We start from the raw sequence: 115,343 nt of genomic DNA, 5'->3' as shown, positions 1-115,343 counted from the left end.
CGCCTTTATTTAGGGGAACAATATGATCCTTTGTCCAGACATACTTGTATCTCTTGTCAGCTCGCGGCTCAATTAACGACCATTTCCTGTTACAACCTGGACAGGATTCAAATTTATCCAATTTATTAAGCCACTGTTTGTTAGAATGCTTCCCTAACGCCTCAATTTTTCTTTGGTTGTACGTGGCAGCCCTTTCTTGCCGACAACTCTTGCAATATTTATAGACTTTAAATGAAGATGAAGACCTCCAAGTACTCCAATTATCGTTACCACATTTGTTACAAATCATCAGCACATCTACTGTATTAACCCCTCAAACTTTTCCCAGAAACCATCTTTTGGTAATGGCGCTACAATTAATATAGGTTCATTTTTTACGGGGTGGATAAATTGCAGGCGGCGGGCATGCAAGCATATGCTTTTGCGCAGGCTGCCGCGGGGGTAACCATATTTATTGTCGCCAACTATGGGGCAGCCCAGGGTAGATAGCTGCACGCGGATCTGATGCGGGCGGCCGGTTATCGGGTCTACCTCTATCACATAGTAGCCATCCCGTTCGCCAACCAATTTATAATTCAGTTCGCTGCGCTGGCTGCCGGTAACTTCTTTGTCGTGAGCTTTGGTAACGTTCTTTTGCGGGTTTTTGATAAGGTAATGTACCAAGTTACCGGCTTCGGGCTGCGGGCGCTTTCGTACAATGGCATAATAGGTTTTATGCATTTCGCGCGCCTTAAACATTTTGTTGATGCGCTCTAATGCCTTGCTTGTTTTGGCAAAAAGGATAACCCCGCTCACCGGCCGGTCCAGCCGGTGTACCACGCCCAAAAAAGCGCCGTTTGGCTTGTTATATTTTTGGGCGATGTAGCGCTTCACCTTATCATCCAGCGACTCGTCGCCGGTATCATCCACCTGCACAATATCGCCCGCGCGCTTGTTTACCGCTATCAGGTGGTTATCCTCATACAGTATATCAGCATCGGTAATATCTTTACTTATATAATTAAATTCCGGTCGCGCCACGTTTTGATATTAGATTTACGATTTTAGATTTACGATTGCCAATCAAAGCCCCCTCTCCTTTGGAGAGGGCTGGGGAGAGGCTTCTAATACTCCTCCTTCTCGTTCGGGAAGCTTTTTGATTTTACATCGTCAACATAATTGGTGATGGCATCGTTCATTACATCAAACAGGTTGGCGTACTGGCGTAAAAAACGGGGCTTAAACCCTTTGTTAATACCCAGCATATCATGGATTACCAAAACCTGCCCGTCGCAGTGCTGGCCTGCGCCAATACCAATGGTTGGGATGCTGATGGATTTACTTACTTCTGTTGCCAGTTTGGCCGGGATCTTTTCTAATACAATAGCAAAGCAACCCAGTTCCTGAAGTTTCAAAGCATCTTCTTTTAGTTTGGCTGCTTCGGCCTCTTCCTTGGCGCGTACGGTATAGGTACCAAATTTATAGATGGATTGCGGGGTTAAGCCCAGGTGACCCATTACAGGGATACCTGCCGCCAGTATCCTGGTTACCGATTCTGCGATCTCTACACCACCTTCCAGCTTAACGCCATGCGCGCCCGCTTCCTTCATTATGCGGATGGCCGAGGCCAAAGCTTCTTTAGAATTACCCTGATACGACCCAAATGGCAGGTCGACAATTACCAAAGCCCGTTTTGCCGCGCGTACTACCGATGCCGCGTGATAGATCATCTGGTCCAAAGTAATGGGCAGCGTGGTTTCGTGCCCGGCCATTACATTACTGGCCGAATCGCCCACCAGGATAATATCCGTACCGGCATTATCTACAATGGCGGCCATCGAAAAATCGTAGGCCGTAAGCATGGCTATCTTTTCGCCACGGTTCTTCATTTCCTGCAGTATATGCGTGGTAATGCGTTTAACTTCCTTGTTTACCGACATGGTATCTGTTTAGTTTTGTAACACAAAGGTATATTTTGATTTCGGATTTCGGATTTTCGATTTCGGATTTAGTCGCATCAACAGTCAAGATCCTGCAATATTCAAAAAATCTAAAATCGTAAATCTAAAATCGTAAATTTTCCCTACATTTGCGGCGTGAATAAAGTAGTATCCTACTTCAGCCTTCCGGTTTGTTTTCACGGAGCTTCGTGCCAGAAAATCCGAATCAATAACCCTTTCAATTTTTTTGCTAAATGAATCATTTCACCAAATTACCTGCAGTTTTATTATTAGCCGACGGAACCGTATTTTACGGTAAAGCCGCCGGGAAAATTGGTACTACCACAGGCGAAATTTGCTTTAATACCGGCATGACCGGCTACCAGGAAATTTTTACCGACCCATCATACTTCGGGCAAATTATGGTGGCCACCAATGCGCACATCGGCAATTACGGTATCGCTACCGAAGAGGTTGAATCGGGCAATATCCAGATAGCCGGCCTGGTTTGTAAGAACTATAACATAGCATACAGCCGTAAACAGGCTAACGAAAGTATCCAGGATTATTTCCAGGAGCAAAACATTGTTGGCATCTCGGATGTCGACACCCGCCAGATCGTTCGCCACATCCGCGATAAGGGCGCTATGAACGCTATTATATCTTCAGAAATTTTAGACCTTGATGAACTAAAAGCCAAACTGGCCGAAGCACCCGATATGGACGGCCTTGAGCTATCATCACAGGTATCCACCAAAGAAACTTACACTTTTGGCGACGAAAACGCTGCCTACCGAGTAGCCGTTTTAGACCTTGGTGTTAAGAAAAATATCCTCCGCAATTTTGACGACCGCGACGTTTACGCCAAAGTTTACCCGGCAAAAACCACCTTTGAGGAAATGGAGAAGGATTTTGCCCCGTCGGGATATTTTATATCAAACGGTCCCGGCGACCCGGCTGCTATGCCTTACGCCATTGATACCGTAAAAAAGATATTGGAGACCGATAAGCCAATGTTTGGCATTTGCCTGGGTCACCAGTTACTGGCTTTGGCTAATGATATACCAACCCAAAAAATGTTTAATGGCCACCGTGGCTTAAACCACCCGGTTAAGAACGTTATCATCAACCATTGCGAAGTAACCTCGCAAAACCATGGTTTTGGTGTGGTGCAGGAAGCGGTGAGGGCATCTGATAAAGTAGAAATTACTCACGTAAACCTTAACGATCAATCGATCGAAGGGATCCGTGTTAAGAATAAAAATGCATTTTCGGTACAATACCACCCCGAATCATCTCCCGGCCCGCATGATAGCCGATACCTTTTCGATGATTTCATCGGGATGATGAAAAAGTAACAAATATGCAGATGTGCAAATGATAAAAGCCTTTTGAGTTTTGCTTTAAAGGCTTTTTTGTTTAGCACCTTGCGCCCGTTTGTAACGAGTGCTAAAATGGTTTTGCGATTGCATCGCGATTTTCAGAATCTGTTTTCTACATTAGCCCCAATGAAATTAACAGGCACACCACGCATCATATTTTTCCTGGTTATACTGGTATTAAACGTAATTGCCGACCAGGTAACCAAATCAATGATGCGCGCGCATATAGGGTATTACGACCATTACAGCTTCTTTAACGATCACTTTACCCTGCTGCGGGTAGAAAACACCGGCGCTTTTTTAAGCCTCGGCGCTAAGCTGGTACAGCCTTTCAGGTTTATATTGCTTACGCTATTACCTGCAATTGCGCTGTTGGGTGCGCTATTTTACAGCATCACAAAAAAAGGGCTTAGCAATTTGATGGTAACCGGTATAGTATTTTGTATAGGTGGCGGCATGGGCAACCTGTACGATAGGATAGTGTATGGTTCGGTAACGGATTTTGCGCACATCAAATTCGGGCCACTGCAAACCGGCGTTTTCAATGCGGCTGATGTTTCTATTATGATTGGTTTTGGCTTGATATTGCTGAACTCTTTTTTAAGACGGAATGATGGGAAAGAAAAAGAAGAAGTAGTTATAGTGGAAGAAAATTCTGTGGAATAGTCAATGAGTTGTGAGCAGAAAAGAAATCCTATTAATCCCTTAATTAAGTAAATCATGGTTCAAACAAACGCGTTAAGGATTGAAGCGGATACCAGCCTGCGCCTAACGCCCGTGCGCATATGAGCGTAAAGTCTGGGCCGCAGCTAACGCCATAATAAACCGATTGGTAAAAGATCTCTTTATGATGGTTGCCAATAACCATCTCCTCACCATTAACTACCCTCCGTTCACCCGGCACCAACTACCCCGCACCTCCCCATCATGTCACTATTTCATCACATTATACCCCTTTCTACTACTTCGTTATAAAAAGCGTATCTTTGCCATAATTACCCGTTGATTTACGGTTTTGATCATTAGATACTCTTCAGACCCGCTTAATGCTTCGCGTTAGCACATATACATTACAAACAATACATGTCATTCGAAAATTTAAATTTAATTGAGCCTATTTTAAGGGCTTTAAAAACAGAGGGGTATACAACCCCCACCCCCATACAAGAACAAGCGATACCCTATATATTACAACACCGCGATTTGCTTGGCTGCGCCCAAACCGGTACCGGTAAAACGGCCGCATTTGCTATACCTATCCTTCAATTATTGTTTTTGGATAAGCAAAAGCACAAGGAGCAAAAACAGATAAAGGCCTTAATACTTACCCCAACCCGCGAACTGGCTATCCAGATCAGCGAGAGCTTTACCGCATACGGTAAAAATACCGGCCTTAAAAACCTGGTTATTTTTGGTGGTGTATCGCAAAACCCACAGGTTGATGCCTTGCGCCGTGGTGTAGATATCCTGATAGCTACCCCGGGCCGTTTGTTAGATTTGATGAACCAGCGCTACGTACACATCGACCAGATAAAAATGCTGATACTGGATGAGGCCGACCGCATGCTGGATATGGGCTTTGTTAACGATGTTAAAAAGATAATAGCCAAAGTACCTGCCAACAGGCAAACGCTTTTCTTTAGCGCTACCATGCCAAACGAGATCCAGCACCTTGCCGATTCCATTTTGCAAAAACCTGCGAAGGTTGAGGTTGCCCCGGTATCATCAACCGCCGATACTATTCAGCAGTCGTTATACTATGTAAGCAAAAATGATAAACGCCTGTTGCTTAACCACATTTTAAAAGACAAAGAGATTAAAACCGCGCTGGTGTTTACCCGTACCAAACACGGTGCAGATAAGGTAGTGAAGGACCTGGTACGCGCAGGCATCACTGCTGAAGCTATCCACGGTAATAAATCGCAAAACGCGCGTCAACGAGCGTTGGCCAACTTTAAAAACCGCAGTACGCGTGTATTAATTGCTACCGATATTGCCGCGCGCGGTATCGATATCGATGAACTGACCCACGTGATCAACTACGAGATACCGAATATCCCCGAAACATACGTACACCGTATTGGCCGTACCGGCCGCGCGGGTGCCAGCGGTATAGCCCTTACGTTTTGCGACGGCGAGGAAGAAATAGATTACCTGAAAGATATTCATAAACTGATTGCCAAAGAGATCCCGGTTGAGCTTGGCCACCCTTACCCGCTAAGCTACGAAGCCATGACGGAGAAGATGATGAGCAAAGCTAAAAACGGCACACCCAAGAGCGCGGGTTCGGCTGGTGGCAGGCATGGCGGCGGCAACAAAAGAGCCGGTGCAGGTGGCAGGCCATCAGGCCATCGCGGTAGTGGTGGTGCAGGCAATAGCCGCGGCGGTGCCAGCGGCATGAGCGGCGCCAGCAGGTCATCATCGGGCAGAAGATAGGCTGTTTTAGAGATTGGAGAAAAGAGGTTGGAGATTAGGTTTTACTAATTTCCAACCTCTTTTTATTTATTTGATTTTCAGCAACTAATCTCTAATCTTTAGTATCTAATCTTTTTTATCCACCCCCTAAATTATATTTGCAACCTTCAAAGAAATTAAATAGCTTTAAAGTGAAAATTGAACCCGCACAAATGAGACGCCTTTTAGACCTTATAAAGAACAAATTCTTCCTGGTTACCGTGGCCTTTGTAGTATGGATGACTTTTTTTGATACCAACGACCTGTTTTCGCAGTACGATTATCACCAGCAATTGAGCAAACTAAAACAGGAACAGGCTTTTTACCAAACCGAAACCGCCAAGGTTAACAAAGATCTGGAGGAACTCACCTCGGACAAGGGCAAGCTCGAAAAATTCGCCCGCGAAAAATACCTCATGAAAAAAGATAACGAAGACATTTTTGTTATTGTTCACGAAAAGAAAAAATAACCCGGAGTTAAGAGATTTACGGATTAATATCATTTGTCATGCTGAACGATAGTGAAGCATCTATCGTGGCCATGCAATCGAAATGTACAGTTTGCCAACAGCCCTTCGCTTTTGCTACCCATGATGGGATAAAAGCAGAATGTCTTAATAAACCTGTCGAACCATTAGCGGGCTATGCCCCGCCGCACACCCCTTTGACAGGCCTCAGGCTGACACCCATATCTGTCATTACACCTTAAAAGCTATGGGTGTTATAAGTAAGTAGACAAAGATCATTAATTCCCGCTCTTGGGGTCGGGCTTAGGTATGGCAAACATAGCCTCTTTAATAAATTTTACCGGGGCGCTGCCATAGCTTAAAAACTTCTCATTAAACAGCTTCACTTTATACTTATCGGCTTGCTTTTTCTTCCACTCATCGTGCAATGCGTTTATTTCTTTATAGCCGGTATAATAGCTGGTGAGCTGCACACTGCTCACACTAACCCGCTTCCATTTATTCTCGGCCTCGGTTTGCTGTTGAAATGCCTCTTTAGTAAGCATTTTAAGGGCCTGCTCTTTGGTCATGTTTGATGTATGCACGCTGTAATCCAAAATGGTATTACAAACCGACCGCAGGTGCCATTTGTACCACATCAGGCGCATCTCTGGCGCGTTATCGCCAAAGCCTGCATCCATCATCATTTGTTCGCTAAATACTGCCCAGCCCTCTACCATAGCGCCGTTGCCCAATACCGATTTAATGATACTTGGCGACTGGTTTGAATACACCAATTGCGTGTAATGCCCTGGTATAGCTTCGTGGATGCACAGGATCTGTAAAGTATAATTGTTGTACTCGCGTAGGTAGCTCTCTGCTTTCTCTGCCGACCAGCCCGCAAGGCTGCCCACGTTATAATAGGTATTACCGCCTTTATCATACGGGCCCGGCGAACTGATAGATGCACCCGCTACGCCCGCCATATATCCAGGCTCTTTGCGTACCACTAACGGCTTTGACGGGTCGAGTGTAAGCAGGTCCTTGCTTCTTATAAAGGCTGTTAGTTTAGGTATCTCCTTTTCAATAGCCGACTGAAAATCGCCAGGCGCGACGTGTTTGGATGATAGCGTATCTATCACCCTGGCAATAAATTCAAGCGAATCTTTAGGGATAGGCTGCGTACCAAAATACTTTGGCCAAAGCGTTCTGCTTAATTTAGCCATTTCGCGGTGCAGGTATTTTTTACGCTCAACCGCCGAGTTATAGGTTTGCTGGGCCGTACCCTCTGCCTGGATCTCGTATTTAAATTTAGATTCGTAAAGCTGTTTGCCCAACCTAAAACTGCGGGGCTTATCATTCTTTAATGCTTTTAAATATGTTGCAAAGCCCTTTATGGCATCTGCAGATAGCTTCGCACGGTCTATCATCAGCTTTTGCTCGGCTGCGGGGATATTTGTTTTTTTAACAGAATCAACAAAGTCGTTTTCGATGATGCTTACCCCGCCCAGGTTCTGGTCTACGGCAAGGTCGGTTAGTTCGGTAACCGGGTTTTTTAGTTGTTTTTCCGCCTCTTTGTAATAAGCGGGGATATTCTCCATCTTTTGATAAAAACTACGCAGGCGTTTTGTTAACGGCGCATAATTTTCGTTAAGGATTGTAGCAAACGTACCAATTACATTATATGATGACGGGTCCCACTCGTACGATTTTAACTGCTCGGTGTACCATTGCAGGCTTTCCATCTGGTTTTGCATCATGCGGTGGTCTATCTTATTAGCATCGCTTAAGCTGTTAACCTCATAACGGCTCAGTGAGTCCATCTGCACTTTAGCAAATTTAACCGCTTGCTCACGGGTTTTAGCGTTAGGCACCAATAAAACACTATCGTATTTATGATAACCAACACTTGTTGCCCAATCAGGGTTGTTCTTCCACAATTCATCCAAAAAGTGGTCCTCATACCTAACAAAGGCAGCATCATCTTTCAACGAAACATCTTCCATTGTTCCGCCATCCTTTTTACAAGCTGTAAATGCAGCCACATACAGGGCCATCAATAGTATTTTTTTGATCACTATGGTACAATTTAGCTTTGGTAAACTTAAACTTTTGAGGCATATAAATCAAACCCGTATCTAATTTGTTAAGCAACAAATGCATAACTATGGATAATCAGCATAAAATATTAATAAATGAATTGATAAAGCTGCTTGAAGGCGGCGGCGCACACGCAACTTTAAAAGATGCCCTTAGCGGTTTACCGCCCGAACTGCGTGGCGTAAAACCGGCTAATCTTCCCTACAGTATCTGGCAACTGGCCGAGCACATACGCATTGCACAGTGGGATATGCTGCAGTTTAGTAAAGATGGCAGCCACCCATCACCAAAGTGGCCCGATGATTATTGGCCAAAAGCAAGTGCTCCTGTCGATAACGCGGCATGGAATAAAACCATCGAACAAATTAACGACGATAGAAACGAATTCATCACCCTGCTAAAAAGCGGCGATATTTACCAAAACATACCACACGGCGATGGGCAAAGTATCCTGCGCGAAGCCCTGCAAATAGCCGACCATAACGCATACCATACTGCGGAAATTATTTTGTTGAGAAGGTTATTAGGCGCGTGGAAGGCTTAGCACATCCGCACATTTGAAATCTACTTTAATCCCTTAACAAAACCCACTATCGCGGTAACCAACTCTGGCTTTAGTGGCAGGTTGGGTTTACTGTAGGTAGCCGCGTTTTGTTGTTTATCGGCAGGGGCCTCTTTCAAAATATGGTTCATGCCCGGTATTATCACCAGTGTAGCTTCTGACTTTGCCTTTTTAAGCATTTCAGCATCGCTAACCGGCACTTGTATATCTGTTGTACCCTGTAATATAAGCACCGGTACCTTTGCTTTTTTCATTTCCTTAACTGGTTCGTACCTAAACCACGACAAAAGGTAGGGCTGGATATCGGGCCTTGCAACGGGGTAAAGTTTTGGGTCGATATTATCGGTAAACTTGCCCCGCTTTAAGCTATCCAGCATAACTTTAAAGTTGTCCTGGATATACTGCGGCTGCGATTTCATCTGCTCGGTTACAATAAGGTCTGCCCGGCGGCCGGCGCCTGCAACGGATATAAACGCGTTAGCGGGCTGGTCGCGTATGGCCAGTAAGCCCACAAGCGAGCCTTCGCTATGGCCTAAAACTATCACTTTCGAAAAGCGCCCGTCCTGGCTCAATTGATTTATCAAGCCAACGGCATCATCCACATAATCTTCAAAACGCAGTTCTTTTTCTTTTGTAGTACTTACGCTTTGGCCTACAAGGCGCTTATCGTAACGTACGGTAGCAATACCCTGTTTACCCATCTCATTAGCAAGCATTTTATAGGTGTTGCCGTTAAGGCCGAGTTTAGCGCTGTTTCCATCGCGGTCGGTTGGGCCCGATCCTGCAATGATCAATACAACAGGTATTTTACCGGTAACATTTACAGGGGTAGTTAGTGTACCCGAAATTGAACCCGAGAATGTTTTAAGCAGTATAGGTGTTTCTTTTAACGATGCATCCAACGCTATGGTTTTTGCTTCTTCTACATAAGGGCTTAGTAACAACCCCACTAATTTATTTTGATTGTTGATGGATATATTAAGCAGGAACACTGCATTGTCAAATGTTGCTTTATAAACCGCCAGCGGCTGGTTATACTTTAAAAACTCTGTTTTATTTAATGCCCCTAATTGCGATTTTAGCTGTACAGTAGTAGGTTTAAACTTATCAAGCGGCAGGCTAACCTTCATTTCGGGGCTAAACATGTTAAAAATGCTATCCGGCTGGTTACTATTATAAAACTGTTTAAACTTATTTGCCGCGGCTGCATAATTAGCGGGCTGATCCTGCGCTTTTACAAGTACACACGTAAACAAAACAAGGGCAAGCAGGTATATTTTTTTCATATCGTATTCGGGGGCTTCTGGTTGGCGAAAATAATAAAATTGAAAGGGATTTTAGTTTTTATATGTAATAACGAAAAGCAACATTTATAAGTATAATTCGTAAAAAGGACTGTAGAGTATAATTAACAATGTAATATTGTTGTTATATTTAACTTTTTTTTGAGGATATAACTATAAGGAAAATTTCTACGAGGTACATTAATGAGGGTTAAAATCGGATGCTTTTTTATAGCTTTCCTGGCAAGCATATTTAGTTTTTGTTACGCCCAAACGGGTTCTTCCACAATACGCGGCAACGTTTTCATACAAAACGATCAACCTGCTGATGCAGCAACCGTTATTTTATTAAACCTTCCCGATTCATCGGTGGTGATGTCGGCATTGGTAAATGAGAAAGGTACATACCAGTTTTCAAATATCGCAGCAGGCAGTTATGTAATACTCGCAACAAGGCTGGGCTACAAAAAAGCTTACTCTAAAAGTTACACGCTTAGCCAGGGGCAAACTGTAACATCTTTGCCAATTACCATGGCTGCTATCAGCAACGAGTTAAAAGAGATCTCTATTATGGCCAAAAAACCTTTTATAGAGGTGCGGCCCGGTAAAATGATAATTAACCCTGCCGCCAGTATTATAGCCGACGGACAATCGGTACTGGATATTTTAAGGCAATCGCCGGGCGTTAGGGTTGGCAATAACGATAATGTAAGCATTAGCGGCAGGCAGGATGCATTGATACTAATTGACGGTAAGGCCACCAACCTTACAGGTGCCGACCTGGCCGCGCTTTTAAAAAGCACACAAGGCAGCAGTATAGATAGGATGGAAGTTTTAACAGGCGGTTCTGCCAAGTACGACGCTGCAGCGGGCGGTATCATCAACATTATTTATAAAAAGGGCACAAACTTTGGCACAAACGGCACCTTCAGCGCTTCGGCCGGTTACGGCAGGTATTACAAGGCAAGCACCGGGGTTACGTTTAACCACCGCACAGCCAGCTACAATATTTTTGGCAGCTATAGTGTAAATGCCAATAAAACCTGGAAAGAGCTTTATACAGGCCGCCGCATTAATTTTGCCGGGGTGCAAAGCACATACAATACTACATATAACAGCATACAAGAGTATCAAAACCATAACTTTAGGCTTGGTACCGATTTTATACTTTCGCCCGGCAACAGCATTGGCTTTTTGGTAAGCGGATTTGTTAATAACAACACCTTTGATAAAAACAACAATTTGCAGATATCATACCAGGGCGTGCTTGACTCTACCATATTGGCAAATTCAAATATCGACAGGGATATCAGCAATATAAACTACAATATTAATTACACCGGCACGCTTGATAAAAAAGGCAAAACAATTAGTGCCAACCTTACTTATACCCGGGCCAAACGCCACTCGGCAGAGTATATTACCAATCAGTTTTTTGAAGCTGACGGCAGTATGTACCGCGACCCGCTGCTGCTGCAAAATATATCGCCAACTAAAATGAATAACTGGACAGCGCTGCTGGCCTATACTAACCCATTGCCAAAAGATGCCAGGTTTGATGCGGGCTTAAAATTTAGCCGTACGTTAACCGATAACAATCTTGTTTTTGGCCCGCAGGTAAATGGCGTTTACACTGCCGACCCTGCCTACAGCAATTATTTTTTATTTACCGAGAGCGTTGGCGCCGCTTACGTCAACTACACCGGTAAATTTGGTAAATTCGGGTTCGACGGTGGTTTGCGCGGCGAATACACCAACACAAATGGCAACTCGGTAACCAACAAAACACAAACTGTTCGTAAATACTTTAACATTTTCCCTACGGTGTTATTGAGTTACAAGCACAACGATAAAAACGAGTACAGCCTGGCATTTACCCGCGGTATAGAGCGGCCTACATATGATAAGCTAAACCCCTTTTTATACTTTTTAGACCTGTATAACTACCAGGCCGGCAACCCGTACCTAATGCCCGATTATAATAACACGTTAAGGTTGAGCCATACCTACAATAGCGAAACTGTTACATCCTTATATGCTACTTTACTTACGGGGGCCTCGTTCCCTTTTTATGAGCAAAACGATGCCAGCAAGGTGATACTTACAACCGATGTTAATTTGGGGCGTGTTTATACTTACGGCATTAACCTTAACACGCCAATAAGGTTTACATCGTGGTGGGGCAGCAGGTATGATATTGATGCATCTTACCAGCGGTATGTTGCTTACGCGATGTATGGAAATTTAAATAAAGGAACCGGCGACCTTATCATTCAAACATCGCAGGATTTTACGCTAAACAATACCATAAGCGCGGAAATATCCGGCAGGTACGAAACAGCTACCTTTTATGGCATCAACAATGTAAGGCCTAATTATTTTGTTGATGCGGGTATAAGCAAGCAAATACTTAATAAACTGGGTAAGCTAAGCCTTGCCGTTACCGATATATTTAAAACCAACCAGGACCGCGTTTTTACCAATTACCAAAACCTTAACCGCACCATGGTTGACAGGCGCGAGTACCGGAAGATAGTGCTAAGCTTTAGTTACCGCTTTGGTAAAACAAGCGTAAAAGGTGCGGCCAACCACGTAACCGGCAGCGAAGACGAGCAAAAGCGCATGCGCTTAAATAACTAATACCCCACCTTTTCCTCGCGGTATTTGCCTTTAATTTTGGTTACAAAAAAGTTACCCAGCGACTCGCTGCTTGTAAACTTTTTATAAGCCCCCGGTTTAAATTTAAAGTATTGCCACACGCCTCCCTCTCTAAATTCAAGTTCGAGGATGAATTTTTCGGTGTTATAGCCAATGCTTTTTAAAGCTGATGATTGTACCGCCTGCCTGCGCATATAATATATAGCAGGGCAAGGCCAAAATGGTTTTAAAAATTAACCAGCGTAACCGGTAAACGCGCTGATGAGGATAATAAGCAGTACGATAAAGGTAATGCAGGTGTATAAGGTATCTTTTTCGATAATAAAACCAACGGCGCTAAACGCAACCCTTACAATGGGTGTGGCTATCAGCAAAACTATCCCTGCCTGTATAATGGCCCTGCCCCGGCCGGTAAATATGCCGTGTATAATACCCGATGCGCTGTGCACAAAAGCCGGTACGCCTTTAAACTCGTGGTAGTCGGGTATATCGTGTCCGTGGCGGTACAGGTAAATAACACCGCCAATAAAAACCACTATCATGGATATAAAAACACCGGCACGCAGCACCCACCCTATCACCGCCTGCATATCTGTATCTTTAAACCTTTGTATCATCAAATTATTGAGGCATTGGGTCATTTCGCAATACCAAAGCCCGAAAATAAGGCTTAGAAAATAGCTTGCCAACTTTAATGTTAACCTATATAATATATAGACTTTGTTGAAAACAAGCTGTAAACGCTGATGTTAAAGCAGTTTTTACTATTTTCGCAACCTCAATACGGTAAATAAGCAAATGGATTATCAATTTAAAGATATAGAGCAAAAGTGGCAGCAATTTTGGGCCGATCATAAAACCTTCAGGGCCGAAAACACAACCAGTAAACCCAAGTATTATGTACTGGATATGTTCCCTTACCCATCGGGCGCGGGGTTGCATGTTGGCCACCCGCTGGGCTATATCGCTTCTGATATCTTTGCACGTTATAAGCGCTTAAAAGGCTTTAATGTATTGCACCCAATGGGTTATGATAGCTTTGGATTACCGGCCGAGCAATATGCCATACAAACCGGGCAGCACCCATTGTTAACTACCGAAGCTAATATTGCCACTTACCGTCGCCAGTTGGACCAGATAGGTTTCTCGTTCGATTGGGACAGGGAGGTGCGCACCAGTTCGCCCGATTATTATAAATGGACGCAGTGGATATTTATACAATTGTTTAACAGCTGGTATAATAAAGATGCCGATAAGGCCGAAAGCATTGCCAAACTGGTTGAGCATTTTGAAAGCAAAGGCTCGGCAGGTATCAACGCGGTGTGCGATGAAGAGATACTAAGCTTTACCGCTACGGAATGGAAGGACATGACCGAACAGCAGCAACAAGCCGAACTGCTAAAATACCGCCTTACCTACCTGCGCGAAAGTACCGTAAACTGGTGCGCCGCCCTGGGTACCGTATTGGCTAACGACGAGGTAAAAGACGGCTTTAGCGAGCGCGGCGGCTACCCTGTGGAGCAAAAGAAAATGATGCAGTGGAGCATGCGCATAACCGCCTACGCCCAACGTTTACTGGAAGGTTTGGACACCATTGACTGGCCCGAGCCCCTGAAAGAAATGCAGCGCAATTGGATTGGTAAAAGCGTGGGGGCGAGTGTGAGGTTTCCGTTAAGCCTCTCCCCAACCCTCTCCGAAGGAGAGGGAGCAGGAAAGAAAGTCTCCCCTATCGGGGGAGATTTAGAGGGGGCTTCCTATATCGAGGTTTTCACTACCCGCGTAGATACTATCTTCGGTGTAAGCTTTTTGGTGATAGCGCCCGAGCATGAGTTAGTTGCAGAATTGACCACACCAGCGCAAAAGGCGGATATTGATGCATACATTGCCCAAACCAAAAAGAAAAGCGAATTGGATCGTATGGCCGATACAAAAACGGTGTCTGGTGCTTTTACCGGTAGTTATGTAACTAACCCGCTTAATGGCGATAAGATCCCCGTTTGGATTGCCGATTACGTTTTGGCAGGCTACGGTACCGGCGCTGTTATGGCGGTACCATCCGGCGACCAGCGCGACTATTTGTTCGCTAAGCATTTTAATTTGCCGATAATACCGATCATCGATATCCAGAATATTGAAGTGGAGGCCGACCCAACCAAGGAAGGCAAATACATCAACAGCGACTTTATGAACGGTTTGGGCTACAAAGAAGGCACCGCCGCGGTAGTTGCCAAACTGGAAGAGTTGGGTTTAGGTAAAGCAAAAGTGAACTTCAGGATGCGCGATGCCATTTTTGGCCGCCAGCGTTACTGGGGCGAGCCGGTGCCGGTTTACTTTAAAGGTGGCCTGCCTTACCTTATCGACGAGCAGCACCTGCCCTTATTGTTGCCCGAGATTGATAAATACCTGCCAACCGAAAGCGGCGAACCGCCGCTGGGCCGCGCTACGGATTGGAAATACAAACCTAACCAGCCACACAAAGAGGGCGAAGCTAAAGTATCCCCTACCGGGGGAGATTTAGAGGGGGCTAAGGGGGCTTCTTATGAATACGAATTAAGCACTATGCCGGGTTGGGCAGGCAGCAGCTGGTACTGGTACCGCTACATGGATGCCCATAACGACCAGGAATTTGCATCGCGCGAAGCGATTGAATACTGGCGGGATGTTGACCTGTACATTGGCGGCAGCGAACATGCCACCGGCCACTTGCTGTACAGCCGTTTCTGGAACAAATTCCTGAAAGACATTGGCAAAGTGGTTGAGGAAGAACCTTTCAAAAAGCTAATCAACCAGGGGATGATACAGGGGCGGAGTAATTTTGTGTACCGACTAATTGATGAAGAAGGCAGGGGCACAAACACTTTTGTATCTCACGGTCTCATAAAAGATCATAAAATCTCTCCGCTGCATGTTGATGTGAACATTGTGGATAACGAGGTATTGAACCTTAACAAGTTTAAAGCATGGAGAGAAGACTTTGCTGATGCAGAATTTGTATTGGAGAATGGCAAATACATCTGCGGTGTTGAAGTGGAAAAAATGTCCAAGTCCAAATTCAACGTGGTTAACCCGGATGACCTGATAGCCCGTTACGGTGCGGATACTTTACGCATGTACGAGATGTTTTTAGGACCATTGGAGCAGAGCAAGCCCTGGAATACCAATGGCATTGAGGGGGTGTTCAAATTCCTGCGCAAATTCTGGAGGCTTTTCCATGATGCGGAATGGAACTTTAACGTAAGCAACGAGGCACCAACAAAAGCCGAACTAAAATCATTACACAAGATCATCCGCAAGGTGGAGGAAGATATCGAGCGTTTTTCGTTCAATACCTCCGTATCCAGCTTTATGATAGCTGTAAACGAATTGACCGACCTTAAATGCAACAAGCGCGCAATCCTGCACGACCTGGTAATTGTGCTTGCCCCCTACGCCCCGCACATTTGCGAGGAGCTTTGGGTATTGCTGGGCAACCCGGCAGGCAGCATTTCTACCGCGGCTTATCCAAAATTTAACCCCGCATATTTAGTTGAGGATGAGTTTAGCTACCCGGTATCCTTTAACGGAAAAATGAAAACCAATGTAAGTTTATCGTTAACGATGGAAGCGGCTGATATAGAAGCCGCCATTTTAGCTAACACCGATGTTCAAAAATACCTTGATGGCAAAACACCTAAAAAGGTAATTGTGGTTAAAGGCCGCATTGTAAACATCGTTATATAACAATATTACTTAATGCCCCTGTGTATCCGCTTTAAACAGCAAGTATACAGGGGTTTATTACCCCTCTTAGTGTAACATGTACATTACACTTGCATATTATTTACATAAAACAGGGGCCTCCCTGTAACATTTTAGGCATTTTCGCCTCCAATTACCAAAATTAACCAAAATATGAAACGTATATTTTTACTTATAATAGTTATTTGTGCTTCAATATCGGCCAAAGCCCAGTTTGGGGTTGGCGGTGGGGGTTCCTCCATCGTTGGCAAGATATCGGGTACGGTTATCGATTCGCTTACCAAAAAGCCGGTTGATTATGCTACCATCAGCTTGTTTAAAAGCGGCGCCAAAACACCAATAAACGGTGTGCTAACCGATGACAAGGGAAACTTCCAGATCAACAACGTGAAGGCGGGACAATACAAGATCACCATTTCATTTATAGGTTATCCAACAAAAACCTTCGACCCGGTTGAAACTACTGCCTCAAAACCAGATAACCATATGGGCACCCTGGTTATTGCACCAAGCGCTAAAGCATTAAAAGAAGTTGCAATTGTTGGCCAGGCGGCACTTATTGAAAACAAAATAGATAAGCTGGTTTACAATGCCGAAAAAGACCTTACCGCCGCCGGCGGTAATGCTACGGATGTATTACAGAAAGTTCCGTTGGTATCGGTAGATATTAATGGCAACGTATCGTTACGTGGCGACCAAAACGTAAGGGTATTGATAAACGGGAAGCCATCGGGTGCAACATCAGCAAACCTTGCCGATGTATTAAAAACCATCCCTGCAGATCAGATCAAAACTATTGAAGTGGTTACCTCCCCTTCGGCCAAATATGATGCAGAAGGTTCGGGCGGTATCATTAACATCATCACCAAGCAAAAAAACTTTTCGGGCTTAAGCGGCTCAATAAGCGGTGGTGTAGGTACCCGTCAAAATAACGGTAACGCCAATATCAATTACAACAAAAACCGTTTTAGCCTTTCTGTTAACGCAGGTGGTAACTTAACCTGGCCGCAAACATCAATAACCACGTTTAACCAGGGCATTAAAACCCCGGCTATACCCGCAAGCGGTTCTAACCCTGCTATTGATGCTTCTGATATTTCCAATACCAGCAACACCAGCAGCCGTATTAAAAGGCACGGAGCTTTAGGCTCGGTAACAGCGGGTTACGAGTTTAACGGCTTTAACAGCATTAACAGTACCCTGCGCTTAAACGATGGTGGTTTTGATATTGATGGTGGCGGTACCTTTAACCGTACCGATAATATTAATAATACCAGCCTTGATTATGTTGGTAAAACCATCTCTCATAACAAATTCACCGGGTTCGATTGGAATTTAGATTATACCCACAAATTTAAAAAAGAGGGCCACGAGGTTACCTTATCGGGCCAGTGGAGCCATAGCATTATTAATACTGATTTTAACAGTTTATATACCGCTATTAACCCAAGCCAGAAAGGTGCCAATGATGGTAAAAATAACGAGTATACCCTGCAAGGCGATTACACCCTGCCGGTAAGCAAGTTGTTGAAGATTGAAGCTGGTGGTAAAACCATACAGAGGCGTATTAACAGCGCTTATGATATCTTCTCTACCAACAGCGTTGGCGGGGATGTGCTACGCGATTCGCTGAACTCTAATCTTTATAATTACAACCAAAATGTTTACGCCGCGTACAGTGTTTTAACCTTTACGTTACCTAAAAGCTATTCGTTATTAGTGGGTGGCAGGTTTGAGGAAACCCGTATTAAAGGCGACCCGCAAAACCCATATGTAAGCGCAGCAACTGCCGCTAACCAGGGTTTGCAACCTTTTAAAGCAAATTACGAAACCTACATACCAAGCCTTACCATTCAAAAGGTATCTGGTTCTAACACTTACAAATTATCGTACAGCAAACGTATACAAAGGCCAAGCCTGCAGGTGTTAAATCCGTTTATTAACCGTACAAGTATATTAAATCAAACGGTGGGTAATCCAAACTTATCGCCAGAGAAATCGCAAACTATCGAGTTTAATTACAATACGTTCATTAAATCATCGGTGCTTAACTTCTCGGTATACTACAAACATACAAGTAATATCATCGAAGGTATCGCGTCGCCATTAACCGAAATTATTGGTACCGATACAATTAAAGGTACCCGTACGGTTTACACCAATATTGGTAAAAACAACTCGTTCGGTGCAAGCTTCTTTGGTTCGGTAAACCCAATTAAGCCGTTAACCTTGCGTGCCAGCATCAATGCTTACACATACAACCCAGACCCGGCCGGTATTTATAAGAACGCGCAAAGCCAAACAGGTACTTATATCCAATACACCGCGTTTGCAAGCGGGCAGTACCAGTTTAGCCACGGCATAATTGCCGAAGTATTTGGATTTACCAATTCGCCGCGCAAAACCATACAGGGCGAAAACCCCGCCTTCGGTATATATGCTTTTGGTATTAAAAAGCAATTTGCTGATAAAAAAGCCTCTATTGGTTTCAATACCGTACAGCCATTTGCAAGGGATAAAGCCTTCAATCAAAAGCTATCAAGTCCGGGCTTTACACAAAGCAGCAGCACAGCGTTCCCTTTCCGTTCGTTTGGTATAACGTTTAGCTATAGCTTTGGTAAAACAACCTTCGCTCCGCAGCAGAAAAAGAAAGGCGTAAACAATGACGACCTTATACAGGGTGGCGACCAAAACGGTGCCGGTGGCGCAGGTGGCGGTGCAGCACGCCAATAATTAATAACAATATAATGAGAAAGCCTTTTCGGAAACGGAAAGGCTTTTTTGGTTTAGCAACATCTTGTCATTCTGAGCGCGAGCGAAGAATCTGATAGTGAACTGTGCATCACCGTTAAGCATATCGGCGAGTAGATGCTTCACTATCGTTCAGCATGACAGGTTGGATAAACTCACAAGACAAAAAAGCCGGTCAACAGATTGACCGGCTTTCAATTTTAAATCCTATTCCCCCTTCAAGGGGGTTAGGGGCCTTATTATTTCTTATTGTAATATTTAAAATCCTTACCAATAAAACGTGCTGCTTCACCAAGTTCTTCTTCGATGCGCAGCAATTGGTTGTATTTAGCGATCCTGTCAGACCGTGATGCCGAACCGGTTTTTATCTGTCCGCAGTTTAAGGCAACAGCAAGGTCGGCAATGGTAACATCTTCAGTTTCGCCCGAACGGTGACTCATTACAGATGTATAACCATTGGTATGCGCCAAAGTAACCGCGTTAATGGTTTCGGTTAACGAACCTATCTGGTTAACTTTTACCAGGATAGAGTTTGCAGTATCGTTATCAATACCTTGTTGTAAACGTTTAACGTTGGTAACAAACAAATCGTCGCCTACTAACTGTACTTTATCACCAATTTTTTCGGTCAATAATTTCCAGCCGGCCCAGTCGTCCTCGCCCATACCGTCTTCAATAGAAATGATCGGGTATTTTGCAGCTAATTCGGCAAGGTAATCGGCCTGCTGTTCGCTGGTACGGATAGCGCCTTTTTCGCCTTCAAATTTTGTATAATCGTATTTGCCGTCTTTGTAAAACTCAGAAGCGGCGCAGTCAAACGCAAGGCAGATATCTACACCCGGTTTGTAACCTGCTTTTTCAATCGCCTTTAAAATGGTTTCAACACCATCTTCGGTACCTTCAAAGGTTGGTGCAAAACCACCTTCGTCGCCTACTGCTGTAGAAAGTCCCCTGTCGTGTAAGATCTTCTTCAGGTTATGGAATACTTCGGTACCCCAACGCAATGCTTCCGAGAATGATGAAGCGCCAACCGGCATGATCATAAACTCCTGGAACGCGATAGGCGCGTCAGAGTGTGAACCGCCGTTAACAATGTTCATCATCGGGATAGGCAAGGTATTAGCATTAACACCGCCTATGTAACGGTACAAAGGCTGGCGGCTTTCTTGTGCGGCAGCTTTAGCCACCGCCAACGAAACACCAAGGATGGCGTTAGCACCCAGGTTACCTTTATTTTCTGACCCATCAAGGGCAATCATAATAGCGTCTATAGCGTTTTGCTCAAATACATCAACGCCTTTTAATTCGGCAGCAATTTTTTCGTTTACATTGGCAACAGCTTTTAAAACGCCCTTACCCATGTACACAGCTTTATCATTGTCGCGAAGCTCAACAGCCTCATGCACACCGGTTGAAGCACCAGATGGTACTGCGGCACGGCCAAGTACGCCATTTTCTGTAATTACGTCTACTTCAATTGTAGGATTGCCACGGGAATCAAGTATCTGGCGCGCATGGACATCAATTATCAAGCTCATAGTTTATTGTCGGATTTTTTTGAATGTAATACTATACTAATTTGGTCGGCTAAGTTAAGCGCAAAAACAGGAAATAGCAACGCAAATTTTGCATTTGTAATGATTATTAATCGTTTGTGGTAGGCAGGCGCTCGTGGTCGGCGCTGTTTTTACGATTTATACGGTACATCAGCGTTAGCATTAAATTGTTTTTGGCGCTACTGGTAGCAGTAGTGTAATTACGCTGGTTAAGCCACCCTGCCTGTACTATCCATTTTTTATCAAACTGGTAACCCAACGAGGCGGATACGCGGTTACGTTCAAAGTTCGGCGCTTTATTGTTAAAAAATATCTCGTCAAATACCGATATGAACCAGGTTTTAGCCGTAATTTTTTTGTTGTTAAGCGGCACAAACATATTTAACCTGTAACGGAAACGGTTTCGGTAATTACCGTTTACCCAACGCTGTTCTACGCGGTAGCGGTGTTCAAACTTTAGCGGGGTTAAAAACTGGTTAATGGTCATTTGCTCCCATACCCTAAATTCGTTGGTAAGCGGGCCCTTATCCACGTCGAAATAATCATAGGTATGATAAGTACCGGTACCCAACAAGGCAATAAAGTTTTTATCAATATCATAGCTTACACCGGCCTTCGCCTCGTAATACTGAAACTGGCTAAACCCCGAGCCGTTTGTGCGCGCCTGGAACTCGGTGTACCCACCCCAGCGGTGTACGCTATCGCCGGGCATAACAATGGTTACAATGCCCCAGGTACCGGCTTTGGAGTCCTGCGCGTTAACTTTTAATGAACATACCGTTAAGATAACCAGCGGTAATGTTAAGCGTATGATATTCTTTAACATTTGATTAATATTATTTTAATGCAAATGTATTTCCTGATTGTTACCTGCGTGTTAAGTATGCAAGTGTTAATATTATTAATATGTTAAGGATTTTGGCCAATGTTAATTTAGTGTTAAGCACAAACAAAAAAAGACGCGAAGTATCGCGTCTCTGCATACTTTGCTCCCTGCCTCGTCTATTCCCATTTAAAGGTTTTAACGGCAACGGCGTATACACCTATGCCCCATAACAGCAGGATGAACAGCTGGTGGGTTACATCGCCAAGGCCGGCCCCTTCAAAGGCAACCTTGCGCATGGCATTATTTAAATGTGTTAAGGGCAGGGCATTACTTACATATTGCAGCCACTTAGGGAAAGCCGTTACCGAAAAGAACGTGCCCGACAGCAGGAACTGCGGCAGCGTAATAATATTAGATAATGGCGGCACCGTACTTTCGTTTTTGGCTATGCCCGATACGGTAAACCCAAAACCCATAAAAATGATAAGGCCTATGGCGCAAAGCACCAGCATATTCAGCACCGTGACTATGCCATGGATCAGCGTAAAGCCAAACGCGTAATGCCCAACCATAATGATGAACAGCGCGCCTAACAGCGAGAATACGATCCGCGCGATGGCTTCGCCCAAAACAATGCTGTACCTTTTAACCGGTGTTGCAAAAAAACGTTTGATAACCAGTGTTAACCGCAAGCTGATAAATACGAATGCCGTACCAAATACCCCGCTGCTCAATAGCGAAAAACCCAGCTGACCGGGAAGGATAAAATCGATGTATTTATAAGCGCGACCGCTCACCGTGGCTTCTTTGAGTTCGGCGGCTTGCGGCGGTGTGGTTGCCATGCTCATCTTTCTATAGGTTTCGTTTATTTCGTTTAAAACATTAGTAATAACCGATTTAAGTATGGGGCCTTTCGAGGATGACGTAGTGTATTGTACGTTTACCATATAAGCAGCTTTTTGTGGCAAGGAAGATAAAGGCGGATAAATAGTAAGATCGCCGGTGTTTGTTTTGATATCAATTATAGCGTCTATGCTTCCTTTAGAGAGGTTTTTGGCCATTTCGTCGGCGGTTTGATCTTTTATCAGGTTAATTACCGTAACTTTTTTTAGCGCCTTGTAAACCGGACTAAGCGTATCGGCACCTTTGGCTACTCCAACATCAACAGCTACACCGCCGCCGCCGATATTGGCAAACACCAGTATAAATATCAGCGGAAAAGCCAAACTAAACACCACCGCCGAGGGGCTGCGTAAAATAGAACGGAAACTGGCTTTGGCTATGGCCAGCGTTGCGCGGGTATTGCTATAATTTTGGTTCATTGGTTCAATCGTTCATTAGTTTATTGGTGTTTATAAAAACTGCAAACTACCTACAGGCAACTGCCAACTCCTCCTACCCTTCTCTCCACTCCTTGCCGGTAAGGTTAATAAATACATCTTCCAGGTTGGCGCCTTTGGTTTGTTTGGCGCGTTCAAAACCCGTGGCAACCAGTTGGTCAATAAAATGGTCGGGAGTATCTATACCGATGATATGGCCGCCGTCGACAAACGCCACGCGGTCGCAAAGCACTTCAGCCTCGTCCATATAGTGGGTAGTGATCACAACGGTAGTACCCGCATTGCGGATCTCGCGGATCAAATCCCAAAGGTTACGGCGGGCCTGCGGGTCAAGGCCGGTTGTAGGTTCGTCCAGGAAAATAATGCGCGGGTTGTTGATAAGGGTGGTAGCGATAGAAAACCGCTGCTTTTGCCCGCCGCTAAGGTCTTTATATTTAGCCTTAGCTTTATCAGTAAGAGCTACCTTCTCCAGCATTTCTGTAGGGGTTTTGTTAACGCCATACAAGCCCGAGAACAATACGATCAGCTCGGATAAGTTAAGGTTGGGATAATAACCGGCTGCCTGCAATTGTACGCCGATTCGCTTTTTAATACTGTCGGCATCTGTTTCGATGTTGAAGCCATCCACTGTTATTTCGCCGGATGTTTTGTCGCGCAAGGTTTCTATAACTTCCAGCGTGGTGGTTTTGCCGGCGCCGTTGGGGCCAAGCAGCCCGAAGATCTCGCCTTCGTAAACTTCAAAACTAATGCCCTTTACCGCCTGGAAATCATCGTAATTTTTAACCAGGTTTTTTACTGTAATAATAGGTTGGTTTGCCATAGCATAAATATGGTGTGTATTAATTTAATATACAAATAGCAGCCCCACCCAAACCCTCCCCGGAAGGGAGGGCTTTTAAGGAAAAATTCTCCCCTACCGGGGGAGATTTAGAGGTGGCCGGGGTTATATTAGAAAATGAGATGGCCCAAGAGGCTGATGAAAACAATCACTTTTGTGAGCAAAGCAACTATCATAGTAAGTATAGGTAGTGAAAGTAAGGTTGTCATGATGTTTAGTGTTTTAACACCACAAAAGTGTATCAAAACCAAACTTTTTAACAGGGTTTTTAGGTGAACGAATGCAAATTGTCGGTAAATGTATTCTTATTACAATTAAGCATCGGCATTTTGACGGTTGCTGTTTACCGTTTACTCTTCACCAACATTTATCCCTATCCGTTTAAGCAATAACGATGCGTTAAAGGTTTTGCACTCGCCATGCTTTATCTTATAATCAAACAGCATTTCGCCGTCTATCACCTGGATGTCGAAGTAGTAATTGCGCACATAGTTAGGGTACTTATCTTCCAGCCGGGCAATTTGCAGATCGTGTGTGGCAACCATGCCTACGCCTTTTTTGCTGATGAGCTGCTCTATCACCGCTTTGCTGCCCAGGTATTTATCCATAGAGTTGGTTCCGCGCAGCATCTCGTCTATTAAAAAGAAAACACGGTATTCATTTTCAACGGCTGCCAGCAGCATCTGCAGGCGGTCAAGCTCGGCTTTAAAGGTTGATGTGCTTTCGTTCAGCGAATCCTTTATGCGCATATAGCTTACTATCGTGATAACCGAAACCTCCATCGCCGATGCGCAAACTTTAGACCCGGCAAGCGCCAGCACTGTGTTGATACCGATGGTGCGCAGAAAAGTACTTTTACCGGCCATATTACTGCCGGTAATAATATCGATGTTATAAGCGTCCTGTAAGTTGTAATCGTTATCAACCCTTTTGCCACGGATAAGCGGGTGGGCGATATTTTTGGCGATAACGGTGTAACCTTTGGTATCGGCAATAATTGGGGTTGTCCAGTCTGGGTAGTTGATAGATGGTACGGCAATACTCATCAATGCCTCAAATTCGGCAATTACATCAAAGGCTTCTTCAAAATTGTGTTGATTATTACGCTTCCATTTTTCGATAAGCAGGATTTGCTTTAGCGCCCATAAAAAGAATACATTTAGTATAAACCCTACTATCATAATTAGGCTATAGCTAAGTTTATTAATAAGCTTTGATAGCTCCTCGATATTTTTTGAGGTTTGATTTACCCGGAGTTTCTCATTCAGTTCCGTGCAGCGTTTTGATTGCCATTGCTGGTTTTCTATTGCCTTAAACACAATGGCATAATTAGCCAGCACGCTACCGATTTTATCGGCTATGGCGCCTCCTTTTAATATAAAACTCCCCTTGGCAAGCAGTATAAGCGTATTAAAAAACGCTATCGCGACAGCAATAAATACAAAAACCGGATGTAAGAATATGCCGGCCAATATTGTAGCGAGTAGTAAATAAGGTGCTATTTTAATGTAGGGGCTTAACCACTTTTCGCCCGATAGTTCTAACGGGATGCCCAGGTAAATAAAAAGGCGTTTCATCTGGTCAGTATCCTCTTTAGTGGCAAACAGCAGCTTGGTTTGGGTATTTACCTTCCAATCGTTGTTGGCAGCTACTTCCTTAAACGCCTCCTGGCGCGACAATACGGTAGGCTTATCAGCCGGGGCATTTAACCATGCGGCCAGTTTATCGTTCCCGGCCGAGGTAGCTGCACGGTTTATCAACTGAAACAACGACGCGTTGCCGAAGATATCCAGATCGGAACTATAAAAGTGCTTCTCGTTACTGTAACGTTGCCCATTGTTATATAAGTTAGTATTGCTTTGCAGGCTGTTTATCTCGTTCAGGTTTATTTTTTCAAGATCAAGGTAGTAATCGCGCTGGCGCTCGTACTCGCCCTGGCGGGCAACCAGCCATGCAAAACCGGCCAGCAGCACCACAAACCCAACAGCCATAATGGTAAAGTTATCCTGCGCAATGGTGAGGTATATCACATAGATCATCAGCGCAAAAACACCCAGCCTTAACAGCGAATAGTAATTAGCCAGCCCTTTATATTTATCTGCCTCTTGCTTTGCCAGCGCCGCAGCTTGCATGTAATTGTTTATAATATCTTGTTCCATGTAGCTTTGCAGCTTTTAATAGGTAATTTTGCGTTCAATGTTACAACAATAAGAGCACATTTCTACTTTATAAGTTACATGGCCCGATGAAAATTACATTTATAACCGTTGGCAAAACCGAGGATGCCTACTTAAAGGATGGCATTGAAAAGTATGTAAAACGATTGAAGCATTATACCAAGTTGGAAATGACCGACATCCCCGAGCTTAAAAACACCAAAGCCCTCACCGAAGAACAGCAAAAAACCAAAGAGGCAGAACTGATCCTCAAAAAAATCACCGCTCAGGATCATGTGATACTGCTGGACGAGAACGGCATGGAGTTTACTTCGGTACAGTTTGCCAATTATATCAATAAGCGTTCAGTTTCATCATCAGCCAATCTCATATTCGTAGTAGGCGGCCCATATGGCTTCGACCAATCCGTTTACCAGCGCGCTAACGACAAGATCTCGCTTAGCCGCATGACCTTTTCGCACCAAATGGTACGCCTGTTTTTTGTAGAGCAGCTTTATCGGGCATACAGCATTATAAAGGGCGAGCCGTATCATCACCAGTGAACCGGGATGAAGCGGATTTATGGGATTAACAGGATTTTTAATGAGCCTGACGGACAGAACGTAACCTCAAAATGCTGCATTGGCCTGTTCGGATAGCACAGCACCTGCCTTAGCACCAACTTTCACAGAGCAGGACGCAGCCACGATTTTTCTTTGGTTACTTTCTTTTGAGAGAAAAAAACGGCGAAGCCCTCTTGAGCGCCAAAACGATAAAAAAAACGCGAAAAACGTAACATCCACTGACTGTTCATATACTTCACTGCCAACCCCAACAAAGAACTAAATCACAAACTGTCAACCCAGACTACTTTTTACCTCGTTCGAAATTGAAACATCTTTTTCCCTAACTTTACCACCATGCACGACCACTCGCACCATCACCACGATCACGCACCAAAGATCGACCACCTGAACGCGGCCTTTATATGGGGAATTGTGCTTAACTCGGCTTTTGTGGTTATCGAGGTGGTTTACGGTTTCATCAGCGGTTCGTTATCGCTGCTTACGGATGCCGGGCATAACCTGAGTGATGTGGCTTCATTAGCGTTAGCCTTACTGGCCTTTAAACTCGCCAAGGCAAAATCAAACAAGGTATATACCTACGGTTATAAACGCTCAACCATTATCGTGTCGTTTTTTAACGCCATGATCCTGATTGTTGCCGTTGGCTTTATAGTGTACGAGGCCGTGATGCGCTTTATACATCCCGAACCCATTGCCGGCGGCACCGTTGCCTGGGTGGCCTTTGTGGGTATAGCTATTAATGGCTTTACGGCATGGCTTTTTGTAAAGGATAAAGACAGCGACCTTAACGTTAAAGGTGCTTACCTGCACATGGCGGTAGATGCCATTGTATCGCTTGGGGTTGTGGTATCGGGTATTATCATTTACTTTACACACCTTACCTGGATAGACAGCGCCGTAAGTATCATCATCGGCATCGTAATTTTAACCGGCACCTGGAATTTGCTTAAGGACAGCCTGCGACTGGAGATGGATGGCGTACCAAAAGATATCGACCTGAAAAAAATAAAAGCCGAACTGATGAAAACCGAGGGTGTGGTAAATATCCATCACATGCACGTTTGGGCGCTAAGCACTACTGAGAACGCCTTAACCGCCCACCTGGTGGTAAAGCCCGAGAACATGGGCATCTTCGACGACATAAAACACGATCTGCGCCACAGGCTGGAGCACCTGTCCATCAGCCACAGCACCTTTGAGCCGGAGTTTAGTAATGAGAAATGCGAACAGCCGGATTGTTAAGATATTATGACAGAATTTAAACTTTGGCTCGAATTTGAAGTTGTTGAACCAGGTAATTGGGACATCGAAAATGAGTTTTGTAATATCCAAGTTGAGTTACCCGATGGTAGAAAATATGGGATCAATGTATGGACCTTCAATTTTTTGAAAACTGCCAATAGTTTAAACAAATTAGAAGGCGATAATTTGAATGGCTTGTATATAACCCCGCCGGATCTTTTTGTTAAAGAATTGACAAGAGATTGCATTGGAAAAGTTATTGAAGACCTATTAAAAAAAGGTGATTTAGAGCATGTATTAAACCCAAGTGTAACTTCGAATAACAATTAGTTCATGAACACAACCAACCGACGTAAATTTATAGCAACCGCAGCTACCGTTGCCGCAGGCACGGCGGTTGCATCGGCAATTCCATCAATATTAAAAAATACTACCATGATAAACAGATATCCAATTGTACACCACGCGCTTTTCTGGTTGAAAAATCCCAATTCGAAAGAAGACCGCGATAAACTGGTGGCCGGCGTAAAGTCGCTCGGCAAAATAGAAACCATTAAGGAACTGCACGTAGGCGTTGTTGCCAGCACCGAAAAACGCGACGTGGTTGATAACAGCTGGGGGGTATCAGAAGTAATGTTCTTCGCCGACCTGGAAGGCCAAGCTACCTATCAAAGCCACCCCATTCACCAACAATTTATTAAAGACCATAGCCACCTTTGGGAAAAGGTTGTGGTTTATGATGCGGTGGACGCATAGGTAATTACAGTAATTATAAACACCATGTTATTGCGAGCGATAGCGCGGCAACCTCGTCACTAATGCATAGCCGCATTGCTTACGACGAGGTTGCCACGTCGCTACGCTCCTCGCAATTGACATAGTTTTATATAACAAACAAAGCCCCGACAGGATCAATCCTATCGGGGCTTAATATTTCTTGGCCGTAAAACCTACGCTTTTTTAGCTGGTGCTTTCTTTGCTTTCGCTTTAGGGGCTTCGGCGGCAGGCGCTGCTTCCTTTACCGGTTCGGCGGCCGGTGCTTCTTCGGCAACCGGTGCAGCAGCAGGCTCTTCGTTAAACAAAGGCATGTCTTTTAATATCAGGTACCAGTTAATGATCTTTTTAATATCTGATGAATATACTTTTTCCTCATCATGGTCGGCAGCAACTTCGTAGAAAAACTCACGGAGTTTTTTGCCATCGTCCTTAACCGCAGGTACGGTTGTGGCTTTCATACGCTCAAAAACGTCAACAAGCTTTATATCATCTTCAAGGCCAAAAATAGTGATCTCGTTTAATGCGGCCAGCTTAGCGGTTGATAGGTTTACTACCAACTTAGTTTTTTGCGCATCAAGGCTCTCTAAAACATAACCGGTTTTGTTTTGCGCAAGCGCCCTCCATAAACCCGGTTTACCCGATACCGCAACAATTCCCTGTAAATTCATTCTTTATGTTGTAATGGTTATAAAGGTTGTAAAAATTGCAAGGGTTAAACCCCGCAACATTTACAACATCTTCAACTTCTTTAACTAATCTTCAATAACTTCTATTCCTAAAATTTTATCGCCCTGGCGTATATCGTCAACCACGTCAACGTTCTCAACCACTTTACCAAAAACGGTGTGGTTACGGTCGAGGTGAGCGGTATTATCTCGGCTGTGGCAGATAAAAAATTGCGAGCTGCCGGTGTTACGGCCTGCATGCGCCATTGATAGCACACCGCGGTCGTGGTATTGGTTATCGCCCGTAAGTTCACAGTCGATGCGTTTGCCGCTGCCACCTGCACCGGTACCGGTTGGGTCGCCGCCCTGTACTACAAAATTTGGAATAACACGGTGAAAAGTTACGTTATCGTAAAAACCTGATTTAGCTAACCCTAAAAAGTTTGCTACAGTGTTTGGCGCATCCTTATCATAAAATTGAACGGTCATGTCGCCTTTTTCGGTTTTAATTATTGCTTTGCTCATTTGTTTTAAATTTTAAACAGGTGGCAAAGTTAATAAAAAAGCTTAAGGCTAAAAGCAGAAAGCTAAAAGCTACACAGATAATACCATTCCCAATTAATCGTTACATTTGGTAACGGCCATGAATAATTTAAAAAAGTTCCTTTTACCTTTTACCTTTTACCTTTTACCTAAAAGAAAAAGCTTTCTGCTTTTAGCATTATGCTTTCTACCTTTTCTAACCAGGGCTGCCTCTATCCTTATCCCCATGGATGAAGAACAGAAAGACCACCTAAAGTCGTACGGCATTGCGTTCTGGACGCTGAAGAACGGCGAAACGGTAGACTGGCTGCTTAATTATCGTGGTGGCAGCTTTATGATGAAGTATGATAAGCGGCTGGAGGATGAGTGCAAGATAAGAGGAGTGAGCTACCAGGTTTTACCCGATGCAAAGGCTAACGAAATATTGACCGAAGTTAGCGATCCATCAGTCAATATGGATATGGTAAAGCTGGAGAAAGCGCCCAAAATGGCGGTATACTCGCCCAAGAACAAACTACCCTGGGATGATGCCGTTACCCTGGTTTTAAAATATGCCGAGATCCCTTACGATGTGATTTACGACGAAGAAGTGATACGCGGCGACCTGCCTAAGTACGACTGGCTGCACATGCACCACGAGGATTTTACCGGTCAGTTCAGCAAGTTTTACGGGATTTACCGCTACGCTCAATGGTATAACGATGATGTAAAAAGCCAGCAGGCCATGGCTGCTAAGCTGGGTTTTAAAAAGGTATCGCAGATGAAATTGGCAGTGGTGCAGCACATCCGCGATTTTTGCGCCGGCGGGGGTTTCCTGTTTGCTATGTGCAGCGGTACCGATACCTTTGATATTGCACTTGCGGCCTCAAACACGGATATTGTTGAAAGCATGTTCGATGGCGACCCCGCCGACCCGGATGCGCAATCCAAACTTGACTTTACACAGACTTTCGCTTTTCAGAATTTTACTTTGGACCAAAACCCAACATCGCACCAGTTTGCAAACATTGATGTTACCCCGGTAAGGCAGATAGAGCGCAGCCGCGACTTTTTTACACTGTTTGATTTTTCGGCCAAGTGGGATGTAGTGCCCAGCATGCTTACACAGGACCACGATAAGGTAATAAAAGGTTTTATGGGGCTTACAACTGCCTACAATAAAAATAAATTAAAGCCAGGCGTTACTATTATGGGCGAAATGAAAACCGCCAACGAAGCCCGGTACATACATGGCGAGTACGGCAAAGGGCAGTGGACCTTTTACGGCGGCCACGACCCCGAAGACTACCAACACGCCGTTGGCGACCCGCCCACCGATCTTAAGCTTCACCCCAACTCGCCCGGTTACAGGCTGATATTAAATAACGTGCTTTTCCCGGCGGCCAAAAAGAAGAAACAGAAAACGTAAGCCAGGCCCCCAATCCCCTAAAGGGGGAGTTCTTGAAACGCATAACGCAAAGAAGCCCAAACTTGAACAGTTTGGGCTTCTTCTATTCTGTTCCCCCTTCAGGGGGTTAGGGGGCTTCTAATTATAGAACGTCCATGCTACGCCGAATTTTATCATTTTATCCATTTGCGGGTAGCGGTTTACTGTATAAAAACCGTTGCTCAGTAACCCCTGGTTTATATAGTCGTACTGGATAAAAAGGTTGGTACGATCAAGCGTGGCTTTAAAAAATACTGTTGCAATAGGGTACGATGTAAAAGTGATATTTGGCCCATTATAAAACTGCCCTAAGCCTACCGCGTATGACGGGGCAAGGTACGGCGTATTATACCTAACGTTTACACCAAACTGCGAGTTAAGCACGTTAAAAAGTACAGTACCATAATATAAACTACTGTACGTATAAACTTCGGGTGTGCGTAAAATATTGGCGTTATCAGTTTTTTGATAAACCACATAATTATCAAAGTGAAACTTGCGCCACTGCAAATTTTTACCCAGGCTTACCTTAAGCATATTTATACCCGCGCCATATTGCTTTGGCGTGGCATCAATACCACCGGGCTGCGCGGCAAAATACAGGTAATCGGTTATCAGGAAATATTCGGCCTTTAGGTCAACCTGCAACATGTCGTTTATGTAATTAAAAGACAGGTTGGTGGTTTTTTGATTACTAAAATTGTTGTTAAAAATGTAATGGTTTGATATCCAGTTGGTGTAAACCATCCCCGGCGAACTGCTTTGCAAATAAGCGCCCAAAACAATCCTCCCGGCTTTTTTCCCGCCTGCAAGGGTAAGCTTTGCATCGTACAGCAAATCGCCAAAATTGCGGCCCTGTACAATTTGCCGTATATCGCCATCCAGGTTTATCCGATCGCTAAACCTGTAACCAAGCCTGGCTTTTAGCGTAATATTCTGGAAAGTTTCATTCTGCACCCTGGACGGTTTGATCTCCTTTCGGCCAAATTCATTAATAAGTGTATCGGCTACAAACTGGCTCACTTTATAAAAATCCTGGGTTAGCCCAACATCCAGCTTCAACTCGTTCTTTACCATTTTTAAGGATTTCCCCCTCAGGTAAAAACTGTACGAAAACTCGTTTTGCAGGTGCAAAACATTTAATGAATCGCGTGACCTGCCCGCGCTGAAATAATAATCGGGGAATACACCGTTCCTGTCCAGATCATTTTGCAGATAATTGTATTTGCGCTGGTTGTAATAAAATGTGTAAGCCACGCGCTGTGTAGGCAGCACGTTTTTATTACCCGCCTTCCCCCTGTTAAGGCTATCTATGTGGCCAATGTAATAAAACTGCTTAATGTAAAAGCCGGTGCTTTTCCAGTTGGTAAAACTGCTTGGCAGGCGCACCGGTTCGCCGGTTTTATCAAACGATGATTGTTTGCTGTTAAATATCGTATCCTTTAAAATAGAACCCGTTTCGGGGGCTTTAAGGTTGTTAAATAAAACGTTGGCCAAAAGGTTATACCTTTTATTAACACTATGATACCAGCTGAAAATACCTGCGGTAAAATCGCTTACATTCTGCGCCAGGATGCCGTTAGTACTGTAATACCCCCGCGACCCGTTAAAATTCAGCATAAAGCCGATGTTCCAGTTGGGTTTAATATTTTGGGTGTGCAGTGTTTTAAAAAGTTGTTCTTTAGAGCCGCCAAGCGAACTGTATAAGGATAGCAGCGTATACGGTGCGCGGGCATTAAAGTAATTAATATCCTGGGGGTTTATCATGTAGGCATCAAGCGCGTGCATGCCTTCGTCAAAACCAATAGTTTTACGTGGGTTAAACAGCAGGTCGCGCTGCGATACACCGGGATAGCCTAAACTAATTTTTGGGTTGCGCGGCTGGTTAAGCGGACTGTAATTTTCAAAGTTAACCAGCCCTGTATCCAGCGGAAACAACTGGATGCTATCCATAAGCAAGCGCTCGCTGGTAACTTTTATAAATTTTGAGGTAAATACGATGGAATCTTTACGGTTCTCTTCGCGCATCCGCACCGAGTCGAGGTTTTGCGATTCTCCGTTCCGCCGTACATTACGTGATGTATCACGCGAGTAAACAGGTTCGCCCGTTCTTTGGCCCGGGAACCGCTGGTTGCCTACCTGTGCAAAAACATCCTGCACCGCTGCGCAGATGAATAAAATAAGTAAATATTTAAGCTTATTCGCCATTAAAGCCGCGCTATTAATTCTTTCAGTATAACGGTCAGTTTCGGCTCAGCCTCCCTTGCAACAGCCAGTATCTCTTCAAGCGATACCGGTTTTAGCACTTCGGGGAAACCTTCATCTGTAATTACAGATATGGCAAATACAGGCAAGCCCATATGGTTTGCCACAATAACCTCGGGCACGGTGCTCATACCAACAATATCGCCGCCAATTACGCGCAGGTATTTATATTCGGCACGGGTTTCTAAATTTGGGCCGGTAACCGCAACATAAACTCCCTTATGGCAGGTAATATTGTTTGCTTTCGCGATATCAAGCCCCTTTTTTATCAGGTCGTGGCGGTAGGGCTCGCTCATATCCGGAAAGCGCGGGCCAAGCTCCTCGTCGTTACGGCCGGTAAGCGGGTTCATGGGCTGCAGGTTGATGTGATCTTCGATGACCATCAGGTCGCCCTTTTTTATATCGGGGTTAAGCGAGCCGCTTGCATTTGATACAAAAAGCGTTTTAATACCCAGCATTTTCATCACCCTAACCGGGAAGGTGATCTGCTGCATTGTATACCCTTCGTAATAATGCAAACGTCCCTGCATGGCGACTACTTTTTTACCACCCAGTGTACCAAATATCAATTTACCGGAATGAAACTCCAGCGTCGACATCGGGAAGTCGGGGATGTTAGAGTACATCAGTTGTTTTTCAACCTCAATTTCGTTTACCAAAGCGCCAAGGCCGGTGCCCAAAATTATACCTGCTTCCGGCTCAAAATCGCCGATGCGTTTTTTAATATACTCAGTTGTATTGTGTATGCTCTCTAACATAGTTCAATAATAATGTATCAAATGCTTGCCGCCCGTTATTTAAAAATTCGATGCCTATTGGCTGTACCAAAATTGGCAGTTGCGCAAGGGTGGGTATTAACTCTTGTACCCCTAAACGCTGTGCATCCTTTTCTGTTGTGATGATCAGTTTTTTTTGCGACCTACAGGCAAAAAACTCACACGCAAGTTTAGCGATATTTTTTAACGTAAACCGGTGATGATCGGGATAATTATGGTGGATAATATTTGTTGTGGATTGCCTGATGTGCTGCACCAATGGTTTCGGGTTAGCGATACCTGTAAGCAGGAAGATTGTGGTATCCGCATCGATAACTGTATCTGTTAACTTGCCCTGCAGATCCTGTAATGGCTGGTAAGCTATGGATGTAAAAAATAAAGGCTGCCAGTTTAATGGCGAGATCTGCTCATAGCTTTTGGTTATTTGCTGCTCCGTTAAACCATCCGGGCATTTGGTTACCACCATCATATCTGCCCGCCAGCGGCCGCTAAAAGGCTCGCGCAGGTTGCCTGCGGGCAAAACAAATTTTGGCTTTTGCAAATGGTTGTAGTCGAACAATAAAACATTTAACCCTGCCTTTACCGCGCGGTGCTGAAAGGCATCATCAAGGATTATGAGGTTATGCTCCGTTTTTAATTGTTGAATGCCCGCTACCCTGTCCTCGCAAACGGCAACAGTGACATCCGGGAATTTGTGTTTGAACTGGGATGGCTCATCGCCTATTTCAGTGGCGGTAGCAGTGGCGGTGGCAGTTATAAAGCCTTTACTATTGCGGCCGTATCCACGGCTAAGGGTGGCCAGGTTATATTGATCTTTCAATAATCGCACCAGGTACTCCGTCATGGGGCTTTTGCCGGCGCCGCCAATTTCAAGGTTGCCCACGCAAATTACCGGCAACTCAAACTCGTGGCTTTTAAACAACCCGGCATCGTAAAACCAGTTACGGATGATAACCACCAAACCATAAACCAACGAAAACGGTAACAAAAGCCAGCGCAGGTGTTGCATATATGGCGTAAAGATAGGAAAAGGGTTTAAGAGGGTAAAAGTTAAGAGATAACAATTACCGGCCCGTCAGAAACATTGTTGCTGTTTAAATATGCTCTAACTTTTGGGCTTAGCTTTGTTAATTCCGAATAGGTATTTATTGAAGCTGTGAGCACAAATACGGTTACTGTATATTTCTTAAAATTTTGTTGATATTGAAGATTTTTGTCAAACGTAATTAGTGCATCAAAGCCTTCTGCGATCAGGAGTTTCAATAGTTTCCCGTTTTACACACCATTCCATCCTTTATCACTAACAGTATAAATTTCATGTTCAGAAAAATCGAGCTTAAGTTTTTTAGGCAGATTTTCGTCAAGCAACAGCTTCATAAAGTTTAGCTATATCTTTTGAGGTGACGATTTTATTAGCCATATCCAGCAAAGCAACCGCCTGATCTTTGGTAACAGATGGAAAATCTTCCAAAAATTCATCTAAGGACACACCCGCTTCCAAATGATCAAAAAGAGAGTCAACGGGCACACGTGTCCCTGTGAAAACAGGTTGCCCGCTTAAAATATTGTTGTCGATATTGATAACTTGATGAACATTCATATCATAAAGATACATAACTTTAATTATGTATAAAAATCATCACCTATGAAACAACTGCTATCTATCCTCCTGCTCCTCACCACCCTAACCACCTTCGCCCAAACCGATCAAAAGCTAACCGCGCAATTGCAAAGCTTAACCAAAAAATTTAACGGGCAGGCTGGCATTTATGTGCAAAACTTAAAAACGGGGAGAACTGTAGAGATAAATGCCGATACCTTATTCCCTACGGCCAGCATGATCAAAGTGAGCATTTTAGGCGGGTTGATGGATAAGATTGAGAAAGACGTAATGCAATATAACCAAAAGCTTGTTTACCGCGATTCGCTGCTGTACCCCGGCGAGGATATTTTGGGATCGTTTAAAGATAAGGATACCATTCAGCTTAGTAAGGTTGCCATGCTGATGATCACCATGAGCGATAATACCGCCAGCACCTGGCTGCAAAAACTAGTAGGCGGTGATTACATCAACACCTGGCTGGAGCAGAACGGCTTTAAGGTAATGCGGGTAAACTCGCGCATCCCGACGCGCCGGCCAATTTGGGAGGTATATGGCTGGGGTGTTACCACACCACGCGAAATGTGCCGCTTATTTACGATGATAAGGGAAGGTAAAGTGGTAAGCACTGCAGCAAGCGAGCGCATGTACCGCATGCTGAACCGAATTTATTGGGATGACAAAGCCTTATCGCAGATACCGCCTTATGTGCAGGCTATATCCAAGCAGGGGGCAGTTGATGCATCAAAAAGCGAAACCGTTATGGTGAACGCCCCGCATGGCGATTACGTGTTCTCTATCATCACCAAAAACAACAAGGACCAGCGTTGGGCACCGGATAACGAGGCCGGCTTGCTTATCAAAAAAGTATCAGCCCTGTTATGGCATTATTTCGAGCCCAACAGCAAGTGGAAACCTGCTGCCGGGGTAGATAAATATATGCTTAACGAGTAACTTACTTAAGCAACGCAAGCAATCCGGGGATATCAAGCTGGCGTGTGTACATGGTAAGGTTGCCATGCTCATCTGTCGGCCATTCGGCCTTTGGCCTATCCCAGTATAGTTCAACGCCGTTACCATCGGGGTCGTCAAGGTATAAGGCTTCGGATACGCCGTGGTCCGATGCGCCGGTAAGCGGGTAGCCATTATCTATTAAACGCTGTAAAATAGCTGCAAGGTCTTTGCGCTCGGGGTATACGATAGCGGTGTGGAACAAGCCCGGCGCATATTGCGGGGCAGGCGGCGCGCCTTTGCTTTGCCAGGTGTTCAGTCCTATATGGTGATGGTATCCGCCTGCGGATACAAACGCCGCCTGATCGCCATACATGGTTACCAGTTCAAAACCAAGCAGGTCGCAATAAAAAGCCATCGATTTTTGCAGATCGCTTACTTTTAAGTGCACGTGGCCAATGCGGGTTTGGGCCGGGATCTTATAATCGCTCATGATAAATTTGTTGTAATGTTGTAAAGTTATAAGGTTGTAAAGTTTTTTCTATCAGCGACAAGTAAAAAGATGTTTAAACATCTTTTTACTTGTCGCTCTACAACCTTACAACCTTACAACCTTACAACCTTACAACCTTCAAACAAAATAAACCCTACCTTTGCAGCATGATCATAAAATCTGCCGACTTTATTTGCAGCAATACCCAGGTATCGAAATTGCCGCCGCCCATAAAGCCCGAATATGCTTTTATCGGCCGCAGTAATGTAGGTAAATCATCGCTGATAAATATGCTACTTCAAAAAAAGGGCCTGGCAAAAACATCGCAAACACCGGGTAAAACCCAACTTATCAATCACTTTTTGGTGAACGAGAACTGGTACATCGTCGATCTGCCCGGTTATGGTTACGCCCGTGCCTCCAAAAGCAAAAAAGCCGACTGGAATAAATTTATCCAAACCTACCTGGATAAGCGCGAAAGCCTGCAATGCGTAATGGTTTTGATAGACAGCCGCCTTGAACCGCAAAAGATAGACCTTGAGTTTTGCAGCTGGCTGGGTGAAAAAGGCCTGCCCTTTGTACTGGTATTCACCAAGGCAGATAAACAAAGTAACCTTAAAACCGACCAGAATATTGCCAAATTTCGCAAAGCGATGCTGGCCTTTTTTGAAGAAGCACCTCAGCATTTTGTAACCTCATCCGAGTTGATGCTTGGCCGAGATGAGGTGCTGGGTTTTATTGGCGGCATTAACAATAGTTTTGAGATCCCCGAGTTTGACGAGGAGAGATATAGTAAGTAAATTAGTTCCCTTCTCAAGGGGGGAGCCCTAAATAACAGATGAAAAAGTATTTATCATTAGTAACGTTTACGCATACCATATTTGCGATGCCGTTTGCCTTTATCGGTTTCTTTTTGGCGGTTACCACTACCGATCATAAATTTGAATGGCAAAAACTGGTAATGATGCTTTTGTGTATGGTATTTGCCCGTAACTCGGCCATGGCGTTTAACCGCTACCTCGACCGTAACATCGACGCCAAAAACCCCCGCACCAAACAGCGCGATATCCCGGCAGGGAGAATTTCTCCGGCGGCAGCTTTAACATTTACTTTAACAAATTGTGGTTTGTTCATCTTAACAACTTGGTTCATTAACCCGCTTTGCTTTTACCTATCGCCAATAGCTTTGCTGGTGGTTTTGGGATATAGTGCTACTAAACGCTTTACCGCGCTTTGCCATATGGTATTGGGCCTTGGCTTATCGCTTGCCCCTATCGGCGCTTATTTGGTGGTAACAGGCGCGTTCGCGCTAACACCTATCTTCTTCTCGCTATCGGTGCTATGCTGGGTAAGTGGGTTTGATATCATTTACGCATTGCAGGATGAGGATTTTGACCGCGACCAAAAGCTGCACTCTATTCCCGCATGGCTCGGTAAGGTAAATGCTTTGCGGCTATCGTCAGTACTGCATGTATTTTCGGCGGCATTTGTGCTGATGCCGATATTTTATACAAACGTTGGCTTACTGTATTACATCGGTATCGCATTCTTTTGCGCCATGCTCATCTATCAGCACACCCTTGTAAAACCAAACGATCTAAGCCGCGTAACCTTTGCTTTTATGACAACAAACGGCATTGCCAGCGTAGTTTTCGCAGCGTTCTTCTTACTGGATAGGTTGTGGATGAGGTAATTCATTAGTCCGAAAGTCCGCATAAGTCAATAAAGTCCGAAAGATAAGTCCGGATTTCCGGTCTTTCCGACTTCCGGATTTCTTCACGCCACTGTCTTTTCTATCTTACATCTTTACCAAATCCCAAATAATCTGCACATTTGCATATCTGCATATTTGCACATCTATACACCATGATCCACAAAAAAACAAGAACATATATCCCGGTCAACCTTGAAATTAAATGGGAAACGCTGGAGCCTATTTACAAAGAACTTTTGGCCCGCCCCATCAATTCGGTTGAAGAACTGGAGCAGTGGCTAAAGGACGGCAGCGAACTACAGGCAGCGCTTGAAGAGGATTTTGCATGGCGCTACATCCGCATGACCTGCGATACCAATAGCGAGGAATTGCTGGCCAGCTTCCAGTACTTTGCTACTGAGATTGAGCCAAACACCGCACCCTACAATAACGAATTGAACAAAAAGCTTGTTGACAGCGAGTTTGTAGATAAGCTAAGTGAGGAGAAATTTTACATTATGCTGCGCGCGGTAAAAAAATCGCTGGAGCTTTTCCGCGAGGAGAACATCCCGCTGCAAACCGAGATCCAGGTAGAGCAGCAAAAATATCAGTCGATAACAGGTGCTATGAGCGTGCATATTGGCGAAAAGGAATACACGCTGGAACAGGCATCCGTTTTCCTGAAAGATACCGACCGCAGCAAACGACAGGAAGTTTGGGAGAAGATCACCGCCCGACGCCTGCAGGAAAAAACAGTATTGGATACCCTGTTCGATCATCTGCGAGCGCTTCGCCATAAGGTTGCTTTGAACGCCGGGTTCGAGAATTTTAGGGATTACATGTTCCAGGCGCTTGGCCGTTTTGATTACACCCCACAGGATTGTTACGCTTTCCACGCGGCGATAGAAACCGAGATAGTACCCATACTACGCGAACAGGCCGAAAAACGCAAGGAAGCTTTAGGCCTTGATGCTTTAAAGCCATGGGATATGGATGTTGATGTTTCGGGCAAACCGGCGTTGAAACCATTTAACAGCGGTGCCGAACTGGTGGAGAAATCTATCCAGTGTTTCAGCAACATTAACCGCTACCTGGGCGAGCGTTTAGAGATCATGAAAGATAACAACCTGTTTGATGTGGAAAGCCGCAAAGGCAAAGCACCAGGCGGTTACAACTACCCGCTGTCTGAAACGGGCGCGCCTTTCATCTTCATGAACTCGGCCAACACCTTTCGCGATTTGACCACCATGGTGCACGAAGGCGGCCACGCGGTACATACCTTCCTTACTGCCGACCTGGAGCTGAACGATTTTAAACACTGCCCGAGTGAGGTTGCAGAGTTGGCTTCCATGTCAATGGAATTGATCTCGATGGATAACTGGGATGTTTATTTTGAAAACGAGGAAGACCTGAAACGCGCCAAACGCGATCAACTTTTTGATGTATTGAAAACCCTGCCTTGGGTGGCAGTTGTCGACCAGTTTCAGCACTGGATCTACACCAACCCCGACCATACCGATACCGAGCGCACCGAGGCCTGGTTAAAAATATACGAGCCATTCGGTGCAGGCTTCGCCGATTGGAGCGAACACCCGCAGGCCGAGCAAAACCTGTGGCAAAAGCAACTGCACATTTTCGAGGTGCCGTTCTACTACATTGAATATGGTATGGCCCAACTTGGCGCCATAGCCGTTTGGAAGAATTACAAAGAGAACCCCGAGAAAGGCCTTCAGCAATACCTGGATGCCCTGAAACTGGGTTACACCAAAACCATTACCGAGATTTACGAAACAGCGGGTATCAAATTTGATTTTAGCGCAGGTTATGTAAAAGAGCTTGCCGAATTTGTAAAAGCGGAGATGGATAAGATATAAACCTATATAATTTCCTCCTTGGGGAGGGGTGCATAGGGGTAGGCATAATGAATTGAACGGCTACCCCCTCCCCCCAATTTCACAGGCCGGCACACCCCTCTCAAGGGAGGGAATTTACAGCGAACCATATGAACCAGGCAATAAATTTCTTTTGGACGATTTTGTGCTTTATCCCGGTTGTTGGTTTCTGGATTGGTGCTGGTGCCATGCAGTTGCTTTACCTGCTTATTTTTATCAGTTTTTTAAGCCTGGTAATACCCGCAAGGCTTTTACAGCTAAGCAATAACCCAAAGTTTTATGAAGGTTTTGGTATTAAATTCATCCGCAAGTTTGTGCAGAACGGCGAGTTGGCCAACAGGCTGCTCCGCAAAAAAGATCCGCAGTATAAATTGATAAAAGATAAGGCCCATGCGGCGCAGTATATGCGCACCATTGTAATGTACGAGCGGTTTCATTTCCTTTGCTTTACCTTTTTCCTGCTAACCGGTGTTTACGCCGTTATTAGCAGGCAATATGCTTTTTTTGCAATTATTCTTATAGCCAATGTTGTGTATAATGTATGCCCTATCCTATTACAGCAATATAACCGTACAAGGGTTCTAAGACTCTATAAGTAAGCGGTTTAGTCCTATTATTACCTTATTATTTTGATATATGTTAAAACTTATATGTGTTTTATAGGTTTAACCATCTATGAAAAAGATACTTGTAATATTTAGCCTTGTGTTGTTTGCAACAAGCAGCTTTGCACAAACAGCTTTAAAACCGGTTAAAATTGATAGCCTGGTTACCATTTCGCTACCCGAAAAATATACCAAAAAAGATACGCTTGGTCAATCCATCTTTTCAGGTAATGGCCAATATGGTTATATGGTAGTTATCCGCGCCCCTAATGCCGATAATAACAAGCCTTTAAAAAAAGAACGCGACCTGAATAAGGTTTTGCAGGATTACATAAAGGGCATTAAAGGCCAATCAGACGGCAGCACCTTAAATGTACGCGATACCACCATTGGCCACCTAAAGGCAAAAACTTTTGAATTACAGACCGACCAGGGCGCAGGCCTTCAGATCCGTAACTTTATTGTAATATACACGCAGGATGTAACTTACACCGTTGAATATTATTATGAGGAGCTAAGGAAAGACGTAATTAAGGAGGAGTATAAAGCCTACTCCAGTTCAATAAAACTATCACAGGAATTAAAGCGTACCGATCAATACCTGTCTAATGCTAAAGGCTTGTCGCCTACCGCTAAAATAGGTATATACGGCGGCGGCGCAGTGCTGCTTATCCTCATCGTTGTGCTAATAGCACGCAGGAAAAAGAAAAAATAAGGTTATTTTGACCTTGTAAGCAGCCCCCCGTTCCAGCGGGGGCTGTTTATAAAATTTTTGCGGTCGATATAACTCAGCCATATCACGGTTATTAAAACCCCCACTACCGAGCCAACCGTTACATCCTCAAAAAAATGCTGGCTTAAGTACATGCGCGAGTAGCCTACCATCAGGCATATAAACAACAGCACAGCCCCCCACGCTTTATTTTTAACCAGATAAGTAATTACCACCCCTGCCGAAAACGCCGTTACCGTATGGCCCGATGGGAAACTGTGATAGGTTAAAATATACAACCCTTTTACAAAATGAATTTTATCCAACTGATCGCCAAAGTATAACTTGGGCCGTGGCATATCAAAACTATACTTTAAAATTTGAGCGGTAAGCGAGGTTAACGCGTAACTGGTTATCATTAAAAACGATGCCCGGTAATTAAACAGTACCAGTATTACCGATAATGCAACAACAGTAAGGCCATCGCCAATATGAGTGATATAAGGTTCAACACCGTCGGCAAGATCGCTGTGAAAACCGTTGACAGCGAAGTAGATCTCAGACCGGGTAAAGAGGATTTTGATAACTAAGCAGGCGCATAAAACAGCTATATAAGGTAAAAAAAGGTATCGTATTTTAAACAAAACATCTTTTGCGCCTGCGTTCATCGGCACAAAGTAAGCATATAGTTTTTCAATGCAAAAAAATGGTTATGTTTGGTTTGGAAAAAGACCAAACTGATCTAATTATATGTCGAGAAGTATATTTCGCAGAAAATCAGTCACTAAGATCTTAGCTGATGTTGCCAGCGGTTTTAGTGACAGTGAACACCCGGGCACCGCATCCCGGCTTGAAAAAGCGCTAAATGTTAAAGATCTTACCCTGATGGGTATAGCCGCCGTAGTTGGCGCAGGGATCTTTTCAACCATTGGCGAAGCCTCCTTCCAAGGGGGGCCGGGCGTAAGCATCTTATTTGTTATTACAGCCATTACCTGCGGATTTTCTGCCCTTTGCTATGCTGAGTTTGCATCGCGCATACCCGTTGCGGGCAGCGCCTATACTTATGCTTACGCGTCTTTTGGCGAGCTAATAGCCTGGATAATAGGCTGGGACCTGCTGATGGAGTATGCCATAGGAAATATAGCCGTAGCCATCTCCTGGAGCGAATACTTTGTGAACCTGCTCGAAGGGTTTAATATCCACATGCCCACGTTTTTAACTATGGATTATTTCTCGGCGTTTACCGCGCACGAGAAGATACAGGAGCTTACAGCCAGTGGCAACCTTGCCGAAATTACCGACCGTATGCGCATTGCAGCCTCGGCATGGGCAACCGCCCCGGGTAGCGGCAATATTAAATTTATAGCCAACATACCTGCTTTAGCTATTGTATTTGTAATTACCTACCTGGTTTATATAGGCATCCGCGAAACAAAAAAAGCAACCAACGCTATGGTTTATTTAAAAATAGCCATTGTAATTGCGGTTATCGTTATCGGCTTTTTCTACGTTACACCGGCCAACTGGCACCCATTTTTGCCAAACGGCTTTAGCGGGGTGATGAAGGGCGTATCCGGTGTATTCTTCGCCTACATTGGTTTCGATGCCATATCTACCACTGCCGAAGAATGTAAGAACCCACAGAAGGACCTGCCTCGCGGTATGATCTACTCCTTAATTATTTGCACTGTTTTATATATCCTGATAGCCCTTGTTTTAACCGGAATGGTCAATTATAAAGACCTTAGAGTTGGCGACCCATTGGCTTATGTGTTTGCTAAGGTTGGGTTAAAGAATATAAGCTATGTTATCTCTATCAGCGCGGTGGTGGCTACTGCCAGCGTGTTGCTTATATTCCAGTTGGGCCAACCCCGTATCTGGATGAGCATGAGTCGTGATGGGTTATTACCAAAGGCGTTCTCGCGCATCCACCCAAGATTTCATACACCATCGTTTGCTACTATAGTAACCGGGTTTGTGGTAGCCGTCCCCGCCTTATTCCTTAACCTTACCGAAGTAACCAACCTAACCAGTATAGGTACGTTATTCGCGTTTGTGCTGGTGTGCGGCGGTGTGTTGTTATTACCGCGCGAAGCTGCTGTTAAAGGCAAATTTCATCTGCCATACATTAATTCGCAATGGATAGTGCCCGTGCTTTTTGTTGTAGGCGCGTACTTTTTCAGGAATAATATCATGAACCTGTTTAGCGGTACCGATCTGCACCATAAATTTCCATACTTTTTGTTTATCCTGTTATCGGCAACTTTAGCTGTGCTGGCATTTGTAAAAAAACTATCGCTTATCCCTGTATTAGGCCTTGTAAGCTGCTTTTACCTAATGGCCGAGTTGGAATATGAAAGCTGGATCCGTTTCCTGGCATGGCTTATAATAGGCCTTGTTATTTATTTTAGCTACGGCTACAAACATAGTAAGCTTGGCAAGCCGGAGAACGCACATTTAGAAAGATAATCTGATGATCATCTCATCAACAAAAATGCCGGCATTAATGCCGGCATTTTTTGTTTAAACCACCTGTCATTATAGCCTTGTTTCCGCAGTCGCTCGGCTCCAGCCGAGTGACGACTATTTGGCGGCATCTTGCCGCTGTAGATTTAAGTAGTGCGGCCAGAGGCCTTATAATAATGGTCACTCGGCTGGAGCCGAGCGACTGCGAAAGTGACAAAACAAAAAAAGGGCACCCGTTAACGGGTACCCTTGTAAATGTGATATAGCTTTTTTTAATGATGATTAACCCGTTCAAGTTTAACGCTCTCGGGCGATGTGAGCATCAGCGGTACTTTTTCTACCGTTACAAAGCTCAGGTCCAGGCCAAAGTTGCGCTCTTCAGATAGGCTGATCTTTTTCAGTTCGCGGTAGATGAACATGATGATCTTCTCGTAAAGCGACAGGTAGTGTGATCGCGACAAAACCTTCTCTATCACCACAAACCTAAAGTCGCCAACAATTTTGTGCTTGTTTAACGATTTGTAGGTGCTGGTAATATCTATCTCGCCATTTTTCACCAGGTCTTCCACTACTTTGCGAAACAGCAGGTTTATTTGCTGCTCTACCCTAAAGCCCAGTTTAAAATCTACACGGATTAATTTGCCCGGCACTAAAAAGTCAACCTCGTATTCGCTTTTGTAAGGCTCGTCCACCACATCTACGTGTACCAGCCAGTAAACATCAGCACGTTTGGGCTGCTTTTGTAATATGGAGTAAATGATCTTTGATTCTATCTCGGAGTTAAAATTGGCACTGGTTAAATAAACCAGCTGCGAAGCATATTTGGGTACGCTATCGTCCTCGCTCATTTCTTTAATGATGTTAAAGTAATCATCTATCTCGATAAACTTAACATACCGGTTCTTGATCTTGCGGGCGGTGAACCAGGTCCACATGATGGTGAACAGCACTAAGCCTATCGATAGGGTAAACCAGCCGCCTTCCATAAACTTATGCAGGTTACCCACCAGGAAGATCCCCTCGATAGTCAAATAAATGGCTAAAAATATGCCAATAAGATAGGCAGGCACCTTTTTACGTTGCAGGTATTTTGATACCAATATGGTGGTCATTAGCATGGCTACCGTAATACTAAGCCCGTATGCAGCCTGCATTTTAGCCTCGTGCCTAAATAGTAACACCACCCCAATACAACCAAAACAAAGCAGCCAGTTTACACTGGGTACATATAATTGCCCCTTTTGTTCAGACGGATAATTGATGCGCACCTTAGGCCATAAATTAAGCCGCACGGCTTCGGCTATGAGCGTGAACGAGCCCGATATTAACGCCTGGCTGGCAATAACCGCCGCAATAGTAGCTATGCCTATCCCAAATATTAGGAACCAATCGGGCATTATTTTGTAAAAGGGGTTGTTAATGCTCAGATCGATAGACTGGCCTTTGTGCTGTAGCAGCCAAACAGCCTGCCCCAGGTAATTTAGCACCAGGCAGGTTTTTACATAGATCCAGCTTATCTGGATGTTTTTACGCCCGCAGTGCCCCAGGTCGGAATACAGGGCTTCGGCACCGGTAGTACACAGGAACACCGCGCCCAGTATAATAAACGCGTTATAATCGCTGGTGAGTAAATGATAAGCGTAATAGGGATTAAGCGCCTTTAATATTTCGGGCATTTTTATAATATAGTTTATACCTAAAACACCCATCATACTAAACCATATAAACATCATCGGCCCAAAAGCCTTACCTACCAGCGATGTACCAAACTGCTGTATAATAAACAGCACCGCTATAATGGCAATCACAATTTGTACCGTTGGCAAATTCGGATAGTAGGTAGTAAGCCCCTCGATAGCCGATGATATGGTTATAGGCGGGGTAATAATACCATCGGCAAGCAGCGCACAGCCACCTAAAACGGCCGGCACAATTAACCATTTGGCCTTACGGCGTACCAGGGAAAAAAGCGAGAATATGCCCCCCTCACCTTTGTTATCTGCCCGCAGCGTTATCACCACATACTTTAACGTTGTTTGCAATGTAAGCGTCCAAATAATAAGGGATACGCCACCTACTACCAGTGTTTCTGAAATACGCTGCGAGAAGTTGGTATGCCCTAACCCTACTATTGCTTTAAACACATATAACGGCGATGTACCAATATCACCGTAAATTATTCCTAAACTAATCAGCAGCCCGGCGGCGGTTAGTTTCTGTAAGTCTTTTTGATGCGACACTTTTTTACTTATTTATTATCCAGCAAAAGAGCCTGGTTATGGCAACCAGGCTCCTCTGTTTATTATGATGATACATCTACCCTGTGTATTTCAACACTATCGGGCGATGTAAGCATTAACGGTACTTTTTCTACAGTTACAAAGCTTAGGTCGAGGCCAAAATTGCGCTCTTCTGATAAGCTCACCTTTTTCAATTGTACGTATATGAACATGATAAAACGCTCGTAAAGCGATAGGTTATGCGAGCGCGATAACACCTTCTCAATCACCACAAACCTAAAATCGCCCACAATTTTGTGCTTATTTAACGATTCGTACCGGCTGGTAATATCCACCTCGCCGTTCTTCACCAGATCTTCCACCACTTTGCGGAACAGCAGGTTTATTTGCTGCTCTACCCTAAACCCAAGTTTAAAGTCGATACGGATCAGTTTACCCGGCACTAAAAAATCCACCTCGTAATCGCGTTTGTATGGCTCGTCCACCACATCTACGTGCACCAGCCAGTAAACATCGGCGCGTTTGGGTTTCTTTTGAAGTATCGAATAAATAATTTTTGATTCTATCTCCGAGTTAAAGTTGGCGCTGGTCATGTAAACCAATTGCGATGCGTATTTGGGCACCGTATGGTCTTCGCTCATTTCTTTGATGATGTTAAAGTAGTCGTCTATCTCGATAAACTTTACAAAGCGGTTTTTGATCTTACGGGCCGAGTACCATGTCCACATCACGATAAATAATACCACACCTATTGATAGTGTAAACCAACCCCCATCAATAAACTTATGCAGGTTTCCCAATAAAAATGCCCCCTCAATTACAATATACATTACAAAAAACATCACAATGATGTAAGTAGGCACCTTCTTTCGCTTTAAAAAATTAGAGATAAGTATGGTAGTCATCATCATGGCTACGGTTATACTTAAGCCATAAGCCGCTTCCATAGCTTCCGATTTTTTAAACAGCCACATCACGCCCAGGCATCCTGCAAAAAGTATCCAGTTAATACTGGGTACGTAAAGCTGGCCCTTTTGGTCGCTTGGGTAAACTATTTTAACCTTGGGCCATAAGTTCAACCGCACTGCCTCGGCTATTAATGTGAATGAACTTGATATTACCGCCTGGCAGGCAATAACCGCCGCCACCGTAGCTATACCTATACCAAATATGAGGAACCACGAGGGCATGATCTGGTAAAAAGGGTTAAATACATTCAGGTCGATATCGTTACGGCCGTTACGCTGCAAAAGCCATACAGCCTGCCCAAAATAGTTTAGCAGCAAGCATGGCTTAACGTATAACCAGGTAGCCCGTATGTTTGGCCTGCCACAATGCCCCAGGTCGGAGTATAAGGCTTCGGCCCCGGTTGTACACAGGAAAACTGCACCCAAAATAACAAAAGCATTATAATCGCTGCTAAGCAGTTGGTAGGCATAATAGGGGTTTAATCCTTTTAATATAGAGGGCATTTGCACTATATAGCTTATGCCCAAAACCCCCATCATGGTAAACCACAAAAACATAATTGGCCCAAAAGCCCGTCCTACAATAGATGAGCCGTACTGCTGTATAAAAAACAAAAAGGTGATGATACCTACCACTATATAAAATGTGGGCAGGTTATGATAGCGCGAGCTTAAGCCTTCTATAGCCGCGGATATGGTAATTGGCGGGGTAATAATACCATCGGCCAGTAGCGCGCACCACCCGATAATAGCGGGTATAATAAGCCATTTGGCCCTGCGCCTAACCAGCGAGAACAACGAAAAAACGCCACCTTCGCCCTTGTTATCTGCCCTTAGGGTTATTACAACGTACTTAAGTGTAGTTTGCAGGGTGAGTGTCCAGAAGATGAGCGATACGCCCCCCAGCACCAAAGTTTCGGAGATGCGGTTTGTGCCAATGATAGCTTTAAATACATACAAAGGGGATGTACCTATATCACCGTAGATTATTCCTAAACTAATAAGCAGCCCCGAGGCTGATAGTTTCTGCAGATCTTTATGGTTTGACACGCTGATTTAAAAAGGATACAAAACTATTAAAAAAATCCATTAACAACTTAAACTATAAACAATCGTATAAGTCTATAACTTACAACAACTAATAAAATCTTATTTTGTTAAAATTTGTTAAAACTATTTATTAATTCGTAACTATATGAATTGATGAGCGCATTATTTATACTTTTGCAAAGAATATAATACTATGGGGCGAAGATCTACTTTTGTTAATTCCTGGTTTACTGTAATTGTACTTGCAATAGCGGTAAACTTTGCGCTTGCAAGAGGGGTTAGCGCTCAAAAAAGTGATACTTCGTACCTGCGCACACTTAAAGCAAAGTCGGCAAAAACATCTTATTTAAAAAATGGCCTGCACCTGGCCTTACCGCCATTAAAACCCGCGGCTGTTTCAACCGCTAAAATAAACCTTTCAAGGCCTGATGATAAACTGCTAACCAATGTACAGGTTTATCCAAACCCCGTTACCGACCAGGTAATTAATGTTAAGTACACCATAGCGCGCAATGCCTATGTTAATGTAAATGTGATGGACATTTTGGGCAATAATGTGTTAACCCTGCTTTCGCAGCGCGTTGAATTTGGCGATCAGAACATTACCTACAACATAAGCAACAAACTATCGCGCGGTTTTTATTTTATACGAATAGTGGTTGGTACCGAATCGGTAAATAAAAGGATCTCGGTTCTTTAGCCCCTCACCCTCCTGAAAGCAGAGCTTTCGATTAACATAGTTCATAATATCGGCTTTTTCTTCACCCCTGCATTCTTCTTTTTAGAATTTAAACCCTCAGATTTTAGGATTTAGGATTTAGAGTTTATAATTTCGGCTTCTATGAAAATAATAGCCATTGGCCGTAACTATGCCGAGCATGCCAAAGAATTAAATAACCCGGTGCCTATTACGCCGGTAATATTCATGAAGCCGGATACCGCCCTGCTAAAGGATAACAAGCCCTTTTATCACCCAGATTTTTCTCAGGATATACATCACGAAATTGAGATAGTATTAAAGGTGAGCAAGGAAGGCAAGCACATCAGCGAGAAATTCGCAGCCGGTTACTATGAAGAAATTGCCCTTGGCGTTGATTTTACAGCGCGCGATATCCAATCCCGACATAAAGAAAAGGGCTTGCCGTGGGAGCTTGCAAAGGCCTTTGATAATTCGGCCCCGGTAAGTAACTTTTTACCAAAGGCCAAATTTGCCGATATATATAACATCAGTTTTAATTTAGATATAAACGGCCAAACTCGCCAGCAAGGCAACACCAAAAACCTGCTTTTTTCGTTTGAACGAATTATCGCCTTTGTTTCGCAGTATATTACCCTAAAAAAAGGCGACCTTATTTTTACCGGCACGCCCGAAGGTGTAGGCAAAGTTGCCGTAGGCGACAAATTGGAAGGGTTTTTGGAGGGTGAAAAGCTTTTGGACTTTTATGTTAAATAAACTACCACACGAAATGTCCTTTCGAACGAGGGACGAGGAGAAATCTTGTTCAATATGCAAGACGAACTATTCAGGTCGAACAAGATTTCTCTCTGTCGTTCGAAATGACATCTCCTTTTGTTTGATCGCTATCGCGATATTTTTTGCCACCGCCACACACGCCCAGGATGTTATCCAAAGCAAACAATATCCCAAAAACCAGTTCCGTTACCCGTTAGATCTGTCGCCGAGCACTGCAGGTTCATTTGGCGAGCTGCGGGCAAACCATTTCCACTCGGGACTCGATTTTAAGACAAACCAGCGTATTGGCTTCCCGGTACATGCCGCATACGATGGTTATATATCAAGGGTTAGGATACAGTTTGGCGGTTTTGGCCATGCCTTATATATTACCCACCCCAACGGCTTTACCACCGTGTACGGCCATATAGATAGTTTTACACCCGAAGTTGCCAAATACATCCGCGATTACCAGTATAAAAACCAAACTTACGAAGCAGATATCGCCGTTCCTATCGGGTTGTTTAAAGTAAATAAAAGCGATGTGGTAGCCATATCGGGTAACAGGGGCGCATCGGCAGGGCCGCACCTGCATTTCGAGATCAGGGACACTCTTACCCAGGAAACCATAAACCCACAATTATTTGGCCTAACCATTCCGGACGCAAAACCACCAGCTATTACAGCCATTGGCATCTATCATTTAAATGGCAACCCGTTTAGTGATAAAACCCCAAAAGAATTTTTAGCGGTAACCGGCGCAAACGGCAACTACCATTTAACAAAACCACAGGTATTAGATCTTAGCGGCAATACGGGCTTCGGCATTTCGGTGATCGATCAAAACAGCGCGTCTATTAACCGCAACGGCATTTACTCGCTGGAGTTAAAACTGGATGGCATCACCATGTATACTTTCGCGGTTGAGCGTTTCGCGTTCGATCAAACCCATGCCATTAACGCCTACATCGATTACCCGGCGTTCATTACCGCGCGCCGCTGGATGCAAAAGTGCTTTATACTGCCCGGTAGCCGCATCTCGTTATACCCGCAATCTATCAACCGTGGTGTAATAGCTTTTAATGATGATGCCCTGCACGAGGTGCAATACATTGTAAAAGATATTGCCGGCAATACATCTACCTTAACATTAAAAGTTAAATCCAATACCTCTTCAAGTAACATTGCGCCCGAGAGGCCTGCAGGTACGCTGTTCCATTACGACAAGAAAAGCGAGTTTGCCAACGATAAGGTTAAAGTGACCATTATGCCCGGCAACTTGTACGACGACCTTGATTTCATCTATTCAACCACACCCGCTAAACCAGGGGCGCTATCGCAAACGCACCATATCCACAACAAACTTACGCCCATACATGATGAGTACGACCTGTGGATAAAGCCCGATGTAAACCCGGGAGCCGATGCAGATAAAGCGGTAATTGTTAATGCGGCCACCGGCAGCATAGGCGGTGTTTACGAAGATGGCTACGTTAAATCAAAGGCCCGTGCATTTGGCGATTATTATATTAAGCTGGATACCGTTGCACCTGTCATCACAGCTGTTAATATACGTAACGGTAGTAATATGCATGCTATAAGGGCTATTAAGCTGCGTATGACCGATAACCTGAGCGGTATAAAAAGTTACACAGGTAAAATTGATGGTAAATGGGTACTTATGGAGTGGGATTATAAAACTAAGGTATTAAGTTATACATTTGATGATACAATAACTGCGGGGAAACATACTTTTGAATTAGCAGTTAGCGATATAAAAAATAACGTATCTACCTTTACGGCAGAATTTAACAGGTAAAAATGGCTACACTAAAGCAAGGCGATAAAGCCCCCGGTTTTACAGCTAACGACCAGAACGGCAAAGCCGTTTCGTTAAGTGATTTTAAAGGCAAAAATGTGATCCTTTACTTTTACCCAAAGGATGATACTCCCGGCTGCACCGCCGAAAGCTGCGATTTCAGGGATAATTACCAGTCGCTTTTAAGCAAGGGCTTTGAGGTTATTGGCGTGAGTGTGGATGACGAAAGATCGCATAAAAAATTCGAGACCAAGTACCAGTTGCCCTTTACACTTGTTGCCGATACCGGCCACAGCATTGTGGAAGCCTACGGTGTTTGGGCAGAAAAGAACATGTATGGTAAAAAATATATGGGTACCGTCCGCACCACCTTTATCATTAACGGCGATGGTATTATTGATAAAGTGATTGATAAGGTTGATACAAAAAATTCATCGCAACAGGTATTAGACCTATTGTAGCCCCACCCAAACCCTCCCCGTAAGGGAGGGCTTTAAAATAAAAGTCTCCCCTATCGGGGGAGATTTAGAGAGGGCTTTTAGAAGGTCCGTAAAACATATATCAAACAAAAACGCTTTATATTTATTTAAAAGATAAATTTTAATAGATGGCCATTCAGGCAGAAGACGAAGAAATACTCAGCAAGTTTAGGGACGAAAGTACCCGGAACGAAGCGTTTAACCTTTTGCTGAAAAAGTATCAGCAAAAAATATACTGGCACGTGCGCCGCATGGTTATTGACCACGACGATGCCGATGATATTGTGCAGGACGTATTCATTAAGATCTGGAAAAACCTTCCGGGTTTCCGTAACGATGCGCAGTTGTACACTTGGATGTACCGCATTGCCACTAACGAGTGCATCACTTTTCTGAACAAGAAAAAGCAAAAAAACAACGTATCGCTTGATGATGTAGATTTTGAACTGGCGGATACCCTGTCGGGTTCAGACCATTTTAGCGGCGACCAGATCCAGCGTAAATTACAGGAAGCAATATTAACTTTGCCCGATAAACAGCGCCTGGTATTTAATATGAAGTATTTTGATGATATGAAATACGAGGAAATGAGTGATGTTTTAGGCACCAGCGTGGGCGCTTTAAAGGCATCGTACCATTTGGCGGTTAAAAAAATAGAGTCGTTTATAACCAATACCGATTAATTAGCAGAATTTTTAAATTAGCGTTAAACCTTTTGGAACTTTATTCATCTATAACAGTGTATGAAAAGCGATATGGAGAATAATGAACGGGCGGACGAAGAAATGTCACTTAAACGGTTTTCGAAAGAAACCCCGTTTACAGTGCCATCCGGCTATTTCGAAGATGCCGGCCAGCGCATTCTGTCACTTATAAAATTAAACGAATTAAAGAGTGATGATATGGCGCAGGGATTTGCTGTGCCGCAAAATTACTTTGATGAATTAAACGCTAATATTCAAAGCAGGATAAATATTGAAAGCATTGCAGGTACCGGTGAAAAAGGTTTTACCGTACCCGAAGGCTATTTTGACCATCTTACCAATAATATACAAAGCCGCATAAATATTGAGGCAACTGTAAACAATGGAGAAACAGGCTTTACCGTTCCGCAGGATTATTTTGAGAACCTGCAGCAGCAAATAACAAGCCGCATTGCCGTTGAGGAAATGCTGGAAGTAAACACCCCTGAGTTTACCGTTCCGGATAATTATTTTGAAAAGCTTAACCGCGATATTTTAAATAAAACCGTTAACCAGGAAGTTGTACTGCGCAAAACCATTGTACGCAAGCTATGGGCATCAAATACTTTTAAATATGCTACTGCGGCTTGTTTAGCTTTAATAATTGGCGCGGGTGCCTTTTTAAGGCAGGCACAGGCACCGCCCGTACATACACAAAGCTACCTGCATACACAGTTATCAGAAGTGCCGGTTGACGAAATAAAAGATTATCTTGAGCTGCATATGGATGCGACCGATACACAGGGCCTGGTTGAAGATGGTAAGGCCATTAATATAGATGCGCTTGATGCAGATCTGCAGGACTATATCGATGTTAATTAATTGATACTTATTCATGAACAAACTGCTCAGATATATATTTTTTATTTTAATTATCATTTGTACCGGTAACGACGATTTGTTTGCGCAGGTGAATAACCTTCGCCGTACCACCATCCCCAATACCCGTTTTAAAAGGCGTAATCCTAAATTAGATGCCGCGCACGATAGGTTTATCAGTCAGCAATTATCCCTTACCAACGAAGAATCCGCCAAGTTTTGGCCCATATACCGCCAGTACCGGCAGGAACTTACCGCTGTAAGTATTTTAAAACGCTTAAACAATTCCAACTCGCAGGCCAACGGTACCGAGCAGATAGATAAAGAGATAGAGTACGATAACCAGATAGTGAATATCCGTAAGCGCTACCGCGATGAATTTATGAAGATACTGCCCCCTGCAAAAGTGAGCATGCTTTACAAAAGCGAACGCGAATTTACCGACGAGGTTATCAAACAACTAAGCGAACGCAGCATCCGGGCAGGGAACTAATATTTAGCGATTTAGTGAATTAGTGATTACCTAACTATGGGATAGATTGCTGATTTTTGCACTATGCTTTCTAAACCAACTCCATAAATCGCTAAATCAGTCAATCACTAATTCACTACTTGCCCATGCTAACCCTGCGCCAGCTTTTTCTGAACAATAACGCCCAAACAACACACTTCCCTTTATTGCTGGAGTTTGAGCGCGCGGAAGGGGTTTACATCTACGACGCGGAGGGCAAACCATATATCGATCTGATATCGGGCATTGGCGTAAGCAACCTGGGCCACAGCAATCCAAAAGTTGTGCAGGCAGTAAAAGATCAGGTTGATAAATATATGCACCTGATGGTGTACGGCGAATATGTGCAAACCCCGCAGGTGCGCTTTGCCGAAAAGCTGGTTTCCGTTTTGCCGTCATCATTAAACTCTGTTTATTTCACCAATTCGGGAACCGAGGCGGTTGAAGGTGCACTAAAGCTGGCCAAACGCTTTACCGGCAGGCAGCAGGTAGTGGCTTTTAATGGTTCGTACCACGGCAGCACACATGGTGCCCTAAGCGTTATGGGTAACGAGGAATATAAACAGGCCTACCGCCCGCTGCTGCCGGGGGTAAATTTTATCAGCCTAAACTCCATCCCCGATCTTGAACTCATTACTGATCAAACGGCCTGTGTTATCCTCGAAACCATACAAGGCGAAGCCGGTATACGGGTACCAGATGCCGCTTATATGCAGGCTTTACGTAAACGCTGTACCGAAACAGGCGCGTTACTGATCCTGGACGAGATCCAGGCTGCGTTTGGCCGTACCGGTAAATTATTCGCCTTTGAACATTTTGATATTTTACCCGACATTTTGCTGCTGGCCAAAGCCCTGGGCGGTGGCATGCCTGTGGGCGCTTTTATAGCGCCGGTACACATCATGTCGGCTTTTAAAGAAAACCCTATCCTGGGGCATATAACCACCTTTGGCGGTCACCCCGTATGCTGCGCGGCAGGCCTGGCAGCGCTGGAAGTGCTGATAGAAGAAAAGCTGTTAGCCCAGGTAGCCGAAAAAGAAGCCATTGTCCGCAAACGCCTCATCCACCCGGCTATTAAACAAATAAGAGGCAAAGGCCTTATGCTGGCCATTGAATTTGAAAGTTTTGAGCTGAACAAAAAAATAATCGACCGCTGTATAGAAAATGGTGTAATAACCGATTGGTTCCTGCATTGCAGTAATGCTATGCGCGTTGCCCCTCCGCTCATCATAACACCAACTGAACTGATCCACGCCTGCGATATTATAATGGAGGCTATTGAATTTCAAACACATACGGTGTAATTTGGGTTTTAATCTCTTTCGTTTTTAAATTATAATTAATAATTTAACTGTAAAAAGAAAGTTACGGTTTCTCTTTAAGCTTTATTGGTATAGTTTATGCACAATGATAGATACCCATGTAATTTATGCATCCCGGGTCTGTAAATACTGTTTTTGAGGTCACTGGTGCATACTTTTCGGGTCAGTAAGATTTAAAAATTGTTTAACAGCAAGTATCTCACTAACAGGAATAACACATTCTGCTATATAACTATGAAAATCGCATACATATCAACCTATCCTCCCCGCGAATGCGGGATCGCTACCTTTAACCATAATTTAATGAACGCCATTAACGCCAATTTTTCCGACAGGAAAAGCCCGCTTGATGGTGGCTTTGTGGTTGCCCTTAACGATTCGGAGAATTTACAGGAATATGAATACCCGGCCCATGTTAAATATGTTATTCGCCAGAATCATCAAAAGGATTATATCCGCGCCGCTAATTTTATCAATACAAGCAATGTCGACTCCGTTATTTTAGAACACGAATTCGGCATTTATGGTGGCGAAAGCGGTATCTATATTTTACCCTTGATAAACCGTTTAGAGAAACCGCTGATCTCTATCCTGCATACGATACTTAAAGACCCAAGTTATGTACAGCGCATCATCATCCGCGAAATTGCCGAGCAATCGTCAAAGATCATCGTGATGAGCAAACGCGCGGTAGAGTTCCTGACTACCATTTACGATATCCCTGCAGAAAAGATACAGATCATAGAGCATGGTGTGCCTGATGTGGAAGAACCGGAAGTTAACCCTGTTAAAAGCTTAAGCCAGTTTAAAAACCATCGTGTATTATTAACATTTGGGCTATTAAGCCGTAACAAAGGTTTAGAAACCGTTGTAAAAGCATTGCCGCAGATTGTAGCCAAGCACCCCGATGTTATGTATGTGGTATTAGGCAATACACACCCGGGCGTTATTAAAAACTCGGGCGAGGAATACCGCGACCACCTGAAATCGCTGGCGGCACAGTTAAAAGTATCGCAGCATTTATCGTTCATCAATAAATTTGTGGCCGAGGATGAACTGATTGATTACCTTACAGCTGCCGAAGTATATGTTACACCCTATTTAAACGAAGCGCAAATTACCAGTGGTACATTATCATATGCAGTGGGCGCTGGAGCCGCAGTAGTATCAACCCCATACTGGCACGCTACCGAATTGCTGGATGATGGCCGAGGCCGTTTATTTGATTTTAAAAATGCGGATGCGCTGGCCGAGATAGTGAACGAACTATTAGACGATGATGCTGCACTTAACGAATTAAAAGAAAACGCTTACGAATATGGCCTGCATTTACGCTGGCCTGTTATTGGCGCCGAATTTATACGCGTAGCCCAGGAAGCTGCCGCTAACCACGACTTTAGTGATAAAATATTAAAGAACAGCATTGTTGACCCTGAGATATTGCCCAAATTCAGCCTTACGCATGTTATGCGTTTAACGGATGATACCGGTATTGTGCAACACGCTAAATATGGCATCCCCAATTTAAAAGAGGGTTACTGCCTTGATGATAACTCCCGTGCGCTTATTATGGCGCTTATGGCTTATCAGCGTAATAAAAGCAACGACGCTTTTAAATTATTGCCAATATACCTAAGCTACATTCACTACATGCAAACGGATGATGGTAACTTCCGTAATTTCTTAAGCTTTAGCAGGCAATACCTGGATGAAGTGGGTTCCGAAGATTCTTTCGGGCGTACCATATGGGCATTGGGCCATTTGATCAGCTGCGCGGCAAGTAATTCATACCGCGAGTTTGCGATGGAGATCTTCCATAAATCGTACCCGCACTTTAAAGCATTAAAACACATCCGCGGGCAGGCAAATACCATTATAGGTATTGCTTTATACCTGCAGGCCTTCCCTACCGATGAAGGTATGGTTGCCGAACTGGTGCGTTTAACCCAGCCTTTAATTGATGCTTACGAAAACACCCGGTCTGATGATTGGGAATGGTTTGAAGAAAGTATGACCTATGATAATGCCATCCTTCCGCTGGCCTTGCTGCACTCATGTGAGATCACCGGTAACCAAAAAGCGAAGGATATAGCGCTTAAAACCATGGCATTTTTAGATAAGCTGACCTTATCCAACGGTTATTTAAGCCCGGTTGGTAACGATGGATGGTATTATCGCGGTGGCAGGTTCCCTACGTTCGACCAGCAGGCCATCGAAACCATGGCTATGGTACTGATGCATTTCCAGGCTTACCAGATCTTCCGCAAACCGCAGTATATCGAAAAAATGTTCCTGAGCTATAAATGGTTCCTTGGCGAAAACACCCTGCGGGCACCGTTATACGACCATGAAACCAAAGGCTGCTGCGACGGATTGCTGCCTACAGGTATTAACCGTAACCAGGGCGCCGAAAGTACACTGGCCTACCTGATATCGCACCTTACCGTGTTAAAAGCCTTCGAGTTGGAATACGAGTACAATAAGATGGAAACACAGGTTAAAGTGTGTTAATGAAGGCCGCGATTTTAGCCCCCGTTGCCTGGCGCACACCACCCAGGCACTATGGTCCCTGGGAACAGGTTGCATCGAATATTGCCGAAGGACTTATTAAACTGGGCGTTGACGTTACCCTTTTTGCCACCGGCGATTCGATCACCGAAGGCAAACTACAATCCATTTGCAAACAAGGTTACGAGGAAGACCGTACACAAGATGCAAAAGTGCTGGAGTGCCTGCACATCAGCAACCTGATGGAGCAAGCCAGCGATTTTGACATAATACACAACAACTTTGATTTTTTGCCGCTTACCTATACTGCGCTTATTAATACCCCGATGATAACAACTATACATGGTTTTTCGTCGCCACGTATTATACCGGTTTACAAAAAATATAATTCGCGCGGATATTATGTTTCCATTAGCAATGCCGACCGCAGAGATGAGTTAGATTACATAGCTACAGTTTATAACGGACTTGACACTAAAGATTTTAAATTTACGGAAGAGCCGCAGGACTACCTGCTCTACTTCGGCCGTATCCACCATGATAAAGGCCCGGTAGAGGCGATTGAAATAGCTAAAAGAACTAATAAAAAACTGATCATTGCGGGCATTATTCAGGATGAGGATTACTTTAAGGACCGTGTAGAACCACACCTGAGCGACCAGATAGAGTACATTGGCCCCGCCGGCCCGGATAAACGTAACGAGCTTTTAGGAAACGCCCTGGCCCTATTACACCCCATAAATTTTGCCGAGCCGTTTGGAATGAGCGTTGCCGAAGCCATGCTTTGCGGTACGCCGGTTATAGCGTTCAATAAAGGTTCGATGCCGGAACTTATCCAGCATGAAAAAACAGGTTTTTTAGTGAATACTGTTGACGAGGCTGCAGATGTGACCGGTCAGCTGGGTTCAATAAACCGTGCCTATTGCCGCGAATGGGCCAGTTCTCAATTCTCTAAAGAGAAAATGGCGGAGGACTATTTTAAGTTGTACGAGAAGATATTGGGCTAATCGCCGCTTGTGATGCTGAACTTAGTGAAGCATCTCACCGCCATACATGTAGCCGATTGCACAGTTCTCCATTAGATCCTTCACTGCGTTCAGGATGACAAGTTGGTTAATTTTGTCGCCACGTGCGGCTACTTTTCAGCTTAAATTAATCTATCCCGTCTTCCTTAAACTTAGCCAGCAACTCGTCCAGGTCAACTTCGGCGAACGAGGTTGATGAATCAGAGATTCCGTAAGGTATAATAAGCTTATTATTATGGATCATGGATCCGCAGGAGTACAGCACGTTTGGTACATAACCTTCACGCTCATCACTGTTTGGCACTAATAACGGTTCCTTCAAACGGCCAATTTCTACAGTTGGGTCATCCAGTTTAAGCAAGCTTGCACCCAGTACGTAGCGCCGCATTGGGCCAACCCCGTGGGTTATTACTATCCAGCCATCTTTGGTTTCGATAGGCGAGCCGCAGTTACCTATCTGTACAAACTCCCAGGTAAACTTAGGCTGTTGCAGCAATACGGGTTTTTCCCAAATGTTTATCTTATCCGAATACATAATGTAATTATTACATCCATCGATACGGGAGATCATAGCGTATTTGCCGTTTATTTTACGAGGAAACAGCGCCAGGTTTTTGTTCTGCGCCCCTGCACCATATAAAGGCATTATTTTAAAGTTGTAAAAATCGGTAGTTTGCAGCAGTTTAGGCATGATCAACGAGCCGTCGTAAGCCGTGTAGGTAGCATAGTAAGCGTATGTGCCATCGTCGTTCACAAACTTAACAAAGCGGGCATCTTCTATGCCCTTACGCTCATATTCTGATATTGGGAAGATCACCCTGTCGGAGATATCGGTATCCAGCGAAAACACGATTTCGTAGTACGAATCGGCCAGCCAAAGTACTTTATCGTATTCCAGCCGCATCATATCATTTTCCTGCAGTTTCTGCGAGTCGAGGATGATACGGCGTAGGTTAGAGTATTCAAAGTGGTGATCGAGCTTATCTTCCAGTTCGTTAAGTACATTTATATTTATCTGGGTGATGGCTGCTTTTTCAAGGAACAGTTTTTTATTGTAAACCGCGTTTCGCACAATTTCGGCCTCATCGATATAACTGCCGGCAGGCAAAACCGTTATTTGGTTATCCTTATCTATCAGCGCCCTGCGGAACGTAATTGAAGAGATGTGCCCCTCGCCTACCGCTCTAAAACTGATAATAACGCGCCTTTGCCCGTCTTCCATCTCGGTTTGGTCGGGGTCCTCAATAATAGACGGGTTAAAAAATGCGGCCGATTCAATAGAGTATTCATGCGTAAAGTACGACCCTATCAGTAACTTACGGTACACAGTAAGCGTATCAAAATCAATTCCCAATTCGTTAAAAAGCGGCTTTAACTTGCTGCAATGGCGGTTTAATACCCGGGTAATATTACGGTGGCGTTTAGAATACTCCTGCAATAAAGGTGATACAATGCCAAAAGCGGTATCTTCTGAAATACCCATCACACGTTGCAGAACTTCTTTCGCCCTGTCGTTTCCGTTAAAGAAAAATCTTGCAATTACACGCTTCGGATCGGGATTTACTCTTATTGGTTTTCGTTCTACAGAAAGTCTCATACTAAATAGATGCGTTTATTCATTAACACCACGCCTGCTAAATTGATTTCAGCAATTTCACAAACCTTGTTATAAAGTGTAAATATTACGTAATGGAATCAAATAATTGCTTAAAGTTTAAAATATGTTCCATTAATTTAATTTGGTAAATGCTACCTGCCTGGGCGGGGCAGTTTTAGATCATGCTATTCCTTTTGATCAGGTATTCTTTTAAAATGCCGTTATATCCCTGCTCAATATCGGCATCTACCAGTTGTATATGGTGCTGGGCGCATTTCAGTTGCAGTTGGTGGCGGTAATCGCGTAGTGCCGATTGATAGCTGCCGCGGATCTTATTGGGATGCACACGAACCTCGGTGCCTGTCTCAATATCAACAAAATGATGTGGGCGGTTATCAAAATCAAAGTCCAGCTCCTTTTGCCTGCTGGTTACATTAAAAATGATCACTTCGTGTTTTTTAAACTTCAAATGCTGTATGGCGGCAAAAAGCTGCTGTGTTTTTTCGGGGTTTAAACTATTCTCCAGCATATCGCTGAAAATGATCACCATCGAGCGCTGATGGATCTCAGCTGCTATATGGTGCAATACCTGCGTAATATTGGTAGCGGTGCTTTGCTTAGGGTTATCGTAAGCTTTTTCCAGTTCGGCATAAAGGTGAAAAAGATGTGTTGAAGTTGACCGCGCCGGGCTCATCCAATCCATCTTATCAGAGAAAAGGCAAAGCCCGAAAGCATCGCGCTGTTTCTTAAACAGGTACATGAGCGAGGCAGTAGCATAAATAGAAAATTGCAGCTTATTAATCCCCTCTGCCGGGAAGTTCATGCTTGATGAGGTATCCAGCAATAAAAAGCAACGCAGGTTGGTTTCTTCCTCAAACTGTTTTACAAAAAGCTTATCGGTGCGTGCAAGCAGCTTCCAGTCGATATTTTTTACGGATTCGCCGTTGTTATACAGCCTGTGCTCGGCAAACTCAACCGAAAACCCATGAAACGGGCTTTGGTGCAACCCGGTTATAAACCCCTCAACAACCTGCCGGGCAAGCAATTCCAGATTGGCCAGCTGCCTTATATGTTGGTTGTTACTAAGTGTGGGCATATTGCAAGATATAAACTTTAACGTTTATTATACTGCCTTATTTCGCGGTTAAAATCTTGTATAAACCGCTGCCTGCAAAACATGGTTAAAGTAGGTACCTGTTGCTTGTTGCACAAACTGGTTAAGGTAGCCAAACTCCACATCGGCTTTTTTATGCAGGCGATAACCTAAGGCCACGTATGCACGGTTCTGATCAAAAAAGTGCTTATTTACCTTATTGCTATTCTGCACGTTGGCAAATACCTCGTTCTGCAAACCTACAAACGCGCCTTTGCTAAATGCATCTGTTTTTTTGAGGGGAACAACCGCCCTTGCAAAATATCGCAGCCGCTGGGCAAAGTAGTTATCGTTTTTAGAAGTGGTATTACCCAAAAAGCGCTGCTCTAACCTAAACCGGTGCTGCAAAGTACTTACCCGGCCAATTTTAGTATTGATGATAAGCTGTTCCCATATGCGGCTCTCGGGCCGAAAGGTTTCCGTTCCGTTATCTAAATGATTATTGGTAGCAATATAAGCATATCCCAAAGCGGCCATTTTGTTACCAAAGTAATAATTTACCGACGGGCGCAGTAATACGTTCTGCAAATAATCGTAATGGTTTGCCGAACGGAATTGCGCATCAAATGACGCGCCCCATTTTGGCGAAAATTTTTGTGTATGGAATACTCCCACCCAGCCCGAAAAGCGGCTATTCTGCGCGAAAAGTTTGCAGGGAACAAATAGGGTAATCAGCGAAAGCAAAATCAGTATTTTTTTCATAGGGGTTGAAATAGGATTGCGAAAATAAAAAAACTATGCCATTTCGAACGATGAACCAGCAGAAATCTTATAAAAGCAATAAGTAGCGGGATGCACGGTGTATAAGATTTCTCATCGCCCCAACGCACAATCTCTCCCTGCACGCTCGAAATAACAGACAGGTTTTGAAGTAATCTTCCTAATCCTTAAACTTTACCAAATTCTTTCTGCCTATATCGTAGGTTAGCCTGAACGCCTCCTGGTTACTGAAATTGCCCGGCGTATTATGTAAGCTTAGCACAAACTGCCCTTTCAGCCCTTTGGCAATAAACGGGGTGTAAATAATATCAAGCCTGTTGTAGGTTTTGTACTGGTAATAGGCATCGCCAAAGGCAATGTGATGGCCATCGCCTTTGTAAAATTCATCGTTAAGGGCAAAGCGTTTATAGCTTGCGTAGGCGCTTATTACTAAACCCTTTGGCTTCTGCCAGCCATCTATACCCCTGCTGCGTTCTAACGATAGCATGCCACCTGCTTCAAAGCTTAATGAATCGAGGAAGGTTTTATGGCTTAGGTTTGCGCCAAGCCTTACCTGCGCCGCGCCGTTATCGCGGATATGATCATTTGGAATGGCTATAGCGGGGCCGGCATCGTGCAGCAAAAAGAAATAATGCGCCAGGTAAAACGGCGCGTTAAGCGATGGCTGGTATTTACCCGAAAACCCGAACAGGAACTGCTCCCTATCCACATTGGTTTGGCGGCTAACCCAATCAATCCAAACGGTTTCGGTAACATGGTCGCTTTTAAATCGCGTTAGCAAACCTTCTAAATTGGGTCGAAAATAGCGCAGGGTATCGTTCAGCATCGAGCGGGGGTAATCGGTCAACAGGCCTTCGCGCGGGAAAGCGCCGGCGTTAAACAGCCAGTTTTTACCGGTATGGCTGTAATAGGCTACCGGGTTAACGCGTACAAAAAACGGGTTGCCGCCAAACTCGTGCAGGGCATTTGCACCAAAAATAAAGTGGTTATTGCTATCGATATTAAACCCAACATCGGCAGTTATACGCACACCCGAGTACGTTCGCGAGCGAGTTACAAACTCCTTGTACTCGCGGTTGTCAAAAAAGCCCATGCCGTTAACATGAAAATCAACGTTTTGTGCGCTTGCTGCCCCTGCTGTTAGTGTGATTATTAGTAAAATGATGTATATCTTCCTGATCATGCCCTGTCGTAATTATTCAACTGTAAACTTTATTATCCCGCTGTTTTTGCTGCCCGCGAATGGTTCGGTACGTAACGAAAAAAACAGATCGAAAGTACCTTTTTGCCTGGGTGCATTTACCAGCATTTTAAATCGCGCCCTCTGCCCTGCCCCCAGCCAAATATTATTAAAGGTGCTATCGGCCTTCTGCACACTTACAGGCGTAAGGTGTGTAAAAAAGCAGGCTTCCAGTGTTACCGGGTGCTTATAAACCATGTTGGTAAAGTTAACAGCAAACGGGTATGGGTTAGTTATAGTAAGGTCAAATTCCAATTCCTGGCCGGGTTTGGCTTTAATTTCGGTCGCTGGGGTTTGTATAGCAATTTTTTGATAGGTGCGTGTATCATCAACCCAACCGCCATACCAGGTGCCTGCTTCGCATTTAATACTATCGGTTGTAGTACCGGGCACCTTATGTTTAAGCAGGTAATAAACGCGTTGGTGCTGCAGGCTATCTTCCATGGGCCAGATATCAAACATGGTACGGCCATAGTAGCGCGAATCGTACGCGAATCCCTTTAAACTATTGGTGTAAAAGCTGTATTTGGATGGATTTTGAAACCCTTCGTCCATTACCACAAAGGCATTGCCCGCCTTTTTATGCACCAGGTTAGCCCACTCGTGGAAACCAAAATAGCTTTTTAGTGCTTCCGCCTTTTTTACAATCGGTATTCCTGCTATCAATGTCAACCTTAAAACAAGTATCAGTACAAGGTTGGCAATAGCCAGCCTGCGAAACCACCCGGCATTAAAATTTTGCCGCTGAAAGCTGATGAGCGCCAGGCAGGTCAAAGGTATAAACCCAATGAGTGTATAATGGGGCTGAACGTTAACTTTTAAAGTATTCAGCAAAAAAAAGCTAAATGTGCCAATTGCATTTACCATTAAACAGCGGGTAAAAATATTGGTTATTTTGGTGGTAAACGCACGATAAAACAGGTACCAGCTTATTAAAGCTCCGCCCAATAAAAGTTGCCCCACAATAAAAGTAGTGCTTATACTTACATCGTACCCTAACGCTGCCGACCGCTCGAACAACTGGTAGTTAACCGCCGGGAAACCCCGGTGCATTTGCCATAAAATATGCGGCGTATAGGCAAGCAGCCCCGTTAATATAGCCAGGTAAAATGTTCTGCGTTTAAATAAATTCAGGTTTGATAGCAGGGTAAACCCAACAAGCAATACCCCATGATACTTGCTATAAAGCAAACACGCAACCACCAGCCCTATAATTAAAGCCGTTAGCCAGCTATCATTATCAATGTACCGCTGGTAGAAGTAGTAAAACAGCACCGCGAAAAAAAACAAGGGCGCATCGGGCGTGCTGGTAAACCCATAAACATGAAATACCAAAACACCCGATACCAGCAAAATAAACCATTTTGCGCTTACAGTATACTTTTTTACAATGAGCCAAAGCAGGTATATTGCAAGGCTATCTGTAAGTACGGTTATTAGCCGCAAGCCAAGCTCGTTATGGAAAATCGTATCCCCTATTTTGATGAACAGCGCCACCATCGGCGGATGGTAGAAATATCCCCAGTCGAGCTTTTGGGCAAACATCCAGTAATAGGCTTCGTCGGCATGCAGTTCTAAAGTGTAGGCTTGTATGGCGTTTAGTATCGTCCAGCACAATATGAAGTACCATATTGGTTTATTTGACTGGACGGGGTTGCTTACAGTTGTTGGCGGCATTGCTTTTAATGAAATGCAAAGGTAAAATAAAAGCGATATGCTATCGCGAACTTAAAACAGCTTAATTTACATTAGCATTAATATTTATCACTGTAAAAAATCAATATTTGAATTATGATAACCAATACTTTAACCACACTGCGTGTAACCCGCCAGCATTTATTGCATTTGATAGAAAACCTTACAATCGAGCAATTGAACAAAGTGCCGGCTGGTTTCAACAATAATATAATATGGAACGTGGCACACGTTATATCGGCCCAGCAAGGCGTTTGCTATACACGTGCCAATGTGCCATTTGTAGTAGACGATAAATATTACACACCATACCGCCCGGATACCAAACCAAACGGATTTATTGATAGTGCCGAAGTTGAGATAATTAAAAGCCTGCTGATATCAAGTATTGACCAGTTAGGGGCCGACTATAATAACCATTTATTTGACAATTACACCCCGTGGGCAACCCGCTACGGCGTACAGATAAATAATATTGAAGAAGCAATTAACTTTGTACCATTCCACGATGGGATGCACATTGGGTATGTAATGGCGTTGAGGAGGTTGGTATAAACTTTAAAGGGATAATATTACGGCTTGTAAATCAGGCAGCCTATTAAATCCTTTATCCATCGTAAATAAAGGCAGATCGTAATATATTGCTGTGGCTGCAATAACGGCATCGGGTAACTTTATTTTAGATTGAGATCTTAGATTTATAGTCAAATCCTTTATTGCAGGTTCAATATCTACTATATGACATTTAGATAGGAAATCTTTTAGTAGATCTTTGTCAGTTACCGAAAGTCCGGAAAAACTTAAAACCTCTATTTCCGAAATTATAGAAACAAATAAGTTGCGCCCGTTAATTAAGGTTTTAACTTCATCAACACCATTAAATAAATTTATTATTAATGAGGTATCAATAACAATACTATCTCCACTCATCCCTGCTCTTTAATTGATACTCCAGGCCGTCAACTCCAAACTTAACTTTACCAAAATATTTATTTAAGTCAATGGGGTCTTTCTTATTAGGAAGTTTATCGAGCTCTTTATCCAATTGGCTACGGGTAGTGGTTTTGTCAATTTCTATTACTTTGCCCATATACAAATATATTCAATATACATTAAACAAAAAAGCCCGGCAAAACCGGGCTTATGTATTATTTTTAGAATTAAACTTACACTCCTAACAGTAACCTCGCCGGGTCTTCCAGCAATTGTTTTACACGTACCAGGAAGCTTACCGATTCGCGGCCGTCAATAATGCGGTGATCGTATGACAGGGCCAGGTACATCATCGGGCGGATAACCACTTGCCCGTTTACGGCAACCGGGCGCTCGATAATATTGTGCATACCCAAAATAGCCGATTGCGGCGAGTTTAATATCGGGGTCGACATCATGGAACCAAACACACCACCGTTAGTGATAGTGAACGTTCCGCCTGTCATTTCTTCCAGTGTAAGTTTGCTTTCGCGGGCTTTGCCTGCAAGTACCACAATGGCCTTTTCAATTTCGGCAAGGCTCATGCTTTCCGCATTGCGGATAACCGGTACTACCAATCCTTTTGGTGCTGATACAGCGATAGAGATATCAGCAAAATTACTGTAAACTATTTCTTCGCCCTCAATACGCGCGCCAACAGCAGGCCATTCTTTCAAAGCTTCGGTAACTGCCTTTGTAAAAAACGACATAAAGCCAAGGCCAACACCGTGTTTTTCTTTAAACTTATCCTTGTATTTACCGCGCAGTTCCATTATCGGTGCCATATCTACTTCGTTAAAAGTAGTTAGCATAGCTGTTTCGCTTTTAACAGCCACCAAACGTTTGGCAACTGTTTTACGTAACGACGACATCTTTTCCCTGCGATCGCTTCTTGCGCCAGGTGCCGGTTGCGGGGTTTGAGGTGCGGCAGGTTTTTGACTTTCTACTTTTGACTTTTGACTTTCTACCTGTGCATTAAGGGCATCACCTTTGGTGATACGGCCATCAACACCGGTGCCGTTAACTGATGAAGTTTCAACACCTTTTTCAGCTAAAATTTTTGCAGCAGCAGGCGATGGTGTGCCCGATGCATAGGTTGTTCCTTTTGATGGGGCGGTTTGCGGAGATTCATTCGCTTTATCGGCCATTGCCTGACTGATGGGTGCAGCAGCCGGGGCCGTAGCGCCATTACCTTCAATAGTACATACCACCGCGCCAATGGCAAGGGTGTCACCTTCTTTAGCTATGGTTTTTAATGTTCCGGCTTTTTCGGCTGTAAGCTCAAATGTTGCTTTATCAGATTCCAGTTCGGCAATGGCTTCGTCCATTTCAACTGTCTCACCGTCTTTTTTGATCCAGCGCGATAATGTTACTTCGGTGATAGATTCACCAACCGTAGGTACTTTTATCTCTAATGACGAAGAACCGCCTTGCGCAGGTGCGGGGGCAGGCGCGTTTGCAGGCGCTGCCGGGCTATCTGCTTTAGCAGGCTCGTCTTTGGCAGCAATAGGTGCGGCAGGCGCTTTATCCGCAGAAGCTGCGCCGCCTTCCTCAACAGTTGCTACAACCGCGCCGATAGTTAATGTGTCGCCTTCGGATGCAACTGTTTTTAAAGTTCCGGCCTTTTCGGCAGTAAGCTCAAAGGTTGCTTTGTCTGATTCCAACTCGGCTATCACTTCGTCCATCTCTACATGTTCACCATCCTTTTTTTTCCAGGCTGATAATGTTACTTCGGTAATGGATTCGCCTACCGGCGGAACTTTTATTTCTAAACTCATATTTTAGTAGTTGTAGTGTTTTTATTTAGGTGCGAGATCGGGGTGTAAAGTGCGGGGTGATGAGCTATTCCACGCTCTTCGCTCCCACCACTGGTAACTTATATCAATCCGCTCCGGCATTAGCCATTTTCTCGGTTGTTTTTTTTATAGTCTCTTTAACCGCTTTACCGGCAGGCGCTTCAAACGCCTTTGATACAATATGCAATTGCTGCGCTGCGTGCTGTTTGGCAAAACCAGTAGCGGTGCTGCTTCCCTCAAGGCGCGATATTACATTCAGGTTCAAATATTTATCACTGTGGAACTTGCGGCAGATATACGGCCACGCGCCCATGTTCTCCGGCTCTTCCTGTACCCAAAAAAACTCAGTAGCCTTTTCGTATCTGGCCTTAATTTTCAGGATCTGCTGTACAGGGGTTGGATATAATTGTTCTACACGTACTATGGCAACATCCTTACGTTTATCGGCCTGCTGTTTCTCCAGCAAATCGTAATAAACCTTGCCTGTGCAAAGTAATACGCGTTTTACCTTTTTAACATCAGCATAACTGTCGTCTATCAGTTCGTGGAACTTACCGTTGGTAAAATCTTCCAGCGGCGATACGCAATTAGGGCTGCGCAACAAGCTCTTTGGTGTAAATATGATCAGCGGCTTGCGGAAACTGCGGTGCATTTGCCGTCTTAATATATGAAAGAAGTTTGCAGGCGTTGTACAGTTGGCCACCTGGATATTATCGTCAGCACAAAGCTCTAAAAATCGTTCTACACGTGCCGATGAATGCTCGGGACCCTGGCCTTCGTAACCATGAGGCAATAACATTACCAAACCATTACCACGCTGCCATTTTGTTTCGGCGCTGGCAATATATTGGTCAACTATGATCTGCGCACCATTAAAGAAATCGCCAAACTGCGCTTCCCAAATAGTTAGGGCTTTAGGATTGGCTAAGGCGTAGCCGTATTCAAAACCTAAAACACCATATTCAGATAACAGCGAATTAAATATGCTCAGTTTTGCTTTGGTGTCGATGGTTTCCAGCGGGGTGTACTCGTCTTCAGAATCGGCCAGGGTAAGTACCGCGTGGCGATGCGAGAAAGTGCCGCGTTTAACATCTTCACCGCTTAACCTTACCGGAAAACCTTCTTGCAGTAACGTACCGTAAGCCAGCAGTTCGCCCATGGCCCAGTCAAACACGCCGGTTTGGTTTACCATTGCGTTACGGTCCTGAAACAGTTTCTCTATTTTTTTAAAAAATTGTTTATTTTTTGGCAGTACGGTTAGTTTATTACCTATTTCGGTAATAACCTCATTTGTAACCGAAGTATCTACCGTGCTGATCAGCTCGCTGTGATTTGCCAGGTGCAGGCCACTCCATGCGCCTTCAAACATTGGTATAGTATCGGTAAACCTGTCGGCAGCCTTTGCTTCGTCCAGCATTTGCTGAAGTTCCGCGCGAAAATCTTTTTCTAACTGTTTGGCGTATTTCTCGTCGATGCTGCCCTCGGCAATTAATTTTTTGTTGTAGATCTGCAGTGGGTTAGGGTGCGCCTCGATAGCTTTGTACAACACCGGCTGGGTAAATTTTGGCTCATCGGCCTCGTTGTGCCCGTAGCGGCGGTAGCACAGTATATCTATAAATACATCCTCGTTAAACACCTGGCGATATTCCATAGCCAGGTTAACCACATAAACCAGTGCCTCAACATCGTCGCCATTTACGTGGAACACCGGCGAGAGCACTGTTTTGGCAACATCAGTACAATAGGTGCTTGAGCGGGCGTCTTTATAATTGGTGGTAAAGCCTATCTGGTTATTAATAACCAGGTGGATGGTGCCACCGGTGCGGTAACCGTCAAGCTTTTCCATCTGCAAAACCTCGTAAACAATTCCTTGTCCGGCTACAGATGCATCACCGTGTATTAATATCGGGGCTATCTTTGAATGATCGCCGTTATGTTTAAAATCGATTTTTGACCGGGTGATACCTTCTACAACGGGGTCAACCGCTTCTAAGTGCGATGGGTTTGGGCAAAGGCTTAAATGTACTTTTTTACCCTGTGATGTTTCCACATCGGTTGAAAAGCCCAGGTGATATTTTACGTCGCCGCCAAACGGAGAGCCTGAATCAAAGTTTTTACCTTCAAACTCCGAGAACACCTCTTTATAGGTTTTCTCCATAATGTTGGTAAGCACATTCAAACGGCCACGGTGCGCCATACCGATGATAAACTCCTCGATGCCCAGGTCCGATCCTTTTTTAATAACCGAATTAAGGGCGGGAATCAAAGCTTCCGCGCCTTCTAACGAGAAACGTTTCTGCCCCAGGAACTTTGTACCCAAAAAGTTTTCAAAAACAACGGCTTCGTTCAACTTGGCCAGCATCAGTTTTTTTTCATCAAGCGTAAAGCTTGGCGTATTGCGTTGCTTCTCCATCCTGTCCTCAAACCATTTGAGCTTGATAGGGTTGCGGATGTAGGTATATTCAGCACCGATTGACTGGCAGTAAGTTTGTTCCAGTAACTGGCGGATGTCGCGCAGTTTTGCGGGGCCAATGCCAACTTCAACACCGGCATTAAACACAGTATCCATATCGGCTTCGCTCAAGCCGAAGGTTTCCAGCTCTTTTCCAGGGAAATATTTACGACGCTCGCGTACGGGATTTGTCTTAGTGAATAAATGGCCACGGTTACGGTATCCGTTTATCATGTTCATCACATTGATCTCTTTGATAAAATGATCCGGTGTGGCAGCATTTTCTGCTGCCGGGGCTGCCTGGCTGTCTTTACCAAAATCAAAGCCTTCAAAAAACTTTTGCCAGCCAAAATCTATCGATTCGGGGTCTTGTTTGTAAGCTTCGTATAGTGTGTTAATGTAGGCTGCGTTTCCGCTATTAATGTAATTGAGGCGATCCATGAGAAACCAATGTTATAAACGGTACAAAATTAAGCATTATAGAACTAAATGCTGAAATTATATGCCATTACTTTTAATCCATTTTTCAATTTATTACATTTAAACATTAATGCAATTGACATGCATAAACCTGTATTAACCATACACGATCAGGAAACGGCCCATAAAACGGTAAGCTGCGTATCGTGCGGCAACGCTGTTAGCGGTACTTATTGTAATGTTTGCGGCGAAAAAGTGATAGCCGACCGTGATTTTGTACTGAAGCATTATATCGAAGAATCATTTGAAGGGCTTACCCATTTCGATACTAAATTTTTCAGGTCGGTAAAGGTTTTGGCGACAAAACCAGGTTTGCTAACTGTTAATTTTTCATCGGGCAAACGCGTAAACTTTGTAAAGCCTTTTCAACTGTTCCTGATATGCAACCTGCTTTTCTTTTTGCTGGCGGGCAAGCTCAATATCTTTTCGCAACCGTTATGGGCTTTTTATCATTATAGGCCTTATATTTCTTTTGGCACTAAACAAGCTGTTTTAGAGAAGGCATCAAACGATAAACAATTTGAAAAATTAGCCATTGCCTTCAACGAGCATATTGGTACCGAATCGAAGCTGTTCATCGTACTGTTTATACCTGTAATGGCCGCCGCCTTTGCCCTGCTTTTCATCCGCAGCAAAAAATACTTTTCCGAGCATTTGGTATTCGCAACGCATTATTTTTCGTTTATACTTATTTACTTTACGTTGTTTACGCTGTTGATAAGCACGCCATTTTATGCCCTTAATAAAAGCAATTTTTCAAGCTCATATGATGCAATAAGTTCGCTGATCAACCTGTCTGTTTTTGCTGTTTACCTTGGCATAGCTGCCCGGAGATTTTATAACACAGGCAAGTTTTATACTGTAGTGGCGGCAATCCTGACCATATTATTTTTCTCAGCATCGTTATACGGCTACCGTTTAATGCTTTTCTACAAAACCATATACGGCATACATCTTTCCTGATAAACCTTAATGCAATAATTTGTGGAGGAAACCACGGAGATAGGCCACACCTTCAAACAACACAGCCAGCAAGCCTATAATGATGGTAAATTGTTCAAACGGGTTCATGATAAAATATATACGCAAATATATTGTTTTTATTGCGTTTACAAACCATTACCAGGGCTAACTAATGCTTTCGGCAGCAGGTAGCCAGGTGGTTATAAAATCACTTTTACTATCCAGTTGGTCGGTAGGTTTTGCGGCGTTAAAAAAGCGGTTGCTTTTGGTATCGTTACCTACACCGGCTATAAATGCCCAGTTGCCCCAGTTACTTGCGGGCGAGTAATCGATGAGCTTTTCTTCAAAATAAAGCGCCCCTTTTGTCCAATCTACCTGCAGGTTTTTAGTTAAGTAGGTTGCCACCGCCTGCCTGCTGTAATTGGTAATAAAGCCTGTTGCATTAAGTTGGTGCATGGCGGCATCAATAAAAGGCACACCGGTTTGGCCGGTTTTCCATTGCTCAAAAAGTTCGTCCTGGTTAGCTGCCACATCAGGTACATCGCCAAACCCTTCTGACCGGAAGAATTTTTGACCGTGCTTTTTAAACATAAACCTGAAATAATCGCGCCATAGCAGTTCCAGCATTATGGGGTCGGTATTTGGCAAATGGTTATCGCGGTGATAGTTCACCACTTCCCAGTAAACCTGCCGCGGCGATATACAGCCAACCGCCAGCCATGGGCCTAAGCCAGATGAATTACACAACGCGCTGCGTACATTTTTACCCTGGCTGCTTTGTATGCAGTTTTCCAGGTATTTGTGTAATTGTTTTAAGGCAGCGGTTTCGCCGCCTGTAACTTTTTCGCCCGCACGCGTATCGTCAACAGGGTTGGGTATACCCAACTCTTCCAATGTGGGCAATTCGCCCGCGTCGGTAATTTCGGGGGTCAATATAAGTTCGGGGCTAACCACGCTTGGCCTTACCGTGCTATCGCGCTCTACTTTCTTTTTAAAGGTGACAAAACTATCAGGGATATCTTTTATCGGGAAGGGCAGGTCTTCCTTATGATACATGGTGTGCCCGATAAAATGCTTAAGGTTAAGCTGCATTTTCCATAAAGCAGCCTCAACCCTTTCAGAAACATCTGTTTCATCGGGTGCAACTTCACGGTGGTGGTAAACCTCGCTTATATGATATTCTTCGGCAAGTTGGGTAAGCACTTCGGCAGGGTCGCCTGTGCGCACAATGAGTTCGGCATTATACTTTTTTAAATTTTCGCGCAGATCAGCAACTGCCTCTAACAGGAAACGGGCGCGGAAACTTCCGGTTTTTAAAGCCCCGCTGGCATTGGTGCGGAAGTAAAAAGGATCGAATATATATACGGGTAATACTTTATCAGCCCTGCGCACCGCTTCAGATAATATTTCGTTATCGTGTATGCGCAGATCATTCCTAAACCAGACCAGTATAACCTTTTCACTCATATGAACAACTAATCTAAACTTATTTAGATTAATTACAAAAATGGCAATTATTTATTAACCCTGAAACGTCGGGTTTAATATTTGACATCTTCTCAACATAACACGTTTTTTCCCTGAAAATAACGCCCATACAAATTCGTTTAATTAACATAAGCATGATATTTGCTTCTCCTATTTAACGTAACTTTAAATGTTAAAACCCAACACTATGGCAACTACCGAAAGCATCCAAAAAGCGTATATAGACTATGTACTTACCGAAGGCCAGCAGCCAAAATCGGTTTACGTGTTTGCTAAAAAAAATAAAATGCCCGAGGACGAGTTTTACCGTTTTTTTGGGTCGTTTGATGCGGTTGAGCAAAGCGTTTGGGCCGACCTGACGCTTAAAACGCTGAGCGAAATACGCGGACAGGAAATTTGGGCGCAATACTCATCGCGCGAAAAAGCATTGTCATTCTTCTACAGTTTTTTCGAATTATTGAAAAGCCACCGCAGCTTTGCTGTTTACAGCATAAAAAAAAACCGCAGCCTGGGTACACCAAAAGTATTGGAGCCAACCAAAGAGATCTTTGAGAACTTCGCAGAAGGGATATTGAATGAAGGCATAGAAACACAGGAGCTTAGCGACCGCAAGTTTTTTAGCAAACGTTACAAAGATGCCCTCTGGGTACACTTTGGCTTTGTGCTGAATTTTTGGATAAATGACGATTCGGCCGGGTTTGAGAAAACCGACGAGGCCATTGAAAAAGGTGTAAACGTAACGTTCGACCTGTTTCAGCGTTCGCCAATTGATAACCTGTTTGAGTATGGCAAGTTTTTGGCTAAGAATGGCGGACTGAAGGAAAAGATGGGATTTGGAAGTTTTTAAGCACGCAACCTTCGCCGCCATATTTGATATGGACGGCACCCTGATAGACAATACACCGTTCCATTACAAAGCTTGGCAACAGCTTTTTAAAAAACGAGGATTGCCCGAGTTAAGCCACGAAACTTACCTGGGCGAAATAAGCGGTGTACCTATTCAAAATACCATCAGAAGCTTTTTTGGGGAGGATGTGGATGACGCCGAGTTGAAAACATTGGTAAAAGAAAAGCAGCAGCTATACGAGGTTGCCTTTCAACCCAACCTACGGCCGATAAATGGTTTAGAAAATTTCCTGGCGGAGTTGAAGGATGCAGACGTTAAAATAGCGCTGGCCACATCCTCAGATATGGATGATGTTGATTTTATTTTCAACACCATACCTATCCGCCAATATTTTGATGCCATAGTTACCGGCAGCATGGTTAGCCAGCCTAAGCCATCGCCGCAAATATTTTTAAAAGCCGCAGAGCATTTATATACTAAGCCCGAAAATTGCGTGGTATTTGAAGATTCGACATCCGGACTTAAGGCAGGCAATAACGCGAGCATGAAGGTTGTAGGCATAACCACAGCGCACCCTGCCGAAGTTGTAAGCAAACTGGCCAATATTGCTATTAACGACTATGCAGACATCAGTCTGCATAAACTGGCCGCATTATTTGATAAAGATTAACATGAGTGATAATACTGCTAAAGAGCAAAACAGCATCCCCACAAGCAAAGTTGAACGTAGCGCCAAATTTGTAAAAACAGGCTTTAAAATTGGCGGCAATTACATAAAGCACTACTCCAAAAAACTGTTTAACCCGGAGATGGACCGCTCTGAACTGAATGAAGATAACGCTACAGATATTTATCAGTCCTTAAGCGAGCTAAAAGGCAGCGCGCTTAAAGTAGCTCAAATGCTAAGCATGGATAAAAACCTGCTGCCGCAGGCTTATGTAGATAAGTTTACGCAATCGCAATACAACGCGCCGCCACTTTCGGGGCCGCTTATTGTGCAAACCTTTAAAAAATACTTCGGCAAAAACCCCGACCAGATCTACGATAAATTCAACATCCGCTCAACCAACGCGGCATCAATAGGCCAGGTACACCAGGCCGAGCTTAATGGTAAAAAACTGGCGGTTAAGATCCAGTATCCCGGCGTTGGCGATTCCATATCATCTGATCTGAAACTGGTAAAACCATTTGCTTTCCGGATGCTTGGCATGAGCGAAAAAGAACTGGACATATACATGCGCGAGGTGGAAGAGCGCCTTTTAGAAGAAACCGATTATGAGCTGGAGGTACGCCGCTCGATAGAGTTTTCTATCGCCTGCAAAAACCTGGATAACGTGGTGTTTCCCGGCTATTACCCCGACCTGTCCAGCAAGCGCATTATTACGATGGATTGGCTGGATGGGCAGCACCTGCGCGAGTTTTTGGCTACTAACCCTTCGCAGCATTTGCGCGACCAGATTGGCCAGGCGCTTTGGGATTTTTACAATTACCAGCAGCACGAACTGCGCGCGGTACACGCCGACCCCCACCCCGGTAATTTTATGATAACGCCCGAAGGCAAGTTGGGAGTTATTGATTTTGGGTGTATTAAGGTAATGCCCGATGATTTTTATTATCCTTTCTTCTCGCTTACCTCAACAAATTTATTTGACGATAAACAGGAAACCATAAAAGCCTTCCGTAAGCTGGAAATGATATTGCCTAATGATACCCCGGCGCAAATTGAGTTTTATCACACCATGTTTAAGCAGATGATAAGCTTGTTTGCCAAACCCTACATCACCAATACTTTTGATTTTGGCGAAAAAGCCTTTTTTGACGATCTGTTTGGTTTTGGCGAAAAAGTTTCAAAAATGCCCGAGTTTAAACAGGCTCGTGGAGTAAAACACTTTATTTATGTAAACCGTACAAATTTTGGCTTGTACAATATTTTACATGAACTAAAAGCAAGGGTTAAAACAGATACCTACAAACCGCACGTTGAAACCGTAACAGGGTAGTAAAAACCCCGTTTATATAAGTTTAATGATCAGCGCCAGCGAAAGGCATATGGTAAACAACCAGGTAACTGTAGCTTTGTTATACCAGGCGTCTATTTCGGCAACCCGGCCGGTGCCAATGTATGATGTAGAACGACGTCGGCAGTATAAGGCAAAAGCAATTAACATTGCAAAAAAAACGCATAATAAACCTATAACCAATTGCTGAAAGCTGTTTGTAAGCATAATACTACTTAGTAGGAGATTATTAGATAACGGATCTAATCAGGCAAAAACTTTACCAAATGATATCCGGCATCATCAATCAACCTGTATTACACGTTTTTACGGTTATAACCGGTTAATGGTTGCTTATTTTACAATAAGTACCGTGGAAAAATTGAACATTATGGGGAAATATAGTAACCCTTAATTCAAATTATAAACGGTATTAACATTGCAAATACAAGTACAAATGTGGCTATCCAACTCAGCGTGGCTCTCATGGCCCAGCTTTCTATATCGGTTAACCTCCCTGTGCCTACAAACGAATTGGCCCGGTTACGGCAATACAAACCGTAAACTGCTAAAGAACCGGTTATGGCGATACAAGAAAAAATTAAAATTAGTTGAAAACTCTGTGTAAACATGGTATTATTTATTACTACACCTTTAACATTTTCAAATTGAAAAGGTTTATGCGCTTTGTTGCTTTTTAAGCAAGTTGACTGAACAACAACAAAAATGTTACAAAATACTGTGGGCCAATAACTTTGACGGGTATCATGGCTGTTCAAAAACTGTATATAGCAGGCACTAAAACACCCTGCCCCTTTCTGTTGTTGCACCTATCATGAAGGTGTTACTGGCAGGCGCCAACGGATATATTGGGACCCGGCTAATCCCGGTGTTACTACAGAAAGGGCATACTGTAGTGTGCCTTGTGCGCGATAAGCGCCGCTTTCACGAGCAAAGCGATTACAGCGACCGCGTTACCCTGCTTACCGGCGACCTGCTAAAGGAGCAAAGTATCGAAACTATCCCTGCCGATATAGATGCCGCGTATTACCTTGTACACTCTATGACGCAGGCCGATGATTTTGCCGCTCTTGAAGCCTTATCGGCACATAATTTTGTATCGGCGCTTGATAAAACGAATTGCAAACAGCTGATATATTTAAGCGGTATTACTAACGATACCGGCCTGTCAAACCACCTGCTGTCGCGCAGGCATGTAGAGGATGTGCTGCGGGAAAGCAAGACCGCGCTAACTGTACTAAGGGCGGCTATCATTATTGGCTCGGGCAGTTCGTCGTTCGAGATCATCCGCGACCTTACCGAAAAACTCCCCATCATGACCGTGCCGCGATGGGTAAACACCAAATGCCAGCCTATTGCCATCCGCGATGTGCTTGGATACCTGGAAGGCGTACTGTTAAACGAGCTATCTTTCCATAAAACATTTGATATAGGCGGGCCCGATGTACTTACCTTTAAGCAAATGATGCTTAGTTATGCAAAGGTGCGCAACCTTAAAAGGTATATTATAACCATTCCGTTCCTGTCGCCGCGCATTTCGTCGTACTGGCTTTACTTTGTTACATCTACAAGCTACTCGCTGGCCCAAAGCCTGGTGGATAGTATGAAAAACGAAACCATTATGAAAAACCACGATATTGATACCGTGGTTAAACGTACATGCTTAACGTATGAAGACGCCCTTAAACTGGCCTTTACCAAAATAGAACAAAACTCCATAGTTAGCAGTTGGAAGGATGCGCTGAACAATGGCTACCTTACCGCCGGCTTTATGGACCAGATAAAAGTACCGCAAAACGGCACGCTGGAGTACAAGGTTAAACAACCTTTTAAACGCGAGAGCGCCGAGGTGCTCAGCAATATTATGGCCATTGGCGGCAGCCGTGGCTGGTATTACTGGGACTGGATCTGGAACATCCGCGGTTTTTTGGATAAACTGTTTGGCGGGGTAGGCTCGCGCCGTGGGCGCACCAGCAACATAAGCGTTTCGCCGGGTGATGTTATTGATTTTTGGCGGGTTTTACTTGCTGATAAAATAAATAACCGGCTTTTACTCTACGCCGAAATGAAACTTCCCGGCGAAGCATGGCTGGAGTTTAAAATTATTGAACGCCACGGTAAAACTTTTTTAAGCCAGGTTGCTACCTTTAGGCCAAGGGGCCTATGGGGTAGGCTGTACTGGTATTTAATGTGGCCATTTCACCTTTTTATATTTAAGGGCATGGCCAAACGGATAACTGATTTTAAAGAGGGGTAATAGTTCATAGTTCATGGTAAACGCTCATCAATAAATTTATCAAGTATAATCTCGTACATGAACTATTATCCATTGACTATAGCTCTGACTATGAACCATGATCTATCAACTATGAACTAAAAAACTAATGAACAAAAATATTCTCATCACCGGCGGCTCGGGTTTATTAGGCAGGCATTTAACCGTTGCCTTGATGGGTTTGGGGCATACGGTAAGCCACTTAAGCCGCAGTCCGGGCAAAAACCCGCGGGTAAAAACTTTTTTGTGGGATGTAGAGAAAGGACAGATAGATGAGCATTGCATTGATGGTGTTGATACTATCATTCACCTGGCAGGCGCGGGTATTGCCGATAAACGCTGGACCGGGGAGCGTAAAAAAGAGATAATAGAAAGCCGCACCAGATCTATCGGCCTTGTTTATGGGCTGATGAAAAACAAGGCACATAAGATAAACACCGTAATATCGGCGTCGGGCATTAATTATTATGGCAGCCGGGGCGATGAATTACTTACCGAGGATAGCCCGCCTGCGCATGATTTCATAGGTACCTGCTGCATAGAATGGGAAAAAGCGGTTGATGAAGGTAAACAGTTTGACTTGCGGATCTTAAAATTCCGCACGGGGGTTGTGTTGACTACCGAAGGTGGTGCGTTACCTCAGCTGGCTATGCCCATAAAACTGGCTGTGGGGTCTCCGCTGGGCACAGGCAAACAATGGGTGCCGTGGATCCACCACCAGGATACTATTGACATGTACCTTTATGGCCTGGATAATGCTCAGCTAACCGGTGTTTATAATATGGTTGCGCCAATACCGGTAACCAATACGCAGATGACAGTAGCTGTGGCCCGGCAATTACACAGGCTGCTTTGGGCGCCAAACGTGCCGGCGTTTGTTATTAAGCTGCTTTTTGGGCAAATGGGCAGCCTTGTTTTGGGCAGCACAAAAGCATCGGCACAAAAAATTGAGGATGCGGGCTTTAAATTTAAATACCCTGATATTGCCACGGCACTAAAAGAAATATATGGATAAGCATACCCTGGTAAATATTTTTTGGTTTCGCCGCGATCTGCGCGTGGAGGATAACGCGGGCCTGTACCACGCCTTAAAAAGCGGCAACCCGGTAATGCCCATTTTTATTTTTGATAAAGAGATACTGGATAAGCTTGAAGATAAAGATGATGCCCGCGTAACGTTTATTTACAAAGCTATTGAAGAGTTGAATAAGCAATGCCATAAACACCACAGCAGCTTACTGGTGTTTTATGATAAGCCCGAACACGCCTGGAAAAAGCTTATCAAAGAATACAACATCAAAGCGGTTTATACTAATCATGATTATGAACCGGCCTACGCCAAAAATCGCGACAGCGATATAAAAGAGTTGTTAGCTAACCACGATATTGAATTTAACACTTACAAAGACCAGGTTATATTTGAAAAAGACGAGGTGACCAAAGATGACGGCAAGCCTTACACCGTATTTACCCCCTATAAAAACAAGTGGTATCAAAAGCTGAAACCATTTTACCTGAAGGCCTACCCTGTCGAAAAATACCTGGGCAACCTGCTCAAATTTAAAGCACCTGCAATGCCCGCTTTAAAAAAAATGGGCTTTGCAGAAAGCGGCATGGATTTCCCCGGGAAAGATTATAAAGAAGTTATAACCGATTATGCCGAAAAGCGCGATTTCCCGGCCATAAGGGGTACATCGCATATTGGGTTGCATTTGCGTTTTGGTACGGTAAGTATTCGCCAGTGCGCCCGGGATGCACATGCATCGCACGAAAAAACCTGGCTGAACGAATTGATATGGCGCGAGTTTTATATGATGATACTCTATCATTTCCCGCAAACGATGGACCACGCGTTCAGGCCGGAGTATGACCGGATTCACTGGCTGAACAATGAGGAACAATTTGAGGCCTGGTGCAAAGGCGAAACCGGTTTCCCCTTAGTAGATGCCGGCATGCGCGAATTGAACGCTACCGGGTTTATGCATAACCGTGTACGCATGGTTACCGCCAGTTTTTTAAGTAAGGACCTGCTGATTGACTGGCGCTGGGGCGAGCGTTATTTTGCCCGGAAATTATTGGATTATGAAATGGCCAGTAACGTGGGCGGCTGGCAATGGGCAGCCGGCAGCGGCACTGATGCCGCACCTTACTTCAGGATATTTAACCCCGATAGCCAGCTTAAAAAGTTTGACCCGAAATTAGAGTACATAAAAAAATGGGTGCCGGAATATGCCGACTTTAGCAAATATCCAAAACCCATTGTAGACCATGCTTTTGCGCGCGAAAGATGTTTAAAAGCTTTTAAAGCGGCTTTAAGCAAATAATTAAGGCTGCTTAACTTCGGTTATCTGAAACTCGAACCTAAGTACAGAGTTTGCCGGAATAGAGTTTTGGATATTGGTACCATACCCTAAGGATGACGGTACTATAACCGAAATAGATGTTCCTGTTTTAGCATATTTTGTAAGCGCGTTTTGAATTCCTGATATCAGCGAATACGGGTTCAAAGTGGTTGCCGTGGTTTTAGCCGATTCATCAAATGCAAAACCATTTAACAGGGAACCCGAATATGTGGTGGTAATAGTGGCATAATCCGTTATTTCGCCGCTTTGCCCGGTACCGGGTGTTATTATTTTATAATAATAGCCCAATACATCCTTGGTATAACCTGTTAAATTGTTTGCAGTAAGGTAATTATTAATAACCTTATCGTCATAAACGTCCTGGTCGCCAATGATGTGCACATAATAATCGAGGCTTTGGTTACCGGCTATGCGGGTATTAACGTTGGTTATACTGCCCGAACCAAAACCATTTACACCATATGCCAAACGCGATGGTATCAACAGGCGCATGCTGCTGCCTTTATATTGAAGGATGTTGTGAATAGCCAGTTGTAAACCTTTAGGCAGGTTACCGTTAACCAAATGGCCTAAATAATCGTTATAGTGGTTTGCTATGGTATCTGATGAAATGTATTTACCGTCAAAAGATCTTAAGGTGTAAACCATAGATACTTTATCAGCATATTTAAGGGTATCGCCGGTACCCTGGGTTATAATTTTATAATACATGCCGGTGGTGCCTGTACCATCTTTAGTAGTATCCGCGCTAAAGTCTGATAAGCCATTGGCACTTATATAAGCTTGTATTTGCTGCTGGTCGTACTCCCTGATATCCGGTTGGTTATCGTTATTTTTTTTACAGGCGGTTAAACCTGCGGCTGCAATTAATAAAAAAGTAAAAATCTTTTGTTTCATCTAAATCAGTTCGTTACATCTAAAAGTTCAATCTCAAAATCTACCACCGAATTTTTTGGTAAATTAATTTGGGGCTGGTCATACGGACCATAAGCATATTTCGATGCTGATATTATCCGTATTTTACCACCTTTTTTTATTTGCGGGATACCCAGTTTCCAAGCCCTTAACACTTCGCCCAAAGTAAACGAGGGGTGAAAATTATTACTTTCGGCAAATACCTCCCCTGTTGTAAGTACTTTGCTGGTATAATCAATTGTTATCCGTGTGGAGTTTGTGAACAATTCATTCCCGCTTCCCGGCGCCAGTTCTACATAGTAAACACCTGTTGCTATACCTGCGCTGTCAACCCGCTTAATTACCGCGCCTAAGCCTGGTGTAGCAGCAATATAGTCCTGTATTATTTTGTCATCCTTCTCTGCCTGTACCCGCTCTTCGGCAATAGGGTCATAACCCTTTTTGCAGGCAGACAAACAAACCACACACAAAAATAATATCAACAGTATCCTGTTCATCCAATTTTCAAAAGGCAAATTTATTGTTTTATATGGCAAAATCAGCAGCTTAACACTTTTTAACACTTAGCATAACGTTAAAAAGTATGTTTTATGGCTTATAGTTGAGGGTTAGCTGATTTATTTTTTTAAGCATCTCGGTTAAATACTGTTTATCAGCATCACTTATATGCGCATTAAGGTAGTTATTAAACTGTTTTACAACGTTTTTTGCCAATTGCCGCTTCTCTTTACCCAGCTCGGTCAGGTAAATTTTTACCGATCGTTTATCCCCTTTGTTGGATTCGCGGTAAATAAGCCCTGTTTGCTCCAATTGGTTTAGCATACGCGATAAACTGGTTGATTTAAGGCCCAGTAACGCAGCAGCCTGCGATACTGTAGTTCCTTCTTCATCTATATTTATCAATAAATAACCAATAGACTGCGTAATCCCAAATTCGGTAACCAACTGGTTATAACGGTTCGCTACAGTTTGCCAAACTATCTTTAAAAAATAATCAATTGTTTCCTGGTGTTTTACACTGCTTCGCATAACTCACAAACATAACATTTTTTTTAGTTCATGGTTCATAGATAATGGTTCATAGTAACCGCCATGAACCATCAACTATTCCCTATGAATTAATATCCTAACTTTGTATCATCCCCTCTGGGGTCGGCACCGCCCTCGTAGCCTGTACTTGTTTTTAATATCCCATCTACCCGGCCAATGGCGCCTCTTTTGGTTAGCTTGTAACCTTTTTTTACCAGCTTATCCTTTGTTGCATCGTTTAAAGCCCCTGCCTCGCTCTGGATATCATCGGGCAGCCATTGATGATGGAAACGTTTGGCGCTAACAGCCTGCTGCATATCCATATCAAATTCGATAACATTAAGCACCGCTTGAAATACCGAGGTTATGATAGTTGACCCGCCGGGGGTACCCACAACCATATATAAGCGATTGTTTTTTTCGACGATGGTAGGCGTCATGCACGATAACATGCGCTTGCCGGGCTGTATACTATTAGCCTTGCCCCCTACCAGCCCATACATATTGGGTACACCGGGCTTCGAGCTAAAGTCGTCCATCTCATTGTTCAGCAAAAAGCCGGCCCCTGCTACAAATATTTTAGAACCGAATGTGTCATTTAGCGTAGTGGTGATAGCTACCGCGTTTCCATCCTTATCTACAATAGAATAGTGCGTGGTTTGGTCGCTTTCGTAACCTATAAAGGTGCCGGGCTGTATGCTGGCGCTGGGGGTAGCGGCATCCCAGTTAAAACTTTGCATCCGGCTTTTTATATACTTTGGCCTAAGCAGGCTATCAACAGGTACCTTATAATAATCTGGGTCGCCCAGGTATTTAGATCGGTCCGCGTATACCCGGCGCTCGGCCTCTACCATTAATTGTACGGTGCTATCGCTGTTAAAACCATAACGGTGCAAAGGGTACGGCTCTACCGATTTAAGCAATTGCAGCAACGCTATGCCCCCGCTTGATGGCGGCGGCATGGTAATAACTTTATAGTTTTTATAAGTACCGATAACCGGTTTGCGCCATACAGCATGGTAGTTTTGCAGATCGGCCCTGGTGAACAAGCCATTGCCCCGTTTCATTTCTGCTATCATCAAACCGGCTACTTTACCTTCGTAAAAGCCGGCGCGGCCTTTATCGCGTATCAGCGCCAGCGTTTCGCCCAGGTCGTGCTGTATCAGGGTATCACCCTCCTGCCAGGGTCTGTCTCCAATTAAATATTTTTTTCCGGGGTTCAGGCTTTTAAAAACCGAATCGCTACGGTTGATATCAGCCGCCAGGCGCTTGGTCATTTTAAACCCCTTTAATGCAAGATTGATGGCAGGCTGTACCAGTGTGGCCCATTTAAGCCTGCCATATTTTTTATGTGCCTGTACCATACCGTCTACAGAACCCGGTACACCCGATGCCTGGTGAGTATAAAGGCTCATATCAGGGATAACATTGCCAGCCGCATCCAGGTACATATCCGCGCTTGCTTTTGCGGGGGCTTTCTCCCTAAAATCCAACGTAGTTGAAACCCCCTTTGCAGACCGATAAACCATAAAGCCGCCGCCCCCAATGTTACCTGCCTGCGGGTGCGTAACCGCCAATGCAAACTGCACGGCAACGGCAGCATCTACAGCGTTGCCCCCTTTTTTAAGCACATCCAGCCCGGCTTTTGCAGCATCGGGGTAGGCGCAAACTACCATGCCATTTTTATACTTGTCATTTGCTGCAGTTTGCTGTTGGGCATACCCGGCAATACTTACGGCAATAAATAATATCGTAGCTATGTAAGCTGTTATTGGCTTAAAATTCATCATAACAGGTAAATATCCCGGCAATTTAAGGTATTTCGGTTTACAAATACAATGTGGATATGTTGATTATTTTCCGGTTGAAAATCAGTTCCATAATATATTATTGCAGTATCATATTTATAAAATCAGCATAAAACGCTATTTATGCCGTTAATTACATAACTATTAAATCATTTATCCGAAGTATGCGGCCATTTACGAACGGGCCGCAACAAACAAAAAATTAAACTATGAAAAAATTTACCTTCGTCGCAGTATTATTAACATCCTTTTTGCTGCTTGCTAACCGGTCACACGCGCAGGATTACAAAACCGCCGTTGGCATAAAATTTGGCGGTTACGAAAATGGCCCATCTATTAAATATTTCATGAACAGCAATACTGCCCTTGAGGGGATCTTAGGTATACGTAACCACGGCCTTGTGGTAACCGGCTTATACGAAATTCATCAGCCCGCTTTTAATACGCCAAAATTGAAATTTTATTACGGCTTTGGCGCCCACGTTGGCGCTGTGGGCAGCGGCATTTACAAACGCTTTGGTGATGATAACTATTATAGCGACAGCCGCGTATTGCTTGGTGCCGATGCCGTTTTGGGGCTTGAATACAAACTGCCCGATGCGCCTATTGCTTTTAGCCTTGACCTAAACCCACGTGTTGAACTGGCCACCGGCCCATTCTTTGACCTGGCGCCCGGCTTAGGTTTAAAATATACTTTTTAAAAAAAACATCCATTGTAAATAAGAAAGGCGGTGCATGTGCGCCGCCTTTCTTGTTTTATTTAGTGATGATTATCTTCCTGGAGTACAGCTTATCGCCAAGATTTATTTTTAGGATGTATGTGCCCGGTAAACGGTTAACCGTATTTACCACGGTACTAAAATTGCCGGCAGCCACCTTTTGTGATATTTGGTATACTATCTGGCCGCTGCTATTAACCAGCGACAGCTGTAGGTTACCCGCGGCTTTAGCTTCAAAAAGTACATTAAAATAGGTATTGGCCGGCACCGGGAATATGGTTAAACCAATATCTGTTGTTTTATCGGGGTTTTTGGCGATAAGCGCATAGGCAAACACATCTGATAAAGCCGTGCAACCATTATCTAATGTAACCTGCACCTGGTAATTACCGCTCACCAGCGGGGTGTAAGTAGCTTCAACAGCACCATCTATCACTACGCCATTAAGCAGCCACTGATTACCTGTTGCAATGCTGGAATTGAGCACATCGCCATTTTGGGTGATAACCGGTTTGGTAACGGTTACCGGAACCCTTTGCGCCGATGCGCAACCGGGGCTGCGTACCTGCATATCGTACAGGTAATAATAAAAGTTTTTATAGTACGTGGTGTCGGTTTCGCTTTGATCAGATATGGCATCGTTGCCGGTAATACTAAAAATATTGCCAATAGTGAACGGGTACCCCGTTACCCCGCCATTGTTACGATAAATGGTGGCGCCATTTTCGTAAGTTGGAGTTATTACGTAGTTACCCGCTGCAGGCAATAGCAAGTTTAGGGTATATACTTTACCCTGGTCGGTTGGGTCATTGGGCTGGTCGCCGGGCTGTGCTGTGGCGCTGGTTGCCCTAACATTTAATGTTACCGACGATACCACCTCGCCATTATCGTTAGTGGCTGTAAATGTGATTTTGCCGGGGTTGCCAATGTATAACCGTGCGCTTTCTATTGTAACCGGTATTTTGGTATTTATTTTTACCCCGGGGGTAAACTCGTTATACCCACCGGCGGCAAACACATTTTTATTAGCCGGGCCAACTTTACCGCTAAAATCATTTAACCCCGCGTAAAAAGTATTGTTAATTGGTTCTGTAATGACCGTAGCGGGCGAACCATACCCTACCGGGATAGCGTCTGTGGCAGATCTATACCAAAGCAATTCCCCATCGCCCGAACCGGATAGCTGGTAGGCATTTGTATTGGTACAAAAGTAAGCCAGCAGCCCGCTAATTTCCGGCGGGAAACCGATCGCGATAGTGCCCGTTGCCTTATTGTTTGAAACGATAGGGTCGCCTGCCAGGTTAGTTTCGGCCGTAATGCTGTATGTTGCGCCTGCAACAGCATTAAATTTGCTGCTAAAGGTAAAATCTGTTTCCTCTTCGGGACTTAATGACCCTGTATAGGTTTCATTTAAGGTGGTTACCGTATTATTTGGTGAGGTAACCGTTACTGTAACCGGTATATTACTTATACCTGTACTACCAAAGTTTTTTAATCTAACGGTTACTGCAACAGCCGTTGCGCAGGTAACACCCGCATCCGAATTTACAACAGCTATGACTCCGGCATCAACAGCAGGTTTTATAAACTGGATCCGGTAATCCTGCGTTTCGCCTTTATTATAAGTACCGCATGCCGCTATGGAGGCAGGCGTAGTGGTTTCGTTCAATACTATCCGTAGCAGGCTGATATTGCCCGGGGCAACGGTTGCAGGAACGGCAATATTGCCTGTAACTGTGCTTGTGCCTGCTATCACACCGGTAGTTTCTACAAGTTCATCAGTATCGAAATCGCCGTTGCCATTCCAGTCGATAAATATTTTAGCGGCTTTATTAAAATTTGCGCCGCAGGTACCCAAAGCCAGGCTGAACGGATACGTTTTTCCTGCCTCCAGTTGGATAGATAGATTGGTATTATCAGTATAGCCTGTACAGCCCGCCGGGGCGGTGTAATTTATATTTGACACCGAGAACTTAGTGATCTTTGAATCGGCAGTAGATGTTGGTGCCGATGCGCAATATGGGTTTCCCCCAGCCCCTGTCACAATTACCGAATACGGCTGGCTGCCCGAACGAAGCGTACCTTTGTGCGAAACGGTAACCGTATACTTTTTACCGGGCACCGCATTGGCAATATAAACCTGTTCAATATTATCCCTGATGTTATCGCCGGTTGTGGCATTTGCCGATGGATTATCAGGAGTTAGCACCCAGGGGCTAAAGGTCACGGCTCCATCGCCCAGGCGCAGGTCAAGATCGTTTACCAGTTTTGGGGTTCGGTCGTTTATGGTTGTGCCCTGGGTTGGTGTACCTTCCGGATCCGTCCAGGATATGGTGACTGATAGCGGGCCAACACCCGAAGCTACTACCTCAAAGGTTTTCGTTTGCCCCTGTGTTAGCGTAGCTTCGTTAATAATACTTTTTACACCGTTATCGGTAATGGCCTGCGCGGCTTTGCGCATATCTAAAAGGCCCCAGCCGTATATATAATCAGGCCCTATGTTACCCGCATCAAACGCGGTATGGCATGCCAGGCCTTTTAATGTGGCCGACCGCATAAAGTTGCCGCCGTTTTTTTGAGCGTAATATTCCTGTAACAGGTATAACGACCCGGTAACATTTGGCGCCGCCATTGAGGTACCCGACAAGGTAAGGTATGAACTGGTACCCTGTATCCCCGTTGACGTAACATTTTCGCCATCGCCAACTATATCGGGTTTAATGCGGCCGTCATCTGTTGGCCCCCAGCTGCTGAAGAAAGAGATGGCTACATCTGCCCGGTTAACCGGCCCGTTGGGCACCGGCCCTACCGAACCAACGGTGAGTATGTTTTTTGCGTTACCCGTGGTAGTAATAATATCGTAGCCATTATTGCTGCTGATATTTGCCGGGCGAGGGCCTTTATTTACAAATGTTGGATTGGTGCGGCTGGCATAACCATAGTAAGTTGAACCTACCGCGGGCCCGTTACTTGACCGGCTGTTACCCGCCGACTCTACAATCAAATAATACGGTGCATTATAGGCTATCTTATCCCACGATTGTACGCGCGAATCGTAAAAACCAAAGTTGTAGTCTTCGTTATCTCCCGGCAATCCATACCACTCCCAACGGCCATCGCTGCTGTTATAATCCCAGCCTCCAACATCCCCGTAGGAGTGGTTTGATAAAAGCAGACCGGATGCGGATGCGCTCATTTCGGTTACATCGTCATCAAAATCCCAGGCCTGTAAAGTATTTGCGCCATATGCCATACCCTTTACAGGTGCATAAACCCCTTTGGCTATCATGGTACCGGCAACATGGGTAGAGTGGCCCAGCACATCAGCGTTATCTTTGGCGGTGATGGTTTTACCGGCAAATTCGCGGTGGGCCTTGTATACCTGCCCGCCATCCCAAATACCCAGTTTATTGTTTAAAAACGCGCTGCTGCCGTTTAAATTAAGGCCTAACGCCCCGCCTGGTTGTACTGTATTTGTACCCGTAGTTGCCGCGGCTATGGTGTTATTATGTGTGATCAGGAACACGGGGAAACCCAGGTTGTTCACCCCCTGCAAAGCTACCAGGTTACCTGCTTTGGTAACCCTGCGTATAGCCCATCCCTTTGACGGCGCCAGCTGCACTGCTTTTTGATGACCCGTTGTAAAATCCTGGGCCGAGCGTAAGGAAAGTGAATCTAATTTTTTTTGTTTTGCTGCATTAATAGGAATTTGCTTTTGGGCAAACACCTGCATGGTACAGGCAGTTAATAAAAGATAAATAAACAGGAGCGGATACCTTTTGCCCATACATTAAAAATAGTGCACGCTAAAAATATATAATTTAGATAATATTATGGCATACCCTACATACAAAAATACTTGGCTTAAAATTTGAGCTATAATTAAAGATTATAGTATAACATATACCGCCTGGTATTACCTAAGTCTATAATTTCTACTCAGTTAAAAATATCAACTTGCAGATTAATGTAAAAATTACACACTGTGTATATTTTTCCCCATTATGAGGAATTATTGCCCAGATAATTTTTTCGTGACTGATTTTTAAACCGCTCATCTGCAAATCCATATAGTTTTTTTTACCGTAAATACCCTTAAAAGTTACAATATTCCTTTTTATAGCCTTATGGAGTACCATTTGCACCATTTTTGCTTTACGCGCACATTGATTGATAGAATACATTTTAATCCCCTAATGCGTTGAAAAAAATTTTATTGCTAAATATACTGCCGGTACTTTTTGTTTGTCTTGTTGCCTTTAACGGATATGCACAAACAGCACCCAACATTTCTTACTACACACCCAAATCATTTACCAGGACTAAAGCAATTGCCCCAATGGCACCCATTAATGCCGGCGGTGCTGTTCCTGCACAAACTTATGGGGATGTCACAACGCTTTCTACTTCCGGGTTAGCTTTAAATCAACCATATCAATCTGTATTTGATGCCTCCGGCAATTTATTTGTTGCTGATGTTGGCTCTAACACTATCAAAAAAATAACTCCTGCCGGTGTTGTAAGTATTTTTGCAGGGAGCACCGTAGGAACCGCTGGTACAGCTAATGGAACGGGCACAGCAGCAAGGTTTAGCTCTCCTGATGGCATCGCTATAGACCCTTCGGACAATTTATATGTTGCAGATTATAGCAATAATAGAATTCGCAAAATTACCCCTGCAGGGGTTGTAAGCAATTTTGCAACCGGTATTACAGGCCCCGCGGGCATTACTTATTCAGCAGGTAATTTATATATAGCTGAGCAAGGCGGAAATTCTATTGTGAAAATTGTAGTGTCTACTGTTACCGTTACAACTTTTGCAGGTTCCACTATGGGCACCGCGGGATTTACAGATGCAACAGGTACAGCTGCACGATTTAACCAACCGGGCGATGTAATAGCCGATGCATCCGGGAATCTTACTGTAACAGATTATGGCAATAACGCTATCAGGTCGATCACATCAGCCGGTGTGGTTACAACAATAGCAGGTAGTACAGCAGGGACCGCGGGTACTACAAACGCTACCGGTACCGCTGCCAGGTTTTCTGGCCCTTACGGTATTACAAAGGACGGCGAAGGCAATTTTTATATTGTAGACGCGACTAACAACCAGATCAGAAAGATGACATCGTCTAACGTTGTCACTTTAATGGCGGGGTCAACCACTGCCGGAAGTACTGATGGAATAACTACAGCCGCGCGTTTTAGCAGCCCTTCAAATATTACCAGCGACGGAAGCGGATATCTCTATATATCAGACGTAGTTAACAGCAAGATCAGAAAATTATCTATATGCGGTTATACCGTAAGCCCGGCGCTACCTACAGGCTTAACTATGAGCCCTACAACAGGTATTATTACCGGAACACCCAGCGCTACACAGGCGGCAACCAGTTACACGGTGACAGCTTATAACTATTACGGAAGCTCGAGCACAACAATTACTATTGCTGTTACAAACAGTGATATGGATATAAACGATGCTAACACGGCTGCAAACGGCATTACACAAGGGGTTTTACGCCCGGGGGAAACCAATGCGGTTTTATTTGGCTTTAGCTTTAGGCCTAACAGCGCTATGACAATAAGCGGCTTTAAGCTTAACGCGACTATTACCGGCGCGCAAGGAGCCGGGTTCTTTTTCACTAACGGAAAGCTTTATAAAAACACCACTGCCAATACTTTTGACGGAGCTACATTAGTTACAAGCACAGGTGTGGCATTCAACGGTTACACACCCAGCAACCCTGCTATTACTATCACTGGTTTATCGGAAGCTTTTACAAACAGCGACAGCCCTGTTTATTATTTTATAGTTGGTGATGTTATATCCAACTATAATACCTTTAATGCTGCATCGCAAACCGTACAATTCAAATTCCAAACCACTCAAACAGATGCTGTTTCATCAAGCACTCCATCAGCAAATTATGCACCTAATATAAACGTTAACGGGACCACCTTTACCATAGCACCCCCAACCTTAACAGTTTCTAATAACAACTTTATTGCAAATGGTATAACAAACGGGCCTATCAGCTTTGGCCAAACAGATATTGTGCTCTTTAGCTTTAAATTAGTTGTTGACGGCGTTTTTAATGTTACTACATTCAATAATATATCCTGCACAGTAAATGCAAATGCCTATTTCCAGGGTGGCAAGCTTTATCGTTCAACAACGCCATATTTTTCTGATGCGGTACAAGTACCAGGAGTTGTTACTTTCCCGGGATCATATGCCCAGGTACTATCTGCTAATGAGCAATTTAATAGTTATACAGGCGCATCAACCTATTATTATTTTTTAGTTGGTAACTTAACTAATACAAGTTCGGGTACAGGTACGGTCACATTTTCGTTACCTACAAGCACTTACGCCTTTACGCAATCATCGCCAAGCAAACAATATTACCCATCAGTGCTTGTAACAGGTTTGCCTTTTACGGTTTTAACAACGTATGTGTGGGTAGGCGGCACCGTTGGTAATCTTACGAACTTCAGTACAGCGGGTAATTATCGTACATTGCTTAATGGCGCGGTGGGCGGTGCCCCTGGGTCTACAACTGCCATATATATATCGCAAACTGTTCCCAGTACTGGTGTCACTGTAACTAATGCACCTACCTTAAGTGGTAACATTACCATACCAAGCTTAACATTTGATGGCACAGTACCACCAACTTTATCGCTTAGCACAAGAACCCTCACCGTAAACAACAAATTAATAGTAAACAGTGGTACCACGGCAACAATAACAGGTACAGGTACTGTCACTATACCAAATACGGCACTAACCTCTGCACTTGCGGGTTCGGCAATATTGAAAGTTACCGGCTCTGCTGCAATTAACAACGCAGGTACTTTCACCATGGCCCAAAAGTCTGCCTTGAACGTAACCGCCGGCACCGTAACAAATACAGGTACCTTTACTTTAAAGTCAGACAGTACAGGCTCTGCAACAATAGGCCCTGTTCCAAGTGCAACAACTTTTACAGGTGACTATATTGTTCAACGGTATGTTACCGGCGATACCAGCCATAATATAGCCCGCAATAATTATAAGTATCGTAATTACCGTATCATGTCATCTCCCGTATCAACGGGTACAAATTCTGGTTTCAATTACTCCAGCCTGGCCTATATACCTTTAAGTTCTATTGTTACAGGTACAACAACGGGCGGGACGCTTACTACAGGCAACCCTACTTTATATTTTTACCGCGAAGATTATGCGGGGACCAACGCATCTTTTACCTCCAGCAACTTTAGGGGCATAACCGCTATTTCATCTACAGATGTAACTGTAGATGGCGCAAGCAAGTACTTGTATGCAGGTATGGGTTATCTATTTTATTTTAGAGGGAACAATAGTAATGTAAGCTCAAAAACCACAGCGCCCTATGCCGCCCCCGAAAGCGTAACTTTTGCTAATACGGGAACACTAAACCAGGGCGATATTACCGTTGCTAACTGGGTTACCAATACATCCGCCTTATCAAAAACTACAGTTGCTACTGCAAATTCACAAGGTTTGCAATTGGTAGGTAATCCTTACGCATCGTCAATTAATTGGGATACCTCTGCAGGGTTTGGCGGTACAGCAACCGTTGGTACAACTATATATGCATTTAACCCGGTTAGCGGGCAATATGAAACATACGTTAGAGGAGCTGGTGGTGCTGGTTCGGGTGGGGCTAATTCCAATATTATTGCCAGCGGCCAGGCCTTTTTTATAAAACTTTCGGCCAATGGTACTTTTATATTTAAAGAAGCGGCCAAAACAACAACACAACTATCGCCAAGCACCAATTTGCTTTTGGGTAAACCTGTAAACGCGGTTCAGGATGTTAGGTTTTTACGGTTGCGCCTTGCATTGGATAATTTAAACAATGATAATATTGTTATATTATTTAAAGATGGTACGGATGATAAATACGTTGAAAACGAAGATGGCCTTGATTTGGGTGGCAGCGGCGCGCTCGAAAGCTTATCCGCCCGTTCAAGCGATGATGTAGCTTTGGCTGTTAACTCGCTGCAATTACCTAAAACTACTGCTAAGATCATCCCTTTATCTGTTGATGCTTTTAAATCAGGCGTATATTCATTAAGCTTAAACGAGTTAAAAAACCTGCCGAAAATTTACCAGGTGTGGCTTAAGGATAAGTTTAAAAAAGATTCGCTTGACCTGCGTGCTAATACCACCTACAAATTCAACATTGATAAAACCAATGCCGCATCATTCGGAAAAGACAGGTTTGAGCTAATTATACGTCAAAACCCCGATCTGGCCCTTAAATTATTAACATTTGATGCCAACAAAGTATCGGCAGGTGCCCAGCTTAGCTGGATTTCAGAAAACGAAAGCAACTATACCAACTATACCGTTGAGCGCAGCATTGACGGCGGCAAAACTTTTGAAGTGATAGGCGGATTAAATTCAAACGGCGATGGTAAATATATTTTAATTGATAAAGCGCCTGTAATTGGCGAAAACCAATATCGTTTAAAGCAGGATGATATTAACGGAACTATTACTTATTCGCAAATAGCTACCCTGATGTATTCAAATTCATCAAACAATATTATAGTAAGTAATTTAAGCATATATCCAAACCCTGCAACAACAAATGTAAATATTGCCATACTGGTACAAAACGCTACGGCATCGTACACTATAACTATTACCAATAGCAGCGGTACTGTAATGAAAAGCGCTAAAACTACACAGGCAAATTGGCAGGCAAATGTAAGCAACTTCCTTCCGGGCAGTTATTTTGTCCAGGTAAAAAACAACGAGACCAATATTCTCGTTGGAAATGGTAAGTTTGTAAAATTATAATGAAAGGACTTGTGCGCATGAAAATCAAAATGTTTATAACAACATTTGCTTTATTTTTATTTAATACGATAATTGTTTTTGCCCAGCCGACTAACCCTTGCGATGATCCTACAGTTGACCCGGATGATTTACCACCGGGCATTTGCGATGTCCCTCTTGACAACTGGGTTTATGTTTTAGTAATTGCTGCAGTTATTTACGGGGTTTATAAACTGTATCAAAAACAAAAGGCGTTTGCGCTATAATTATAAAATTATGGTATGGGTTTTAAAAGCCAAACAAAACCGGCGCTAATAGCGCCGGTTTTGTTTTTTTATAGTTATTTATTCCGCACTTTAAACTGGCATTTTGTTTAGCTTTTACGATACTGACAAAACCATGTCAGTAATAAACGTTTGATTATCAAATATTTAACGATGTTCACGCTGGTCGTGTGTGTCGTGAACGTGAACACTAATATCAAAAACCCATAAAAAAAGGGATGCAAGCTTGCATCCCTTTTTGTTTCTATAACGTACTGTTACGATTTTCGTGCCGGTGGGGCCAGTTCCAGTTGCTTCATAATGCCTTCAACCACCTTCGGGATATCGTTCATGGTTTGTTTTGGGTTGCGTAATTCGCCAACGCCATATCCGCGCCATACAACTTCCTGGGTTTTACTGTCAATAAGGTCGATAATAATAGTGCCTTCCTTATAATGTACCTTTTGGGCAAAAGTAGGGCCGTAGCCATAGCCAAACGGGCCACCCCATCCGTAACCATAATAAGGGCGGTACCAGCCGTAACCCCAGCCACCGTAAAAGCCGCTGTAGTACGGAGAGTAAAATTCTGTTTTAGTACCACGGCCGGTTACGGTTAAATAGCGTACCAATAGATCCGGGTTTTGATTTTCAAGCCTAAGGCCTTTGTTTACCAGGGCCTGTCTTGTAGCTTCCTGCACTTTACCGCTGCCTATCTCATCAAGCGGCCGCCATTGTTTGTTGGGGTTTTTCTTTTGGGCTGCCCAGGCAAAAGTGCGGTAGGCGGTTAGGTTAGTTTTGTTTGCCGCGGCTGTATAATAATTATAGCTGCTGCAAGCCGATAGCAGCGATACAAAAGCCACCGTCAGCGTTAGATAAATATATTTTCTCATTGCCTTACCATTATTTATAACTCTTAGACTATTGCAGGCATAAAGGTTTAATCGCGTTGGCAGCAAATTAAAAATAAATTTTATCTGCTATGTGCAATTGCCCCTATGTTAAGTATTTCCCTACAATTGGCATACGCCTGCCCATGCCAAATGCCTTTGGTGATACCCTTAATATAGGCGGGGTTTGGTAACGTTTGTGCTCGGCAAGGTTTACCAGCCTTATCACCTTACGCACCGTGGCTTCCTCAAAGCCCTGTTTTATGATCTGTGCCGACGAACAGCGGTGCTCAATGTATTGTACTAATATTGCATCCAGGATATCGTATTCGGGCAGCGAGTCGGTATCTTTCTGATCAGGGCGTAACTCGGCCGAAGGCGGTTTTACAATGGTGTTCACCGGTATGATCTCCCTGTCACGATTAAGGTGCCGGGCCAGCTGAAAAACCTGCGTTTTAAATACATCGCCAATAACAGAGATACCGCCGCACATATCGCCATAAAGCGTACCGTAACCTACCGCCGCCTCGCTTTTATTCGAAGTGTTCAGCAGGATGTAGCCAAACTTATTGCACATGGCCATCAGCACTACCGCCCTGCTGCGCGATTGGATATTTTCTTCGGCAATATTAAAAGGCAGGTTTGCAAATTGTGTGTGCAACGCCCCTTCAAAGGCATCGGTAATTTTTTCGATAGCAACCGTTTCCGATCTGCAACCCAGGTTTTTCACCAGGTCTTCCGCATCCTTAATAGAGTGGTCGCTGGAGAATTTTGATGGTAGTAGTACGGCCATTACGTTTTCGGGGCCAAGCGCTTCGGCAGCCAATACGCATACCACCGCCGAATCGATGCCTCCCGACAGCCCCAGTATAGCCTGCTTAAAGCCCGATTTATAAAAGTAATCGCGTATGCCCAAAACCAAACCCTGGTGTATTTGCTCAATATCGCTTTCGCGTTGGGCCATCATAGTTGAAGGATGTTCAAACATTATATCACCATTATCCCCTAACGTGTAATAAGCAGTACTTTCAATAAAGTATGGCATTTCATCAGCCGTTTTACCGGTTTTATCAAATACCAGCGATCCGCCGTCAAATATCAGTTCGGTTTGTGCGCCAACATGATTTACGTAAAACAAAGGCAGGTTATACCGGCGGGCATTATCGCTTAAAATAGCAATACGTTCCTCATCGTGATTATACGCAAACGGCGATGCTGCAATATTGATCATCAGATCGGGTTTTTCCTTTATCAGCGTATCCATCGGGCGGGTAACATACAGTGGGTTCTCAATTGTGTTCCACAGGTCTTCGCAAATGGTTAAGGCAATCCGCTTGCCCTTAAAATCGATGCATTCAAATTGCGTTGATGGCTCGAAGTAACGATATTCGTCAAAAATATCATAGTTAGGTAGCAGAGCCTTATTTACAACCGCTTTTAATACGCCATTCTCAATAAAATAGGCCGAATTATTAAGATCCTTACCTTCGGGATTATTATTTGGTGTGGGCAAGCCAATAATGCATGCAATACCTTTACACTCAGCAGCTATCTGTTGAGCAGCGGTTTCGCACAGGCTTATAAACTCGTTAAACTCCAAAAAATCACGCGCGGGGTAGCCGCAAACACATAGTTCGGCAAAAACAACCAGGTCGGCCCCGTTTTGCTTTGCTTCGCGGATGCCGGCTATGATCTTACCGGTGTTATATTCGAAGTTGCCAACGTGATAATTAAGCTGGGCTAATGCTATTTTCATAAGTTTACAATTGCGGTGCTTACGCCCTTAATGCAAATAAAAAAATTATTTTTGCTAAAACGCTACGATGATGTCTTATTCATGTAAAACAATACTTATTTACATAAGTTTTTTAATGTGCCTGGCTTTTACTGCCTGTAACCGTACTAAAAAGATCGATGTAAGCAATATACCTGTTGATGTAAAAATTGAACGCTTTGATCTTGATTTTGATGCCTTGCGCAGCAAACCTATGGCACAGCAAGCAGCTTTCCTTCAGCAAAAGTATGGAGATTTTTACCAGGATTTTATCGAACGCATTTTAAAGGCCGGCACCACGCGCGATACTAGTTACTTTAAGACTTTAAAAGCCATATTTGCCGATAAATCATATATCGACCTGAAGCACGATGTTGATGCCGCCTACCCGAATACCGATAAACAAAACGAAGCGTTAACGGATGCCTTCCGCCGGGTAAAATATTATTATCCCCAAAAAAAACTGCCTAAGGTGTACGCCTATCTTTCGGGGTTCCAGGCGCAAACTTCTATAGGCGATGATTATTTTGCAATAGGCCTTGATCTTTTTTTAGGTGCCGATTCCAGGTTTTACCCGGCCCAGGTAGAAAGTTTTCCGCATTATATATCGCGAAGGTTTACGCCCGATAATATTGCACCACGTGTAATTGAAGGAATGGCCCGCGAGGATATGTTCCCCGAAAACGAACAGGATAACTCGTTACTGGCAAAAATGATATATAATGGTAAGATCCTGTACTTTATGGACCAAACCCTGCCAGACGTAGCCGATTCTACCAAAATTGGGTATACTGCTAAACAGATAAAATGGTGTGATGATTTTAAAGCCAACATTTGGGGCTTTTTTTTAGAAGAGAACCTGTTGTACGAAACCGATTATCAAAAAATACAAAAGTACCTGGGCGAGGCCCCGTTTACTCCCGGCCTTGGCGACAAGAACGACTCGGCGCCGAAACTTGGCGTTTGGACAGGCTGGCAAATTGTGCGCCAGTATATGGATAAGCACCCAAAGGTTACCCTGCAGCAATTAATGAACGAACGTGATGCCCAGAAGATCCTGAACGGATCTAAATACCGGCCTAAGAACGCAGCAGAATAGTGAGGTAAGTACTTCCTTCTTTGGCACAGGACAAGCTGAGGCCACAAAAAAAGCGCCTTCGGTAACCGGGGCGCTTTTCAATATATCGTTTATGAATTTACTTCAGGATAGCAAAAACAGCTTTTAACGCTAAAATTATGCCTATTATAAAAATAACGTTGGCTACAGCGTCGGCATGTTTAAAACCAGCAAAACGTAAATATATGCCTGTAAGGCCTATAACAATTGCAAGAACTAAAAATTTATAGTGACCCTCTGCGTTAGCTTTTTGCGTTGATGATTCCATTTTACTTTTTATTTGGCACAAAAATATAAATGTTTACCGAAAATGCGATAATGTTTTAAGAATTAATCGCCTTTTCTTTCTTACTCCAGCCCTGTGGCAGGTTCTCTTCTATCTCGATATTTTCAAACTCAGCGCTGGCCCTTGAGCCAACCACTTTTGCCCAGGCAGCCATCTTGGCTATACCCTCTTCAAGACTTACGTTTTTGTTGCTGCCAAATACGCCGGCGGCTTTAGAATGGTCGCTATGCGCGTGTAAAACCTCTTTACGCGCTTCAAGGTGGGTAACTTTGGGCTGCACGCCAAGTTCTTTGGCTACTACCTGCACTAACTCGTTTACTGTGTATGGTTTATCGGCACCAACATTAAACACCTGGTTGTAAGATGCAGGTATATTTACGCAATTGGCTATGTGCGGTGCAACATCATCAATATAACTGAAAGCGCGGGTTTGCTCGCCATCTCCAAAAATGGTCATGGGTTTTTCCTGCATTATCTGGTTCATAAAAATACCGATCACGTTGCGGTATTTATCGCCGATGTTTTGGTTTTCGCCGTAAACATTATGCGGGCGAAAGATCACCGAGTTTAAGCCAAACATGTGTTTAGCCGCTTTCAAATCCATTTCAACAGCGTATTTGGCTACACCGTAAGGATCTTCGGGCTGTGGTACCATGCTTTCTAACATAGGCAGCTGGCCTGCACCATAAACTGCTATTGATGAGGTAAACACAAAACACTTAACTTTATACAGTACCGCCAGGTTTATCAGGTTAACCGACCCTATAAGGTTGTTATTGTAATTAAACCTGCGTATAAAATGCGAGAGACCTTCGGCAGCATAAGCTGCCAAATGGTATACATAATCAAACTTGTGCTCGGCAAATAGTTTCTCTAAAAGCTCCACATCGTTAATAGAGCCTATTACAAATTCAACGCCTGCTGGCACGTGGTCTTCAAAACCGCCGCTCAGGTCATCTAATACAACAACTTTATGCCCAAGGTTTAAACAGTGCTTTGCTACGTGCGAGCCAATAAAACCGGCACCGCCGGTTACCAATGATGTGATCATATTATAATAATATCGTTTAGTTTAAATTAAAAAGCCTGTGCACTTATCCTGCCCTAATATCTCACTTTAGTGTTAATAAAACATTACCAAACGCTATTTAACACTTTGTGGTTGTGACATTGCCGTAACAGCTTGCAAAAACCAGGCCGCATGCGGTATCCACTGTTCCGTCCAGCGCCATTCATTGCCTTCGGCCTCGGTCTTAAAATCAATTCCCGAACCATCTGCGTTACCATCCTTACCTGTAATGCCATTAGAAATACCGCCGCGCTGCGATCCATGGCCAAAACTTGATGCCATATAAGGCACATTATTTTTACCAAAGCCATAAATAAAGCACCTGTTATAGGGGTTACCACCCATTATCCACGATAATTGCTGTGAAGCATACGCACCAATTGTTGATTTAATTCCCCAGCTATCTGCTGCCGGGTAAACCAGCCGCCCGCCAACAACCGCTGCCGTTGCCAGCGAGCCCAGGCGGGCATTCTCGCCCTGCCACCACCAGCCTGTTTCGTTTTCGTGCGGGATAAAGAAGCCATCTTTTACCTTGTCTTTAAACAAAAAGGTTTGGCGGGCATAACCAAATGGATTACTTACTTTATTGGTTACAGCCAGGTTATAATCTACAGCTTGTTTAATGGTTTTTAAAGCTGCCGCGCGATAGGTATCATCCTGCTCGGCATCCAGGTAACGCGATAGGGCTACTACAGGTAACCCTGCATCAGATGCATGCCAGTAAGGCCGGCCGGCATCGTTTGCCAAAAAGTATCCCGCTGGCGTCATCCTTTTATTAAGGTTAGCCGCGCGTTTACGGGCTTCATCGCGGTATAAATCATCTTTGGTAGCTATCCATAGCTCGGTAGCGGCCATCAGCGCGCAATAATCGTCAATAATATTTTCTTTACCGTCATCATCATAGCTGGTATTATATTGCTGCAGGTGTGCAAAGGCCCTTTTGGCTCCATCCAGGTATTGCTGCGAGGTAAAGTTGCCATCTTTTTTCCATTGCGATATGCGCGCCAACGCCGCAATAGCCATACCGCCGCCCTCGCGAAACGCGCACTGGTATTGGTTGGTGGTAACACTATTGGCCAGCAAGCCTACTACCCTGCGCGCGGAAGGGTTTTTATCAAAATAGCTGAATACGATCATATAAAAATAATCATCATCAGAGAGTGCCCGCATCATGTAATCGGCACCGTAAAGGGCCTCGTTATCAAGCGAATCTTTTAATTTCCATTTGTTAAGGAACACTGGGATCTTTTCGGATGTGCTTACCATTGACCAGGTAACAAGCGGGATCTGCTGCGGCGACATAAAGTTGGCATACGCCAGGTGCGAAAAATATTTGCTTACATCGCCCGATGCATCGCACCATCCCCCACGCAGGTTAACAGTTTTATCGCTGCCGAATAGTTTTAAATTCATATCGGCGGTAACCTCTTGCGGGGTATTTGCACGTTGTTTATTATAATAATGAATGATAGCTGATAGCGTTTGTTTTGCCAAAGCGTTCTCGCCAATATCAAAGGCGTATGAAGTGTAGATCTTACCGGCTATTTTTATGCTTAGCCTAAACCTACCGGCTTTGGTAACCGATGAAAAATCGGCTTTATAAAAAAACTTCCCCGGCGACCAGTCTGGCATGACCTGCGGTATGCCAAGCGCCCCTGTAAAAGCTATCTTGCCGGCGGCATCTATCAAAGTAAAAGTAGGTTTGCCCACAGCTTTAGTATCCAATTGTATCACCGCGGTTTTTGGCGCGTTGCTATCAAAGGCAATTTGATTTACGTAGATTACGGGTTTTGCAAGTAATGCCGTTACGGGCACAACCAAGGCAAAACAAAGGAGCAGTATGTACGCTCTTTTCATGGGCAATTAATAAGGATGGTTTACCGGCAGCAGGCATCTGTAGGGTAACAAAAACCTGCGCCCTAAAATAAGTTAAATTCCTTATCAATCAATTTTATCGCGTAAGCATATTATAAGTTTGTTTAACTTGCTTTATGGAAACAGGTGTATTTGTATTTCTGGAATTTTTACGTGAAATATTGCTGCCATTGCCCGACGTAACCGAAAAAATATGTTTTGGCACTCCCGCGTTTTACGTAAATAAAAAGATCTTCGCCCGGATAAAAGAGGATGGCCAAAACCTGGTTATAAGCACACTTGAGCGGGATAAATGGATGCAGGCCAACCCCAATGTTTACCATATTACCGATCACTATATTAATTATAGCTACATGCTGGTGAGAATAAATAAGGTTGATCCCGAAGAATTGCAAGGGCTTTTAATTACCGCGTGGCGAAACCGGGCCAATAAAACCTTGATCAACAAATACGAGGGCAGTAACTTGTAACAAAGGCTAACCTTTGGCATCATACTTGCAATTGTTGTGGTATAAACATTTACATAAAAAACAAACACCATGGGCTTATTAAAATTTATAGCAGTTGGCGCAGCCATCGGGTACGGAATAAACTATATTACTAAAAAGGGCCCTAACGGCCGCTCGATACTCGACGATATTACCGAGGATGCACCGGAGTGGTTTAACAAAGCCAAAACCTACGCTACCGAAAAGGTGGAAGAGGTTGTGCAGCAGGCACGGCCTAATAGCGGCTATTAGTTTATTAACTAATAGTAAAAACCAATTAAAAGTTTAAAAAGCCCTTACAATTACAGTAAGGGCTTTTTAGTAATTTAAAACTTATATTTACTTACGTCGTATAAGCTGCATCATGCCTGTTTAGCAAGGGTGCAAAAATTACTAATTATTTAACCTTTTAATTTAAAAAACTATGCCAATCACAGATCCAGACGGGACGATCCCCTTACCAGTTGCAAAAGAGTGGGCCGAAAACTGGCGCACTTTTATCAGCACAAACAGCCCTGAATTTATTACACGGTCGTTTATGATCCCTATTTTTGATTTCCAAAACATTTTGCTTTACAACCCAACCGCCGAATCTGTAAAAGCTTTTATTGGCCTTACAGATCCAACCGATGCAACAACTGCACAACTAATGCTTGTGCCTATTGTTGACGGTGAGGAAGTACATCTGCTGCCGCTTGTGGGTGGTGGTTTAGGTGATACGCAAAGTAACGTTTACGATATGACTACCGCGTGCCCGCCTACCTGCATAACATCGCCGGGCGATACGCTGGATTCGTAAATTTTTTATTAATTTATTCATATGCTTATAACCTTGATTATATTTAGGGCTTATAAGCATATGAATGTTATACTTGTTATACGTAATGTACATTGTACCGGCAACCATCTTAATACCGGTTTTAATGGCTTTAAAAAACTATCGATTTTTAACTAAACCATTAAAAATTATTTTTTGGTTCCTTATTTTTTCAGGATCATTTAATCTTGTTAATTTAATATTGATAGCGTTTCATCAGTACACAGCTCACTTGCTTAACATATACACTGTTATTGAATTTTTCTTTCTTTCGTTATATTACAGTTATTTAAACGTTAAAAAGTATCGAAATTTAATGTATATGGCGATAGTTATATTTACCATTTTATGTATCGTTAATTATCTTTTTGTTCAAAATAAAATCGAGTTTAATACATATACACGGCCGGTTGGGGCAATTGTGATAATTTTTTACAGTTTGATGTATGTATCACAACAAAACAACGAGGAGCAAAACTGGGGGGATAATATGTATAATTGGATAAACACCGGCATACTTCTATACCTTGCCAGCAGTTTGTTCATGTTTATATTTATTAATTATTTATTAAATGCAGGGCAGCATATTAACAGGATACTTTGGGCCACTCATGATACAATACTAATATTGGAATACCTTTTATTTGCCGTAGGATTTTATAAATGCAAAACACACCAGACAATATCTACATATTAGTGCTTTTAGGCATGACCGGGACTTTTCTACTGGTCGTGTCGTTCATTTTCTTTTCGGTACGCAACCAAAACAGGTTATTAAAACAGCGCCAGAAGTTTCAGCAAGCCCAGATAGAACATCAAAAAGAACTGCTGGGTGCTGTTATCGAATCGCAGGAGGCAGAGCGCAAGCGCATTGGGCAGGACCTGCATGACGATGTTGGCACCACCATATCGGGTTTACGGCTGTTGATAGAGATGTTTAAACCCACCGGCGGCGACGATAAAAACTACCAGGATTTTACACAATCAACCAAAACCATTATCGATAAGATAGTGAAGGATGTGCGCAACATTTCGCATAACCTATCGCCAACCACATTAAGGTATTACGGCCTGGCCGCTGCGGTAACCGAGCATTGTACTATCATCAATCAATCGGGCAAGTTGCAGATAGCGCTGGTAAATAACGCCGAAAAAACACTGGAAGAGCTGCCTTTGCCTACTTCTACAGCGCTATACCGCGTGTTAGAAGAATTATTAAACAATACCATAAAACACTCGGGGGCAAGTAAAGCCAACATTGATTTTAACATCACCGACTATAAATTATATATTGATTATGCCGACAATGGTAAGGGGGTATCTGCCGATTCGGCATCAGTAAAAAAAGGCATGGGCATGCAAAATATCGAAAGCCGTTTGCTTAATATCAACGCTATATATGCTATATCACCCTATTCGGGCAAGGGTTTTTCTATTAAAATTGAGTGCCCTTTAGCTTAAGCTTTGTATGGAAGAGATTAATATCGCGATAGTTGACGATCAAAACCTGTTTAGGCAAAGCCTGGCATTGCTGGTAAATTCTGTAGAAAATTTCAGGCTGGTGGCCGAGTGTGTAAGCGCACAGGCTTTTATAGATACGCTTAATAAGTTTAAACTTAAGGTAGATATTGCCATTATTGACATGGATATGCCGGGCATAAACGGTATCGAACTAAATAAGTACTTGCACACACATTACCCAAATATCAAGGTAATTATCCTTACCGTTCATGCCAACGATATGCTTATAACCCAGATGATAAACTCGGGCGCGGCAGCCTACCTGGTGAAAAACTGCGATAAGGACGAATTACTTTTAACCGTTAATACTGTTTACAAAAGCGGTTTTTATTTTAACAAAGCTGTGCTAAAGGCGCTGCGGAATAGCGCAAACCACCGCCCGGTAATGCAGGATACCTTAAACGGGTTACCCATAACACTAACTAAACGCGAGGAACAGGTATTAAAATTGATATGCAAAGAGCTTAATAATGTTGAAATTGCAGCTGAGCTTTTTTTAAGCGTTCGCACCATTGAAGGGCACAGAAACAGCCTTATCAACAAAATTAAGTGCCGTAATACAGCCGGATTGGTGCTTTTTGCCCTTAAACACCGCCTTATAGGTGCCTTATAAACCACGTATAACTACGTGATTTTAAAATCACGTAGTTATACGTGAAATTCACTTCGCCAATACTGTCAATTAAAAATTTAACCAATAAACAAACATATTGCTATATTATTGCGTAAAACAGTTTTTAGTTAATTATTGAACAATATAAGCTATAAGCATGTGTTTGAAACGAAAAAATCACAGTATGCGTTTAGCTATATTTACCTACAATTAATATGCTGAACGCTGTGATATGGATATAATATTTATTAGTAATCAGATAAAGTATGACATTTTAAATACCTGCGGTATGCCGGTTGACCATTCATATAATTTATTAACTAACACGCCGCTAAAATCAATAGGTTATGACAGGGACGAAGATCTGTGCCGAAAGCTTGAAGAAAAATTACGTGTAGTTGCCGAAGAATACAAAACCGGGAAGAGAGTTGCAGAGGGTGCTGTATCGCAAAACCTAACCGTACGCCAATGTATACAGTTAGTAATTGCCTAACCTATTTATTATACGATACCTACTTATACCTAATCACAATTAAACGGCGTTTACAATGTAAACGCCGTTTTGCTTTCTCCGAATATTATAATAAAACATCGGTGCCGTTATTACTTATATTGCCAACTGGGGCCGACCATGGTAACCCACAACTCGGGCAATTCAGCATTATTATAACCTGCTTACTACTTTATAGGGTATCAGCTATGCTGCTGTTACAATCCCGATCAGATAGAGCCAATGCAAATAAGGCTTATCCATCTATATGCCAAACTATCACTTAGTACTTTTAACTGAACCAATTATTACCTGCCTATACTTCAAGGTAATATCAAAGCTTATTTAGAATCATTTCAAATAAAATTGTTTAGAATCATTATAAATAATACATTTGCCGCATATTTAATAATCATTATGTGCAAAAAACCTACCCTAATAGCATTTTTCATTTTACTCTCGTCACGTTTATTATTCGCGCAAACCGGCATTATTAAAGGAACAGTAAGGACAATTGATGGCGCACCGGCCGAATCGGTAAGTATAGCGCTGTTGGGCACAACCAAAGGCGCCAGTACAGATAAAGATGGCTCGTTTCAGTTAAAAAATATAGATTTGGGCACTTACACTGTTGTTGCAAGCTTTGTAGGGCTTGAGAGAAAAGAGCAGGTAGTTACGCTTAAACGTAACCAAATAATCACTATTCATTTTGTCCTGAAAGAAAACTCGGCCAGGTTGAACGAGGTGGTGATATCAGCCCGTAAATCAAAAAATAAAGTTAGCACCGTGGTGGCCAAAATGCCATTGAAAAACCTGGAGAACCCACAGGTTTATAACACTGTATCCTCAGAGATCATCAAGCAGCAAGGCATAAATAACTATGATGATGTGATGCGCAACGTGCCTGGTATCAGCCAAACCTGGCAATCTACCGGCCGTGCCGGCGATGGCGGCGCATATTTTGCCCTGCGCGGATTTGATGCGCAGCCTGTTTTAACCAATGGCTTACCAGCCCTAACCGGCGGCAATCTCGATCTGGCCAATGTGGAAGAGGTGCAAGTTATAAAAGGCCCGTCGGCTACACTTTTTGGCGGAAGCTTTTATAGCTATGGCGGCGTAATTAACACCATCACTAAAAAACCCTATTTTGATTTTGGCGGCGAAGTTGCTTACAACATAGGTAGCTTTGGCTTAAACAGGGCAACTATTGACCTTAACACCCCGTTAAGCAAAACCGAAAAAATAGCCTTACGTATAAACACTTCTTATCAAACCGAAAACAGTTTCCAGAATGCGGGGTTTAAAAAATCTTTTTTTATATCACCCGCAATTACTTACGAAGTTAACAACAGGCTTAAGCTTGATGTAATGGCCGAAATAACACAGGAAAAGCGTGCTGTTGCACCTGTGTTTTTCCAATCGGACCGAGCTACTCCCCTGCCATTTAAAACCGTGGAAGCTCTGAATTTGAATGTTAACGAGTCGTTCACCAGTAACGATCTTACCATGAAAAACCCAAGGTTTAACATCCAGGCACAAGCTAATTACAAACTATCCGATCAATGGAACTCGCAAACCGTTATATCTGCAGGCAGGGTAAAATCCGACGGTTACTATACTTATATTTTTGATGACGACCAGCCGGACAATTTTTTCCCGCAGGATTTCCATATCGAAAACAACGTTACCAATACCTTTGATATCCAGCAAAACTTCAACGGCGATTTTAAGCTTTTTGGCTTACGCAACCGCATACTGGTTGGTGTAGATTATTATAACCGCAAAGTGGATGATAACGGATCGGGCTATGCTACGGTTAGGTATGTAACCCCACAAGGCAACTCTGTTGATTACACATACCCAAGTTCGCCAAGTGTTTTTTACCCGGCCGCGCAAGTAATTAACAAGCAATTTGTAGATAGCAAACTGGCAGGGCAGGAAAGCGCCGAGTATAAGTTTTCAAACAGTTCGTTAGCCGCATACGCATCCGATGTTATCAATTTCACCCCTAAATTATCGGCTATGCTAAGTTTAAGGGTTGACAATTATACAGCACCCGGCAGTGTAGTTAACGGCACAGTAGATTTTAGCCAGTTTGCATTATCGCACAAATTAGGGCTGGTATACCAACCTGTTTTAGATAAGGTATCGGTTTTTGCCAATTACATGGATGCATTTATCAATGTAGAGCCCAGTACCACGTTTGATAATGACGGGAACCAAACTGGTGTACAAAATTTTAAACCCGAGCATGCCAACCAATGGGAAGTTGGTGTTAAAACAAACTTATTCAGCGACAGGTTAAGCGCTACCCTATCTTACTATAACATTAAAGTAAGCGACAGAGTGTATTCGGACCTGGCGACCAACACTTCTAAACAAGGCGGCAAGGTGCGCAGCAAGGGCTTTGAAGTTGATGTAAACGCCAATGTGGCAACGGGTTTTAACCTGATAGCCGGGTATAGCCACAACTCCAACAAAGTGCTTGCTGGCGATGCGTTGGATTTTTACAACGAGCCGGGCAGGAGTTCGGGCGGTCAGGGGCCATCTGACCAGGCTAACCTTTGGGCTACTTATAAATTTGCCAAAGGCGCCTTTAAAAACTTTGGCCTTGGTGTTGGTGGTAACTATGCGGGCGAATACATTGTTATTGATAATAGTGTAACCGGCCAATTTATTTTGCCAGGCTATACATTGCTTAATGGCAGTATGTTTTACAACAGCGGCCATTACCGGGTAAACTTTAATGTAAACAATATCACCAACGAACAATATTATATAGGCTATTGGTCGATAAACCCGCAAAAACTTAGAAATTTTAACATTAGCCTGGCTTATAAATTTTAAAACTACCCTACATATACTATGAAAAAAGCCGCTTGCAAAATTTGTGAGCGGCTTATAAACAAAAAATAATTATTGCATATTCCTCATAATTACATAGTTGATAAATTTTAGCCGTCAGCTAAACATTTATACAATTATTTAACAAACAATTAAACTATTATTAACAATGATCCATTATTATTGCAAATGCACTAATTTATTTAAAGTATCTATTAAAATGTTACAAATAAATTACAAATAAATTCTTTGCATATAAAAACTTAGTGTTACTTTTACACTATTAAAAATAACAAACAAGTCTTCTCATAATTTAGGTTTATAATTGGTTAGTAAAGGCCCCTGCCCATCAGGGGCTTTACTTTTTTAAAAAGATTTTATAAACAGATAATAAAAATCACAACAAGCATTTGTCATTTCACAAAATTTGCTACTTTTGCCATCCCGATAGGGTGTTGCGCAAACAGCAAAAATTCGGGGGATTAGCTCAGCTGGCTAGAGCGCTTGCATGGCATGCAAGAGGTCATCGGTTCGACTCCGATATTCTCCACTTCATTAAAAAGCCGCTTACAAGTTTTGTAAGCGGCTTTTTTGTTGCAGGTAGTGCTGCATTCAAACATATTATACCGGCATTAACCGATAATTATATTGCGTTAGGTTATCTGTTCTGTTTATAAAAGTTAAGTTCGAGCGCATGGAAGTAAGCACTGCCACTCCAGGTATCTAAAACTTTTATTCTGATATACCGCACTTCAGGTGTCCCCGCGGGTATCGGGAAGTATTCACCGGCTGCGGCGAAGGCTACGTCTTCGTTCGTGTTATCGCCAACCGGTTTGCCCGATGGTTTTGTTGAAGTATAAGTTGCAATTTTTGTCCAGCTATCAAAGCTTCCGTTAGGATCAGGATCGTTGCTCCCCCATAACTCAAACCGCTTTGCATTACCGGCGTTGTAAAGCGAGCCGCCCATGCGCTGGTACATTTTGAAACCCGTAAGTGTTGATCTTACTCCCATATCTAACGAAAACCAAAAAGGGAACGTTTGCCCGGGCGTATGAAAACCGGGTTCGTTAAAGTTATTATCCCAAAGGTATTGCAGTTCCCAGCCATAGGCCGACCCTATATCGCCAGGGAGACGAAGCGGCGCGAATAACGACTTATTGGCCAAAATAGGTACTTCGTCAAAGTCACTCACAGCAAACGAATCGATGGCGGTTTGCTCCGGCAGGTAATAGGACTTATACTTTATCAGCGACCCTGTTTTGTAGTTTGGCAGCGTAACCGAGGCAGACAGCTTTTTCAGGTGCCCTTCCTTAAGTTCGCCATTATTATCTGTATACTGCACTGTTGTTGAAAGGTTGGTGCTATCTGCTTTCTCGAAATTAACAGTAACGGAACCATCGCCGTTTAATACATAAGGGTTAACCAAACTGTACGACCGGTTTAGTAAGGTTGCCTGGTAAACGCCCCCATAAACCCTTACATTATTTATCTCTTGCCCTACAGAGCGGTTTCCCTTATCATCAAAGGCAACTATCTTAAAGGAATAAACATACTCTTTAAGCGATGGAACGATCACTTTTATGGTATCCTTTGGGTCGTGCGTAGTAGCGTTTACGATCATCGAATCGGCACCGTTGTTCCACGATAGGCTGTACCTTGTGATGCTTGGATCGGGGCTTGGGTTAAAGTACAGCTGGGCGCGTAAATTTCCCGTGTTGTAATGCGAGTTTGTAACCAGGCCCGGATATATAACCTCGTGATTATCTAAAAAGGCCTTATAATCGTCGCTGTATTTTCTGCAGCCGATAACTGCAAAAACTATTACAATAAGTACCAAAGCTTTATAATTGATTTTCATTTTCTTTTGTTTAATAATTACTATAATGGGTTGCCATACAGCGAGATCTCCATGGTGTTGCCATAATCTACACCACCCCAGGTTTGATTAATAACAAAGCGTATGAACTTTGCAGGCGGCGCGGCTATATTTATATTAAAATTTACACCCTTTGCAACAAAGTCTATATCGCTTGCATTTGCCTGGTTAGGCGGCAAGCCCGAAGGCGGATCGGGAAAATTGTAACTGCCCATGTTTACCCAATCGCCTATTATTGTTCCGGCAGCCGAGTTATTTGGCAAAGCAATATCCTGTGGCGCATCCTTATCAGACCCCCATACCGTAAAACGTTTTGCGTTGGCATACCCATAGGCACCATTAACCCTTTCCCACAATGTAAACCTGCTTAATTGCGCCTTTACCCCTAACCCAAAAGTACCCTGTATGGTAGGCGAAGCGCCGGGGTTTGTATGCCATCCATCAGGTTCATTGGTGCTGCCATCAAAGAAACGGCGAAACTCCCAGCCATAGCCTATCTCGCTATCGCTGGATAAGTGATAAACAAAAAACTTACTTTTATCAAGCAATACCTCTCTAAAAGGTGTTAAGGTAGTAAATAAGGTATCTGAGTAATTACCGTATTTATCTGACGTAAACACTCCAAACTTAACCGGCACATCCTGGTAGCCCCTTATCGAAAAATTCACAGTATCGGTACTTATGTATTGTGGTTCCTTTTCATCATACTTGCTGGTAGTAGTGTTTTGTGATATGATATGAACAGCCACTGCTGCCTTAGTTGTATTTAAACCAAAAACGTTTACGCCGCCAAAATCGGGTGTTAAGGCAAGGCCAGTATTTACCAGCAGGTATTCGGGCAGATCGGGGTGTACGGTTACCGTAACCGGGTCTGATTTTACGTTTGCCCGGCTAACCGCGTACAGCGTAACCTGGTACTCTTTGGTTTTCGCAAAACCATCAACCATAATGGTATCGGTATAATAGCTGGCTTTTGTCTGTCTCGATTTATTATCGTTTATTTTATAATCGGCCAGTACATACAACAGGTTAGGTGATGCAGGCAGTTTATAGGTTATGTATGCCCCGCCATTAAAGTTTTTAACCTGAATATCGGTAACAACGCCGGGTTTGGTTTTATCATTTGATACCACATCGATGTTCGATTCCTGCTTTTTGCAGGCCGAAAAAAGCGTTATCAGCAAAACCGGAACCAGCATAAGCCATGCATAGTTTTTACGGTTATCTATCTTTTTCATAATTTATATTTAAATATATCGATCAATAAATGCTTGTATTAGCCCGGTACTACCAGTAGGGGTTTTGGCTAAGGTTATTATTCACTATTATATCGCTGGTTTTTATTGGCCACAGGTAATCCTTTATACCAAACAACGGGATAAATAAAGTTTGTGGCCTGTAATAGTTAACAGCGTTATTTTCGTATATATTCCACCCTTGTACGGGTTTGCTAAGCACCTCCTGCAATTCTTTCCAGCGGCGCAGGTCCCAGCCTGCCTGGCCTTCAAAACAAAGCTCGATCCTGCGCTCCTGGTGTATTATCTGTCGCAGGCCGTCCTTGGTGGATGCCTTGCCCGGGTTTTTAGAATAGCCGGCCCATGATTCCTGTACGCCTTGTAAACCTGCCCTTGCACGTACCTTATCAATATAGGTGTAAACCTCGGCAGTGGGGCCGTTTACCTCATTCAATGTTTCGGCATATAACAGGTATAGCCCCGCAAGCCGAATAACCGGCAGGTGATAATCTATCGCCTGGAAACTTTCATCGTAAATAGAAAGGTAGTTGGCCAGCTTTTTAGGCCAGTACCCCGTAATATTGGTAGAGCTTAAGCTTTTGGGGCCTGCAAGCGCGGTATTGCCGCGGGCTTGTACATATAATGGGTTATTTTGATCGAGCACGCCATTACCAAACCACACACCGCCATCAAAACCCAGGTCGGCGTAAAACCTTGTTTCGCGGTTAAAGTTGGTTTTGGCTGTTTGATAACCGCTTTTTATATAATACTTATTGTCATCGTCGCCGGTTTGTACGGTATTACGGTTAGCATAATCCCATGTTTTATCTTCATTAATGGGCACACCATTTTTGGTATAAAATAATTCTGCTGTGCCTATTGGTACGGCAAAGGTTGAAGGATAGGACGACGATATGGCTACCGATTTTGATGTTAACCTTGGTATGGTATATCCCTGGTAACGGAAATAGTAATTAAAGGCCCATATCAATTCGGGGTTGGTTTCCCATTTATCGGTTATGGTGTTTTGTATGGTAAGTACATCCTTTAGCTGTTGCGAAACATTGCTCACATTTGCCGGCGGCGAAAACGTGTACAATTTTAAACCCTGAAGCTCGGCTTCATCAATGGCCTCTTTACAGGCATCTGCAGCCTTTTTCCATTTGAGCGGATCGTATGTGGTCGAAAAAAGTGGCTTACCTTCATTATCGGTATAACCGGCGTAGTCGGGGTTACCATTAAATAGCGGGCTTGCGGCAGTGGCCAGCACCTCTGCTTTTACAGACATGGCAATTACCTTTGTTATACGGCCAAGTTCTTTTGCCTGGTTTTGTATAACCGGGGGCAAATCGGGTATGGCTTCGTCCATTAGCGATATAACATAATCAAACCCTTCATCGGTCGAGCTTCTTTTGCGCTTAACTTCTTCTGCCGATGCATTTATGGGTAAATTCTCTTTAATTAACAGCATTGGCCCATACATACGTATCAGGTAATAATGATAATAAGCTTTCAAAAATTTAACCTCGGCTATCCAGCGCTTTTTTTCGGTTGCGCTAAGATCAATTGGCTTATCAATGTTTTCCAACATGGTGTTACACCTTCTTAAAGCGTTAAAAAGGGCTATCCCATTATTTTCACCATCCCAAAAGTTAAGCACAGGCGAAGCTGTATTTTGCGTCCCCCTAATCATGTTAAAGCCGGCCTCGTTAATAGGGTGGTCGTTCAAATTATTGGGGTAAACAATTTCGGCCGAGCCGGTGAAGCCCGCGTTGCCGGTAACCTCATACATTTGCTGCATGGTAGAGTAGCAGGTGAAAAGAAAATTCTCGGCCTCGTTGCGGTTCCTGAAAGCATAGTCAATAGTGCCTACGTTATCGGGGGTAACATCGAGGTATTTTTTACAGGATATGCTTAGCGTACAAAATATTGCCAGGCAAATGGTTCTATATAATATTCTCATGATATTTTTTTTAATCTGGTTATTACAAACTCACGTTAAGGCCCACATTAAATACTTTTTGTATGGGGTAGGCAAACCCGTTTCCACCAAGTTCAGGATCCCACATTTTAAAGGGGCTCCAGGTAAGTAAATTAAGGCCGTTAAAATATATGCGGCAGTTGCTTAGCCTGAGTGATTTTGAAATGCGCGCAGGCAGCGTATATCCAATTTCGACAGATTTTAAACGTATATAGCTGCCATCGCGCAGCCACCATGTGCTGGGCTGCAGGTTATTTGCAATTACAGTATTGTTGGTGCCTAAACGGGGGTACAGGGCATAAAGGTTTTGGTTCTCTTCAGACCAATGGTTATCTGCAAATTCCTGCAGCACCTGGGTATTGCCATACACGTAGGCATCGGGGCTGGGTATAAAAGGGCTAACCCTGTTTGGGTCTACAAAAAACGACACCCTTGCCTGCCCCTGGAAAAAGGAAGAAAGATCAAACCCTTTATAGGCTACGGAAAGGCCAAACCCGTAAACAATTTCGGGCACGGTTGGATAGCCAATAAATGCCATATCTAACAGATCAATTTTCCCGTCGGAGTTTAGATCGCGGTACTTGATATCCCCTCCCTGCGGCCGTGCGCCGTTATTAAATATTTGTGTTGGCGAGTTTTGGGCTTCTTTATCATCCACAAACAGCCGCTCGGCAATGTAACCGTAACCACGGTTTACAGGCTGGCCAATAAAATGCCGCCAAGGCTCTTTATAATTGGGCTCTTCAATATAGTTGTACTTATTGGTGGTATAGGTAAAGTTAGAGCGTATCATACCCGAAAAGCCATTGCCCAATGTTTGCTTATAATCCATAGACAGGTCAATCCCCTTTGAATCTACTATGCCCAGGTTAGCGCTGGTTTTTGTTTCAAGGCCCTCGCTCGATGGGATATTGGCACGTTCCTGTAAAATATCGTAACGGTGATTTTTGTACACCTCGGCAATAACATTCAGGTTTTTAAACAAGGTGAACTCCAGGGCAAGGTTGGTTTGCCTTGATGTTTCCCAGGTAACATCGGGGTTTGCATAATTATTTATATACAGGCCCTTGCGTTCGTACTGGTTATTTATACCAAACTGAGCGTAGTTGCCACCTTCGTTAAATTTAACATCCGATTGGTAGAAGAACCGTTGCTGGCCAATAGCATCGTTACCAACCAAACCATGGCTGGCGCGTATTTTTAACCGATCGATAAAA

General features: G+C 43.7%; 95 protein-coding genes and 1 tRNA gene (2 of these 96 cut by a window edge). 50 read left to right on the top strand and 46 right to left on the bottom strand.

The annotated features are described in order from the left end of the window. From EWM62_RS19785 to panB, 3 genes are all read right to left on the bottom strand, one after another. A protein-coding gene (locus EWM62_RS19785) for an HNH endonuclease signature motif containing protein (protein WP_129876365.1) crosses the window boundary here: on the bottom strand, nt 1-289 show its 5' portion. Its footprint begins 62 nt before the window's first position; 289 of the gene's 351 nt are visible here — the first part of the coding sequence; it begins with the start codon at nt 287-289; its stop codon lies off the left edge, out of view. An 8-nt stretch (nt 290-297) separates the two neighbouring features. Further along, nucleotides 298-1,020 carry an RluA family pseudouridine synthase gene (locus tag EWM62_RS09235; protein WP_238989315.1) on the bottom strand — a complete coding sequence of 241 codons (723 nt, stop codon included), beginning with the start codon at nt 1,018-1,020 and terminating at the stop codon, nt 298-300. Between the two features lie 83 nt (nt 1,021-1,103). Further along, entirely contained in the window at nt 1,104-1,919 is an 816-nt protein-coding gene (panB, locus tag EWM62_RS09230) for a 3-methyl-2-oxobutanoate hydroxymethyltransferase (RefSeq protein ID WP_129876364.1), read from the bottom strand. Nucleotides 1,920-2,173: 254 nt separating this feature from the next. On the opposite strand from panB, the gene carA reads away from it, so the two are divergent. From carA to EWM62_RS09210, 4 genes are all read left to right on the top strand, one after another. Then, nucleotides 2,174-3,277, top strand: coding sequence for a glutamine-hydrolyzing carbamoyl-phosphate synthase small subunit (gene carA / locus EWM62_RS09225; protein ID WP_129876363.1), 1,104 nt, complete (start codon nt 2,174-2,176; stop codon nt 3,275-3,277). A 150-nt stretch (nt 3,278-3,427) separates the two neighbouring features. Continuing rightward, nucleotides 3,428-3,967, top strand: coding sequence for a signal peptidase II (gene lspA / locus EWM62_RS09220; RefSeq protein WP_129876362.1), 540 nt, complete (start codon nt 3,428-3,430; stop codon nt 3,965-3,967). A 417-nt stretch (nt 3,968-4,384) separates the two neighbouring features. After that, nucleotides 4,385-5,737 carry a DEAD/DEAH box helicase gene (locus EWM62_RS09215; RefSeq protein WP_129876361.1) on the top strand — a complete coding sequence of 451 codons (1,353 nt, stop codon included), beginning with the start codon at nt 4,385-4,387 and terminating at the stop codon, nt 5,735-5,737. 191 nt (nt 5,738-5,928) lie between these two features. Next, nucleotides 5,929-6,225: an FtsB family cell division protein gene (locus tag EWM62_RS09210; protein ID WP_129876360.1), complete on the top strand. Its 297-nt coding sequence runs from the start codon at nt 5,929-5,931 to the stop codon at nt 6,223-6,225. A 275-nt stretch (nt 6,226-6,500) separates the two neighbouring features. Here the strand turns inward: EWM62_RS09210 and EWM62_RS09205 are convergent, their stop codons facing one another. Further along, on the bottom strand, nt 6,501-8,279 hold the full coding sequence (locus tag EWM62_RS09205; RefSeq protein WP_238989314.1) for a DUF885 domain-containing protein: 1,779 nt from the start codon (nt 8,277-8,279) through the stop codon (nt 6,501-6,503). A gap of 89 nt (nt 8,280-8,368) precedes the next feature. Between EWM62_RS09205 and EWM62_RS09200 the strand changes: the two genes are divergently transcribed. Then, nucleotides 8,369-8,845, top strand: coding sequence for a DinB family protein (locus tag EWM62_RS09200; protein ID WP_129876359.1), 477 nt, complete (start codon nt 8,369-8,371; stop codon nt 8,843-8,845). Between the two features lie 20 nt (nt 8,846-8,865). Here the strand turns inward: EWM62_RS09200 and EWM62_RS09195 are convergent, their stop codons facing one another. Further along, on the bottom strand, nt 8,866-10,149 hold the full coding sequence (locus EWM62_RS09195; protein WP_129876358.1) for an alpha/beta fold hydrolase: 1,284 nt from the start codon (nt 10,147-10,149) through the stop codon (nt 8,866-8,868). 201 nt (nt 10,150-10,350) lie between these two features. On the opposite strand from EWM62_RS09195, the gene EWM62_RS09190 reads away from it, so the two are divergent. Beyond that, nucleotides 10,351-12,786 (top strand): outer membrane beta-barrel family protein, encoded by a 2,436-nt coding sequence (locus EWM62_RS09190; RefSeq protein WP_129876357.1) that lies wholly within the window; start codon nt 10,351-10,353, stop codon nt 12,784-12,786. On the opposite strand, the gene EWM62_RS09185 is transcribed toward EWM62_RS09190, so the two are convergent. Beyond that, on the bottom strand, nt 12,783-12,998 hold the full coding sequence (locus EWM62_RS09185; protein WP_129876356.1) for a KTSC domain-containing protein: 216 nt from the start codon (nt 12,996-12,998) through the stop codon (nt 12,783-12,785). The genes EWM62_RS09190 and EWM62_RS09185 overlap by 4 nt on opposite strands. A gap of 39 nt (nt 12,999-13,037) precedes the next feature. Beyond that, on the bottom strand, nt 13,038-13,421 hold the full coding sequence (locus EWM62_RS09180) for a DUF1634 domain-containing protein (protein ID WP_129876355.1): 384 nt from the start codon (nt 13,419-13,421) through the stop codon (nt 13,038-13,040). Between the two features lie 181 nt (nt 13,422-13,602). Between EWM62_RS09180 and leuS the strand changes: the two genes are divergently transcribed. Together leuS and EWM62_RS09170 are read left to right on the top strand one after the other, a co-directional pair. Further along, the gene (gene leuS / locus EWM62_RS09175; protein ID WP_129876354.1) at nt 13,603-16,524 is read left to right on the top strand and encodes a leucine--tRNA ligase; all 2,922 of its coding nucleotides are present in this window, start codon (nt 13,603-13,605) and stop codon (nt 16,522-16,524) included. A gap of 171 nt (nt 16,525-16,695) precedes the next feature. Further along, nucleotides 16,696-19,275, top strand: coding sequence for an outer membrane beta-barrel family protein (locus EWM62_RS09170; protein WP_129876353.1), 2,580 nt, complete (start codon nt 16,696-16,698; stop codon nt 19,273-19,275). A 257-nt stretch (nt 19,276-19,532) separates the two neighbouring features. Here EWM62_RS09170 and eno read toward each other — a convergent pair whose 3' ends face one another. The 5 genes from eno to EWM62_RS09145 form a co-directional block, all read right to left on the bottom strand. Next, nucleotides 19,533-20,831: a phosphopyruvate hydratase gene (gene eno, locus EWM62_RS09165; protein WP_129876352.1), complete on the bottom strand. Its 1,299-nt coding sequence runs from the start codon at nt 20,829-20,831 to the stop codon at nt 19,533-19,535. Between the two features lie 106 nt (nt 20,832-20,937). Then, nucleotides 20,938-21,675 carry a DUF2490 domain-containing protein gene (locus EWM62_RS09160; protein WP_129876351.1) on the bottom strand — a complete coding sequence of 246 codons (738 nt, stop codon included), beginning with the start codon at nt 21,673-21,675 and terminating at the stop codon, nt 20,938-20,940. 176 nt (nt 21,676-21,851) lie between these two features. Then, nucleotides 21,852-22,997: an ABC transporter permease gene (locus EWM62_RS09155; protein ID WP_129876350.1), complete on the bottom strand. Its 1,146-nt coding sequence runs from the start codon at nt 22,995-22,997 to the stop codon at nt 21,852-21,854. Nucleotides 22,998-23,070: 73 nt separating this feature from the next. Continuing rightward, nucleotides 23,071-23,835 (bottom strand): ABC transporter ATP-binding protein, encoded by a 765-nt coding sequence (locus tag EWM62_RS09150; RefSeq protein WP_129876349.1) that lies wholly within the window; start codon nt 23,833-23,835, stop codon nt 23,071-23,073. 368 nt (nt 23,836-24,203) lie between these two features. Continuing rightward, nucleotides 24,204-26,012: a MutS-related protein gene (locus EWM62_RS09145; protein ID WP_129876348.1), complete on the bottom strand. Its 1,809-nt coding sequence runs from the start codon at nt 26,010-26,012 to the stop codon at nt 24,204-24,206. Between the two features lie 86 nt (nt 26,013-26,098). Here EWM62_RS09145 and rlmH point away from each other — a divergent pair, with 86 nt between their 5' ends. The 4 genes from rlmH to EWM62_RS09125 all read left to right on the top strand — a co-directional run bounded on the left by rlmH (nt 26,099) and on the right by EWM62_RS09125 (nt 28,594). Next, nucleotides 26,099-26,572 (top strand): 23S rRNA (pseudouridine(1915)-N(3))-methyltransferase RlmH, encoded by a 474-nt coding sequence (gene rlmH / locus EWM62_RS09140; protein ID WP_129876347.1) that lies wholly within the window; start codon nt 26,099-26,101, stop codon nt 26,570-26,572. 357 nt (nt 26,573-26,929) lie between these two features. Then, nucleotides 26,930-27,838 carry a cation diffusion facilitator family transporter gene (locus tag EWM62_RS09135; RefSeq protein ID WP_129876346.1) on the top strand — a complete coding sequence of 303 codons (909 nt, stop codon included), beginning with the start codon at nt 26,930-26,932 and terminating at the stop codon, nt 27,836-27,838. A gap of 6 nt (nt 27,839-27,844) precedes the next feature. Beyond that, nucleotides 27,845-28,168 carry a hypothetical protein gene (locus EWM62_RS09130; RefSeq protein WP_129876345.1) on the top strand — a complete coding sequence of 108 codons (324 nt, stop codon included), beginning with the start codon at nt 27,845-27,847 and terminating at the stop codon, nt 28,166-28,168. Nucleotides 28,169-28,171: 3 nt separating this feature from the next. Continuing rightward, on the top strand, nt 28,172-28,594 hold the full coding sequence (locus tag EWM62_RS09125) for a Dabb family protein (RefSeq protein WP_129876344.1): 423 nt from the start codon (nt 28,172-28,174) through the stop codon (nt 28,592-28,594). A 194-nt stretch (nt 28,595-28,788) separates the two neighbouring features. Here EWM62_RS09125 and EWM62_RS09120 read toward each other — a convergent pair whose 3' ends face one another. Further along, complete coding sequence (locus tag EWM62_RS09120) at nt 28,789-29,283, bottom strand: DUF5606 family protein (protein ID WP_129876343.1); 495 nt, start codon at nt 29,281-29,283, stop codon at nt 28,789-28,791. A gap of 84 nt (nt 29,284-29,367) precedes the next feature. After that, on the bottom strand, nt 29,368-29,805 hold the full coding sequence (locus tag EWM62_RS09115; RefSeq protein WP_129876342.1) for a peptidylprolyl isomerase: 438 nt from the start codon (nt 29,803-29,805) through the stop codon (nt 29,368-29,370). Nucleotides 29,806-30,049: 244 nt separating this feature from the next. On the opposite strand from EWM62_RS09115, the gene EWM62_RS09110 reads away from it, so the two are divergent. Next, nucleotides 30,050-31,231 (top strand): asparagine synthetase B, encoded by a 1,182-nt coding sequence (locus EWM62_RS09110; RefSeq protein WP_129876341.1) that lies wholly within the window; start codon nt 30,050-30,052, stop codon nt 31,229-31,231. 117 nt (nt 31,232-31,348) lie between these two features. Here EWM62_RS09110 and EWM62_RS09105 read toward each other — a convergent pair whose 3' ends face one another. From EWM62_RS09105 to EWM62_RS09085, 4 genes are all read right to left on the bottom strand, one after another. Then, nucleotides 31,349-33,457 (bottom strand): putative porin, encoded by a 2,109-nt coding sequence (locus EWM62_RS09105; RefSeq protein ID WP_129876340.1) that lies wholly within the window; start codon nt 33,455-33,457, stop codon nt 31,349-31,351. Continuing rightward, on the bottom strand, nt 33,457-34,272 hold the full coding sequence (locus tag EWM62_RS09100; protein WP_129876339.1) for a purine-nucleoside phosphorylase: 816 nt from the start codon (nt 34,270-34,272) through the stop codon (nt 33,457-33,459). The genes EWM62_RS09105 and EWM62_RS09100 overlap by 1 nt, the downstream gene beginning before the upstream one ends. Beyond that, nucleotides 34,244-35,299, bottom strand: a complete 1,056-nt coding sequence (gene lpxK / locus EWM62_RS09095) for a tetraacyldisaccharide 4'-kinase (protein WP_129876338.1) — start codon at nt 35,297-35,299, stop codon at nt 34,244-34,246. Before lpxK ends, EWM62_RS09100 begins: the two co-directional genes overlap by 29 nt. A gap of 351 nt (nt 35,300-35,650) precedes the next feature. Further along, nucleotides 35,651-35,905 carry a DUF433 domain-containing protein gene (locus tag EWM62_RS09085; RefSeq protein WP_238989313.1) on the bottom strand — a complete coding sequence of 85 codons (255 nt, stop codon included), beginning with the start codon at nt 35,903-35,905 and terminating at the stop codon, nt 35,651-35,653. A 30-nt stretch (nt 35,906-35,935) separates the two neighbouring features. Between EWM62_RS09085 and EWM62_RS09080 the strand changes: the two genes are divergently transcribed. Next, nucleotides 35,936-36,844, top strand: a complete 909-nt coding sequence (locus EWM62_RS09080; RefSeq protein ID WP_129876337.1) for a serine hydrolase — start codon at nt 35,936-35,938, stop codon at nt 36,842-36,844. Nucleotide 36,845: 1 nt separating this feature from the next. Here the strand turns inward: EWM62_RS09080 and EWM62_RS09075 are convergent, their stop codons facing one another. Further along, nucleotides 36,846-37,334, bottom strand: coding sequence for a VOC family protein (locus tag EWM62_RS09075; protein ID WP_129876336.1), 489 nt, complete (start codon nt 37,332-37,334; stop codon nt 36,846-36,848). Between the two features lie 167 nt (nt 37,335-37,501). On the opposite strand from EWM62_RS09075, the gene yihA reads away from it, so the two are divergent. The 5 genes from yihA to EWM62_RS09050 all read left to right on the top strand — a co-directional run bounded on the left by yihA (nt 37,502) and on the right by EWM62_RS09050 (nt 42,239). Then, nucleotides 37,502-38,134, top strand: coding sequence for a ribosome biogenesis GTP-binding protein YihA/YsxC (gene yihA / locus EWM62_RS09070; RefSeq protein WP_129876335.1), 633 nt, complete (start codon nt 37,502-37,504; stop codon nt 38,132-38,134). 38 nt (nt 38,135-38,172) lie between these two features. After that, nucleotides 38,173-39,027 carry a UbiA-like polyprenyltransferase gene (locus EWM62_RS09065; protein WP_129876334.1) on the top strand — a complete coding sequence of 285 codons (855 nt, stop codon included), beginning with the start codon at nt 38,173-38,175 and terminating at the stop codon, nt 39,025-39,027. A 173-nt stretch (nt 39,028-39,200) separates the two neighbouring features. Continuing rightward, nucleotides 39,201-40,901, top strand: coding sequence for a M3 family oligoendopeptidase (locus tag EWM62_RS09060; protein ID WP_129876333.1), 1,701 nt, complete (start codon nt 39,201-39,203; stop codon nt 40,899-40,901). A 128-nt stretch (nt 40,902-41,029) separates the two neighbouring features. Further along, the gene (locus EWM62_RS09055; RefSeq protein ID WP_129876332.1) at nt 41,030-41,518 is read left to right on the top strand and encodes a glycosyl-4,4'-diaponeurosporenoate acyltransferase CrtO family protein; all 489 of its coding nucleotides are present in this window, start codon (nt 41,030-41,032) and stop codon (nt 41,516-41,518) included. A 76-nt stretch (nt 41,519-41,594) separates the two neighbouring features. Continuing rightward, on the top strand, nt 41,595-42,239 hold the full coding sequence (locus EWM62_RS09050; RefSeq protein ID WP_129876331.1) for a hypothetical protein: 645 nt from the start codon (nt 41,595-41,597) through the stop codon (nt 42,237-42,239). Nucleotides 42,240-42,241: 2 nt separating this feature from the next. Here the strand turns inward: EWM62_RS09050 and EWM62_RS09045 are convergent, their stop codons facing one another. After that, nucleotides 42,242-42,904 carry a phosphatase PAP2 family protein gene (locus tag EWM62_RS09045; RefSeq protein ID WP_129876330.1) on the bottom strand — a complete coding sequence of 221 codons (663 nt, stop codon included), beginning with the start codon at nt 42,902-42,904 and terminating at the stop codon, nt 42,242-42,244. A gap of 82 nt (nt 42,905-42,986) precedes the next feature. On the opposite strand from EWM62_RS09045, the gene EWM62_RS09040 reads away from it, so the two are divergent. Further along, entirely contained in the window at nt 42,987-44,705 is a 1,719-nt protein-coding gene (locus EWM62_RS09040; RefSeq protein ID WP_129876329.1) for an amino acid permease, read from the top strand. Between the two features lie 269 nt (nt 44,706-44,974). Here the strand turns inward: EWM62_RS09040 and EWM62_RS09035 are convergent, their stop codons facing one another. Continuing rightward, entirely contained in the window at nt 44,975-46,942 is a 1,968-nt protein-coding gene (locus EWM62_RS09035; RefSeq protein WP_129876328.1) for a KUP/HAK/KT family potassium transporter, read from the bottom strand. Between the two features lie 62 nt (nt 46,943-47,004). Then, entirely contained in the window at nt 47,005-48,960 is a 1,956-nt protein-coding gene (locus tag EWM62_RS09030; protein WP_129876327.1) for a KUP/HAK/KT family potassium transporter, read from the bottom strand. A gap of 193 nt (nt 48,961-49,153) precedes the next feature. Between EWM62_RS09030 and EWM62_RS09025 the strand changes: the two genes are divergently transcribed. The 10 genes from EWM62_RS09025 to EWM62_RS08980 all read left to right on the top strand — a co-directional run bounded on the left by EWM62_RS09025 (nt 49,154) and on the right by EWM62_RS08980 (nt 59,621). After that, on the top strand, nt 49,154-49,660 hold the full coding sequence (locus tag EWM62_RS09025) for a T9SS type A sorting domain-containing protein (protein ID WP_129876326.1): 507 nt from the start codon (nt 49,154-49,156) through the stop codon (nt 49,658-49,660). Between the two features lie 141 nt (nt 49,661-49,801). Then, on the top strand, nt 49,802-50,413 hold the full coding sequence (locus EWM62_RS09020; RefSeq protein ID WP_129876325.1) for a fumarylacetoacetate hydrolase family protein: 612 nt from the start codon (nt 49,802-49,804) through the stop codon (nt 50,411-50,413). A 121-nt stretch (nt 50,414-50,534) separates the two neighbouring features. Next, nucleotides 50,535-52,232, top strand: a complete 1,698-nt coding sequence (locus EWM62_RS09015; protein ID WP_238989312.1) for a M23 family metallopeptidase — start codon at nt 50,535-50,537, stop codon at nt 52,230-52,232. Between the two features lie 2 nt (nt 52,233-52,234). Beyond that, nucleotides 52,235-52,693 (top strand): thioredoxin-dependent thiol peroxidase, encoded by a 459-nt coding sequence (bcp, locus tag EWM62_RS09010; protein ID WP_129876323.1) that lies wholly within the window; start codon nt 52,235-52,237, stop codon nt 52,691-52,693. Nucleotides 52,694-52,839: 146 nt separating this feature from the next. Continuing rightward, a complete protein-coding gene (locus EWM62_RS09005; protein ID WP_129876322.1) occupies nt 52,840-53,394 on the top strand; it encodes an RNA polymerase sigma factor in 555 nt (184 codons plus the stop codon). Nucleotides 53,395-53,454: 60 nt separating this feature from the next. Next, nucleotides 53,455-54,276, top strand: a complete 822-nt coding sequence (locus tag EWM62_RS09000; RefSeq protein ID WP_129876321.1) for a hypothetical protein — start codon at nt 53,455-53,457, stop codon at nt 54,274-54,276. A 13-nt stretch (nt 54,277-54,289) separates the two neighbouring features. Next, nucleotides 54,290-54,766, top strand: coding sequence for a hypothetical protein (locus tag EWM62_RS08995; protein WP_129876320.1), 477 nt, complete (start codon nt 54,290-54,292; stop codon nt 54,764-54,766). Between the two features lie 125 nt (nt 54,767-54,891). Continuing rightward, nucleotides 54,892-56,088, top strand: a complete 1,197-nt coding sequence (locus EWM62_RS08990) for an aspartate aminotransferase family protein (protein WP_129876319.1) — start codon at nt 54,892-54,894, stop codon at nt 56,086-56,088. Between the two features lie 252 nt (nt 56,089-56,340). Then, nucleotides 56,341-58,617: a glycosyltransferase family 4 protein gene (locus EWM62_RS08985; RefSeq protein ID WP_129876318.1), complete on the top strand. Its 2,277-nt coding sequence runs from the start codon at nt 56,341-56,343 to the stop codon at nt 58,615-58,617. Further along, on the top strand, nt 58,617-59,621 hold the full coding sequence (locus EWM62_RS08980; RefSeq protein WP_129876317.1) for a glycosyltransferase family 4 protein: 1,005 nt from the start codon (nt 58,617-58,619) through the stop codon (nt 59,619-59,621). Before EWM62_RS08985 ends, EWM62_RS08980 begins: the two co-directional genes overlap by 1 nt. A gap of 145 nt (nt 59,622-59,766) precedes the next feature. On the opposite strand, the gene EWM62_RS08975 is transcribed toward EWM62_RS08980, so the two are convergent. The 5 genes from EWM62_RS08975 to EWM62_RS08955 form a co-directional block, all read right to left on the bottom strand. Next, on the bottom strand, nt 59,767-61,236 hold the full coding sequence (locus tag EWM62_RS08975; protein ID WP_129876316.1) for a glycoside hydrolase family 130 protein: 1,470 nt from the start codon (nt 61,234-61,236) through the stop codon (nt 59,767-59,769). A gap of 175 nt (nt 61,237-61,411) precedes the next feature. Continuing rightward, a complete protein-coding gene (locus EWM62_RS08970; protein WP_129876315.1) occupies nt 61,412-62,332 on the bottom strand; it encodes a DUF58 domain-containing protein in 921 nt (306 codons plus the stop codon). A gap of 48 nt (nt 62,333-62,380) precedes the next feature. Then, nucleotides 62,381-63,091: a DUF2490 domain-containing protein gene (locus EWM62_RS08965; RefSeq protein ID WP_129876314.1), complete on the bottom strand. Its 711-nt coding sequence runs from the start codon at nt 63,089-63,091 to the stop codon at nt 62,381-62,383. 178 nt (nt 63,092-63,269) lie between these two features. After that, nucleotides 63,270-64,292 carry a hypothetical protein gene (locus EWM62_RS08960; protein ID WP_129876313.1) on the bottom strand — a complete coding sequence of 341 codons (1,023 nt, stop codon included), beginning with the start codon at nt 64,290-64,292 and terminating at the stop codon, nt 63,270-63,272. Nucleotides 64,293-64,304: 12 nt separating this feature from the next. Further along, nucleotides 64,305-66,026: an ArnT family glycosyltransferase gene (locus EWM62_RS08955; RefSeq protein WP_129876312.1), complete on the bottom strand. Its 1,722-nt coding sequence runs from the start codon at nt 66,024-66,026 to the stop codon at nt 64,305-64,307. A gap of 114 nt (nt 66,027-66,140) precedes the next feature. On the opposite strand from EWM62_RS08955, the gene EWM62_RS08950 reads away from it, so the two are divergent. Then, nucleotides 66,141-66,599: a DinB family protein gene (locus EWM62_RS08950; protein WP_129876311.1), complete on the top strand. Its 459-nt coding sequence runs from the start codon at nt 66,141-66,143 to the stop codon at nt 66,597-66,599. A 3-nt stretch (nt 66,600-66,602) separates the two neighbouring features. On the opposite strand, the gene EWM62_RS08945 is transcribed toward EWM62_RS08950, so the two are convergent. The 4 genes from EWM62_RS08945 to EWM62_RS08935 all read right to left on the bottom strand — a co-directional run bounded on the left by EWM62_RS08945 (nt 66,603) and on the right by EWM62_RS08935 (nt 71,705). After that, nucleotides 66,603-66,974 (bottom strand): type II toxin-antitoxin system VapC family toxin, encoded by a 372-nt coding sequence (locus EWM62_RS08945; protein WP_129876310.1) that lies wholly within the window; start codon nt 66,972-66,974, stop codon nt 66,603-66,605. Beyond that, nucleotides 66,961-67,134, bottom strand: coding sequence for a hypothetical protein (locus EWM62_RS19305; protein ID WP_162499814.1), 174 nt, complete (start codon nt 67,132-67,134; stop codon nt 66,961-66,963). The genes EWM62_RS08945 and EWM62_RS19305 overlap by 14 nt, the downstream gene beginning before the upstream one ends. A gap of 76 nt (nt 67,135-67,210) precedes the next feature. Next, on the bottom strand, nt 67,211-68,794 hold the full coding sequence (gene odhB, locus EWM62_RS08940) for a 2-oxoglutarate dehydrogenase complex dihydrolipoyllysine-residue succinyltransferase (protein WP_129876309.1): 1,584 nt from the start codon (nt 68,792-68,794) through the stop codon (nt 67,211-67,213). A gap of 103 nt (nt 68,795-68,897) precedes the next feature. After that, a complete protein-coding gene (locus tag EWM62_RS08935; RefSeq protein WP_129876308.1) occupies nt 68,898-71,705 on the bottom strand; it encodes a 2-oxoglutarate dehydrogenase E1 component in 2,808 nt (935 codons plus the stop codon). Nucleotides 71,706-71,825: 120 nt separating this feature from the next. Between EWM62_RS08935 and EWM62_RS08930 the strand changes: the two genes are divergently transcribed. After that, a complete protein-coding gene (locus tag EWM62_RS08930; protein WP_162499813.1) occupies nt 71,826-72,707 on the top strand; it encodes a DUF3667 domain-containing protein in 882 nt (293 codons plus the stop codon). A gap of 165 nt (nt 72,708-72,872) precedes the next feature. On the opposite strand, the gene EWM62_RS08925 is transcribed toward EWM62_RS08930, so the two are convergent. After that, on the bottom strand, nt 72,873-74,174 hold the full coding sequence (locus tag EWM62_RS08925) for a DASH family cryptochrome (RefSeq protein ID WP_129876306.1): 1,302 nt from the start codon (nt 74,172-74,174) through the stop codon (nt 72,873-72,875). 208 nt (nt 74,175-74,382) lie between these two features. Between EWM62_RS08925 and EWM62_RS08920 the strand changes: the two genes are divergently transcribed. The 3 genes from EWM62_RS08920 to EWM62_RS08910 are packed head-to-tail and all read left to right on the top strand — an operon-like array spanning nt 74,383 to nt 77,042. Then, nucleotides 74,383-75,042 carry a TetR family transcriptional regulator C-terminal domain-containing protein gene (locus EWM62_RS08920; protein ID WP_129876305.1) on the top strand — a complete coding sequence of 220 codons (660 nt, stop codon included), beginning with the start codon at nt 74,383-74,385 and terminating at the stop codon, nt 75,040-75,042. Continuing rightward, entirely contained in the window at nt 75,029-75,712 is a 684-nt protein-coding gene (locus tag EWM62_RS08915) for an HAD family hydrolase (protein ID WP_129876304.1), read from the top strand. The genes EWM62_RS08920 and EWM62_RS08915 overlap by 14 nt, the downstream gene beginning before the upstream one ends. Nucleotide 75,713: 1 nt before the next feature. After that, entirely contained in the window at nt 75,714-77,042 is a 1,329-nt protein-coding gene (locus EWM62_RS08910) for an ABC1 kinase family protein (protein ID WP_129876303.1), read from the top strand. 12 nt (nt 77,043-77,054) lie between these two features. Here the strand turns inward: EWM62_RS08910 and EWM62_RS19300 are convergent, their stop codons facing one another. Then, entirely contained in the window at nt 77,055-77,210 is a 156-nt protein-coding gene (locus EWM62_RS19300; RefSeq protein WP_162499812.1) for a hypothetical protein, read from the bottom strand. A gap of 664 nt (nt 77,211-77,874) precedes the next feature. Here EWM62_RS19300 and EWM62_RS08905 point away from each other — a divergent pair. The 3 genes from EWM62_RS08905 to EWM62_RS08895 all read left to right on the top strand — a co-directional run bounded on the left by EWM62_RS08905 (nt 77,875) and on the right by EWM62_RS08895 (nt 81,659). After that, a complete protein-coding gene (locus EWM62_RS08905) occupies nt 77,875-79,317 on the top strand; it encodes an SDR family oxidoreductase (RefSeq protein ID WP_129876302.1) in 1,443 nt (480 codons plus the stop codon). Nucleotides 79,318-79,444: 127 nt separating this feature from the next. Next, a complete protein-coding gene (locus EWM62_RS08900; RefSeq protein ID WP_129876301.1) occupies nt 79,445-80,350 on the top strand; it encodes a TIGR01777 family oxidoreductase in 906 nt (301 codons plus the stop codon). Further along, entirely contained in the window at nt 80,343-81,659 is a 1,317-nt protein-coding gene (locus tag EWM62_RS08895; RefSeq protein WP_129876300.1) for a cryptochrome/photolyase family protein, read from the top strand. Before EWM62_RS08900 ends, EWM62_RS08895 begins: the two co-directional genes overlap by 8 nt. Here the strand turns inward: EWM62_RS08895 and EWM62_RS08890 are convergent, their stop codons facing one another. The 4 genes from EWM62_RS08890 to ggt all read right to left on the bottom strand — a co-directional run bounded on the left by EWM62_RS08890 (nt 81,660) and on the right by ggt (nt 85,432). Continuing rightward, complete coding sequence (locus tag EWM62_RS08890; RefSeq protein ID WP_129876299.1) at nt 81,660-82,595, bottom strand: FKBP-type peptidyl-prolyl cis-trans isomerase; 936 nt, start codon at nt 82,593-82,595, stop codon at nt 81,660-81,662. A gap of 5 nt (nt 82,596-82,600) precedes the next feature. After that, nucleotides 82,601-83,110 carry an FKBP-type peptidyl-prolyl cis-trans isomerase gene (locus EWM62_RS08885; protein ID WP_129876298.1) on the bottom strand — a complete coding sequence of 170 codons (510 nt, stop codon included), beginning with the start codon at nt 83,108-83,110 and terminating at the stop codon, nt 82,601-82,603. 91 nt (nt 83,111-83,201) lie between these two features. Next, nucleotides 83,202-83,642, bottom strand: a complete 441-nt coding sequence (locus EWM62_RS08880) for a MarR family winged helix-turn-helix transcriptional regulator (RefSeq protein ID WP_129876297.1) — start codon at nt 83,640-83,642, stop codon at nt 83,202-83,204. Between the two features lie 89 nt (nt 83,643-83,731). After that, complete coding sequence (gene ggt, locus EWM62_RS08875) at nt 83,732-85,432, bottom strand: gamma-glutamyltransferase (protein WP_203235013.1); 1,701 nt, start codon at nt 85,430-85,432, stop codon at nt 83,732-83,734. Nucleotides 85,433-85,659: 227 nt separating this feature from the next. Between ggt and EWM62_RS08870 the strand changes: the two genes are divergently transcribed. Further along, on the top strand, nt 85,660-86,151 hold the full coding sequence (locus EWM62_RS08870) for a hypothetical protein (RefSeq protein WP_129876296.1): 492 nt from the start codon (nt 85,660-85,662) through the stop codon (nt 86,149-86,151). Nucleotides 86,152-86,206: 55 nt separating this feature from the next. Here the strand turns inward: EWM62_RS08870 and EWM62_RS08865 are convergent, their stop codons facing one another. Further along, nucleotides 86,207-89,956 (bottom strand): S8 family serine peptidase, encoded by a 3,750-nt coding sequence (locus tag EWM62_RS08865; RefSeq protein ID WP_129876295.1) that lies wholly within the window; start codon nt 89,954-89,956, stop codon nt 86,207-86,209. Nucleotides 89,957-90,508: 552 nt separating this feature from the next. Between EWM62_RS08865 and EWM62_RS08860 the strand changes: the two genes are divergently transcribed. Then, nucleotides 90,509-95,011 (top strand): T9SS type A sorting domain-containing protein, encoded by a 4,503-nt coding sequence (locus EWM62_RS08860; RefSeq protein ID WP_129876294.1) that lies wholly within the window; start codon nt 90,509-90,511, stop codon nt 95,009-95,011. Further along, nucleotides 95,011-95,256 carry a hypothetical protein gene (locus tag EWM62_RS08855; RefSeq protein ID WP_129876293.1) on the top strand — a complete coding sequence of 82 codons (246 nt, stop codon included), beginning with the start codon at nt 95,011-95,013 and terminating at the stop codon, nt 95,254-95,256. Before EWM62_RS08860 ends, EWM62_RS08855 begins: the two co-directional genes overlap by 1 nt. 275 nt (nt 95,257-95,531) lie before the next feature. Here EWM62_RS08855 and EWM62_RS08850 read toward each other — a convergent pair whose 3' ends face one another. Both EWM62_RS08850 and EWM62_RS08845 read right to left on the bottom strand, forming a co-directional pair. Continuing rightward, the gene (locus tag EWM62_RS08850) at nt 95,532-96,143 is read right to left on the bottom strand and encodes a DUF4136 domain-containing protein (RefSeq protein ID WP_129876292.1); all 612 of its coding nucleotides are present in this window, start codon (nt 96,141-96,143) and stop codon (nt 95,532-95,534) included. A 103-nt stretch (nt 96,144-96,246) separates the two neighbouring features. Next, nucleotides 96,247-97,896, bottom strand: coding sequence for an NAD+ synthase (locus EWM62_RS08845; protein ID WP_129876291.1), 1,650 nt, complete (start codon nt 97,894-97,896; stop codon nt 96,247-96,249). A 67-nt stretch (nt 97,897-97,963) separates the two neighbouring features. Here EWM62_RS08845 and gldB point away from each other — a divergent pair, with 67 nt between their 5' ends. After that, on the top strand, nt 97,964-99,013 hold the full coding sequence (gene gldB / locus EWM62_RS08840) for a gliding motility lipoprotein GldB (RefSeq protein ID WP_449406685.1): 1,050 nt from the start codon (nt 97,964-97,966) through the stop codon (nt 99,011-99,013). 341 nt (nt 99,014-99,354) lie between these two features. Here gldB and EWM62_RS08835 read toward each other — a convergent pair whose 3' ends face one another. Together EWM62_RS08835 and EWM62_RS08830 are read right to left on the bottom strand one after the other, a co-directional pair. After that, nucleotides 99,355-100,368, bottom strand: a complete 1,014-nt coding sequence (locus EWM62_RS08835; protein ID WP_129876290.1) for an NAD-dependent epimerase/dehydratase family protein — start codon at nt 100,366-100,368, stop codon at nt 99,355-99,357. A 93-nt stretch (nt 100,369-100,461) separates the two neighbouring features. Beyond that, on the bottom strand, nt 100,462-102,243 hold the full coding sequence (locus EWM62_RS08830; protein ID WP_129876289.1) for a glycoside hydrolase family 9 protein: 1,782 nt from the start codon (nt 102,241-102,243) through the stop codon (nt 100,462-100,464). Between the two features lie 134 nt (nt 102,244-102,377). Between EWM62_RS08830 and EWM62_RS08825 the strand changes: the two genes are divergently transcribed. The 8 genes from EWM62_RS08825 to EWM62_RS08790 all read left to right on the top strand — a co-directional run bounded on the left by EWM62_RS08825 (nt 102,378) and on the right by EWM62_RS08790 (nt 109,584). After that, nucleotides 102,378-102,731: an MmcQ/YjbR family DNA-binding protein gene (locus tag EWM62_RS08825; protein ID WP_129876288.1), complete on the top strand. Its 354-nt coding sequence runs from the start codon at nt 102,378-102,380 to the stop codon at nt 102,729-102,731. Between the two features lie 69 nt (nt 102,732-102,800). Beyond that, on the top strand, nt 102,801-103,001 hold the full coding sequence (locus EWM62_RS08820; protein WP_129876287.1) for a YtxH domain-containing protein: 201 nt from the start codon (nt 102,801-102,803) through the stop codon (nt 102,999-103,001). Nucleotides 103,002-103,173: 172 nt separating this feature from the next. Continuing rightward, nucleotides 103,174-103,548, top strand: coding sequence for a hypothetical protein (locus EWM62_RS08815; RefSeq protein ID WP_129876286.1), 375 nt, complete (start codon nt 103,174-103,176; stop codon nt 103,546-103,548). Between the two features lie 681 nt (nt 103,549-104,229). Beyond that, nucleotides 104,230-105,027, top strand: coding sequence for a sensor histidine kinase (locus EWM62_RS08810; protein ID WP_129876285.1), 798 nt, complete (start codon nt 104,230-104,232; stop codon nt 105,025-105,027). Between the two features lie 7 nt (nt 105,028-105,034). Continuing rightward, a complete protein-coding gene (locus EWM62_RS08805; protein WP_129876284.1) occupies nt 105,035-105,700 on the top strand; it encodes a response regulator transcription factor in 666 nt (221 codons plus the stop codon). A 232-nt stretch (nt 105,701-105,932) separates the two neighbouring features. Then, nucleotides 105,933-106,193 carry a hypothetical protein gene (locus EWM62_RS08800; protein ID WP_129876283.1) on the top strand — a complete coding sequence of 87 codons (261 nt, stop codon included), beginning with the start codon at nt 105,933-105,935 and terminating at the stop codon, nt 106,191-106,193. Nucleotides 106,194-106,607: 414 nt separating this feature from the next. Next, nucleotides 106,608-109,037, top strand: a complete 2,430-nt coding sequence (locus tag EWM62_RS08795; protein ID WP_129876282.1) for a TonB-dependent receptor — start codon at nt 106,608-106,610, stop codon at nt 109,035-109,037. 473 nt (nt 109,038-109,510) lie between these two features. Then, nucleotides 109,511-109,584: transfer RNA gene (locus EWM62_RS08790), tRNA-Ala, on the top strand. Nucleotides 109,585-109,692: 108 nt separating this feature from the next. Here the strand turns inward: EWM62_RS08790 and EWM62_RS08785 are convergent. The 4 genes in view from EWM62_RS08785 to EWM62_RS08770 are tightly spaced (at most 49 nt apart) and all read right to left on the bottom strand, a layout consistent with a single transcriptional unit that may run on beyond the window. Further along, nucleotides 109,693-110,892, bottom strand: a complete 1,200-nt coding sequence (locus EWM62_RS08785) for a DUF4998 domain-containing protein (protein ID WP_129876281.1) — start codon at nt 110,890-110,892, stop codon at nt 109,693-109,695. 20 nt (nt 110,893-110,912) lie between these two features. Beyond that, complete coding sequence (locus EWM62_RS08780) at nt 110,913-112,148, bottom strand: DUF4959 domain-containing protein (protein ID WP_238989310.1); 1,236 nt, start codon at nt 112,146-112,148, stop codon at nt 110,913-110,915. A gap of 49 nt (nt 112,149-112,197) precedes the next feature. Next, nucleotides 112,198-114,108, bottom strand: a complete 1,911-nt coding sequence (locus tag EWM62_RS08775; protein WP_129876280.1) for a RagB/SusD family nutrient uptake outer membrane protein — start codon at nt 114,106-114,108, stop codon at nt 112,198-112,200. A gap of 22 nt (nt 114,109-114,130) precedes the next feature. Beyond that, a protein-coding gene (locus tag EWM62_RS08770) for a SusC/RagA family TonB-linked outer membrane protein (protein ID WP_129876279.1) crosses the window boundary here: on the bottom strand, nt 114,131-115,343 show its 3' end. 2,036 nt of this gene lie beyond the right edge of the window; 1,213 of the gene's 3,249 nt are visible here — the last part of the coding sequence; the start codon falls outside the window, past its right edge; it ends in the stop codon at nt 114,131-114,133.

The sequence above is a fragment of the Mucilaginibacter terrigena genome (assembly GCF_004168255.1).
GTDB lineage: Bacteria > Bacteroidota > Bacteroidia > Sphingobacteriales > Sphingobacteriaceae > Mucilaginibacter > Mucilaginibacter terrigena.
This window is presented reverse-complemented; position numbering and strand designations above follow the sequence as displayed.

Excerpts from the sequence above, each read along its gene's own strand:
- EWM62_RS09160 (WP_129876351.1), bottom strand. The coding sequence starts at position 21,675 with ATGTTAAAGAATATCATACGCTTAACATTACCGCTGGTTATCTTAACG.
- EWM62_RS09065 (WP_129876334.1), top strand. The coding sequence starts at position 38,173 with ATGAAAAAGTATTTATCATTAGTAACGTTTACGCATACCATATTTGCG.
- EWM62_RS09150 (WP_129876349.1), bottom strand. The coding sequence starts at position 23,835 with ATGGCAAACCAACCTATTATTACAGTAAAAAACCTGGTTAAAAATTAC.
- EWM62_RS09085 (WP_238989313.1), bottom strand. The coding sequence starts at position 35,905 with ATGTATCTTTATGATATGAATGTTCATCAAGTTATCAATATCGACAAC.
- EWM62_RS08805 (WP_129876284.1), top strand. The coding sequence starts at position 105,035 with ATGGAAGAGATTAATATCGCGATAGTTGACGATCAAAACCTGTTTAGG.
- EWM62_RS08910 (WP_129876303.1), top strand. The coding sequence starts at position 75,714 with ATGAGTGATAATACTGCTAAAGAGCAAAACAGCATCCCCACAAGCAAA.
- EWM62_RS09075 (WP_129876336.1), bottom strand. The coding sequence starts at position 37,334 with ATGAGCGATTATAAGATCCCGGCCCAAACCCGCATTGGCCACGTGCAC.
- EWM62_RS09025 (WP_129876326.1), top strand. The coding sequence starts at position 49,154 with ATGGGGCGAAGATCTACTTTTGTTAATTCCTGGTTTACTGTAATTGTA.
- EWM62_RS09120 (WP_129876343.1), bottom strand. The coding sequence starts at position 29,283 with ATGAATTTACAGGGAATTGTTGCGGTATCGGGTAAACCGGGTTTATGG.
- EWM62_RS09170 (WP_129876353.1), top strand. The coding sequence starts at position 16,696 with ATGAAACGTATATTTTTACTTATAATAGTTATTTGTGCTTCAATATCG.
- EWM62_RS08775 (WP_129876280.1), bottom strand. The coding sequence starts at position 114,108 with ATGAGAATATTATATAGAACCATTTGCCTGGCAATATTTTGTACGCTA.
- EWM62_RS08880 (WP_129876297.1), bottom strand. The coding sequence starts at position 83,642 with ATGCGAAGCAGTGTAAAACACCAGGAAACAATTGATTATTTTTTAAAG.
- EWM62_RS19305 (WP_162499814.1), bottom strand. The coding sequence starts at position 67,134 with ATGGGCAAAGTAATAGAAATTGACAAAACCACTACCCGTAGCCAATTG.
- EWM62_RS08825 (WP_129876288.1), top strand. The coding sequence starts at position 102,378 with ATGGAAACAGGTGTATTTGTATTTCTGGAATTTTTACGTGAAATATTG.
- EWM62_RS09145 (WP_129876348.1), bottom strand. The coding sequence starts at position 26,012 with ATGGAACAAGATATTATAAACAATTACATGCAAGCTGCGGCGCTGGCA.
- EWM62_RS08995 (WP_129876320.1), top strand. The coding sequence starts at position 54,290 with ATGAACAAACTGCTCAGATATATATTTTTTATTTTAATTATCATTTGT.
- EWM62_RS09190 (WP_129876357.1), top strand. The coding sequence starts at position 10,351 with ATGAGGGTTAAAATCGGATGCTTTTTTATAGCTTTCCTGGCAAGCATA.
- EWM62_RS08950 (WP_129876311.1), top strand. The coding sequence starts at position 66,141 with ATGATAACCAATACTTTAACCACACTGCGTGTAACCCGCCAGCATTTA.
- ggt (WP_203235013.1), bottom strand. The coding sequence starts at position 85,432 with ATGATGAATTTTAAGCCAATAACAGCTTACATAGCTACGATATTATTT.
- EWM62_RS08845 (WP_129876291.1), bottom strand. The coding sequence starts at position 97,896 with ATGAAAATAGCATTAGCCCAGCTTAATTATCACGTTGGCAACTTCGAA.
- EWM62_RS08895 (WP_129876300.1), top strand. The coding sequence starts at position 80,343 with ATGGATAAGCATACCCTGGTAAATATTTTTTGGTTTCGCCGCGATCTG.
- EWM62_RS08860 (WP_129876294.1), top strand. The coding sequence starts at position 90,509 with ATGGCACCCATTAATGCCGGCGGTGCTGTTCCTGCACAAACTTATGGG.
- EWM62_RS09060 (WP_129876333.1), top strand. The coding sequence starts at position 39,201 with ATGATCCACAAAAAAACAAGAACATATATCCCGGTCAACCTTGAAATT.
- EWM62_RS08945 (WP_129876310.1), bottom strand. The coding sequence starts at position 66,974 with ATGAGTGGAGATAGTATTGTTATTGATACCTCATTAATAATAAATTTA.
- EWM62_RS09215 (WP_129876361.1), top strand. The coding sequence starts at position 4,385 with ATGTCATTCGAAAATTTAAATTTAATTGAGCCTATTTTAAGGGCTTTA.
- EWM62_RS09020 (WP_129876325.1), top strand. The coding sequence starts at position 49,802 with ATGAAAATAATAGCCATTGGCCGTAACTATGCCGAGCATGCCAAAGAA.
- EWM62_RS08990 (WP_129876319.1), top strand. The coding sequence starts at position 54,892 with ATGCTAACCCTGCGCCAGCTTTTTCTGAACAATAACGCCCAAACAACA.
- gldB (WP_449406685.1), top strand. The coding sequence starts at position 97,964 with ATGATGTCTTATTCATGTAAAACAATACTTATTTACATAAGTTTTTTA.
- EWM62_RS09110 (WP_129876341.1), top strand. The coding sequence starts at position 30,050 with ATGGATGAAGAACAGAAAGACCACCTAAAGTCGTACGGCATTGCGTTC.
- EWM62_RS09005 (WP_129876322.1), top strand. The coding sequence starts at position 52,840 with ATGGCCATTCAGGCAGAAGACGAAGAAATACTCAGCAAGTTTAGGGAC.
- EWM62_RS09105 (WP_129876340.1), bottom strand. The coding sequence starts at position 33,457 with ATGGCGAATAAGCTTAAATATTTACTTATTTTATTCATCTGCGCAGCG.
- odhB (WP_129876309.1), bottom strand. The coding sequence starts at position 68,794 with ATGAGTTTAGAAATAAAAGTTCCGCCGGTAGGCGAATCCATTACCGAA.
- EWM62_RS08780 (WP_238989310.1), bottom strand. The coding sequence starts at position 112,148 with ATGAAAAAGATAGATAACCGTAAAAACTATGCATGGCTTATGCTGGTT.
- EWM62_RS08955 (WP_129876312.1), bottom strand. The coding sequence starts at position 66,026 with ATGCCGCCAACAACTGTAAGCAACCCCGTCCAGTCAAATAAACCAATA.
- leuS (WP_129876354.1), top strand. The coding sequence starts at position 13,603 with ATGGATTATCAATTTAAAGATATAGAGCAAAAGTGGCAGCAATTTTGG.
- EWM62_RS08920 (WP_129876305.1), top strand. The coding sequence starts at position 74,383 with ATGGCAACTACCGAAAGCATCCAAAAAGCGTATATAGACTATGTACTT.
- bcp (WP_129876323.1), top strand. The coding sequence starts at position 52,235 with ATGGCTACACTAAAGCAAGGCGATAAAGCCCCCGGTTTTACAGCTAAC.
- EWM62_RS08810 (WP_129876285.1), top strand. The coding sequence starts at position 104,230 with ATGCAAAACACACCAGACAATATCTACATATTAGTGCTTTTAGGCATG.
- EWM62_RS08960 (WP_129876313.1), bottom strand. The coding sequence starts at position 64,292 with ATGATCAGGAAGATATACATCATTTTACTAATAATCACACTAACAGCA.
- EWM62_RS09045 (WP_129876330.1), bottom strand. The coding sequence starts at position 42,904 with ATGAACGCAGGCGCAAAAGATGTTTTGTTTAAAATACGATACCTTTTT.
- EWM62_RS08830 (WP_129876289.1), bottom strand. The coding sequence starts at position 102,243 with ATGAAAAGAGCGTACATACTGCTCCTTTGTTTTGCCTTGGTTGTGCCC.
- EWM62_RS09180 (WP_129876355.1), bottom strand. The coding sequence starts at position 13,421 with ATGATACAAAGGTTTAAAGATACAGATATGCAGGCGGTGATAGGGTGG.
- EWM62_RS08925 (WP_129876306.1), bottom strand. The coding sequence starts at position 74,174 with ATGAGTGAAAAGGTTATACTGGTCTGGTTTAGGAATGATCTGCGCATA.
- EWM62_RS08890 (WP_129876299.1), bottom strand. The coding sequence starts at position 82,595 with ATGAAACAAAAGATTTTTACTTTTTTATTAATTGCAGCCGCAGGTTTA.
- rlmH (WP_129876347.1), top strand. The coding sequence starts at position 26,099 with ATGAAAATTACATTTATAACCGTTGGCAAAACCGAGGATGCCTACTTA.
- EWM62_RS08850 (WP_129876292.1), bottom strand. The coding sequence starts at position 96,143 with ATGAGAAAATATATTTATCTAACGCTGACGGTGGCTTTTGTATCGCTG.
- EWM62_RS08930 (WP_162499813.1), top strand. The coding sequence starts at position 71,826 with ATGCATAAACCTGTATTAACCATACACGATCAGGAAACGGCCCATAAA.
- EWM62_RS09210 (WP_129876360.1), top strand. The coding sequence starts at position 5,929 with ATGAGACGCCTTTTAGACCTTATAAAGAACAAATTCTTCCTGGTTACC.
- EWM62_RS19300 (WP_162499812.1), bottom strand. The coding sequence starts at position 77,210 with ATGTTAATTGCTTTTGCCTTATACTGCCGACGTCGTTCTACATCATAC.
- carA (WP_129876363.1), top strand. The coding sequence starts at position 2,174 with ATGAATCATTTCACCAAATTACCTGCAGTTTTATTATTAGCCGACGGA.
- EWM62_RS09100 (WP_129876339.1), bottom strand. The coding sequence starts at position 34,272 with ATGTTAGAGAGCATACACAATACAACTGAGTATATTAAAAAACGCATC.
- EWM62_RS09185 (WP_129876356.1), bottom strand. The coding sequence starts at position 12,998 with ATGCGCAGGCAGGCGGTACAATCATCAGCTTTAAAAAGCATTGGCTAT.
- EWM62_RS08935 (WP_129876308.1), bottom strand. The coding sequence starts at position 71,705 with ATGGATCGCCTCAATTACATTAATAGCGGAAACGCAGCCTACATTAAC.
- EWM62_RS08885 (WP_129876298.1), bottom strand. The coding sequence starts at position 83,110 with ATGAACAGGATACTGTTGATATTATTTTTGTGTGTGGTTTGTTTGTCT.
- EWM62_RS09200 (WP_129876359.1), top strand. The coding sequence starts at position 8,369 with ATGGATAATCAGCATAAAATATTAATAAATGAATTGATAAAGCTGCTT.
- EWM62_RS08900 (WP_129876301.1), top strand. The coding sequence starts at position 79,445 with ATGAACAAAAATATTCTCATCACCGGCGGCTCGGGTTTATTAGGCAGG.
- EWM62_RS08970 (WP_129876315.1), bottom strand. The coding sequence starts at position 62,332 with ATGCCCACACTTAGTAACAACCAACATATAAGGCAGCTGGCCAATCTG.
- eno (WP_129876352.1), bottom strand. The coding sequence starts at position 20,831 with ATGAGCTTGATAATTGATGTCCATGCGCGCCAGATACTTGATTCCCGT.
- EWM62_RS08985 (WP_129876318.1), top strand. The coding sequence starts at position 56,341 with ATGAAAATCGCATACATATCAACCTATCCTCCCCGCGAATGCGGGATC.
- EWM62_RS08785 (WP_129876281.1), bottom strand. The coding sequence starts at position 110,892 with ATGAAAATCAATTATAAAGCTTTGGTACTTATTGTAATAGTTTTTGCA.
- yihA (WP_129876335.1), top strand. The coding sequence starts at position 37,502 with ATGATCATAAAATCTGCCGACTTTATTTGCAGCAATACCCAGGTATCG.
- EWM62_RS08870 (WP_129876296.1), top strand. The coding sequence starts at position 85,660 with ATGAAAAAATTTACCTTCGTCGCAGTATTATTAACATCCTTTTTGCTG.
- EWM62_RS08820 (WP_129876287.1), top strand. The coding sequence starts at position 102,801 with ATGGGCTTATTAAAATTTATAGCAGTTGGCGCAGCCATCGGGTACGGA.
- EWM62_RS09125 (WP_129876344.1), top strand. The coding sequence starts at position 28,172 with ATGAACACAACCAACCGACGTAAATTTATAGCAACCGCAGCTACCGTT.
- EWM62_RS08865 (WP_129876295.1), bottom strand. The coding sequence starts at position 89,956 with ATGGGCAAAAGGTATCCGCTCCTGTTTATTTATCTTTTATTAACTGCC.
- EWM62_RS08965 (WP_129876314.1), bottom strand. The coding sequence starts at position 63,091 with ATGAAAAAAATACTGATTTTGCTTTCGCTGATTACCCTATTTGTTCCC.
- EWM62_RS09130 (WP_129876345.1), top strand. The coding sequence starts at position 27,845 with ATGACAGAATTTAAACTTTGGCTCGAATTTGAAGTTGTTGAACCAGGT.
- EWM62_RS08835 (WP_129876290.1), bottom strand. The coding sequence starts at position 100,368 with ATGATCACATCATTGGTAACCGGCGGTGCCGGTTTTATTGGCTCGCAC.
- EWM62_RS09195 (WP_129876358.1), bottom strand. The coding sequence starts at position 10,149 with ATGAAAAAAATATACCTGCTTGCCCTTGTTTTGTTTACGTGTGTACTT.
- EWM62_RS08800 (WP_129876283.1), top strand. The coding sequence starts at position 105,933 with ATGGATATAATATTTATTAGTAATCAGATAAAGTATGACATTTTAAAT.
- EWM62_RS09115 (WP_129876342.1), bottom strand. The coding sequence starts at position 29,805 with ATGAGCAAAGCAATAATTAAAACCGAAAAAGGCGACATGACCGTTCAA.
- EWM62_RS09050 (WP_129876331.1), top strand. The coding sequence starts at position 41,595 with ATGAAAAAGATACTTGTAATATTTAGCCTTGTGTTGTTTGCAACAAGC.
- EWM62_RS08980 (WP_129876317.1), top strand. The coding sequence starts at position 58,617 with ATGAAGGCCGCGATTTTAGCCCCCGTTGCCTGGCGCACACCACCCAGG.
- panB (WP_129876364.1), bottom strand. The coding sequence starts at position 1,919 with ATGTCGGTAAACAAGGAAGTTAAACGCATTACCACGCATATACTGCAG.
- EWM62_RS09055 (WP_129876332.1), top strand. The coding sequence starts at position 41,030 with ATGAACCAGGCAATAAATTTCTTTTGGACGATTTTGTGCTTTATCCCG.
- EWM62_RS08975 (WP_129876316.1), bottom strand. The coding sequence starts at position 61,236 with ATGAGACTTTCTGTAGAACGAAAACCAATAAGAGTAAATCCCGATCCG.
- lspA (WP_129876362.1), top strand. The coding sequence starts at position 3,428 with ATGAAATTAACAGGCACACCACGCATCATATTTTTCCTGGTTATACTG.
- lpxK (WP_129876338.1), bottom strand. The coding sequence starts at position 35,299 with ATGCAACACCTGCGCTGGCTTTTGTTACCGTTTTCGTTGGTTTATGGT.
- EWM62_RS09040 (WP_129876329.1), top strand. The coding sequence starts at position 42,987 with ATGTCGAGAAGTATATTTCGCAGAAAATCAGTCACTAAGATCTTAGCT.
- EWM62_RS08795 (WP_129876282.1), top strand. The coding sequence starts at position 106,608 with ATGTGCAAAAAACCTACCCTAATAGCATTTTTCATTTTACTCTCGTCA.
- EWM62_RS09080 (WP_129876337.1), top strand. The coding sequence starts at position 35,936 with ATGAAACAACTGCTATCTATCCTCCTGCTCCTCACCACCCTAACCACC.
- EWM62_RS08905 (WP_129876302.1), top strand. The coding sequence starts at position 77,875 with ATGAAGGTGTTACTGGCAGGCGCCAACGGATATATTGGGACCCGGCTA.
- EWM62_RS09135 (WP_129876346.1), top strand. The coding sequence starts at position 26,930 with ATGCACGACCACTCGCACCATCACCACGATCACGCACCAAAGATCGAC.
- EWM62_RS08815 (WP_129876286.1), top strand. The coding sequence starts at position 103,174 with ATGCCAATCACAGATCCAGACGGGACGATCCCCTTACCAGTTGCAAAA.
- EWM62_RS09000 (WP_129876321.1), top strand. The coding sequence starts at position 53,455 with ATGAAAAGCGATATGGAGAATAATGAACGGGCGGACGAAGAAATGTCA.
- EWM62_RS09155 (WP_129876350.1), bottom strand. The coding sequence starts at position 22,997 with ATGAACCAAAATTATAGCAATACCCGCGCAACGCTGGCCATAGCCAAA.
- EWM62_RS08855 (WP_129876293.1), top strand. The coding sequence starts at position 95,011 with ATGAAAGGACTTGTGCGCATGAAAATCAAAATGTTTATAACAACATTT.